Annotated in this window: 75 protein-coding genes and 1 pseudogene (1 of these 76 cut by a window edge); 26 read left to right on the top strand and 50 right to left on the bottom strand. The window is 68.5% G+C overall.

What is annotated here, in order from left to right; genetic code table 11:
- From rplO to rpsH, 6 genes are all read right to left on the bottom strand, one after another.
- Positions 1 to 131, bottom strand: the beginning of a protein-coding gene (rplO, locus tag ABZ803_RS30085; protein ID WP_051168540.1) for a 50S ribosomal protein L15. 313 nt of this gene lie to the left of the window's left edge; only the first 131 of its 444 coding nucleotides appear in the window; it begins with the start codon at positions 129 to 131; its stop codon lies beyond the left edge, outside the window.
- A gap of 1 nt (position 132) precedes the next feature.
- On the bottom strand, positions 133 to 312 hold the full coding sequence (rpmD, locus tag ABZ803_RS30090) for a 50S ribosomal protein L30 (protein ID WP_040864898.1): 180 nt from the start codon (positions 310 to 312) through the stop codon (positions 133 to 135).
- A complete protein-coding gene (gene rpsE, locus ABZ803_RS30095; RefSeq protein WP_039795557.1) occupies positions 312 to 971 on the bottom strand; it encodes a 30S ribosomal protein S5 in 660 nt (219 codons plus the stop codon). Before rpsE ends, rpmD begins: the two co-directional genes overlap by 1 nt.
- Positions 972 to 1,041: 70 nt before the next feature.
- Positions 1,042 to 1,449 carry a 50S ribosomal protein L18 gene (gene rplR / locus ABZ803_RS30100; RefSeq protein WP_051174870.1) on the bottom strand — a complete coding sequence of 136 codons (408 nt, stop codon included), beginning with the start codon at positions 1,447 to 1,449 and terminating at the stop codon, positions 1,042 to 1,044.
- Positions 1,450 to 1,451: 2 nt separating this feature from the next.
- Positions 1,452 to 1,991, bottom strand: coding sequence for a 50S ribosomal protein L6 (rplF, locus tag ABZ803_RS30105; protein WP_062971845.1), 540 nt, complete (start codon positions 1,989 to 1,991; stop codon positions 1,452 to 1,454).
- 13 nt (positions 1,992 to 2,004) lie between these two features.
- Positions 2,005 to 2,403, bottom strand: a complete 399-nt coding sequence (gene rpsH / locus ABZ803_RS30110) for a 30S ribosomal protein S8 (RefSeq protein ID WP_039795549.1) — start codon at positions 2,401 to 2,403, stop codon at positions 2,005 to 2,007.
- Positions 2,404 to 2,686: 283 nt separating this feature from the next.
- Here rpsH and ABZ803_RS30115 point away from each other — a divergent pair, with 283 nt between their 5' ends.
- Complete coding sequence (locus tag ABZ803_RS30115) at positions 2,687 to 3,340, top strand: Uma2 family endonuclease (RefSeq protein ID WP_357044465.1); 654 nt, start codon at positions 2,687 to 2,689, stop codon at positions 3,338 to 3,340.
- 942 nt (positions 3,341 to 4,282) lie between these two features.
- On the opposite strand, the gene ABZ803_RS30120 is transcribed toward ABZ803_RS30115, so the two are convergent.
- A complete protein-coding gene (locus tag ABZ803_RS30120; protein WP_357044467.1) occupies positions 4,283 to 5,218 on the bottom strand; it encodes an AraC family transcriptional regulator in 936 nt (311 codons plus the stop codon).
- Between the two features lie 132 nt (positions 5,219 to 5,350).
- Between ABZ803_RS30120 and ABZ803_RS30125 the strand changes: the two genes are divergently transcribed.
- The 4 genes from ABZ803_RS30125 to ABZ803_RS30140 all read left to right on the top strand — a co-directional run bounded on the left by ABZ803_RS30125 (position 5,351) and on the right by ABZ803_RS30140 (position 9,411).
- Positions 5,351 to 6,088, top strand: coding sequence for an NAD(P)H oxidoreductase (locus tag ABZ803_RS30125; RefSeq protein ID WP_357044469.1), 738 nt, complete (start codon positions 5,351 to 5,353; stop codon positions 6,086 to 6,088).
- Positions 6,089 to 6,150: 62 nt separating this feature from the next.
- Positions 6,151 to 6,534, top strand: a complete 384-nt coding sequence (locus ABZ803_RS30130; RefSeq protein WP_357044471.1) for a hypothetical protein — start codon at positions 6,151 to 6,153, stop codon at positions 6,532 to 6,534.
- A gap of 323 nt (positions 6,535 to 6,857) precedes the next feature.
- Positions 6,858 to 8,066: a cytochrome P450 gene (locus ABZ803_RS30135; RefSeq protein WP_357044473.1), complete on the top strand. Its 1,209-nt coding sequence runs from the start codon at positions 6,858 to 6,860 to the stop codon at positions 8,064 to 8,066.
- A gap of 106 nt (positions 8,067 to 8,172) precedes the next feature.
- On the top strand, positions 8,173 to 9,411 hold the full coding sequence (locus tag ABZ803_RS30140) for an AraC family transcriptional regulator (protein ID WP_357044475.1): 1,239 nt from the start codon (positions 8,173 to 8,175) through the stop codon (positions 9,409 to 9,411).
- Positions 9,412 to 9,590: 179 nt separating this feature from the next.
- Here ABZ803_RS30140 and ABZ803_RS30145 read toward each other — a convergent pair whose 3' ends face one another.
- Genes ABZ803_RS30145 through rplN form a run of 4 tightly spaced genes read right to left on the bottom strand, consistent with a single transcriptional unit; the run spans position 9,591 to position 11,033 of the window.
- A complete protein-coding gene (locus ABZ803_RS30145; RefSeq protein ID WP_014981705.1) occupies positions 9,591 to 9,776 on the bottom strand; it encodes a type Z 30S ribosomal protein S14 in 186 nt (61 codons plus the stop codon).
- A 4-nt stretch (positions 9,777 to 9,780) separates the two neighbouring features.
- Positions 9,781 to 10,344 carry a 50S ribosomal protein L5 gene (gene rplE, locus ABZ803_RS30150; protein WP_040864866.1) on the bottom strand — a complete coding sequence of 188 codons (564 nt, stop codon included), beginning with the start codon at positions 10,342 to 10,344 and terminating at the stop codon, positions 9,781 to 9,783.
- Position 10,345: 1 nt separating this feature from the next.
- Positions 10,346 to 10,663: a 50S ribosomal protein L24 gene (gene rplX / locus ABZ803_RS30155; RefSeq protein ID WP_040864865.1), complete on the bottom strand. Its 318-nt coding sequence runs from the start codon at positions 10,661 to 10,663 to the stop codon at positions 10,346 to 10,348.
- A 1-nt stretch (position 10,664) separates the two neighbouring features.
- Positions 10,665 to 11,033: a 50S ribosomal protein L14 gene (gene rplN / locus ABZ803_RS30160; RefSeq protein WP_039795505.1), complete on the bottom strand. Its 369-nt coding sequence runs from the start codon at positions 11,031 to 11,033 to the stop codon at positions 10,665 to 10,667.
- Between the two features lie 351 nt (positions 11,034 to 11,384).
- Between rplN and ABZ803_RS30165 the strand changes: the two genes are divergently transcribed.
- The gene (locus tag ABZ803_RS30165; protein WP_357044478.1) at positions 11,385 to 13,433 is read left to right on the top strand and encodes a M13 family metallopeptidase; all 2,049 of its coding nucleotides are present in this window, start codon (positions 11,385 to 11,387) and stop codon (positions 13,431 to 13,433) included.
- 119 nt (positions 13,434 to 13,552) lie between these two features.
- Here ABZ803_RS30165 and ABZ803_RS30170 read toward each other — a convergent pair whose 3' ends face one another.
- Positions 13,553 to 14,248, bottom strand: coding sequence for a TetR/AcrR family transcriptional regulator (locus tag ABZ803_RS30170; protein WP_357044480.1), 696 nt, complete (start codon positions 14,246 to 14,248; stop codon positions 13,553 to 13,555).
- Positions 14,249 to 14,317: 69 nt separating this feature from the next.
- Here ABZ803_RS30170 and ABZ803_RS30175 point away from each other — a divergent pair, with 69 nt between their 5' ends.
- From ABZ803_RS30175 to ABZ803_RS30185, 3 genes are all read left to right on the top strand, one after another.
- Positions 14,318 to 15,760 carry an MFS transporter gene (locus ABZ803_RS30175; protein WP_357044482.1) on the top strand — a complete coding sequence of 481 codons (1,443 nt, stop codon included), beginning with the start codon at positions 14,318 to 14,320 and terminating at the stop codon, positions 15,758 to 15,760.
- A gap of 283 nt (positions 15,761 to 16,043) precedes the next feature.
- The gene (locus ABZ803_RS30180; RefSeq protein ID WP_357044484.1) at positions 16,044 to 16,433 is read left to right on the top strand and encodes a cupin domain-containing protein; all 390 of its coding nucleotides are present in this window, start codon (positions 16,044 to 16,046) and stop codon (positions 16,431 to 16,433) included.
- Between the two features lie 110 nt (positions 16,434 to 16,543).
- Complete coding sequence (locus ABZ803_RS30185; RefSeq protein ID WP_357044486.1) at positions 16,544 to 16,984, top strand: nuclear transport factor 2 family protein; 441 nt, start codon at positions 16,544 to 16,546, stop codon at positions 16,982 to 16,984.
- Here the strand turns inward: ABZ803_RS30185 and ABZ803_RS30190 are convergent.
- Complete coding sequence (locus ABZ803_RS30190) at positions 16,933 to 18,051, bottom strand: DUF6545 domain-containing protein (RefSeq protein WP_357044488.1); 1,119 nt, start codon at positions 18,049 to 18,051, stop codon at positions 16,933 to 16,935. The genes ABZ803_RS30185 and ABZ803_RS30190 overlap by 52 nt on opposite strands.
- A 71-nt stretch (positions 18,052 to 18,122) precedes the next feature.
- A complete protein-coding gene (locus ABZ803_RS30195; RefSeq protein WP_357044490.1) occupies positions 18,123 to 19,913 on the bottom strand; it encodes an MFS transporter in 1,791 nt (596 codons plus the stop codon).
- 128 nt (positions 19,914 to 20,041) lie between these two features.
- On the opposite strand from ABZ803_RS30195, the gene ABZ803_RS30200 reads away from it, so the two are divergent.
- Both ABZ803_RS30200 and ABZ803_RS30205 read left to right on the top strand, forming a co-directional pair.
- Positions 20,042 to 21,022, top strand: a complete 981-nt coding sequence (locus ABZ803_RS30200; protein WP_357044492.1) for an ABC transporter substrate-binding protein — start codon at positions 20,042 to 20,044, stop codon at positions 21,020 to 21,022.
- 44 nt (positions 21,023 to 21,066) lie between these two features.
- On the top strand, positions 21,067 to 21,705 hold the full coding sequence (locus ABZ803_RS30205; RefSeq protein WP_357044494.1) for a hypothetical protein: 639 nt from the start codon (positions 21,067 to 21,069) through the stop codon (positions 21,703 to 21,705).
- Between the two features lie 159 nt (positions 21,706 to 21,864).
- Here the strand turns inward: ABZ803_RS30205 and ABZ803_RS30210 are convergent, their stop codons facing one another.
- The 7 genes from ABZ803_RS30210 to ABZ803_RS30240 all read right to left on the bottom strand — a co-directional run bounded on the left by ABZ803_RS30210 (position 21,865) and on the right by ABZ803_RS30240 (position 41,425).
- Positions 21,865 to 25,344 (bottom strand): amino acid adenylation domain-containing protein, encoded by a 3,480-nt coding sequence (locus tag ABZ803_RS30210; protein WP_357044568.1) that lies wholly within the window; start codon positions 25,342 to 25,344, stop codon positions 21,865 to 21,867.
- Positions 25,345 to 25,456: 112 nt separating this feature from the next.
- The gene (locus ABZ803_RS30215; protein WP_357044496.1) at positions 25,457 to 26,530 is read right to left on the bottom strand and encodes an MAB_1171c family putative transporter; all 1,074 of its coding nucleotides are present in this window, start codon (positions 26,528 to 26,530) and stop codon (positions 25,457 to 25,459) included.
- A gap of 81 nt (positions 26,531 to 26,611) precedes the next feature.
- Complete coding sequence (locus ABZ803_RS30220; protein ID WP_357044498.1) at positions 26,612 to 31,648, bottom strand: amino acid adenylation domain-containing protein; 5,037 nt, start codon at positions 31,646 to 31,648, stop codon at positions 26,612 to 26,614.
- 53 nt (positions 31,649 to 31,701) lie between these two features.
- Positions 31,702 to 36,243 carry an amino acid adenylation domain-containing protein gene (locus tag ABZ803_RS30225; protein ID WP_357044500.1) on the bottom strand — a complete coding sequence of 1,514 codons (4,542 nt, stop codon included), beginning with the start codon at positions 36,241 to 36,243 and terminating at the stop codon, positions 31,702 to 31,704.
- Positions 36,244 to 36,278: 35 nt separating this feature from the next.
- On the bottom strand, positions 36,279 to 39,323 hold the full coding sequence (gene nbtC, locus ABZ803_RS30230) for a nocobactin polyketide synthase NbtC (RefSeq protein WP_357044501.1): 3,045 nt from the start codon (positions 39,321 to 39,323) through the stop codon (positions 36,279 to 36,281).
- On the bottom strand, positions 39,316 to 40,644 hold the full coding sequence (locus ABZ803_RS30235) for a polyketide synthase (protein ID WP_357044503.1): 1,329 nt from the start codon (positions 40,642 to 40,644) through the stop codon (positions 39,316 to 39,318). The genes nbtC and ABZ803_RS30235 overlap by 8 nt, the downstream gene beginning before the upstream one ends.
- A gap of 7 nt (positions 40,645 to 40,651) precedes the next feature.
- The gene (locus tag ABZ803_RS30240; protein WP_357044505.1) at positions 40,652 to 41,425 is read right to left on the bottom strand and encodes an alpha/beta fold hydrolase; all 774 of its coding nucleotides are present in this window, start codon (positions 41,423 to 41,425) and stop codon (positions 40,652 to 40,654) included.
- 184 nt (positions 41,426 to 41,609) lie between these two features.
- Between ABZ803_RS30240 and ABZ803_RS30245 the strand changes: the two genes are divergently transcribed.
- Complete coding sequence (locus ABZ803_RS30245; protein WP_357044507.1) at positions 41,610 to 42,272, top strand: GNAT family N-acetyltransferase; 663 nt, start codon at positions 41,610 to 41,612, stop codon at positions 42,270 to 42,272.
- 32 nt (positions 42,273 to 42,304) lie between these two features.
- On the opposite strand, the gene ABZ803_RS30250 is transcribed toward ABZ803_RS30245, so the two are convergent.
- Positions 42,305 to 43,591, bottom strand: a complete 1,287-nt coding sequence (locus ABZ803_RS30250) for a SidA/IucD/PvdA family monooxygenase (RefSeq protein WP_357044509.1) — start codon at positions 43,589 to 43,591, stop codon at positions 42,305 to 42,307.
- Positions 43,592 to 43,763: 172 nt separating this feature from the next.
- Between ABZ803_RS30250 and ABZ803_RS30255 the strand changes: the two genes are divergently transcribed.
- Both ABZ803_RS30255 and ABZ803_RS30260 read left to right on the top strand, forming a co-directional pair.
- Entirely contained in the window at positions 43,764 to 44,234 is a 471-nt protein-coding gene (locus ABZ803_RS30255) for a hypothetical protein (RefSeq protein ID WP_357044511.1), read from the top strand.
- 105 nt (positions 44,235 to 44,339) lie between these two features.
- Positions 44,340 to 45,047, top strand: coding sequence for a siderophore-interacting protein (locus ABZ803_RS30260; RefSeq protein WP_357044513.1), 708 nt, complete (start codon positions 44,340 to 44,342; stop codon positions 45,045 to 45,047).
- A 66-nt stretch (positions 45,048 to 45,113) separates the two neighbouring features.
- Here the strand turns inward: ABZ803_RS30260 and ABZ803_RS30265 are convergent, their stop codons facing one another.
- Together ABZ803_RS30265 and ABZ803_RS30270 are read right to left on the bottom strand one after the other, a co-directional pair.
- Entirely contained in the window at positions 45,114 to 46,850 is a 1,737-nt protein-coding gene (locus ABZ803_RS30265; protein ID WP_357044514.1) for an ABC transporter ATP-binding protein, read from the bottom strand.
- Entirely contained in the window at positions 46,847 to 48,700 is a 1,854-nt protein-coding gene (locus ABZ803_RS30270; protein ID WP_357044516.1) for an ABC transporter ATP-binding protein, read from the bottom strand. The genes ABZ803_RS30265 and ABZ803_RS30270 overlap by 4 nt, the downstream gene beginning before the upstream one ends.
- 437 nt (positions 48,701 to 49,137) lie before the next feature.
- On the opposite strand from ABZ803_RS30270, the gene ABZ803_RS30275 reads away from it, so the two are divergent.
- From ABZ803_RS30275 to ABZ803_RS30300, 6 genes are all read left to right on the top strand, one after another.
- On the top strand, positions 49,138 to 49,332 hold the full coding sequence (locus ABZ803_RS30275) for a hypothetical protein (RefSeq protein ID WP_357044518.1): 195 nt from the start codon (positions 49,138 to 49,140) through the stop codon (positions 49,330 to 49,332).
- A gap of 131 nt (positions 49,333 to 49,463) precedes the next feature.
- Positions 49,464 to 49,916: a TIGR03667 family PPOX class F420-dependent oxidoreductase gene (locus ABZ803_RS30280; protein ID WP_357044520.1), complete on the top strand. Its 453-nt coding sequence runs from the start codon at positions 49,464 to 49,466 to the stop codon at positions 49,914 to 49,916.
- Positions 49,917 to 49,921: 5 nt separating this feature from the next.
- Positions 49,922 to 50,503, top strand: a complete 582-nt coding sequence (locus ABZ803_RS30285; protein WP_040864850.1) for a putative glycolipid-binding domain-containing protein — start codon at positions 49,922 to 49,924, stop codon at positions 50,501 to 50,503.
- A gap of 61 nt (positions 50,504 to 50,564) precedes the next feature.
- Positions 50,565 to 51,494, top strand: coding sequence for an RluA family pseudouridine synthase (locus ABZ803_RS30290; protein WP_357044523.1), 930 nt, complete (start codon positions 50,565 to 50,567; stop codon positions 51,492 to 51,494).
- A 177-nt stretch (positions 51,495 to 51,671) separates the two neighbouring features.
- On the top strand, positions 51,672 to 52,415 hold the full coding sequence (locus ABZ803_RS30295) for a CPBP family intramembrane glutamic endopeptidase (protein WP_040864848.1): 744 nt from the start codon (positions 51,672 to 51,674) through the stop codon (positions 52,413 to 52,415).
- A 584-nt stretch (positions 52,416 to 52,999) separates the two neighbouring features.
- On the top strand, positions 53,000 to 56,041 hold the full coding sequence (locus ABZ803_RS30300) for a hypothetical protein (RefSeq protein ID WP_357044524.1): 3,042 nt from the start codon (positions 53,000 to 53,002) through the stop codon (positions 56,039 to 56,041).
- A gap of 151 nt (positions 56,042 to 56,192) precedes the next feature.
- Here ABZ803_RS30300 and ABZ803_RS30305 read toward each other — a convergent pair whose 3' ends face one another.
- Both ABZ803_RS30305 and ABZ803_RS30310 read right to left on the bottom strand, forming a co-directional pair.
- Positions 56,193 to 58,346: an MMPL family transporter gene (locus ABZ803_RS30305; protein ID WP_357044526.1), complete on the bottom strand. Its 2,154-nt coding sequence runs from the start codon at positions 58,344 to 58,346 to the stop codon at positions 56,193 to 56,195.
- Positions 58,347 to 58,389: 43 nt separating this feature from the next.
- Complete coding sequence (locus ABZ803_RS30310) at positions 58,390 to 58,860, bottom strand: EXLDI protein (RefSeq protein WP_357044528.1); 471 nt, start codon at positions 58,858 to 58,860, stop codon at positions 58,390 to 58,392.
- Positions 58,861 to 59,142: 282 nt separating this feature from the next.
- On the opposite strand from ABZ803_RS30310, the gene ABZ803_RS30315 reads away from it, so the two are divergent.
- On the top strand, positions 59,143 to 60,045 hold the full coding sequence (locus tag ABZ803_RS30315) for an NAD-dependent epimerase/dehydratase family protein (RefSeq protein ID WP_357044529.1): 903 nt from the start codon (positions 59,143 to 59,145) through the stop codon (positions 60,043 to 60,045).
- Positions 60,046 to 60,047: 2 nt separating this feature from the next.
- Here ABZ803_RS30315 and ABZ803_RS30320 read toward each other — a convergent pair whose 3' ends face one another.
- The 12 genes and pseudogenes from ABZ803_RS30320 to rpsJ all read right to left on the bottom strand — a co-directional run bounded on the left by ABZ803_RS30320 (position 60,048) and on the right by rpsJ (position 66,369).
- Positions 60,048 to 60,869 carry a phosphatase gene (locus ABZ803_RS30320; protein WP_357044531.1) on the bottom strand — a complete coding sequence of 274 codons (822 nt, stop codon included), beginning with the start codon at positions 60,867 to 60,869 and terminating at the stop codon, positions 60,048 to 60,050.
- 214 nt (positions 60,870 to 61,083) lie between these two features.
- Positions 61,084 to 61,332: pseudogene (gene rpsQ, locus ABZ803_RS30325) on the bottom strand (30S ribosomal protein S17); the annotation flags it as partial.
- 20 nt (positions 61,333 to 61,352) lie between these two features.
- Complete coding sequence (gene rpmC, locus ABZ803_RS30330) at positions 61,353 to 61,592, bottom strand: 50S ribosomal protein L29 (RefSeq protein WP_040864843.1); 240 nt, start codon at positions 61,590 to 61,592, stop codon at positions 61,353 to 61,355.
- Positions 61,592 to 62,008, bottom strand: a complete 417-nt coding sequence (rplP, locus tag ABZ803_RS30335) for a 50S ribosomal protein L16 (protein WP_040864842.1) — start codon at positions 62,006 to 62,008, stop codon at positions 61,592 to 61,594. Before rplP ends, rpmC begins: the two co-directional genes overlap by 1 nt.
- Before the next feature lie 3 nt (positions 62,009 to 62,011).
- A complete protein-coding gene (rpsC, locus tag ABZ803_RS30340) occupies positions 62,012 to 62,806 on the bottom strand; it encodes a 30S ribosomal protein S3 (protein ID WP_040774085.1) in 795 nt (264 codons plus the stop codon).
- Positions 62,807 to 63,211: a 50S ribosomal protein L22 gene (gene rplV / locus ABZ803_RS30345; RefSeq protein WP_040864841.1), complete on the bottom strand. Its 405-nt coding sequence runs from the start codon at positions 63,209 to 63,211 to the stop codon at positions 62,807 to 62,809. It abuts the gene before it with no gap.
- Positions 63,208 to 63,489, bottom strand: coding sequence for a 30S ribosomal protein S19 (rpsS, locus tag ABZ803_RS30350; protein ID WP_039795442.1), 282 nt, complete (start codon positions 63,487 to 63,489; stop codon positions 63,208 to 63,210). Before rpsS ends, rplV begins: the two co-directional genes overlap by 4 nt.
- A 15-nt stretch (positions 63,490 to 63,504) precedes the next feature.
- Complete coding sequence (gene rplB, locus ABZ803_RS30355) at positions 63,505 to 64,341, bottom strand: 50S ribosomal protein L2 (protein WP_040864840.1); 837 nt, start codon at positions 64,339 to 64,341, stop codon at positions 63,505 to 63,507.
- 33 nt (positions 64,342 to 64,374) lie between these two features.
- Complete coding sequence (gene rplW / locus ABZ803_RS30360) at positions 64,375 to 64,680, bottom strand: 50S ribosomal protein L23 (protein ID WP_029923608.1); 306 nt, start codon at positions 64,678 to 64,680, stop codon at positions 64,375 to 64,377.
- Complete coding sequence (rplD, locus tag ABZ803_RS30365) at positions 64,677 to 65,387, bottom strand: 50S ribosomal protein L4 (RefSeq protein WP_357044534.1); 711 nt, start codon at positions 65,385 to 65,387, stop codon at positions 64,677 to 64,679. Before rplD ends, rplW begins: the two co-directional genes overlap by 4 nt.
- Positions 65,384 to 66,049 (bottom strand): 50S ribosomal protein L3, encoded by a 666-nt coding sequence (gene rplC, locus ABZ803_RS30370; RefSeq protein ID WP_062971941.1) that lies wholly within the window; start codon positions 66,047 to 66,049, stop codon positions 65,384 to 65,386. Before rplC ends, rplD begins: the two co-directional genes overlap by 4 nt.
- A 14-nt stretch (positions 66,050 to 66,063) precedes the next feature.
- The gene (rpsJ, locus tag ABZ803_RS30375; RefSeq protein WP_003938093.1) at positions 66,064 to 66,369 is read right to left on the bottom strand and encodes a 30S ribosomal protein S10; all 306 of its coding nucleotides are present in this window, start codon (positions 66,367 to 66,369) and stop codon (positions 66,064 to 66,066) included.
- Between the two features lie 432 nt (positions 66,370 to 66,801).
- Here rpsJ and ABZ803_RS30380 point away from each other — a divergent pair, with 432 nt between their 5' ends.
- A complete protein-coding gene (locus ABZ803_RS30380; RefSeq protein WP_357044536.1) occupies positions 66,802 to 67,278 on the top strand; it encodes a hotdog fold domain-containing protein in 477 nt (158 codons plus the stop codon).
- 53 nt (positions 67,279 to 67,331) lie between these two features.
- Here ABZ803_RS30380 and ABZ803_RS30385 read toward each other — a convergent pair whose 3' ends face one another.
- From ABZ803_RS30385 to ABZ803_RS30395, 3 genes are read right to left on the bottom strand one after another with little or no spacing between them, the layout of a single operon-like run.
- Positions 67,332 to 67,985: an ABC transporter ATP-binding protein gene (locus ABZ803_RS30385; protein WP_357044537.1), complete on the bottom strand. Its 654-nt coding sequence runs from the start codon at positions 67,983 to 67,985 to the stop codon at positions 67,332 to 67,334.
- A gap of 50 nt (positions 67,986 to 68,035) precedes the next feature.
- On the bottom strand, positions 68,036 to 68,971 hold the full coding sequence (locus ABZ803_RS30390; RefSeq protein WP_357044539.1) for an alpha/beta fold hydrolase: 936 nt from the start codon (positions 68,969 to 68,971) through the stop codon (positions 68,036 to 68,038).
- A gap of 17 nt (positions 68,972 to 68,988) precedes the next feature.
- A complete protein-coding gene (locus tag ABZ803_RS30395; RefSeq protein ID WP_357044541.1) occupies positions 68,989 to 69,993 on the bottom strand; it encodes an alpha/beta hydrolase family protein in 1,005 nt (334 codons plus the stop codon).
- A gap of 228 nt (positions 69,994 to 70,221) precedes the next feature.
- Here ABZ803_RS30395 and ABZ803_RS30400 point away from each other — a divergent pair, with 228 nt between their 5' ends.
- Positions 70,222 to 71,418: a lycopene cyclase family protein gene (locus ABZ803_RS30400; protein WP_357044542.1), complete on the top strand. Its 1,197-nt coding sequence runs from the start codon at positions 70,222 to 70,224 to the stop codon at positions 71,416 to 71,418.
- A 25-nt stretch (positions 71,419 to 71,443) separates the two neighbouring features.
- On the opposite strand, the gene ABZ803_RS30405 is transcribed toward ABZ803_RS30400, so the two are convergent.
- The 3 genes from ABZ803_RS30405 to ABZ803_RS30415 are packed head-to-tail and all read right to left on the bottom strand — an operon-like array spanning position 71,444 to position 74,123.
- The gene (locus ABZ803_RS30405) at positions 71,444 to 72,322 is read right to left on the bottom strand and encodes an ABC transporter permease (RefSeq protein ID WP_357044544.1); all 879 of its coding nucleotides are present in this window, start codon (positions 72,320 to 72,322) and stop codon (positions 71,444 to 71,446) included.
- Positions 72,319 to 73,101, bottom strand: coding sequence for an ABC transporter permease (locus tag ABZ803_RS30410; RefSeq protein WP_357044570.1), 783 nt, complete (start codon positions 73,099 to 73,101; stop codon positions 72,319 to 72,321). The genes ABZ803_RS30405 and ABZ803_RS30410 overlap by 4 nt, the downstream gene beginning before the upstream one ends.
- Positions 73,102 to 73,139: 38 nt before the next feature.
- Positions 73,140 to 74,123: an ATP-binding cassette domain-containing protein gene (locus ABZ803_RS30415; RefSeq protein WP_357044546.1), complete on the bottom strand. Its 984-nt coding sequence runs from the start codon at positions 74,121 to 74,123 to the stop codon at positions 73,140 to 73,142.
- Positions 74,124 to 74,487: 364 nt separating this feature from the next.
- On the opposite strand from ABZ803_RS30415, the gene ABZ803_RS30420 reads away from it, so the two are divergent.
- Positions 74,488 to 76,014 (top strand): aldehyde dehydrogenase family protein, encoded by a 1,527-nt coding sequence (locus ABZ803_RS30420; RefSeq protein WP_357044572.1) that lies wholly within the window; start codon positions 74,488 to 74,490, stop codon positions 76,012 to 76,014.
- Between the two features lie 9 nt (positions 76,015 to 76,023).
- Here ABZ803_RS30420 and ABZ803_RS30425 read toward each other — a convergent pair whose 3' ends face one another.
- Complete coding sequence (locus ABZ803_RS30425; protein ID WP_357044548.1) at positions 76,024 to 77,262, bottom strand: helix-turn-helix domain-containing protein; 1,239 nt, start codon at positions 77,260 to 77,262, stop codon at positions 76,024 to 76,026.
- 127 nt (positions 77,263 to 77,389) lie between these two features.
- Between ABZ803_RS30425 and ABZ803_RS30430 the strand changes: the two genes are divergently transcribed.
- Positions 77,390 to 78,205: an enoyl-CoA hydratase gene (locus ABZ803_RS30430; protein WP_357044550.1), complete on the top strand. Its 816-nt coding sequence runs from the start codon at positions 77,390 to 77,392 to the stop codon at positions 78,203 to 78,205.
- A gap of 48 nt (positions 78,206 to 78,253) precedes the next feature.
- Positions 78,254 to 79,279: an SDR family oxidoreductase gene (locus ABZ803_RS30435; protein ID WP_357044552.1), complete on the top strand. Its 1,026-nt coding sequence runs from the start codon at positions 78,254 to 78,256 to the stop codon at positions 79,277 to 79,279.
- Positions 79,280 to 79,301: 22 nt separating this feature from the next.
- Here ABZ803_RS30435 and ABZ803_RS30440 read toward each other — a convergent pair whose 3' ends face one another.
- The 5 genes from ABZ803_RS30440 to ABZ803_RS30460 form a co-directional block, all read right to left on the bottom strand.
- A complete protein-coding gene (locus tag ABZ803_RS30440) occupies positions 79,302 to 80,543 on the bottom strand; it encodes an Nramp family divalent metal transporter (protein WP_357044574.1) in 1,242 nt (413 codons plus the stop codon).
- Between the two features lie 147 nt (positions 80,544 to 80,690).
- Entirely contained in the window at positions 80,691 to 81,680 is a 990-nt protein-coding gene (locus ABZ803_RS30445) for an alpha/beta hydrolase family protein (protein WP_357044575.1), read from the bottom strand.
- Positions 81,681 to 81,918: 238 nt separating this feature from the next.
- The gene (locus tag ABZ803_RS30450; RefSeq protein ID WP_357044554.1) at positions 81,919 to 98,772 is read right to left on the bottom strand and encodes an amino acid adenylation domain-containing protein; all 16,854 of its coding nucleotides are present in this window, start codon (positions 98,770 to 98,772) and stop codon (positions 81,919 to 81,921) included.
- A gap of 282 nt (positions 98,773 to 99,054) precedes the next feature.
- The gene (locus ABZ803_RS30455) at positions 99,055 to 111,384 is read right to left on the bottom strand and encodes an amino acid adenylation domain-containing protein (protein WP_357044556.1); all 12,330 of its coding nucleotides are present in this window, start codon (positions 111,382 to 111,384) and stop codon (positions 99,055 to 99,057) included.
- A gap of 201 nt (positions 111,385 to 111,585) precedes the next feature.
- The coding region (locus tag ABZ803_RS30460) for an AMP-binding protein (protein WP_357044558.1) at positions 111,586 to 112,764 on the bottom strand (1,179 nt) is incomplete at its 5' end.

The following is a 112,764-nucleotide window of genomic DNA, read 5'->3' on the forward strand; positions in this document are numbered from 1 at the left end:
TTCTTGCGTGCCTTGGTGCCCTTGGTACCACGGCCCGCGGTCTTGCCCTTGGAGCCCTCACCACGACCAACACGGATCTTCTCGGTCTTGGCGCCGGGAGCCGGACGCAGGTGGTGCAACTTGATGGTCATGTCAGACCTCCTCAACGGTCACGAGGTGGCGCACGACGTTGATCAGCCCGCGGTTCTGGGCATTGTCCTCGCGGACCACGGTCTTGCGGATACCGCGCAGACCGAGGGTCCGAAGGCTGTCCCGCTGATTCTGCTTGGCGCCGATCGAACTCTTGATCTGGGTCACCTTGAGATCTGCCATTACTTGACACCTCCGGCAGCCTGAGCGCGCGCACGCAGCATGCCGGCAGGGGCGACGTCCTCGAGCGGCAGGCCACGGCGAGCCGCGACCTCTTCGGGACGCTGCAGCTGCTTGAGGGCAGTGACAGTCGCGTGCACGACGTTGATGGCGTTGTCGCTACCGAGCGACTTCGCCAGAATGTCGTGGATACCGGCGCATTCCAGCACGGCACGAGCCGCGCCACCGGCGATCACACCGGTACCCGGCGAGGCCGGACGCAGCATGACCACACCGGCGGCCGCCTCACCCTGAACCGGGTGCGTGATGGTGGAGCCGATCATCGGGACGCGGAAGAAGTTCTTACGAGCCTCTTCGACACCCTTCTGGATGGCCGCGGGAACTTCCTTGGCCTTGCCGTAGCCGACGCCGACCAGACCGTTGCCGTCACCGACGATCACCAGGGCGGTGAAGCTGAAGCGCCGACCACCCTTCACGACCTTGGAGACGCGGTTGATCGCGACGACCCGCTCGAGCTGGTTCTTCTCGGCGGCGTTGTCGCGACGGTCGCCGCCGCCCCGACGGTCGCCACCACCGCGACGGTCGCCGCGGCCGCCCTCGGGGGCGCTGCCATTCTGTCCGGCGGGTCCGCTTCCGCCGTCACGCCTCTGACGTCCCGGCATCAGACGTTCCTTCCGTTCTTGATCAGCTGAACGCTCAGCTGTGTTTCCTGGATGCTCCGCAGGCTACGCATCAGAATTTCAACCCACCTTCGCGAGCGGCATCGGCCAGTGCGGCGATCCGGCCGTGGTAGTCGTGGCCACCACGGTCGAACACGACGGCCTCGACACCGGCGGCCTTGGCGCGCTCGGCCAGCAGGGCGCCGACCTTCTTGCTCTTGGCCGACTTGTCGCCGTCCAGCGCCCGCACGTCGGCTTCGATGGTCGAGGCGGCGGCGATGGTCTTGCCCGCCGAGTCGTCCACCAGCTGCGCGTGCAGGTGCCGCGAGGAGCGGTTGACCACCAGGCGCGGACGCTCGGTGGTTCCTTCCACCTTCTTGCGCAGACGGAAGTGACGGCGCGTCTTCGACAGACGGCGCTGGGTCGACACGTCCTTGCCCAGGGGGATGCGCTTGGCCTTCTGGTTTTCGGTTTGCGCCATGATCACTTACCCGTCTTTCCGACCTTGCGGCGAACGACCTCGCCGGCGTAGCGGATGCCCTTGCCCTTGTACGGGTCGGGCTTGCGCAGGCCGTGGATGACCGCCGAAATCTGGCCGACCTTCTGCTTGTCGATTCCGGACACGGAGAACTTGGTGGGCGACTCCACCGCGAACGTGATGCCCTCGGGCGCCTCGATCGGCACCGGGTGGCTGTAGCCGAGGGCGAACTCGAGGTTCTGGCCCTTCAGCGCGACGCGGTAACCGACGCCGAAGATTTCCATCTTCTTCTCGTAGCCCTGGGTCACGCCGACAACCATGTTCGACACGAGGGTGCGGGTCAGGCCGTGCAGTGCGCGGCTGCGGCGCTCGTCGTCCGGACGGGCGACCTCGAGCTGGCCGTCCTCGCCCTTGGCGACGGTGATCGGCTCGGCGACGGTGAGCGACAGGGTGCCCTTGGGCCCCTTCACCGAGATGTCCTGGCCGTCGATGGTCACATCCACACCGGCCGGAAGGGCGATGGGCTTCTTACCAATACGCGACATAGTCCCTGCTCCCTTACCAGACGTAAGCGAGGACTTCGCCGCCCACGCCCTGCTTGGCCGCCTGCTTGTCGGTCAGCAGGCCGGAGGACGTGGAGATGATCGCCACGCCGAGGCCGCCGAGCACCTTGGGCAGATTGGTGGATTTCGCGTACACGCGCAGACCGGGCTTGGAGACACGGCGCACGCCCGCGAGGCTGCGCTCGCGGCTCGGGCCGTACTTGAGGTCGACGATGAGCGTCTTGCCCACCTGCGCGTCCTCGGTCCGGTAGTCGGCGATGTAGCCCTCGCGCTTGAGGATCTCGGCGATGTTCGCCTTGAGCTTCGAGTGCGGAGCCTTCACCTGATCGTGGTACGCCGAGTTGGCGTTGCGCAGACGTGTCAGGAAGTCTGCGATCGGATCAGTCATGGTCATGGTTCGACCTAGACACCTTTCTCGCCGCGGTTCCCATACAACGCTGACATGCACATCGGCATGCCCAGCGGTGGGCCTACGACAATTCGGATGGTCCGGCCGACACTTGCCGACCGGAGGAGGTTCGATCGCCCGAGCGCACGCATGCGGACATGGAGGTGCCCAGGCAACCGCTCTAGTGTAGGCAAGGGGTTCACCGGGGCAAAATCCGGGTCTGTGAGCACGGCGTTTCATCCGGTTTGTGACCAGCGGAAATGAGCTGCCGCCGGGCTACCATGAGGCTATGCCGAGCCCAGGCGTCGAACGACCCGACCTCCCGGAGTTCATGACCTGGGAGGAGCTCGAGCAGTTACCCGAGAAGATCGCCGGGCAGATCGAACTGCGCAACGGGCGCGTCGTCTGGCGCCAGCGGAGACCTGCCGAACATCAAGCGTTCACCTTCGCGCTGACCAGCGCACTCAAGCGCTGCGCCCGCGACGGCATGGCCGAGCATCCACAGAGCTGGTGGCGCGTGGATTTCGAGACCAACATCTTCTTCGGCACGACCGGCAAGTCGGATTTCGCCACCCCCGACGTCCTCGTCTACCGCCGCCTCGACGCCCCCTACCAGGACATCCGCGCCGAAGACGTGCTTCTGGCAGGCCGAATCCATTCGCCGTGGAGCACCGCCACCGATCCTTACGACGAGCAGAGGCGCTACGCCGATGCGGGCGTTCCCTGGTATTGGGACGTGACGCTCGCGCGCGAGAAGAGCACCATCGCGCAGGTCCGCGCATACGCCCTGGAAACCACCCCCGGCAAGCTTTCACCCGGCGTACACCCGCTGTATCCGACGAACTACCTGCTGATCGGCGAGTGGGCACCGAACGATTCCGACGCGATCACCATCGACTTCCCGTTCCCGATCCACATCCCGTGGTCGGAGTTGGAGTTCTGACCGTCCCACGCGGTTTCTTCCGGGCTTGAAAAGAGTAGCGAGCGTCAGATTCGATGCAATCGAGCCCCACACCACGTATTGACGCATTGGAAATATAATTGGTTCCATCAATTATTGTGATTCAGCTCATAGCGCAATCCGGCAATGTCCGACCTCTCTATCTACGATGATCTATGACCTCCTTTCTCGATTTCGGCGTCGGCCATTGCGTCTCGATGTCTTCCCACTTCTTCGAAGTAGTGCGTCATCGAATACGGCAAAGGCAGCTGCAGATCCCATACTGTTGCGACAGAGGCGACATCATGTACTCTGAGATCGCGGCAGATCGGCCGTGTAGAGGTAAGGGGAGGAAATGATTTCGAAGCTGATCGGTGGCACAGCTCTTGCGCTTGGCTTGACTTTCGGAGCTGCGGGCACTGCATCCGCCGACATAGAGACATGGCTTGCCATCTATGTCGATGGGCGATCACATCAGTTCGATTCCAAAGGTGCGTGCGATAGTTTCGGCAGAGCCAATGTGGGCAAATTCTCCGGGGAGTTCAGGGAATGGAGCTGCAACTATCTCCCATACTTTAACAAGTGGGAACTGCAGGGGCACAGGCGCTAAGCCTTAGATGATTCGCTGTTTTACCGAAGACGCCACCTCCGTAGTCCGTCGACGGAGGTGGCGTTCTATTATAGACAACCGCGTCCAGCATGGCGTTGAGCCCATATCAGTGGCCGCACATCCAACTAGTCGGCCACAAGAAGTGCACACGTGCCGGAACCACGATCTCGGCGAGACAGGCCTCCGCCATCCGGATTGCCGACCCACCGCCGCTGCGCAAACTTAGCCATGAGGCCTCCTTATTTAAGGTTAACAGATAACCTTAAATAAGGCTCCGCTCGGTTACTGCGGATCGAGAACGCGCTGGAGTCGATCTCCGAGCGGTGCGACCCGGTTTACGCTCCGAGACCGGTGGCGGCGCGGAAATCAGTGGGGCGGATACCTCGGAGGCGCTTGAACGCCGCGCTGAAACCGAAAGCGTCCGCATAACCGACGGCCTTCGCCACCTGCGCCATCGTGAGACTCCGGTCGGCCAGCAGTTCCTCGGCCTCGTCCATCCGGCATTCGGTGAGGTACGCCAGGGGCGATTGGCCCATGACCTCGGAGAACCGCCGTGCGAACAGCGCACGGGATACCCCCGCCTCGGCGGCCAGCGACGCGACCGTCCAACCGGCGGACGGCTTTCCGTGCATGGCCTCCAACGCCGGCCCGACCACCGGATCGGCCGGCCCGCGGTACCACCCCGGCGCGTCGGCGTCCAGTTCCTCGAACCAGTCGCGCAGCGTACAGACCAGCGCCCAGTCGAGTAGCCGGTCCATCATCGCCTGCGCGCCGGCCGGACGCCGGGACGCATCCACGGCGATCGACTCCATCCACGCGCACACTTCCACATCGTCGGCCACCACCAGGACGGGCGGTAGAGCACGCAGCAGACGTTCGTGGCGTCGGCCGGACGCCCGATACGCGCCGACGATCAGCGCGGTCGCACTGGCGGGGTCGTTCTCCCAGCGATCGCGATCGAGCGCGGGATCGCATTTCGCGTCCGGCGCGAAGCAGGCGACCTCGTATTCCTCGTGCGGCAGGCCGACAGTATCGGCGTGGTCGACGAGAACGAACGGTTGCGGGCCGCGCACGATCGCGGTGTCCCCCATAGTGATCCGACGTTCGAGACCGCCCGGCAGCAGCAGTGTCCCCGCACCGCGCAGCACGGTGACCATGATCAACGGCGCCTCGTCGGCGAATCGAATGCTCCACGGTGCTTCCAAGACCGCGGTGGTGAGCACAGCTCCCTCGGCGCGTATACCGCCCAGCAGTTTGCTCAGAGGATCCACACCATCGAGAGTAGACGAACTCCTATCAGATGTAGATCTTCGCCCATAGATCGTCCACTGGTCAGGGTATGGAATGAAATCCGGACCGAACAACCGATCGTCCGGAACTCCGGACCCACAGTGGAGGCCACCTTGCCGCACAACCCGACCGTGGACACCGCGATCACCCGCACCGCGCTGGTCGTCGTCGCCCATCCCCGGCCCGATTCGCTGACCGCCCATATCGCCGAACTGGCCATCCGGCGGCTCACCGCGGCCGGCTACCTGATCGACCTGCTGGACCTGCACGCCGAGAACTTCGATCCCCGGATGACCGCCGCCGACCTCCCGGAATGGGGCAACCGGGAGAAGGCCTACTCCCCCGAAGTCGAGAGCCATATGCGGCGCATCCTCGACGCCGACGTGATCGTCGCGGTGTTCCCGGTCTACTGGATGCAGGTCCCGGCGATTCTGAAGGGCTGGATCGATCGGGTGTGGAACTACGGATTCGCCTACGGCCGCAGCAAACCCCGGCTCGCGGGCAAGCGGATGCTGTGGCTGGGCCTGGCGGGCGTGGCAGACGACGACGCGCTCGTCGGGGCTATGCGGGATGCGCTCAGCGCGCAACTCGACGACGGAATCGCCTACTACTGCGGTCTCACGCGGTCATCGGTGGGCTTGTTGCCCGGCGCGGAGGAAAAGCGGCAGCGCCTGGATGCCGCGGGCAACCTGCTGCTCGACGAAGCCCTCACCGGCGCGGCGCGCGAAGCCCACTACGCGGACTTGGAGAACCGGGCGCTGAACTTCGTCGACGGTTTCGGCCTGAACAGATCTCGACGTCGGGCACGTCCGCGGACATCGGCTACCACGCCACGGTCACGCCGGACCTGAGCACGGTCTCCGCGACGCTGGATGCCGGCACGTTCCAGCTCGGTGAGACCTCGATCAAGGTCGTGAACAAGGCCGGCGCGGCGGTCACCGAACTTCCGCGCACGCTGGCCACGCCGTCCGGCACCACCATCGCCCTGGATGCCGAGGTGTCCGAAGACGGCCGCACGCTGTCGGTGACGACGCCCGAAGTCTCGGCGGCGACGGGTGCGGAGCTGAAGGACATCGCGACCAATCCGGGCGCGCAGTACCCGGATCCGGTGATGAACGGCGCGGGCGTCGGTGCGGTCGCCGCCCTCATCACCTGCATTCCAACCCTGGCGATCTTCGTCGTCGGTTACGCGCTGTGCGCCGTGGTCGGCGTGGTGACCACCGCGATCCTGGGTGCCGTGATCGGCGCGATCGTGGGTACGGTCGCGCCCGATGTCATTCCGCAGGTGCTGCCCTGACGGTCAGCGATTGACCTGCTGAGCTGACGTCGGAAAGGGCGCTGCGGCGGAGACGATCCGCCGCAGCGCCCTTCGTGGTATCAACCCGATCACCCGCTGCGCCAGTCCACACTTCCTGGCCTGCCACGCCGTGGATTCCACCTGCCGGGGCATCCCAGCAGGGTCTTGGCACATCTCGCTCCCACGTTTGTTCTTCTGCGTCGCACTTTCGTTGTGAGGCAGCGATACCCGGTTCCGGTCGTTCGGTGTGTCGCTGCGGCCGACACTGGGCGTGCACACGTCAGCCGTGTCCGTGTGTGACCGAACGCACCATGGGAGACATCATGACCGAGCCCGTCGCTCAGCTGCCTACCGCCGGCGAATTGGTTTTCGATACCTTCGACAGGATCCGTCGGCGTGGACCGATCGTTCCGATCGAACTGCCCGGCAATGTCGTGGCCTGGTTCGCCGTCAGCCACAAAGCGGTGAGCGAACTCCTCGCCGGAGACGGCACCGTCTTGAGCAAGAATCCGCGCAACTGTCCGGCGCTGCAAGACGGCACGATTCCAGCCGACTGGCCCTTGCGGGCGCTCACCGATATTGATCACATGATCAACATGGACGGTGAGGATCATCGACGGCTGCGGAGAACGATCAGCCAGGCGTTCACCCCTCGCCGAGTCGCCGCGCTCGAGCCCCGAATCCAGCAGATCGCCACCGAACTCCTCGACGATATTCCCGACCACGAGGCCGAAGTCGATCTCGTCTCCAGCTACACCACTCCCCTGCCGGTGCGGGTGATCGGCGAACTGTTCGGTGTACCGGCGTCCGAACAACAACAATTCCGGATCTGGGCGTCCACGGTCATGTCGCATCTGAGCACCGGCGACGAGATTCAGGCCGCGATGGCGGATATGCTCGGCTACCTCGCCGAACTCCTCGGCCGCAAACGGCGCACACCCGGCGACGACCTCACCTCCGCGCTGCTGGAGGCCAACGAAGCGAACGGTTTGACCGACGACGAACTGGTCAACATGTTGTGGTTGGTGCTCATGGCCGGACATGAAACCACTGTGCACCTGCTCGGCAACGCGGTCGTCACGCTGTGCACCCATCCCGAGCAGCTCGCCGAAGCCCAGGCCGAAGACCGGTGGAAGGACGTCGTGGAGGAGATGCTGCGCTTCCGCTCTTCGGTGGCCGCCATTCTTCCCACTCGGTATGCGCTGCAAGACATCACCATCGCCGGCGTAGACATTCCCGCGGGAGCCATGGTGGGGTGGTACGGCGGCGTCGGGCGGGACCCGGAGCGCTATCCGGACGCCGGTACCTTCGACATCGACCGCGATCACCGAGACCAGCTGGCGTTCGGCCGGGGACCGCATGTCTGCCTCGGCGCTCATCTGGCCCGGCTGGAAAGCCACATCGCGTTGTCTACGCTGTTCAGCCGATTCCCGCGATTGCGCCTGGCCGGTGAACCCACCCAGTTCTACGGCCCGAATTTCATCACCTGCGGGCCCCTCGCACTTCCCGTCCTGCTGGAACCCAGCGCGTAGTGCAGAGTGAATCGGCCTCACGACGGGATATGTAGGACAGCCACAGGTCCTCCGAGGTGATGTTGAATCGTGAAGCCCCGAATAACACATCTGCCAAGGCGTCATCATGATGTACACCGAGCTTGTTACGAAAGACATCGACGAGTGGGAAGCACTCAGCGACAGCTTTCTGCCGTCCGAGTCCCGGTATCGTGATCCGCGCAACTGGTGGATCCGCGCCACCGTTCAGGACACTGTTGCGCACACTCTCCTGCGCTTCGACCAACGCAGCGAGCGTCTAGCCTGGCGGACCCCGTCACACACCCGGCAGGGCGGTAAAGACTACTGGTTGGTCGTGCCGCAGCGGGCTGTGGGGGGAGTCAACACCTTTGAGATGAACGACACGGTAATGCGCGTAACTCCCGGTAGCGCAATGCTATTGAGCCCAGATCAGCCGTTTCGGTACTACATGCCACGCATGGTGACGAACGCGGTTCGCATACCGCGTGCTGATATCGACAATCGACTGTCGTCCGCCAGGCCACCGCAAACGACGCTCGACATGGAATCGGGCCTGGGCCGGATCGTGCAGAGCATGATCCGCGAAACGCATGCCGAGCGATCCAACCTCACGGACTGGCAATTCAACGCCGTCTGCGATCGAATCACTGAGCTGATCTGCTTGATGCTGCTCGGCGATATGGGCCCGCAACGAAGCAATCTGGCTGAAACGGCTGCAGCCGTTCGTCAGTACGTGCGGGAGCACGTCGGTGGCGGAGACTTACGTCTGCCTGCGGTGGCATCGGCTCTCGGCTGGTCGCCCCGGCAGTTGCGGCTCGCCCTCCAGCAGAGCGGTACCACCTACCGGGAAGTGCGGCAGGACGAGGCGCTGCGCGCCGCGCGTGACCTGCTCTCCCAACAGGGAAAGAGCACGACTGTCAGCGATGTGGCCGCACGTTGCGGTTTCACGCAAACCTGGTTCTCCCAAGCGTTCAAGGCACGCTACGGCGAAACACCACGAGATTTCCAGAAGCGCCGATCGAGGGAACTGACCGATCGACGGGTGTCGGGCCTTGACGGATCCCATCCAGCTGCATTCGAAACCCACCACGCCGCCGGGGTTCCCACGGCGACCGGGCGCCGTAATGCCACGATGCCGCCGGTGTGCTCTCCGACATGGTCGGACCGGGTGGGCACCGCGCTGGAGGGCGCCCTCACCGAAGGTACGCCCTCGCTGGCGGACGCCGCCCGACTCCTCGGGGTCGGGCCACGGACGCTCCAACGCCGGTTGGCCGACGAACGAACAACGTGGAGCCGCGAACTGAACCAGGCACGCCGACGGTTCCTCGACAACACCACCACATAAATCTCGCCGGGCAACTCGCGACAGGGCGAACCTCCTCGGCTGCTCAGGACGGGCGGGCGCGCCGCGAGCACGGCAGCGATGAGATAGCAGAGAAACTCCTGGAGACAGCAAAGGCACGGACTCGTGTGAGTCCGTGCCTTGCTGTTCGGTTATCCGGGTGCGCTCCCAGGAGCGTCAGCTCACCAAGAGCTCTTGTGCACGCCCGGCAGCTCGCCGCGGTGGGCCATTTCGCGCAGGCACACGCGGCAGAGGCCGAACTTGCGGTAGACCGCGTGGGGGCGGCCGCAGCGCTGGCAGCGGGTGTAGGCGCGGACAGCGAACTTCGGCTTGGCGTTGGCCTTGTTGACCAGTGCTTTCTTTGCCATGTGCTCAGTTCTCCTTGAACGGGAAGCCGAGGTGCTTGAGCAGGGCACGGCCTTCTTCGTTGTTGGTCGCGGTGGTCACCACGGTGATGTCCATACCACGCGGACGGTCGATCCGGTCCACGTCGATCTCGTGGAACATCGACTGCTCGCTCAGGCCGAACGTGTAGTTGCCGTTGCCGTCGAACTGCTTCGGCGACAGGCCGCGGAAGTCGCGGATACGGGGCAGCGCGATGGAGACCAGGCGGTCCAGGAACTCCCACATCCGGTCGCCGCGCAGGGTGACCTTGGCGCCGATCGGCATGCCCTCACGCAGCTTGAACTGCGCGATGGACTTGGTCGCCTTGCGGATCTGCGGCTTCTGGCCGGTGATCAGGGCCAGGTCCTCGACGGCGCCGTTGATCAGCTTCGCGTCGCGGGCGGCGTCACCGACACCCATGTTGACGACAACCTTCACCACGCCGGGGATCTGCATCACATTGGCGTAGCCGAATTCCTTGTTCAGCGCGTCCTTGATTTCTTCGCGGTAGCGCTGCTTCAGCCGGGGCTGCACTTTTTCGGTCGTGGTCATGTCAGATGTCCTTCCCGTTCTTACGGGAGATCCGGACCCGCTTGCCGCTCTCCTCGTCGGTCCGGTAGCCGATACGGGCCGGCTTGCCGTCGGAGTCGACGACCATCACGTTCGAGACGTGGATGGGGGCTTCCTGGGTCACGATGCCGCCCGAGGAGGCGCCGCGCTGGTTGGCGGAGTTCGCGACGTGCTTCTTGATCCGGTTCACGCCCTCGACGAGGACCCGGTTCTCCTTCGGGTAGGCCTGGATGACCTTGCCCTTGGCGCCCTTGTCCTTGCCCGAGATGACGAGCACGGTGTCACCCTTGTGCACCTTCATGTCAGAGCACCTCCGGAGCCAGCGACACGATCTTCATGAACTTCTTGTCGCGCAGCTCGCGGCCGACCGGGCCGAAGATACGAGTGCCGCGCGGGTCGTTGTCCGCCTTGATGAGCACGGCCGCGTTCTCGTCGAACTTGATGTAGGAACCATCGGGACGACGGCGCTCCTTGGTGGTGCGCACGACGACGGCCTTGACGACGTCACCCCGCTTCACGTTGCCGCCGGGGATGGCGTCTTTCACGGTAGCGACGATGATGTCGCCGATACCGGCATAGCGACGCGACGAACCACCGAGAACGCGGATGCAAAGGATTTCCTTCGCGCCCGTGTTGTCGGCGACGCGCAGTCGCGACTCCTGCTGAATCACTTCAGCGTCCTCCTTGACCTGGACGTATGTGCACGCCGGATTGCCGACCCGACGGGCATGGTCGGTTGCCCTCCGGACGCGCGCCTGCCAGCGGTTTCCTCGGTTCGAGCAAGAAACTTCGAGCAAGAATCGCGGAACCAACCACTGGGGGTTCACTGCCGGATTGCGGGCATAGCTCCCGCAGGCAACCGGTCTAGTGTATGGGAACCCGCAGGTCGTTCCCAAATCGGGGCCACACGGCGGTGCCCGATTCCCCAATCCCGGCCGCCCCGGCGCCGCGCCGGTAGCCTCGTGTCCTGCAAGGCTGCCTTCGTACATCTGCGGCACCGCCGCGTCGGGGAGAGGATTCTCGTGACATCTACCGGTCGGCCAGCAAAGCTGGATCGTCGTGCCTTCCTGGTCGCCCTCGGGGCCGTGCCTGCCGCCGCGGCGCTGGTCGCGTGCTCGGACGACACCGAACCCGCGAGCAGGACGCTCACGGGCGTCGATCTCAGCGGCGTGGACGAGACGATCCGGCCGCAGGACGACCTGTACCGGCACGTCAACGGGAAGTGGCTGCGGGACTACCAGCTGCCGCCGGACAAGGTCAGCTACGGCTCGGGCAGTGAGGCGGGCGACCGCACCGAGCAGCAGCTGCGGGAGATCATCGACGGCATCCGGGATCCGAAACCCGGGTCGGAAGAGCAGCAGATCAGGGACCTCTACGACGCCAGGGTGGACTGGGACGAGATCGAACGGCTCGGCATGACGCCCCTGGCGCCGCTGTTCGCCAAGATCGATGGGGCCGCCACCAAGCCGGACCTGGCGAAGGTGATGGCCGGACTGCCGATCGACGGGTTGATCGGGCTCGGCATCGGCGTCGACCGGAAGAACTCGAACGCCTACATCCCTTCGGTCGGTCAGGCCGGACTCGGCCTCGGCGAGCAGTACTACCGGAAGCCGGAATACGCCGAGGTGCTCACGCAGTACCGTTCCTTCCTCGAGCGCATCGCCGCGGGCGCGGGGTTCGCCGATCCGGCCGGTCTCGCGCAGCGGGTGTTCGACCTGGAGAAGCGGATCGCGCCCGCACACTGGGACAACGTGCGCAACCGCGACACCGACGCGACGTACAACGTGTACAGCTGGGCCGATATGACCGCGCTCGCTCCGGGCTTCGACTGGGACCCGTGGCTGTCCGGGAACACCGACCGCCCGCGCGAGCTGTTCGCGACGATGGTGGTCAACCAGCCCTCCTACATCACGGCGGCGGGCCAGTTGTGGACCGAAGTGGATATCGCGACCTGGCGGGACTACCTCAAGCTCTACGTGCTGCGTGAGTTCGCTCCCTACCTGCCCAAAGCCGTCAACGACGCGAACTTCGAATTCAAGGGCAAAGTACTCAACGGGCAGGACGAACGGCCCGAACGCTGGAAGTACGGAGTTTCGATCGTCGACGACAAGCTCGGCGAGCAGCTCGGGAAATTGTATGTGGCCAAGCACTTCCCGCCGGAGGCCAAGGAGCGGGCCAAGGAAATGCTCGCCGACGTCGTCGCGGCCTACCGGGAGAACTTCACCAACTCCACGTGGATGTCGCCCGCGACCAGGGCCGCGTCGCTGGCGAAACTGGACAAGATCGATCCCAAGATCGGCTACCCGGACAAGTGGGTCGACTACTCCAAGCTCCAGATCACCAGGGGCAAGCTGATCGAGTCGTTGCTCGCCATCAACGCTTTCGAGGTCAAGCGCGCGTTCGCGCGACTCGGCACGCCGGTCGACAAAGACGAATGGGGGATGTCGCCGCAGACGGTGAATGCCTACTACTCGTCGAACTCCAATCAGATCGTCTTCCCGGCGGCCTATCTCCAGCCGCCGTTCTTCGACAAGGACGCGCTGCCCGCGGTCAATTTCGGCGCGGTCGGGTCGACCATCGGGCACGAGATCGGCCACGGTTTCGACGACCAGGGCTCCAAATACGACGGGGACGGCAATCGCCGCGACTGGTGGACGCCCGAGGACCGCGCCGCGTTCGACGCCAAGGCCAAGCAATTGGTCGACCAGTACAACGCGCTCGTGCCGGAGGGACTGGAACCGAACCAGCACGTCAACGGCGAACTCACCGTCGGCGAGAACCTCGCCGATCTGCGCGGACTCCAGATCACCTTGGCCGCTTTCCGCATCGCCGAGAAGCGCCGGGGTATCGACAATCCCGACTACCGCACCATGTTCCTGTCCTGGGCTCGCAGCTGGCGGGAGAAGCAGACAAAAGAACTCACCGTCCGCTATCTCAGCATCGACACCCACTCCCCCAACGAATTCCGCTGCAACCAGGTCGTCCGCAATCTCGACGAGTTCTACAAGACCTTCGAGGTCAAGGAGGGCGACAAGCTGTTCCTGCCCCCTGATCAGCGGGTGACGTTCTGAGTCGGCCGAGCGTGTTCGGCCGAGCGTGAAGCGAGTTCGAGCCCGCCCTTCGTGGCGGGCTCGAACTGTATGCCGGACCGCGCAGGCGGATTATCCGTAGAGCGCGGTGGATCGGCCGCTCAAAGCCTTTCGGAGCAATCGCTCGATTTCTGCGGGCGCGTCCGCAGCAGACCATCGATCAGAGCATCGAGGCCGAATTCATAGGTGTCCTGGGCGGCGAGGGACAAGTAGTCGGAGCCGAGGGCGGCCAGGCGGGGATGGGTCTCGGCGTCGAGGTCGGCGAAGACCTGCGCGCGGAAGGTCGGGCGGTCCTCCGCGGCCCGGCGTGCGGATCGGGCGCGCACGATGAGATCGCCCGCCGTGTAGTGCCAGACGACGCGGTAGGCCTGGACGGCCCGCGCCGGCGATAGGCCGCCGGCGACGAACCCGTCCACGATGGATTCGGTCACCCACAGCGCGGAGACACCGAGAAGGTCGTCGGCGGCGAGGATCTCGACGACCCACGGGCGCGCGGCGAGCGCATCGCGCATGGCCAGTGCCGCGACGCGGACGCGCCGGCGCGGATCCTCCGGCAGATCCGGCCACACCACCTGGTCGGCATAGTCGTTGAGCAGCAGCCGGAGCAGGTCTTCCTTGTCGCGCACATGGTGGTAGAGCGCCATGGGCGTGCAACGGAGTTCGGTGGCCAGGCGGCGCATGGTCAGCTTCTCCACGCCGTCGGCCTCGATCACCGCGTTGGCCGCCGCGACGATGTCCGCGCGGGAGATACGCGCGGGTCGGCCGGTGCGCTGGGGCTGCGACGACGAGCTCGGCATGGGTCCATCTTCGCCCATCCCCCGAAAAGGGTGTGGACACGGGGCGAGGCGTGCGGTTAGTTTCTATACATGTATAAAAACTCTGGAGGGCGGCCGGGCGTGGCGCTGACGGCGGTGGCCGTCGCGCAGTTCATGGTCGCGTTGGACCTCGCGGTGGTGAACGTCGCACTGCCCGCCATCCGGGCAGATCTGGGCTTCGCGCCGGTCGATCTGGCCTGGGTGGTGCACATCTACGCGCTGACCTTCGGCGGGTTCCTGCTGCTGGGCGGGAAGGCGTCCGACCTGTTCGGGCGGCGGAGACTGTTCACCGGCGGGCTCGTCGCGTTCGGAATCGCCTCGCTGGCCGGCGGTCTCGCGCAGCAGCCGTGGCAGCTCGTCGCCGCGCGAGCGGTGCAGGGCCTCGCGGCGGCGGCCGTGGCGCCCGCCGCTCTGGCCACCCTGACCACGACATTCCCGGAAGGTCCCGCGCGGGTGCGAGCGCTCGGCGTATGGAGCGCGGTGAACGCGGCGGGCGGCGCGATCGGTGTGCTGGTCGGCGGATTGCTGACCGAGTACGCGAACTGGCGCTGGGTGATGCTGATCAACGTCCCGATCGTGGTGATCGCGCTCGGCGCGGCGGTGGCCGGTGTCGCCGCGGATCGGGTCGGCGAGCGAGGACGGATCGATGTGCCGGGCGCCGTCCTCGGCACCGCCGGAATCGGCCTGCTGGTGGTGGGCGTGGTGCGGACCGAACACCACGGCTGGCTCTCCGCCACCACGGCGATCACGCTCGGCGCAGGGGCGGTGCTGCTCGCGGCCTTCCTGACGGTCGAGGCGCGGACATCGACTCCATTGGTCCGGCTCGGCTTGTTCGGCAATCGCTGGGTGAGCGGCGCGAATGCGTTCGTATTCCTCGCCGGGGCCGGGCAATTCAGTGCGTTCTATCTGCTGTCGCTGTATCAGCAGCAGGTGCTGGGCATGAGCGCGGGCGCGGCGGGCGCGGCGTTCGTACCGTTCTCGCTCAGTGTCATCGCCGGCACGGTGGTGGCCACTCGTCTCGGCGGCAGGCGATCACCGAAAGCGGCGCTGGTCCTCGGCGGAGTGCTGACCACCGTCGGTATCGGCTGGTTCGCCTTCATCAGCCCCGACGGCAGTTTCCTCGCCGACGTCCTGGGCCCCTCGCTGCTGGGCGGATTCGGCCTCGGACTGTGCCTTGCCCCGGTGGCCGCTGCGGCGACAATGGGCGTCGCACCCCGTGAAGCGGGGATGGCCTCCGGCGTCTTCAACAGCGCGCGCCAGCTCGGCGGCTGCGTCGGCGTGGCCGCGCTCGCCACCGTCGCGGCCGCGAGAACCGGCAGCAGCACCGCGCCCGCGGCTGTGAACGATGGTTACGCCCTGGCGCTCTGCTGCGCGGCGGGACTCTTCGCGGTGGCGACCGTCGTCGCCGCCACCATGCTGCCTGCCACGCGCCGCACGATCCGCACGACGCCGGAGAGTGCGAAGGCCGCAGAACTCTCCGCCGCGCACACGTGAAGACGCCTCGACAGGCTCGATGGAAATCGTCGACGCACGATATCGGCGTACCGCACTCCTGGTGTAGCCCGGCGAGCCGAAGCCGAGCGGACCCCGCCGCAGGGTGGTCCACAGAGCGAAGCATCTGCCGACGGATCGACTACGCGGAGTGGATTTCACCGAGCGGCCCGGCACCGGCTCCGCACGCGCGATCGTCGAGCGGCTCTCGCAACCACTGTGCGGAGCGCCTGGAAACCGAACAAACGAAAAGTACCCCCACCCATCACATCGAAAGGTGCACAACATGAACCAGAGCTCGATCGACTTGTTCCGCCGAGCGGTCAATTTCGGCCGTGACGGTTCGGTAGCGTCCGGTGAACGCCGGATGGCCACCGGCGACGGCGACTGGCAGCTCGCGACCTTCCACGTCGAATCCGACGCCGACGTGCACGCCGACCACTGGGAAGTCCATCCCGGCAGTGACGAAGCGGTGTGCTGCCTGACCGGCGCGCTGCGCCTCTATCTGCGACCGGAGCACGCGGGCGACGACGAGACGATGGTCCGCCTCACGCCCGGCACCGCCTTCGTGATTCCTCGGAACCGTTGGCATCGCATCGAACTCGACGAACCCTCCGACATCATGTCCATCGGCCTGCGCCACGACACCCGCCGGGAGCCGGTCACCACGCACTGATTCCCCAGCGGTTCCCGTGCCCGCGGCGCGTGCGCGGGAACCGCCCCGGCGAGCATCGCGACGTCCGAATACCGCCGGTCCCGCCCGCATCCGGCGGTCAGACTGGCCGTATGACGCGATCGACGACCGACTCGATGACCGTGCTGACCGGAATGTACGCGGCCGAAGCGGAATACCTGGCGGCCGGCGGTCCGGGCAACGCCTCGTTCGACCTGCTCGCCCCGTTCTTCCATCCATCGGTGGTCCTCCATCAAGCCGAGAACCTGCCGTACGGCGGGACCTGGCGCGGTCACGACGGCATGGAGCGGTTCTTCCGCGCGATGAGCGCCACGTGGGAGGTTTTCGATCTGCTCGAACAGCGTTTCCTCACAGCCGCCGAGACCGTCGTGGTGCATACCGAAGTCCACGCTCGCGCTCGCGCGACGGGCCGCGAACTCACTTTCCCGATCTTGCAGACGATCACCTTCGCCGACGGCCGTATCGCCGAGGTGCGGCCCTTCTACTGGGATACCGCGGCAGTCGCCGGGATCTGCGCGTCGACCGGCCGATGATTCACGGTCGCGACAGCCTCCGGCCACGCACGAGCCAATTCGAGCAGAAACCGGAATTCCGCCGCACGATCGCGAGCCTCCGCCTGCGCCGCGCCCACGGCGGCGACACCCGAGGCCGGGGCGCTACCGCCGCGCTTGGCTCGCACGGCCAGTGCCACCTGGAGCGCGTAGCGACGCGCGTCGCTGTCGATCCCGGCGGGCGAGCCGGGCGCATATGGTCTCAGGTGCAGCAGCGCGTCCCAGATCTCGACGGTCATCCGATAGAGCCGGGAGGTGGCCTCCCTCGGCGCGGAGAGATCCTCGGCCAGTACGACTTCCGGTACCACGGCGGTGAGATCCCGCCACAGCGGCCGCAGCCTGCGGCAGGCGCGCCCGGCGCGATCCAGGCCCGCCCGCGCCAGCAGTGCCGTGACCAGGGGAATCATGGTCACCAGGGTGATGGCGGAGAACATGAGGATCGCCGCGACAGCCCACACCTTCCCCGGCTCGCTCGGCGGCGTACCGGCGAGCGCGCGACCGACCATGATCGTCATCGAGATCAACCAATAGCTCGCGAACGCGAGCAACATCGCGAAAGTGAGCTTCTCCCTGAGCGAAACGCCTCTGGAGCGCAGCTCGCGAACGCAGGCACGAGCGAAAAACAACGCACAGGCGCCGCCGGGTAGCGCCGACAGCGTCCATACGACTTCGACGTAGTCGATCCGCCACGCCCACCGCAGGATCGGTGTGACGACGATCAGCGAAACGGCGACAGCGACCGCCGTCGCATCGTATCGCCGCTGACGCCGGTGGACGGCCGCCACGTCGGCGCCGTCGACGAGCCTGGCCAGCCCGTAGAAGCTGGCGACCGCCATGAGACCACCGCAGAGGTAGACGCGCGGCCCGAGGTCGGGACGATCCAACGCGACGGTCACCTCGAACAGCAGCAGACCTACGAGGTTCCAGCTGAAGGTGCGGTTGATCAGCCGATCGGTGGCCGTCTCGTCGACGAGCAGCCACCGCCCCGCGGTCATGAGCGCGACGAAGACGACGACCGACAGCACCACCGGAGTCGGGACAGCGTTCATCTCGATCGACGGTAAGTCCTCGCGCGGCGGGAGGCCAGCCCGGGCGCGAAACCCGTTGCGCCGATCACCGATCAGCGGACGGGTACCGCGGCGCTCAGATCCTCCGCCGCCGGTCCGGCCGCGGCGAGTTCGGCCGCCTCGTCGTAGACGTATCTCGCACCGATGAACCAGGAAGCCACGGCGGCCAGGAACATCATCACGGCGGCCGAGACGAACACCACCACCAATCCGGAATGGAACGGGCCGGTGAGCAGATCGGGGAAGAACTCCTGACCGGTGAGGGTTCGCGCGTCGACGCCCGGCTTGCCGAGTTCCCCGGTGGGACCGAGCAACTCCTGGATCGGGTTGTAGCCGAGGAACGCGGCGAACATGCTGGCCACCGGCGGCATCGCGGCCAGTTCGGCGGCGGCTCCCGCCGAGACGCCCTGCGCGCGCAGCCCGGAGTCCAGCGCGGACGGCAGGTTCGCCGCCAGCCCGACGACCATCAGGGAGAAAAAGATTCCCATCGACAGCGCGTTGCCCCCGTTGAACAGGGTGCCGCGCATGCCGGAGGCCGCGCCGCGCTGGGCGGCGGGGACGCTGGACATGATGGCGGCGGTGTTCGGCGAGAAGAACAAACCGCTGCCGATACCGTTGAGCAGGGTGATCAGCGCGAACAGCCGGTAGTCGAAATCCACCGGGATGATCAGCAGCAGCAGGAACGTCGCGCCGGTCAGCAACGCGCCTCCGGTGGTGAACAACCGTGGCCCGTAGCGATCGGACAGCCAGCCCGAAATCGGTCCGGCGGCGAGGAATCCGATGGTCAACGGCAACAGATAGATGCCGGCCCACAGCGGGGTGGACTCGAAGTCGTACCCGTGCAGCGGGAGCCAGATGCCCTGCAACCAGATGATCAGCATGAACTGCATGCCGCCGCGTCCGATCGAGACCATCAGATTGGCGAAATTGCCGAGCCCGAAGGCCCGGTGCCGGAACAGCCCCAGGTGGAACATCGGGTCGGCGACGCGAATCTCCACCACGCAGAACACCGCGAGCAGCACGATGCCGCCCAGCACCGCGGAAAGCACCCACGGGCTGGTCCAGCCGGTGGCGTGGCCGCCGTAGGGCTGAATGCCGTAGGTGATGCCGGTCAGCAGCGCGGTGAGGCCGAGGCCGAAGGTGATGGTGCCCGCCCAGTCCAGCTTGCCCGCGGTCCGGATGCCGACCTCGTGCAGCGAGCGGTAGGACCAGACCGCCCCGAGGACGGCGATCGGGACGCTGACCCAGAACACCGCGCGCCAATCCCATTCCGAGAGCACGCCGCCGATGAGGAGGCCGAAGAACGAACCGGCCACCGCCGCGACCATGTTGATACCCAGCGCGGTGCCACGCTGGCCGGCGGGGAAGGCATCGGTGAGGATCGCCGAGGAGTTGGCGGTCAGCATCGCGCCCCCGACGCCTTGGACGACGCGCCAGACGATGATCCACATCGCGCCGGCGCCCCCGTGCCACGGATCGAAGGACAGCGCGACCGCCGACAGCGCGAAGATGGTGAAGCCGAGGTTGTAGACCCGCACCCGGCCGAAGATGTCGCCCAGCCGCCCGAACATCACCACCAGCACGGCGGTGGCGAGCAGGTAACCCATCAGCATCCACAGCAGGTATCCGACGTTGCCCGCCTCGAGCGGGTTGAGCCCGACACCGCGGAAGATCGCGGGCAGCGAGATCAGCACGATCGATGAGTTGACGGCCGTGAGCAGGACACCGAGCGTGGTGTTGGTCAGAACGATCCACTTGTAGCGCGGATGATCCCGGTCGTAGCGCAACCGGCGCCGGATGGTCCGGACATCGCCCGGATCGACTTCGATGGATGGATTCGTCACGGCAGCCCCTCACCAGATAGTTACCACCGCAAACTATATAGTTAGCGGATGTAACCATCAACCGGAGTCCCCACCGCAGAGCAAGATAGGTTAGCCTTGGCTGATTTGCTTTGAAGGAAGGTGCGACGATGAAGTTCGTTCGGACGCGCGGCCGTTGGCCGCGGGCGGCGCTGACCCTGATGGCGGGAGTTCTCGCCCTCACCGTCGCCGCGTGCGGATCCTCCGAGGACGACTCGGCGTCCGGCGGCGAGAAGGTGACCATCACCCACGCCCGTGGCGAGACCACCGTCGAAGGCACCCCGAAGAAGATCGTCGCCCTCGGCAACCAGTGGCTGGACACCACGCTCGCGCTCGGCGTCGTCCCGGTCGGATACCTCGACAATGTCGCGGTGGCCTCCAAGAGCACGCCGCCGTGGGAGCCCAAGAGTCTCGAGTCGGCGAAAGCGCTCACCACCACCGGGAATATCGCCGAACAGGTCGCGACCCTGGAGCCGGACCTGATTCTGGTCGACCCGTTCATCGCCGATCAGAAGACCTACGACGAACTGTCCCGTGTCGCACCGACGCTGCCCGCGCTGAGCAAAGAGTCGGTGGCGCCCTGGCAGGACCAGGTCACCGCCCTCGGCAAGGTGCTGCACAAGACGGATGAGGCGAGCAAGGTGATCGCGAAGGTGGACGACAAGATCGCCGCCATCGCCGCAGCGAACCCCGGCCTGAAGGGCAAGACGTTCGCCAGTACCTGGCTGGCCGGTCCGGCACAGCTGATGGTGTTGACCGACCCCGACGACGGGTCGTCGAAGGTATTCACCCAATTGGGTCTCGGCATTCCGAAGAACCTCACCGAACTGCCCGCCAACCAGGGCAGGCTGGCCCTGTCCCCGGAACGGGTCGACGAGCTGACCGCCGATCTGTTGCTGGCCGGCTACGCTCCGGGGTTGGACGAGAAGTACCGGCAGCTACCGGGATACGCCGACCTGCCCGCGGTCAAGAAGGGCTCGGTGGTCTTCCTCACCACCCAGGAGATCAGCGCCGTGAACACTCCCACCGCGCTCTCGCTGCCCTACATCCTGGACAAGCTGGAACCCGCCTTCGCCGCCGCGGCGAAATAGGCGACGCGCCGGTCAGCTCGATCCCACAAGCGGAGGTTCGGTCCTTGCCCGCCGCCACATATTCACAGCAGACCAGATTCGCGTTCCGGCCCGGCGTCACCTGCAAGACCGGTACGGCGGCCGCGGTGCTGACCGATCCGCCGCGCGAGGAGAAGCTGACCGGCCTGACCGCCGGTCAGCTCCAGGCGTTGGAAACACTGAACCGCGGACCGGCGACCCTGGCGGAGATGGCCACGGGCGGTGACGATGTCGCCGGACTGATGGGCGGGCTCGCCGACGACGGCTGGCTGTCGATCACGGTGCGAGACGGCGGACGCGACCTCTACACCATCCGCCCGTTCACCCGGTCCGCGCCGCGACCGGGCACCCCGCTCCCCTGGTCGGCGACGCTGTCGAAATTCGCCGTGCTGCATCGAGACTCGGAAGGCTTCGTGCTCGAGCACCCGCGGGCGTGGTGCGCTCTGCGCATCCACGACCCGCGCTTGCTGGCGTTGCTCGACGGGCTCGGCGCGGCCGACGCCGACGTGCCGTTCGCCGTCAAAACACAGTTCGCCGACGACCTGCACTGGTGCGGATTCCTGGTCGCGGACGCCTACACGGAGGACGACGAGTTCCCCCGAGCGGAAGGCGCCTGCCCGTTGTGTGGTTCCGTCGCCGCGGCACGCTCGGCGAGCACGCCGTAGACCCGGGGGCATCCCGGCCCCGCCGCGAGGACCCATTCGCCTGATGTCCGTGCGTACAGGCCACCGACGGTCGTGCGCGGCTGCGACCGGAATGCGGTCGACTTGCCGCGCCGCCCGCTCGTCGGACCGTGACAGGCTGACGGCGCGGCCGGGCCCTCGTTACGTTTGCGCGAGGATCTCCTCGTCCGTCATCGATGCCACCTCGAGGTAGAGCCGGGCGACCGCGGGCAGCCTGCCGTCCTTGCCTTCGCGTTCCTGTAGCCGCTCGGCGAACCGCGCGACGGTACGGGTGGCGAACAGGTCCGCGACCAGGGCGTGGTCGGCTTGCAACCACTCGCGTACCCGGGCGACGACGGTGGTGGCGAGCACGGAATCGCCGCCCCGGCCGAAGAAGTCGTCGTGCACGCCGATCGCGTCGACCCCCAGGACGGTCGCGACGATATCGGCCAGCGCGGCCTCCACGTCGTCGCGCGGGGCGGTGGCCTGATCCTCCTCGGCCTCCGGCTCGAGGAGGCGGACCACGGCGCGGCGGTCCAATTTGCCGTTGGCGGTCAACGGCATCCGCGCCAGGAACTCGACGCGGGCGGGGACCATGTAACCGGGCAGCAGATCCGAGACCGCCGCGGTGATGTCGCCGATCTCGGCCACCTCCCCCGCGACGGCGGCGACCAGCTTGGGCGCGCCCGCACCGACGACCGCCGCGACGGCGTGCCGCACGCCGGGCACCGTGCGCAGCGCGCTCTCCACCTCGCCCAACTCCACCCGGTACCCGCGGATCTGGACCTGATGGTCGGCGCGACCGAGGAATTCGATCGTGCCGTCGGGCCAGTACCTGGCCAGATCACCGGTCCGGTACCAGCGGATCCCGTCGTGTTCGACGAAACGCTCCGCGGTCCGCTCCGGGTCGTTGCGGTAGCCCGCGGCGACGCAGACACCGCCGACCCACAGTTCGCCGGGCACCCAGTCGGGGCAGTCCCGGCCCGCGGGACCGACGACGCGGCACCTGACATTGCGCAACGGAACGCCGAACGGCACGGTGGCCCAGTGCTCCGGCGGTTCGCCCTGCACCTCGCAGATGGTGGTGTGGATGGAGGTCTCGGTCGCGCCGCCGAGACCGGCGAAGCGGCAACCCGGCACCTGGGCCGACAGCCTGCGGGCCAGATCCGCGCCGACCCAGTCCCCGCCGAGGATGACCGCGCGCAGCGAATCACCCAGTTGGTCACCGCCGATCTCCAGAATCATGTCCAGCATGCTCGGCACACAGTTGAGGATCGATACCCGATGCGTGCGTAGCAGTTCCACCCACGTGGCCGGATCGGCGCGTTGCTCCGGATCGACGGTCACGACCGATCCGCCCGCCGCGAACAGGCCGAAGATGTCGTAGACGGAGAGGTCGAACTCCAGGGCGGACAGCCCGAGCGCGCGACCTGTGCTGTCGACCTCGAACCATTCGTTCAACGCGTCGATGGTGTTCATCGCGCCGCGGTGCGGGATTTCGACGCCCTTCGGCACGCCGGTCGATCCGGATGTGAAGAGCACGTAGGCGATCTCGCCGGTATCCGGGAAGACGGGCGCGGCCAGCGGCCGCGGGTAGTCGCGGGCCGCGTCGATGGGCAGACACGCGATCGGCGCCCCCAGGTCCGCGCCCTCGACCGTCAGCGCCGCGGCGATACCGCCGGTGCGCAGGATCTCCGCGCGTCGCCCGACCGGCTGATCGAATCCGATCGGGACGTAGGTCGCCCCCGCGGCGAGCACACCGAGCACGGCCAGGACCTGCTCCGGCCCCTTCGGCAGCTGAACCGCGACCGCGTCGCCTGGCTGCACGCCCTCGGCGCGCAAGGCGCCCGCCACGGCCAGCGCCCGGGCGGCCAATTCCCCGTAGTTCCACATTCCTCGCTCGTCGCCGAGACCCCACAGCACCGCGGGCGCACCGGGATTCGCCGCCGCGTGCTCGAAGAAGCCCTGATGCAGGCAACGCCCACTGACCGGGCCGTCGGTGGCGTTGACCGCGGCGCGGACCTCGGCCTGGGCGACCGGCAGCCGCACGGCCGCCTCCGCGTTCCACCCTGCCGCGCCTTCCCCGAGCCGCCCGATGGCCGCGCAGTACCAGGCGAACATGGCGTCGATCAGGCCCTCGGGAAAGGCCGACGCGCGCACGTCCCAGTTCAGCAGCAGCCCGCCACGGACCTCGGTGACCTGCGCGTCGAGCAGCACCTGCGGTCCCTGCGAAATGATCCACACCGGCTCACCGAAGGTTTCGGTGACCTTGTCGGCGAACAGTTCGCCCAGATTCAGAGCACTGGTGTAGACGACCGGGGCCAGCACCGGCTCGCCGCGCTGCCTACCCAGATCGCGCAGCACCTCGAGCCCGGAATAGGCGGTGTGCGCGCCGCTTTCGTGCATGCCGCGCTGTAGCGCGCGGGCGCGATCGGTGACCGACATGCTCTCGGTGACGTCGACCTCGAGCATGATCGAGGAGGTGAAATCGCCGATCACGCGGTCGATGTCGGGGTGCACCGGATCCCGGTGGAACAGCGGCACATTCAGCAGGAAGCGACTCTGCGCCGACCAACCGCCGATGGTCTCGGCGAACACCGCCGCCAATGCCATCGCCGGCGTGATGCCGCGCTCGTGCGCGGCGGCGAGCAACCGCTGCTTGGCTGCCGGTGACAGCCAGTGGTCGTAGCGCACGGTGCGGTTCGGGTCGGTGCGCTCGCTGACCGGAACGGTGGGAAGCTCCGGTGCGCCCGGCAATTCCGGCAGCCGCTCCTGCCACCACTGCCGGTCGCGGTCGCGAGCGGTGAGGTCCTCTCGATACTCGGTGCGGTGGCGACGGTAGGTGTAGCCGGGGGCGGGTACGGCCGCCCCGTGGTACAGCTCGGCCAGATCGGAGATCAGCACGCGATAGCTCATGGCGTCGCCCGCGAGCATGTCGACATCCAGGTGCAGCCTGCTGCGGTCCGGGTCGCGCAGGGTGAGTGTGACGTCGATGGCCTGGCCGTCTTCGATGGCGAGGCGCTGATGGGTCTTGCGCTCGCGCAACTCGGTCAAGGCGGCCTCGGTCTCCTCGGGCGACCGATCGCGCAGGTCGACGACGCCGAACACCGGTTTGCCCGGGGCGGTCATGGTCTGCTGGGTGCCATCCGGCAGGAATCTGGTGCGCAGCATCGGATGTGCGGCGACGAGCTCGGCCACCGCGCGCTCGAGTCGCGCGGGATCGATGCGGCCGCCGTCGAATTCGACGTAGAGGTGCGCGGCGACTCCGCCGAGTTCTTGCTCGTCGGAGCGGCCGATCCAGTACGCGTGCTGCATGGTGGCCAGGGGGAACGGAGCCGACTCGTCGGCGGCGGCCGCGATCGGTGCCACCGTCTCGACCGGCACCGGCACCGGCTCCGCCGATCGCCCGGCGGCGTCGTTCGCGCCCAGCAGACCGTGCCACGAAGCCACCGTGGGGCTGGCGGCCAGTTGAGCGAAATTGATGTCGGCGCCGCGCTTGCGCCAGCCGCCCGCGAGTTTCATCGTGCGGATCGAGTCAAGCCCGAGTTGGATGAGGTCGTCGTGATCGGCGATGTCCGCGGCGGTGAGCCCCAGGTGACCGGCCACCGCGGCCCGGATCTCCTCCAGGCCGATGTCCACCATTCCTTCTGCCCGACGCTGTGTCGACTCCATCGCGCTGCCACTCCTTGTCTGCCGCCGGATCGGCGGACCGAGACTGCTGCGGCATAGCTTAGCCGAGCCTAAATAGGTTTGCCTAACCTACATCGGCGCGTGCTTTCGGCCATTCCCGGGCCAATTCGAGCAACTGCCGCAGACCGTGGGCACGATCGCGGCTACCGGATGGCAGCGCGGCGAACGGGGTCGTCTGCGCGACCGGCCGGAGCCCGGCGGCTCTGGACCGGACGGCATGGGCGATCCGACGGGCATGATCACCCGCGCCGGGCCCGGAGGCGGCCGCATGTTCGGGCGCCGGGGACGGCATGTAGGGCTTCAAATGCAGGAGGGCATCCTGGATCTCCACCGTCATCCGATAGAGCCGTGACGCCGCGCCGCCGTCCTCCTGGTTCAAGACGACTTCCGGGACGGCGGCGGTCAGGTCACACCACAGGGGATGCAGGCGGCGACAACGCCGGCCTGCCCGATCCAGCCCCGCTCGCACCAACACGGCGGTGAACAGTGGTATCGCCGTGAGTGTCGCGATGACCAGCAGGCAGAAGAACGACGAGACCGCCAAGACGTTCCCCGGATGACTCGGCGGCACACCACCTATCGCGCGGACCACAGTGAGGAGTGCCGCCACCGCCCAGTACACCGCGAGGAACAGCAGAACCGAATAAGTCAGCTTCTCCTTCATCGAACGTGCCGCGGTCCGCAACTCCCGGACACTGGCCTGCGCCACCAGACACCCGCTGGCGGCCATGGGCAGCTCGGACAGCGTCCATACGATCTCGTCCAATCCGACGTGCAGCACGTCCCGCGCGGCAGGCGAAACCACCAGCGTCACCGCCGAAGCCACGGCGGCGACGGCGCTGTAGATCCGCTGCCGGCGCAACGCCACCTCGGGCCGCGCGCCCGCGACCAGTTGCGCGAGCACCAGAACGACGGCGGTGGTCAGCAATCCACAGCACAGGAACAACCGCTGGCCGAGTACGGGGAATCCCGCCGCGCTGATGATGACATAGAGCGCGAGGCCACCGACATTCCACGCCCATGCTCGGTTGATCATGCGATCGGTGATGGTGTCCGCGACGAGAACCCATCGCCCGGCCGCGATAGCCGCGACAACCAGGATGACCGGGAACATGAACCACACAGGCACGGAATCCATCGCCGTAGACCCTAATCGCCGCGGCCCGCGGGCCGATCGCGAGCCGGTCGCGGTCCGCCGACCGCGACCGGCTCTCTCGGATCATCGTTGCGCGGACCAGGATTCGCGCAGCATGGCCAAAGCGTCACCGGACAGCCCCGAGGCCGACATCGGCTCGTACCGATGTTCCTCGGGTACCCCTGCCGCCTGCGCGGCCTGATCGGTGGCCGCGTCCACCGCCGCCGCCAGCTCGTGGAGGGTGAAGTACTCGAAGATCATCTGCGGGGTCAGCGCCAGGCCCGCCTCGCCCGCTCGCGCCGCCCACTGGATCGCGATGACGCTGTCGCCGCCGAGCGCGAAGAATCCGTCCGTGCGGCCCACGTCGGTGATCTCGAGCAATTCCTCCAGGAGCGCGGCCAGCGTGCGCTCGGTCTCGGTCTGCGGCGGGCCTGGTTCGGCCTCCCCGGCGGCGACCTCCGTGGTCGAGTAGCGCACCGCGGTGCGCGCGGTGTCCCAGTCCTCCGGCACGAGGTTCGATTCCCGCACCGCCGTATCGGGTTTCGTGGCGAACGCGGACAAGATCCGCACCAGCGTGTCGACGAAGACCTCGCCGGAGGCCGGGTCGTAGAGCTCGGAGTTCACCACGACCCGCACCAGCAGTTCGCCGCCGGGTTGCACGAGGAAGTCCAGGTGGAAGTCCATGAACGCGGCGTCGTACCGCGGCGTGAGCGGAGTCAGCGTCGCCTCCCCGCGCGCGGCGAAATCGACCGTCGGCGCGGTGTGCCCGAACTGCATGATCACCTGGAACAGCGGGTTGCGGCCGAGTACCCGGGGCGGGTTGAGCGTCTCGACGATCCGCTCGAAAGGCACGTCCTGGTGGCCGAGGGCGCTGAGCGCGGACTCGCGCACCCGCTCGAGCACGGTGCGCAGCGTCGGTTCGCCCGAAAGGTCGTTGCGCAACACCATCATGTCGGCGAACAGCCCGATCAGCCGGTCCACCGATCGCCCTGGCCGGTTGGCGACCGTCGCGCCGATCGGCACGTCGTCACCACCGCCGAGTGTGTGCACCAGCACCGCGGCCGCCGCCTGGCACAGCATGAATTCCGTCGCGCCGGACGTCTCGGCCAGCGATCGCAACGCCTGCCACGTCTCGGCGGGAACGGTGCGGGTCGCGCTCACGCCGGCGTGGCCGAGCCGCGCGGGCCGCGGGCGATCGTGCGCGACCGCGATCTCCACCGGCAGTCCCGCCAGGGCGCCGCGCCAATAGTCGAGCTGTCTACGGCCGTATTCACTGAGATCGTCGCGGCCGGGCGCGTGGTCGAAGGTATCGCGCTGCCACACCGCGAAATCGGCGAATTGCAGCGTCAGCTCCGGCCAGGACGGAGCGGCGCCGCCGACCCGTGCCCGGTAGGCGACGGTGAGGTCCTCGATGAACACCCGGCACGATTCCCGGTCGGTGACCATGTGATGCGCCAGCACCGACAGCACATGGGTTCGCTCGTCCAGGACGAACAGGCGCAACCGGACCAGCGACTCCGCCGCCAGGTCGAAGACGTGGCTCGCCTCGGCTTCCAGAGCTTCCTCCAGCCGCGCCGCCACCGTGTCCGGATCACCGTCGAGCACAGTGCGCGGCAGCTCGACCGGTCCGGCCGGGGCCACCCGCTGATACGGCGTCCCCTCGTGTTCCGGGAAGCTCGTGCGCAGCGATTCGTGGCGGCCCGTGACGTCGGCGAGGGCGTGGGAGAGCGCGTCGATATCGAGTGCACCGTCGAAACGGATGGCGAACCGGAAGTTCTCCCAGCCGAACGGCCCCTCCAACTTGCGGCGCAGCCACAACGCACGCTGCGAGTACGACAGCGGAACCCGCTCGGGGCGCGCCTGTTTCGTCGGCATCGCGGCGTCGTCACCCGCTGTGCGTCCGGTGGGGGTGACCTCGTCGAGGTTCTCGCCGAACTGATCGTGATACCGGGCGACCAGATGCGCGGCGAGTCCCGCGACCGTCGGGGTGTCGAACGGCGCGCGCACGTCGATGTCGACCCCGAAGGTGTCGCGCACCAGCGCGACCAGCCGGGCCGCGAGCAGGGAGTGGCCGCCGAGTTCGAAGAACGAGTCGTCGGCGCCCACCCGCTCGGCGTCGAACAGCTCGCCGTACAGGGCGGCGAGCCGGATCTCGGTGGGTGACTCGGGCTCGCGATAGCTGTGGGTCTTCGCCAGCACGGGCTCCGGCAGCGCGCGGCGATCGAGCTTGCCGTGCGCGCTCAGCGGCACCTCGTCGATCACCGCGAACGCCGCAGGCACCATGTGCTCGGGCAATGTCGCCGCGACCGTCGCGCGCACCTGCTGCAGATCGATCTCGGCTCCCGGCGCGGGTACCAGGTACGCGGCCAGGATGGGGCCGAGCCGCTCGTGGTCGGTGACGATCGCGACGCACTGCGCGACGCCGGGGTGATCGGCGACCGCTGCCTCCACCTCCCCGAGCTCGATCCGGAACCCGCGCACCTTCACCTGTTCGTCGGCGCGCCCGACGAATTCGATCTCGCCGTCGGCGGTGCGCCGGGCGAGGTCGCCGGTGCGGTACAGCCTGCCACCGGGCAGGAAGGGATCGGCGACGAACCGCTCCGCGGTCAGGGCGGGCCGGTCCAGATAGCCACGGGCGAGCTGACGGCCGCCGAGGTAGATCTCCCCGAGCACACCCGGCGGCACCAGCCGCAACGAGTCGTCGAGCAGGTAGACGTAGACGTTGCGGTTCGGGAATCCGATCGGCACGATCCTGGTCCCCTGCGGCCCGTCGACCGGCATGGAGGTCGAGCACACGACGGCTTCGGTGGGTCCGTAGTGGTTGCGCAGATCGGCGTCGAATTGCGCGGCGAAGCGGTCGGCGATCTCGCCGGGCAGCGCCTCACCGCCGACCGGCACGTGCCGCAACGCCCGCCAGTCGTTCGCCTCCGGCAGCATGAGGAAGGTCGCCAGCAACGACGGCACCATGTGCAGCACGGTGATCCCGTGCCGCGCGATCAGCTCGGCGACATAGGGAATGTCGCGGTAGGCGTTCGGTTTCGGGACCACGATGCTCGCGCCCGCGATCAGCGGCAGGAAGATGTCGGCCAGCGACGCGTCGAAGCTCACCGAAGTCGCCTGCAGGACCCGCTCCGGGATGCTTGCATCCCAGTCGGCCGCGAAATTCACCAGGTGGTCGGCGATCGCGTCGTGCGGGACGGGCACGCCCTTGGGCTGACCGGTGGAGCCCGAGGTGTAGATGACGTAGGCGATGTTCGACGGACGCAGCGGTGCGGTGCGGTCGGCGTCGGTCGGCTCCGTGTCCGGCAGGGCCGCCGCCTCGGTCATCGCCGCGGCGATCGCGTCGGCGTCGAACGACAGCGTCGGCCGGGCGTCGGACAGCAGGTATTCGATGCGATCCGGAGGATAGGCCGGATCGATCGGCAGGTACGCGGCGCCCGACTCGAGCACCGCGAGGCTCGCGACGATGAATTCGATGGAGTTCGCCATGCGCAGCGCGACGAGCTGCTCGGGGCCGGCACCGCGGCGAATCAGCCAGTGCGCCAGCCGGTTGGCCCGCCGTTTCAACTCGGCGTAGGTGAGTTCGGCGTCGTCGGATACCACCGCGACGCGATCCGGGGTCGCCGCCACCTGCCGCCGTACCAGCTCGACCAAGGTGGTCGGCGGTGCGTCGACGAGCGGACCGTGCGACGCCGCGATGATCTCGGCGCGGTCGGCGGCGCCGAGGATGTCGATCGCGCGCACCGGCTGCCCCGGATCGCCAACGGCGCCGGCGAGCAATGCCAGGTAGTGCCGCAGCAATTGATCCACCACCGACCGGTCCAGCTCGTCGACGAGATAGGTGGCTTCCACGCGCGCGCCCCCGTCGTCGAGGACGACCATCAGGCCGAGGGGCTCCTGGGCGACCGCGCTTCCCCACGGCAGCTCGGTGGATCCGACATCGGCGAGATCGAAGCCGTTCGCCCCGCCGCGCACACTGAAGCTCAGCTGCACCAGCTGGGCCAGGCCGTCGCTGCCCGCGACGCGGTCCGAACTCACCTCGCGGACAACCCGTTCGACGCCGACGCCTTGGTGTGCGAACGCGTCGCGGGCGGCGTCCCTGGTCGCGTCGACGAGCTCGGCGAACGTCTGCGCCGGATCGATGCGGGCTCGCAACAGCAGCGTGTTGCCGAAATAGCCGATCAGTGCCTCGGCGTCGCGGCCTCGGCGGTCGGTCACCGGCACCGCGACGAGGAAGTCCGTCGCCGCCGTGTACCGATCGACCAGCGCCTGGAAGGCGGACAGCAGCACCATGAACGGGGTCGCCGAACGTTCACGCGCGACCTCGGTGACCCGGTCGAGCAGTTCGGGCGGCAACGGCAGCACGCACTTGTCGGCATTGCGCGTGGCGGCGGTCGCGCCGAGCGCCCCTGGCAACTCGAGTCGTTCCGGCAGCGGAGTCAGCCGGGCGCGCCAGTACGCCAGGTCGGCGTCGTCGTCGGCGGACCGCTCGGCGAGCGACACGTCGACGTACTGCGACCGGATCTCCGGCAGCGCGTCACCGCGGTAGGCGGCATTGAGCTCGGCGAAGAAGACCGACCAGGAATCGTCGTCCCAGCCGATGTGGTGGATCGTGAGCACCAGCACGTGTTCGGCCGGGCCGGTGCGCGCCAGCGTCACCCGCAGCGGAGACTCCGAGGTGAGGTCGAACGGACGCGTGAATTCCCGCCTCGCCAGGACTTCGAGCCGCCTGCCTCGCCCTTCCTCGGACAGGTCGGTGAGATCGTGCTGCTGCCAGGCGATTCCCAGATCGGCGTGCGCGATCTGATACGGGTCACCGTCCGCGCCCGCGTGGTAGGTGGTGCGCAGGATCTCGTGCCGCGCGACGACGGTGTCGAAGGCGGCGCGCAGTCGCGCGGTGTCCAGCGGACCGTCGAGACGGTAGCCGACGCAGACGTTGAGCGTGGTGTCCTCCGGCGCGACCGTCTGCAGGAACCACATCCGCTGCTGCGCTGACGAGAGCGGAGCCGGTTCCCCGGGGCGCCTGCCGCGCTCGGGTGTCGCCTGGGCGGGGGCGAGTTGCTGTTCACGCAGTCGCTGCTGGAGCAGCCGCTTGCGCCGCTCGAGGATCTCGTCTGACATGGGGGTCCTTCAGGCTGGGAATTCGAATGGGCTGGGTGGCTCGGAGATCGCGGTCAGTCGGCGCCGACGGTCACCGCGGAGACGGCGCGCTCGAGCGCCGCGACGGCGTCGTGCCACAGCTCGGCGAGCCGGGCCACCTCGGCGGCGGTGAACACCGCTTCGCTCCAGCGGAGCATGGTGACCAGCTGCGGCCCGTCTGCGGTGGTCCGCACCGCCGAGACGACATCGAGCGCGTAGCGAAGCGGGAAGTCGGGCTCCGCGACGAGCGGAAGACACTCGTGCAACGCCAGATCCGGGATCGGCGCCCATGGCCGCCCCGCACCGGCCATGTCGAACCGGCCCAGGTAGTCGAAGAGCACCTGCGGCTGCGGCGCGCCGGCCAGCTCGGGCGCTCGGTCGAGGTAGCGCAGCACCCCGAAGTCCACACCGCCGTTCGGCAGTTCGGCCAGGTGCTTCGCGATGTGCTCGAGCAGTGCGGCGGCACGAACCGGATCCGCCAGAGCCGTCGCCACATCCACGCTCTCGGCGCCCGCGCCGAGCCGGGCGGGCACGATGCTGGTGAACCAGCCCACCGAGTGCGCGCTGTCGACGTCGGCGCCGAGGACCTCGTCCTCCCGGCCGTGGCCTTCCAGCGCGACATACGCGCCCGCGGCGGGGTCCTGACCGCGTTCCGCGCGCCAGCTCGCCAGCGTCATCGTCAATGCGGCCAGCAGGAATTCGCGCACCCCGGCCGCGCCACCGCCGAGGCTGTCCAGGATCGCGGCGCTCGTCTCGGCCGAGGTCGGCACCGGGTGGACCCGGTAGGAAGCCCAGGTGTCGGACGTCGGGTCGGGCAACCGGGCGCCGAGCACCGGGTCCGGTGCGGCGACCTGGCGCGTCCAGTAGTCGCGCTGAGCCGAAACCGCCTCGGAGCCCGCCCGTTCGCGCAGCAGCCGGGCCCACTGCCGGTAGCCGGTGTGTTCGACGGCCGGGGTCGGCGTGCGGCCCGCGGCGACCTCCGCCCAGCACGCTTCCAGGTCGGCGGAGATGATGTACCAGGAGACCGGGTCGACGGCCAAGTGGTGGATGGTGAGCAGCAGCACGTCGGGGGCGCCGGATCTGGCGAACCACACGGCGCGCACCAGATCGCCGGTGAACGGATCGATCTCGTCGGCGACCGCATGGCCGCGAGCCGCCAGCGTCGCGTGGAAGTCGTCGCCTTCGTCGACCCGAAACAGGATGTCCTGCGCGCGTATGCTGCCCGGAGCGCGGGTATGGAGTTCGTAGCCCTCCGATGTGGTGACGAAACGGGCCCGCAGCATGTCGTGGCCGTCCAGCAACGCCTGCAACACGGCGGTCAGCCCGTCCTGATCGATGCCGTCGGGCAGCTCGAGCAGGTTGCTCAGGGCGAGCCTGCGGTAGCCCCCGTACTCGTGCATCCAGGACACGATCGGCGTCGGACCGACCGGGCCGTAGCCCTCGGAGGTCGACGCCCGTTCGCGGCCTGCTTCCGCGTCGATCCGCGCGGCGAGTTCCCGGATCGTCGAGGCGCTCAGGACCGCCTTCGGACTGATCGAAAGGCCGTCGCGCCGTAGTCGATTCACCAGGGAGATCGCCACGATGCTGTCCAGGCCGAGGCCGACCAGGTCGTCATCGATACCGGGGACGGGACCGCCGGACAGCTCGGCCACCGCGGCGCACAGCCTGCGTTCGGTGCCGGTGCGCGCGGGGGCCGCCCCCGCTCCCGCACCGGCGGCCCGATCCTCGGCGAGTACCGCGAGCCGCTTCGCGTCGAGCTTTCCGTTGCTGGTCACCGGCAGCTGCTCGACGATCAGAATCCGGTTCGGCACCATGTAGCCGGGCAGCCGCTCGGTCAGCGCGGCGCGCAACTCCACCGCGTCGAGACCGTCACCCACGGCGAACGCGGCCAGGGCGGGACCACCCGCTCGGCGCACCACGACCACCGCGGCGGCCCGCACACCCGGCAGCGCGAGCAAGGCCGTCTCGATATCGCCGATCTCGATCCGGTAGCCGCGGATCTTCACCTGGTCGTCCGCCCGGCCGACGTAGGCCAGATCGCCGGAGGGCAAGCGGCGCACCAGATCACCGGTGCGATACATCCGCTCGCCCGCGCGGTGCGGATCGGCGACGAACCGGCCCGCGGTGATTCCCGGCATGCCGACATAACCGCGCGCCACCTGGGCGCCGGCGAGATACAGCTCGCCCACGACGCCCACCGGCGCCTGCCGCAGCCGCGAATCCAGGACATAACCGGTCATTCCGGTGACCGGTGCCCCGATGGCCGGTTCGGCGTCGCCGTCGACCACCGCGGCGACCACCGCCTCCACCGTCGTCTCGGTGGGGCCGTAGCAGTTGTGCACGGCGGTATCGGGCAGCGCGCACAACTGCTTCCACAGCGGAACGCCGATGGCCTCGCCGCCGAGCGCGAGCACGGACAGCGGCGTGGCGCCCGCGTCGACCAGCCCGGCCGCGGCGAGCTGGGCGAACATCGAGGGGGTGGTGTCGATCATGTCCAGTCCGTGCCGGATGATGCCGTCGACCAGACGTCGCGCGTCGCGCATCTCCTCGGCGTCGAACAGGTGGATGGCGTGTCCGTCGAGCAGTCCGATCAGCGGCTGCCAGGAGGCGTCGAAGCTGAGCGACCAGGCGTGCGCGATGCGCAGCGGCCGTCCGAGCCGCGCCACGGCGGGCCGGTAGACCCGGTCGCGGTGGTCGGCGAAGTAGGCGGCCAGCGCGGAGTGGGTGCCCACGACGCCTTTGGGTTCCCCGGTGGAACCGGAGGTGAAGATCAGGTAGGCGGACTGGTCCGGGCGGCGGCCGGGTGCGGGTGTGAACGCAGGCGGATTCTCGGAGAGCTGGTCCATCAGCAGTATCCGCGGGCTGTCCCCGATCTCGTGGAGCGCGGGCAGACCCCAGGCGTCGACCAGGATCAGTCGCGGACGGGATCGGCGCACGATCGATTCGATGCGGGCGGCGGGCAGCGTGATGTCGACGGGCACATAGGCCGCGCCGGTGGCGAGCACGGCGAGGATCGCCACGATCGACTGAGCCGACCGCGGCAAGGCCAGGGCGACGACATCTTCCGGACCGACGCCGTAGGCGGCGATGACACCCGCCAAACGCACTGCGGCATCGGATAACTCGCGGTAGGTGTACCGATCGTGCTCGGTGCTGAGCGCGAGCGCGTCCGGTGTGGCGGCCACTTGGCGCGCGAACAGCTCCCAGATGGTCGCGCCGCGCACGTCTTCGGCGGTGGCGGCCGGTGGCCGCGCGCTCTCTCCAGGTAGCAGCACGTCCAGAGCGTCGGGCCCGCGCTCGCCGATCTCGGGTAACTGCCGCAGCACCGAGATCAACCGCGCCGCGACGTCGGGACCGGACAGAGTGCGCAACGCCGCCGGCACCGCCTCGACCGTCACCACCAGCTGCCCCTCGTACAGGAACGAGGTCACCGCGAGCGGGTAGTGCGTCAGGCTCTCCGACGTGATCGGCCGGAACCGAACGCCGTCGGCCGCCTCGATGGGGCGCAGCACATCGGACATGGGCGCGTTCTCGTAGACGAACAGCGTGTCGAACAGCGTGCCGGAACCCACCGACCGCTGAATCGCGGACAGGCTGACGTAGGCGAGATCACGCATCGGAGCCGCCTCGCGTTGCAGCCGCGCGCAGTCGCGCACCACATTGCCCGCGCCGATGGCCACGCGGACGGGGACGGTGTTGATGAACAACCCGATCATGGTCTCGACACCGGACAGCTCGTCCGGCCGTCCCGAGACGGTGGTGCCGAAGACCACGTCGCTGCGGTCGGTCAGCCTGCCGAGCACGACCGACCACGCGTACTGCACGACGGTGTTCATCGTCAGCGCGTTCGCCCGCGCCCATGCCGTCAACCGGCTGGTGTCGGCCGCGTGCAGCGTCAGCGTGTCGATCGTGGGCACGATGGTGTTGACCGTGGAATCGCCGCGGTCGGCGATGATCAGCGGATCGAGATCGCCGAGGTATTCCCGCCAGGCGCGCAGCGCGGTTTCGTTGTCGCGGGCCGACAGCCAGCCGATGTAGTCCCGGTAGGGCCGGGGTGCGGGCAGCGCGTCCGCCGCGCCGCCCGCCTGGTACAGGGCGAACAGTTCCCGGAAGAACACGCCGAGCGACCAGCCGTCCAGCAGGATGTGGTGCGCGGTCAGCACCAGACGCCGGGTGTCGTCCGGCAGCCGCAGCAGCAGCACGCGCAGCAGCGGGCCTCGGGCCAGGTCGAACGGCGCCCGTGTTTCGGCGGCGATGACGGCGTCGAGGTCGTCGGCCGGGTCGAGCGCGCGTTCGGCCCACGGCAGCTCCGCCGCGACGGGCACGATCTGCACCGGCCGGGGGAGGTCGCGATCCCAGAACGACGCGCGCAGGTTCGCGTGCCGCCGCAGAATCGTCTCGACGCCGCGGCGCAACAGCGCCACATCGACGGGCCCCGCGATCTCGTAGACGAATTGCAGTGCGTACAGATCGCCTTCTCCGGCCAGCCTGGCCAGTGAGAACAAGCCCTCCTGCAACGGGCTCAGCGCGAGCACGTCCTCGATCTCCGGCATGGGCGCCTGCGTGTTCTCCGACATGAAGCGGCCTCCTGAGCCTGTGTTCTCGGCCACCATCAGCCTCGGTTCTCGGACATGAGCAGCACGACGTCGTCCAGGGACGCGCCGCCCAGGATGGCCGCGACCGGCAGCTCGCGGTGCAGCGTCGTCTTCAACCGGGCGCGCAGATCGACCGCCTGCAACGAGTCGAACCCGAGCGCGACCAGCGGAACCGAGCCGTCGATGTGGTCGGGCCCGTCGAGGAGCATCACTTGCCCGAGTTCGCGCCGGATGACCTCCGCGAGATCGTCTGTCACGTCCGCTTCCTGCTCGGCTGCGGACGGCGGCGGCGTGGACGGTGCGGCCACCGGCGCCGAAGGCTCGGGAACCGGCAGGGCGGGCGCGAAAACCGTTGCCATGCCGACGAGTTCGACCGTCTCACGCAGCCGCTCCCAGTCCGCGGACAGCACAATCCCGTTGCCGGTGCGATCGGCGAAACCCGCCGCGATCGCGGGCCCGGCGGGCATCGGCTGCAAACCCGCACCGAGGATTCGCGCCTGCACGGCGGCGTGTTCCGCACCGGGCAACCCCCACAGTCCCCACTGCACCGACACGCAATCCCCGCCCTGCGCCCGCAGCCGTACGGCGAGGCTGTCGAGCATGCGATTCGTGGCCGCGTACAACGCCTGCTCGCGGCCACCGAGCGTGGCCACGAACGAGGAGCACAACAGGACGGTGCAGTCGGCGGCCGATGGCACCGTGCGCAGCACCCCGGCGAGTCCGAGCACCTTCGCCGCGGCCGCCTCGGCGACCGCGGCCGATTCGAACCGGGACCACGCGTACCGGACCGCGGCGTGCACGACCACGCTCACCGGACGATCGGCGAAACGCCGCGCCAGGTCGGCCACCGCGGCCGCCTCGGTGATATCGCAGGCCACCACGTCGATCTCGGTGCGGCCGAGTTCGCGTATCCCCCGCAGCCGCGCGGTGAGCGCGCTCGTCTCCCCGGTGCGGTTCACCAGGGTGATCCGGCGCGCGCCGTCGCGGACGAACTGCGCGCAGAACTCGAGGCCGACGTGCCCGGTCCCACCGAGAATCAAGACCTCGCGCAGATCCGGAGGCGTCGACACACCGCCCGGCTCGGCGCGGACGAGACGCTTCGCGTGCAACTTCCCGTTCCGCAGCGCGAGTTCGGGCTCACCGAGCACATGGATGGCTTCGAAGATCTTGTCGGCCACCGTGGCCGGGTTCAGCGACGCGGCGTCCGGCGGCAGGTCGAGGTGCCGGAAGGCGATGCCGAGATGGTCCAGGCCCAGGCTGCGATACGCGGCGCTCGCCGCCGAGTGGGCGAGGGACGGGTCGTCTTCCGGCGTCGCGGCCTCCGCACCGGTTGTCACCAGCCAGCATTCGGTGACGCCAGGAGCGATCGTGGTCAACTGTTCGGTGATGCGAGCGAACTCGGCGAGTTCCGCGACCGCGCCTTCTTCGTCCGCGGCCACAGCCGGAGCGAGCAGCAGCACCATGGTATCGGCGGGGGTCTCGGTGTCGGAGATGGCGGCGCCGTGGCGCGGGGCCCGCGCGCGCATCGCCGCCGCGAGTTCGTCGGCGCGAGGATCGTGATCGGCGAGCAGCACGGTCCGCGGTGCGGCCAGCGCGATCCGGGACAACTTGGTCCACTCCTCGCGCAACCGCACGGGCGGCACGGCGACCGGGACCGGCGCTTCGGCCCCCGATTGGTACGGCGCCCACAGCCTCTTCTGATTCATCACCGTGGCGGGGAAGTCACGCAACGGCAGCGTCGGGCGCTCCTGCGATCCGGTGCGCAGTGCCTGCCAGTCGTAGTGCAGGTCGTGCACCGCGACCTCGGCCAGATTCCTGGTGAACTCACCGAGCCCGGTCGCGGTGCGCAGGGACGTCCCGGCGATGCGGAACTCACGGGCGGCCCGCCCCGGCTCCGACGCGACGTGGGCCAGATTCTCCCGCAACGCCGACTGCAACGTGGGATGCTCGGCGATCTCGATGAAGGTGTCCACGTTCTCGGCCGCCGCCGCGATCGCGCGATCGAAGCGGACCCGGTTGCGCAGGTTCCAGTACCAGTAGTCGTGATGCGTGGACTCGTCGGTGATCGCCGCCCCGAGCGTGCCTCCATAGCAGGTGATCTCGCCGATCGCGAAGGTCTTGCTACTCAGTTCCTCCAGGCCGGACTGGAATTCGCCGCGCAACCGCGTCATCGCGGACGTGTGCGACGGGAAGGACATCTGAATCCGCTTGGCGAACAGCCCTTTGGCCGTCGCGGTCGCCACGAGCTCCGCGATGGCGGCCTCGTGGCCGGAGACGCCGATCAGACGAGGCGAGTTGACGATGGAGACCTCCGCCCACCCGGAATTCCGGGCCAGCAGCTCCTCACATTCCTCCCGGTCGGCGCCGAGCACTGCCACCGCGTACCCGTCCGACAGGTCCCGCTCCAGCAGTTCGGCCCGGTGGGTGACGATCAGCACCGCATCGCGCAACGTCAGCGCACCGGCGACCACGCAGGCGGCGAGTTCACCCTGGCTGTGCCCGATGGTCGCGGCGGGACGCACGCCCGCCGCCCGCCACATGGCGGCCAAGCCGATCAGGTGGAACATCCTGGCGGGCTGCACTTCCCAGAGCGTTTCGCCGTATTCCTCGGCGGCCGCGAGCAGATAGTGCACCGGCCGCGCATGGCCGTATCGCTCCTCGTGTACCGCGGCGCACTCGTCCACGGCGGCCCGGTACGCGGGCGAGAAGTCGTAGTACGGCTTGCCCATGCCGGGGCGCTGGCTGCCCTGGCCGGGGAAGACGAATCCGACGCGGCGTGCGGCGACGGCGCCGCCGGAGGTCACCACCGCGGGATGCGCGGCCTCCGCCGCGACCGACCGCAACGCGTCGAGCAACTCCTCGCGCGTAGTGACCATGGCCAACGCGCGAAACCTACGGGCGATCCTGGTGCGGAACAGATGGCTCGCCAGTCGATCGGGGTCCACCCGCGGGTGGGTTTCACAGTAGGCCAGGATCGCGGCGGCCTCGGCACGCAGCCCGGCGGCGCTGTCCGAGGAGAACAGGACGGGGGTGGTGCCGTCCGGTAGCCGATACTCAGGCATCACTGTCCTCCTCCAGAACTGGCATCCCGACGATCGCGTGCGCGTTGGTCCCCGCCACCCCGAATGCCGACACCGCTCCGTAGCGGACGCCATCGATCGGCTCCCACGGTGCGTATTTCGTGGCCAGCCGCAGGCTCGTGGTCTCCCAGTCGACCGCCTCGGTCGGGTTCTCCGCCCACAGACTCGGCACGACGTGACCGTTCGCGCCGCACAGCAGCATCTTGATCAGGCCGAGCATGCCCGCCGCCGCCTGCGTGTGACCGATGTTCGACTTGACCGATCCCAGCAGCGCGCCCCGCGCACGCTCGGGTGCGCCGTACATCCGCATGAGCGCGGTCAGTTCGATGGGGTCGCCCACCGACGTACCGGTGCCGTGCCCCTCGACGAGTCCGATCTGTTCCGGGGCGACGCGGGCCGCGGTGAGCGCCGCGCGGATCAGCCGTTGCTGCGCGTCGGCGCTGGGCACGGCCAGCGGGGCGCCCTTGCCGTTGTGATTGACCCGGGAGCCGAGCACCCGCGCGTAGATCCGATGACCGAGCCGCCGTGCCCGAGATTCCGTCTCCAGCACAACCACTCCCGCGCCCTCGCCCCACAGGGTCCCGGTGGTGCCCGCGGAGTACGCGCGGCAGTGGCCGTCGGTCGACAGCGCGTTGTTCTTCGCGAACTCGACGAACATGCCGGGTGAACCCATCACGCACACGCCGCCTGCCAGTGCCCAGTCGCATTCGCCCGCCCGGATCGCCGCCGCCGCCTGATGCAGGGCGGTCAGACCGGCCGCGCAGGAGGTGTCCACACTGATCGACGGCCCGATCAGCCCCAGGCTGTGCGAGATCCGGCCCGCCACCGCGCCGAGCGTGGTGCCGGTCATCCGATAGCCGCTGTGCTCGCTGACGCTCGCCATCCGCGGCCCGTACTCCAACGGCGTGACGCCCATCCAGCACCCCGCCTCGGCGCCGTCGACGGCGCCGGGATTCAGTCCGGCGTCCTCGACCGCCCGCCACGCGACGCGCAATCCCACGCGTTGCTGCGGATCCATCGCGACGGCTTCCCGCGGCGTGATCCCGAAGAACGCCGCGTCGAATTCCGTTGCTTCGGAGAGAAACCCGCCCGCATCGCGAACGTCGGTCCAGCCGTCGTTGCGGCCGAGGGTGAGCAGCTGTTCGATCGGCCATTCCCGGTCGCGCGGCAGCGGCCCGATGAGTTCCCTCGAGTCGGTGAGCGCCGACCAGAATTCCTGTGGACTGTTTATTCCGCCGGGGGCCTCGACCCCGATTCCGACGATGACGATATGGTCTTCGTCCCCCGAAGCCGATCCTGACATGCTGAACCTAACTGGAAAGAGCGGACTGTCCGGCGTCGGCGGCTGCGGCGGAAAGCAATTCCGCGATGCCGTCGATGTGGTCGTACAGATAGAAGTGCCCGCCGTCGAAGAGCGTGACCGAGCCGCCCCGAGCGCTGTGCGCGAGCCATGGGCGCAGTTCCGCGACGGTGACGAAGTCGTCGTCGGCACCGCCGATGACCTCGATCCGCGCGCCGACCCGCACCTCCGGCTCGCACACGTAGGCATCGAAGGCGCGATAGTCGGCCCGCAGCGCGGGCAGTGTCATCCGCATGATGTCGCGATCGGCCAAAACGTCGGCGCCGGTGCCGTTCAGGGCCGCCAGCCGGTCGAGCAGCGCCTCCTCCTCGGTCGGCAGCGGTTCACTGTCGGCGACCAAGGCGGGCGCCACCGCGCTGGACGCGCCGAGCAGCGCCACCGCCACCCCGGCGGCCTCGGCCTGACGGACGAATTCGAAGGCCACCATCGCGCCGACGCTGTGCCCGAATACCGTGATCGGAATACCGCGGTGATACGGGGATTCGAGGAATTCCGCGAGCGCACCGGCCGCGAGTTCGGAAAGGCTGTCGGGCATCGGTTCGGCGGCCCGGTCCTGACGTCCCGGATATTGCACGAGGACGACGTCGAAATCCGCACTGAGCCTCTTGGACATGGTGCGGTAGGTCGAGGCTCCACTGCCTGCGTGGGGGAACAGCACCAGGGGCGGCAGCGTTTCCACGGCGGGCTTGTGGAACTTCCGAATCCACCCGGGTTTTCTCGACATCCAACAGCTCCTACACATAACGCGGTATCAGCGAAAAGACACCGCGGACAAATGGATTCGGCCGCGGCGCGCTGCCGCGCGCCGTCCTCCGGGAACGGCAGGGGCTCGCCGACCACGAGAGGTTAGCATAGGATAACCTTACATTCATCCAGCAGGGCCACTACCGAACGGAGCTCGACGACCGATGAACCCCACTGAAACGCCTTATGTCATCGCGCGCGAGCTGACCGACATCTCCGACGAACTGCGGGCCGTGCCCGCTCCGCCACTGCCCGCCCTGCCCGCTCCGTTCGACATCCGGACGGTCGACGCGGACGGCGCCGACGCCGAGCTGCTCACCGAGTGGATGAACCGGCCGCATCTGATCGAGTCGTGGGAGCAGCCGTGGCCCGTCGAACTGCGCAGGCAGAATCTGCGCGCGCAGCTGGACGGAAACTATTCCCGCCCATGCATCGTCGGCTACGACTTCGCCGCCGCGGGCAGGCCGGAACTGGGCCGTCGGGACATCGCCTACCTGGAGTTGTATCGCCCGGCCAAGGACGAGATCGCCACGATCTACCACGCCGACCCCTATGACGTGGCCTTCCACCTGGCCACCGCCGACCCGGAGGCGATCGGGCGAGGCATCATGTTCGCCTTCGTCAGCGGTCTGCTGGCCGGGATCTTCGCGGAATCGAACTGCCGTCGCATCCTGATCGAACCCGATCACCGCAATGTCGCGGTGCGGCGCATGACCGAGCGGTTCGGCGTTCCCGACCTCGGCGAGTTCGATATCCGTCCGGACCGCCGCATCAGGCTCTACTATCTGCCGCGCACCCCGGCGGATATCCCGACTGTGCGGCAGTGAGGCGCGGTGCGCGGCGTCGCCGGCGCGGGCACTCATCCGAGCGCCCGCGCGGCGGCGGCCGTGAGATGCGCACCCGAGCGCCGGGTGACCGGTTGCAGCACCCGATCGGAAAGTTCGCCCAGGCAGCTGAGATTCGGGAACCCGGGCCCCTGCGCGACCGCCGCCAGGTTGGGCAGGTAGAGCTTGGTCTCCATCCCCGACACGGCGAGGTCGTAGCCGATCGATACCTCGATCCGCTCCTGGGTGGGCCTGCCGCCGACCGCCAGCTCCAGCAGGTCCGCCGCGTCCTGATCGAACAGGTTCAGGAACCACAGCGGCTGGCCGCCGGTGGCATCGATGACCAGGTCGAAAGTATGCGATTGATCCGGACGCCGCTCGTTGCGCAGCGTCAGCGCCACCCCGTCGCCCTGCTCGGCGACGCGAACCGCACGGCCCTGCAAGTGATGCACCCGGCTGTCGCCGAGCAGGCTCTCCTGCACCCGCACCGAGAAGACGCCGCGGTCGGTCCTGCGGATGACGTCGCGCCGTTCCTGGACGGTCAATGCCGCCCACTTGACCGGATCACTGAACAGCGAGTTCTCGAAATAGCTTTCGCCACGGGTGTAGATCGTCGCCATCGGCGAGATCACCGAGATCGACAGCATGCCGTGGCGCACCAGCTCGTCCAACGCCGATCCCGCCGTCTCGCCGCCACCGATCACCGCGACCCGGGAGGCGACGGGCAGGCTGCGCCGCCCGGCCAGATCCCAGAATTGCGCGATGCTCAACACTCGCGGATGGTCGGCGAGCGCCTTGGTGCTGACGCCGGGACCGGTGATCATCAGCCCGGTCGCGTCCAGCCGGATCGTGCCGCCGTCGGGAGCCGTCGCGGTGACGAGCCAGCCGTCGGCGGTGGCGGCGATGGAACGCACCGTGCCGGAGACGAGTTCGAGATCGATCCGGCGCGCCACCCACTGGAGATACTTGGCCCAGACGTTATGGGCCGGATTCGGACGACCTCGATCGATCCATTCCGCGTAGGTGCCCTGCTCGATCAGGAACGACGTCCAGCTGTAAGCCATCATGGCCGCGTTGATCTCCTGGTTGCGCCCGCGCGCCCAGGTCGAGTGATACGGGAAGCCCACGTCCTTCTCCGGGCTCGTGCCCAGCCGGTGCCTGCCGTCGGTCCAGCCGCCGCTCGGCAGCCAGTTCCCGCCCACCGCGTGCGCCTCGACGACGACGACCCGCGGCGCCGGCAAGCCGAGTTCGCGCAGCACGTGCGCTTTCGCGGCCACCGCAAGGGCTTTCGGGCCGGCTCCGATCACCAGAAGCGTTTCCACCGGTTCTCCACTCTCTCCGACGTCCCGCGGCTTCCCGCTGGGTGCGCGGGTTCACTCCCGCGCCGACAACCAGAACCCGTCCGGATTATGTTTGCATAGGCTTACCTTATATTGCACACTCGTACCCGACCAGAGCGGTGATACTCACACCCGCGAACGATTGGATGAACAAATGACCAGGACTTCGAACAAGGCCCTTACCCGGCTCGCCGCAACGACGTTCGCGCTCGCGGCCGCGCTCGCCGGCACGGTGGCCACCGTCGCGCCCGCGGTGGCCGCGCCCATGGTCGCGCCGCTGCACGCCCAAGCCCCCGGCGCGGGCGAGCTGACCGCCAAACTGCGCGTGGCGATCAACACCGGCGCCTCGCGCAGCGCGCGGGCGGCGGAGCTGGAATCGGGCGACGCGGGCGTCGCGACGATGGACAAGATCGCGGGCCTGCTCGCGGCCGCTCCGCCGAGCCTGCGCTACAGCGTGGTCAACCCGTCCACCTCCGGCGACCGGGTCGATGCGCAATTGCTGGTCACCACCGAGGGTTACCCGGACTTCACCTACGACGTCTCGTGGAAGCAGATCGACGGCTACTGGAAGCTGTCCCGCCAGGCGGAGTGCAGCCTCGCCTCGGCGCTCGCGCTGTCCTGCTGATCTCGAGCCCTCGCACCCCCGGGCACTCACCGGGGGTGCGACCCTCGGCGGCGCTACGGAAAGCACCGCGCGACATTCAACTTTCGTTAGGCTACCCTTAGTGTCATGGGCAAAGGCTTCAACGGTCTGTTAGTCAAGGCGTGGGGTGGGAACGACTACCGGCTCACTGTCACGTCGACCGAACACGTCACCGACAAGTACGTGCGACTCGGCTTCACCGCAGGCGGGCTACTCGCCGATCACCCGGTTCACCCCACCCAGTGGGTTCGGTGCTGGTTCCCGGACAACGAGAGCGGCAAGCTGCAACAGCGCGGCTACACCCTGGTCGACCAGGACCCGGACGGTGACCGCTTCGCCATCGAGTTCGCGCTGCACGATGGGCTCGCCGCCCGCTGGGCGCAGAACGCCTCGGTCGGTGACGAACTCGACGTGTCGGTGCTCGGCTCGAATTTCCAACTGCCGGAATCCACCCCCGGCGAATACCTCATCTTCGGCGACACCGCCTCGCTGCCCGCGATCAACTCGCTGCTGGACGCCATCGGCGACACCCCGGCGCGGGTATGGCTGGAGTGGCAGCACGAATCCGACACCACGATCCCGCTGCGCAACAAACCGCACCACCGGGTGACGTGGTTGCAGCGCATCGATGACGGCCGGTTGCTGCGCGAAGCGGCCCAGGAACTCACCTGCCCGGCCGACGCCTTCGCCTGGGTCGCCTGCGACGGGCACACCACCCGCTCGATCGTGAAGAGCTTCAAGACGACGCACAATCTGCCCAAGACCGCGATCAAATCCCAGGCCTACTGGAAGTAGCGTCTTTCCCCCACCACGCCGCACCGCTCCCCCGCGCGGTGCGGCGTTCTCGTCGACCCGAGACCGCTAGGTGGCAACAGGTTCCAGATGCCAGCCCGCCGCGCGCGAGCGCTCGTTCCAGAACGCGGCGTAGCGGCCGTCGAGGGCGAGCAGTTCCACGTGCGTACCGCGCTCCACGATCCGTCCACCGTCCACGAACAGGATCTGGTCGGCGTGGGCGATGGTGGCCAAACGGTGCGCTACGACGATCACCGTCTTGTCCTTGGTGATCTCGTGCATCCCGCGTACCACGACCGCTTCGCTGTGCGGATCCAGCGCACTGGTCACCTCGTCCAGCAGCACGATCGGCGCGTCCTTCAGCAGCGCCCTGGCGATCGAGACGCGCTGGCGCTCACCGCCCGACAGCGCCGCGCCGCCCTCGCCGACCCGGGTGTCGAAACCATCGGGAAGACGCTCGACGATCTCGTCGACCCTGGCCGCGGCCGCCGCGCGACGTACCTCGGCGTCATCGGCCTCCGGCCTGCCGATCCGGATGTTGTCGGCCACCGACCGATCGAACAGGTACACGTTCTGGAAGACCAGCGACAGCTGATCGAGCAGTGTCGCCGACGGCTGATCACGAACGTCGTGCTCGCCCACCACCACCCGGCCCGAATCCACGTCGTAGAAGCGGGCGGCCAACCGCAGCAAGGTCGTCTTGCCCGCGCCGCTCGGCCCGACGATGGCCGTGGTGGTGCCCGCGGGCACGCTGAAGGTCACCCCCGACAGCACCGGTTCACCGGGACGGTATCCGAAACTCACGTCGTCGAAGACCACCGACGGCGTTCCCGGCGTGACCGGTGCCTCCGCCTCCGGCAGCACCGGTTCGTCGAGCAGCTCGGTGACGCGGTCGGCCGCCGAACCGGCCGAACGCAGCGCGCCGCCCAGCTGCGCGGCTTGATTGAGCGGTTCGATGAACCGCGAACTCACCGCGATGAGCGCGATCGCGACGGCAGCGGAGATGGCGCCGTCGGTCACCCGCGCCACCGCGACGTACACCAGTACCAGGAAAACCGCCTGCACGAAGAGGGCGAACAGGATCAGCCCCGGCACGCTGGCGAACACCATGCGCGACCCCGCCGAGCGCTGCCCGGCCAGGGCGGCGTCGAGCGCCCGGTTTCCCGAGCCCACCGCGCCGAACGCGCGCAGTACCGGCTGGGCCTGAGCGAATTCGATGACGCGCGAATCGGCTTCGGCCGCCGCCGCGTGCATGCGCTGGTCCGCGCTGGTGTAGGCGCGGTTGGCCAGGCCGTTCACCAGATAGAGCACCGGCGCGGCGAGCAGCATGGCCAGCGCGATGCGCCAGTCGACCATCAGCATGCCGACCGCGACCGCGAGCGGGACGATGACACCGGTGAGAATCCTGGCCAGCAGGTAGGCGACCAGGCCCTGCAGCTCACGCACGTTGTCGACCATCAGCCGCCCGAGCGGTCCGGCATCATGGGTCTCGAACCAGCCCAGGGGCAGTGCGTTCAGATGGTCGCCGAGCCGAGTCTGCAATCCGCGCTGCATGCCGATGCCGACGCGCAACCCGATCGCCGCCTGCAGGTAGCCGAACACCACCACGCCCGCGACGGCGGCGAGCATGCCGAGCGCCCAGAGCCAGGCGCGGCCCAGGTCGTCGTCGAAAAGCGCGGTCAGCACCGGGACCAGCAGCAGATACGCCACGGCCTGACTGAGGGCCTGCGCCACGATGACGGCGAACAGTTTCGGGGTCAGGTGGGCGAATTCCGCCGGAACCAACCCCAGCACCTTGCGAATCATCGGACACCCTCCGCACTGTCGACGAGGGCGATCCGGCCCAGCGCCGCTTCGTTGATCTCCCACAGCCGCTGATAGGCGCCACCCGCGGTGACGAGACTCGCGTGATCACCCTGCTCGACCAGTCGTCCCCGTTCGAGCACCAGGATTCGATCCACCCCGGTGATGGTGTGCAACCGATGCGCGATAACCAGCACCGTGCGGCCCGCGACCAGCACCGCCAGCGCGTCCTGCACCGCCGCTTCGGATTCCGGATCCGCGAAGGCGGTCGCTTCGTCGAGTACGAGGACGGGGGTGTCCGCGAGCAGAGCCCGTGCGATGGAAAGCCGCTGCGCCTCGCCGCCGGACAGGGTCGCGTCGACGCCGATCTCGGAGTCGTAGCCGCGCGGCAGCGCCACGATGCGATCGTGGATCTGCGCGGCGCGAGCAGCACGCTCCAACGCCGCGTCGTCGGCGTCGGGTCGGGCCAGGCGCAGGTTCTCCCGGATGCTGCCGCGAATCAACCGAACGTCTTGGAAGACGAATCCGACCGTGCGGTAGAGCTCTTCGCTCGGGAAGTCGCGGACGTCGCGGCCGCCGATGGTGATTCGGCCCGAGCCCACGTCGTAGAAGCGCGGAAGCAGTTTGGCCAGCGTCGACTTGCCCGATCCGCTCGGGCCGACCAGCGCGGTGATGGTGCCGGGAGCGAGTTCGAGGTCGATGTCGCGCAGCACGTCGTGGCCCGAGCGATAGCCGAAGCCGACCCCTTCGAACCGGACCAGGCCCGCGGGCGCGGATGCCGGTTCGGCGGCCTCCGGAGCCCCGGTGCTCAGTTCGGGGGTTTGCTGTAGATCGTGCAGGCGTTGCGCGGCCACCGCGGCCGCCCGCAGCGCCTGCGCTCCGTAGCCGAGACTGAGCAACGAGCTGCCCAGCCCCAGGCCGACCAACAGGAACGGCAGCACATCCAGGGGCTCGACCCAGTCCAGGCCGACTGCCGCCAATCCGCCGAAGACCACGACCAGCATCACGAACACCGGGGTGACGACGATGTCGGAGGCCGCCTGCACCTTCAGGATCGGCATCTTCAGCCGGTGGACGCTGCGCGCCTGGTGCTCGACGGCGTCCTGGAACGCGCTGTGCGCCTTGCCCGCCTGGCCGAACGCGCGCACCACCTGGATGCCGTCGACGAACTCGATGGTCGCCTGCTTGGTGGCCTGTTCGGAGCGCGTATAGACCACGAAACGGTCCCGTCCGTCCCGGTCCATCATCCGGCTGTAGAGCACGGCGTACGCCAGGACCGGCAGCAGCAGGACCACGGCGAGCCGCCATTCGACGGTGAACAGATAGCCGAGGGTGATCAGCGGAACGGTGAGCGCGCCGACGAATTCCAGGCGCGCGTGCGCCACCAGGTAGTGCAAGGCCTCCACGTCGTCCTGCAGATACTTCTTCACCTCACCGGACGTGCGCTCGCCGAACCAGCCCAGCGGCACCCGGGTCAGCTTGGCCGCCAGCGCCCGGCGCACGGTGAGCTGATATCCGGCGTCGACCAGATGCGTCCAGGTCAGTGCGGCGGCTTGGAGCAGGGCGCGGGCCACCAAGACCAGCACCGCGATCGTCAGCAGGCGCCACACCCGATCGGTGTCCACCTGGTCTCGGAGCAGTTCGCGGCAGGCCTCCACGATCAGCACGAAGGGCACGACGGCGCACGCCGACGCGACGGCCATGATGACGCTCGCGACGGTCAACGGGCCGCGCACGGGCGCGAGAATCTCCTTGCGAGCCCGCGCCTCTTGCTGCTTGCGTTCTTTCAGCACCGTCTTCGGCGGCCGGTTTCCCGTCTGCGCCGCGGGCAGCGGCGCGACCTCTACCGTCATCTGGACCCTCGTCTCTCACCCTTGCGGCATCCGTCACTGGAATCGCCCCATCCTCACACAGGAACGCCCAGTAAGAAAGGTTAGCCTAAGTTACCTTGCATCGTCCGGCCCGTCCTCATCGCTTCGCGCTCGACGCGTCGGCCCCTGCCAGATCCGGCCACGCGCCCCGCATGCTCGTCCGGCTCGCCGTCTCGTGCGGAAGATCCCGTGCCTCGTGGCGCGCAACGGCATTGCGCCGGACACTCGGCGACATACCGGCTGTTGTCCTTGCCGACTTATTTCGTCAACGTGCGAAAACTGCTCCGGACTCGCGGTTTTCGATCGCGCGACGCGCCGGGGAAGCCTCCGTGAACGGCGGCGCATCCTGGTCCGATAGCTCGTGCGCATCGCTAGTTTCAACCGAAAGCGAACCCATCCGACGCGCAGGAGCATCGAATATGTATGGCACGGCGAATTTTTCGGTTCTGACCGATTGCGCGAGAGATCCCGGCGAACTGACCGCGGGCCAAGCGCACACGGCCATGCAGGTGCACTTGGATTGCAGCGTCGAATTGTGCCGGGTCCGGCGGCGCGCGCGCAGGACGCTGGTCGAGGCTCGGCTGATGGTGCTCGACGAGCGGGCCACGCCGTAGTGGCGTTCGCGATGGACGCGCGGCGCTCGTGCCTCGGCTCGCCGGTGCGCACGGCGATGAACTCGCACGCACCGGAGTGGCTTTTGTGCGTGGAGCGGAATCGTCCCGGCGGCCGAGGTGTTGACCCTGCCATGACCGCAACGGCATCCGATCGATCCGCCAGCCCCGTCGTGGATACCGAGACCGAATTCGGCGCGAAAGTCGCCGGACGACTCGACCGCGAGTCCGTTCTCTGGCTGACCACCGTGGGCCCCACCGGCACCCCCCAGCCGAACCCCGTCTGGTTCCAGTGGCGCGACGGCGAGTTCCTGATCTTCAGCAAGCCCGGCCAGCCGAAGGTGCGCAACATCCAGCGCAATCCCCGGGTCTCGCTGAACCTCAACAGCACCGAGCACGGCGGCGACGTCGTCGTGCTCACCGGCACGGCGCGCGTGGTCGACCAACGCCCCGGCGCGGACGAGATCGATGCGTTCACGAAGAAGTACGCCGACGGCCTGCGCTCGATCGGCATGACCGACGAGCAGTTCTATGCCGAGTACTCGGTCGTGCTGCGCGTCACCCCGGACCGGCTGCGCGGATTCTGATCCCCATGATGTTCGAGCCGCCGCCGCCCACCGCCGCGTGGCGGCACCGCACCGCCCGCGAGGGATTCGAGGTGGCGTATTTCCGGGTCACCGAACTGGGCGTGCTGATCGACGGTTGCACGACGGCCGTAGAGGACGGCGCGGCATGGGTGGTGGACTACCGGATCGCGCTGGACACCGAATGGCGGACGTGCCGGGCGCAGGTGGGCGTGCGCAAACCGGGCGGCTGGAACACGCTGGTGCTGGAGTCCGACGGCGCGGGGTCCTGGCTGCTGGACGGCATGCCCGCGCCACTGCTCGACGGCTGCCTGGACGTGGACTTGGAATCCTCCGCGCTGACCAACGCCCTCCCGGTGCACCGGTCGGCCTGGGAGATCGGCGACGGCGCGGACGCCCCCGCGGCCTACGTGTACGCCTCCGGCGCCGCGGTGGCCCGGCTGGAACAGCGCTACGTCCGCATCGCCGACGGCGCGCACGGACCGCGGTTCCACTACGACGCCCCCGAGTTCGACTTCACCTGCACCCTGGACTACGACAAGTCCGGCTTGGTGCTGGATTACCCGGGTATCGCGGTCCGCGCCCACTGAGCGCCCGGCGCGGCACGGCCTCGGTTATCCCGGGCCCGGCGTGCGGTTAGGGTCGATACCGATGAGAAGGCGGCAACAACCGCCGTTGCCCAAGCGGCACGGCTTGGACCCGGCCCGGCTGCGACTACCGGAGCAGGGTCACTGGGCGACCATCCGGGACCACCTGGTGGAGCGCCTGCCCCGGGTGCCCGCGACGCGGATCGACGAACTGCTGCACGCGGGCGGCATAGTCGACCTCGACGGCCCGATCTCCCCCGACGCGGCGTACGTGCCCGGCGGCGCGGTCTGGTTCCACCGCGATCTGCCCGAGGAGACGGTGGTCCCGTTCGACATCCCCGTCGTGCATCGCGACGACGACCTGCTCGTGGTGGACAAACCGCACTTCCTGGCCACGATTCCGCGTGGTCAGCACATCTTGCAGACCGCGCTGGTGCGGCTGCGCCGGGAGCTGGACCTGCCCGACCTGATCCCGGCGCATCGGCTCGATCGCGTCACGGCGGGCCTGCTGCTGTTCGTGATCAACCCCGCCCGCCGCGGCGCGTACCAGACCATGTTCCACAGGCGCACCGTGCGCAAAGAGTACGAGGCGATCGCGCCGTTCGATCCCGCCCTCGAACTGCCCCGCGTGGTACGCAGCAGGATCATCAAGGAGAAGCAGGTGCTCGCCGCCCAAGAGGTGCCGGGCGAACCCAACGCGGAAACCGAGATCGAACTGCTCGAGCACCGCGACGGCCTCGGCCGCTACCGGCTGCGCCCGCACACCGGCCGGACGCACCAGCTGCGCCTGCACATGAACAGCCTCGGCATTCCCATCCTCGGCGACGACTTCTACCCCGTGCTCACCGACAAGCCCGTCGACGACTTCACCAGGCCGCTCCAGTTGCTCGCCGCCTCGCTCGAGTTCACCGATCCGATCACTCGCGAGCCGCGCCGCTTCGAGACCACGCGCACCTTGCAGGCCTGGACCGATCCACAGGGGTGGGCGGGCTGACGACGCCCGGTATCACGCCGCACCGCTCGTTGGGCATCGTCGCCGACCGGGTGACGCCGGTCGCCCGCCTAAACGGCGGGGACTCCAGCGGACCGCCTCGGTCGCGAGAAGTGATCGATCCAGCGATGACCCCGCGATGCGTAGCGAAGCAAGCATCGATTTGTAGACTTGGCCGCGATGTCTGAGCCGGCTCTAGCAGCACCGCCCCGCCCACGCCACGAAGTGCACGCCTACGTGGACGTCGCCGTCGTAGTGATCGTCCTGGCGGGCACCAATCTGATCGCGCACTTCACCACCGCGTGGGCGAGCATCGTGACGGTACCGGTCGCGGCGCTCGCACTGCTCGCGCTGGTGCGCAGGCGCGGTCTCGGCTGGTCGGAACTGGGCCTTTCGCCCCGGCACTGGCGGCGCGGTTCGCGCTACGCGCTCGCCGCGGTGGCGCTGGTCCTCGCGGTCGTGGCGATCGGGGCGGCGCTACCGCTGACCAGGCCCTTCTTCCTGGCCGATCGCTACGCGACGGTCTCCGGCGCGCTGATCGCCTCGATGATCGTCATCCCGCTGCAAACCGTGATACCGGAGGAGCTGGCCTTTCGCGGCGTGCTGCACGGCACACTGCTTCGCGCCTACGGTGCGCGGGGCGTCTTCGCGGCGGGCTCGCTCTTGTTCGGTCTCTGGCATATCGCGTCCTCCTTCGGTCTCACCTCGGGCAACCGCGGTCTGAGCGGAGTCGTCGGCGGCGGCGTCGCCGGACAGGTCATCGGGATCCTGCTCGCCGTCCTCGCGACAGCCGCGGCGGGCGTGGTGTTCACCTGGCTGCGCCAACGCAGCGGAAGCCTGCTCGCTCCGATCGCCCTGCACTGGTCGGTCAACGGCGCGGGAGCCTTGGCGGCCGCCATCGTGTGGCACACCACGCTGAGCTGAATCGTTTTCCAGCGCCTGCGGCGCTGGGTGTTCGCGGCCCCCTCTTGGCTCGCGTTTGCGCGACCGTCGCTTGCTCCTTCGTCGCGTACGCGGCGGCCGCGCAAACGCGAGCCGGGCCGCGAACGGCGCATGCTCGGTCTCGCTTCGCTCGAAACCGGGAGTTGAGGTGCGCCGGGCGCGGGAGTGTGGAAGATACGGACAGTGGCTTACGGCAACCATTTCGGACGCGAACGACGCGGGCTTGGTGTCGCTACGTTTCCACGACGCGGGCGCGGCCGGCTGGGTGGGTCGGCGGTCGGCTGACGCATAGGTGTGCGGGAACGTTGTAGCGGAGAATTTCACGCGTCTGTCATACGAGGATTCGAACGGAGTTTCGACACGCGGACAGTACCGATGAAAGCGCCGCTCATCCGGATTTTCGAGCCGGGCCACGAATTTCGCCTGTTCGGCGTGTCGCCTTCGGTCCGGCGACCGCCACATTGACCACGAGCAGAGGTCGGTTTAGTCTCACTCCGATCACACATATGTTCGAGCACTCATGTCTCCACCACCCGACATGACACCTGCTCTTGGGAAGGCTCGTGATGCCCGACGAACCCTCGAACGGTAGTTCCGAGATTGCCGCGCTGGCACAGCAAGTCGAGACCGCGCGCGGCAAATTGCCCCTGCAATTGGATCCGGCACTGTTGGAAGTGCTGTCCGAACGCGAGATCACCGCGGAGCGCGAACTCGCGGAATGGATTCGTGCGCAGCGACGCACGCAGCGACGCCGGGAAATCGAGGCGGAGCTGGCCGCCGAGCAGCGTGATCGGAAGTCGGCGGCGGCGCTGCGCCGCTCGGAGGAAGCCGACGACCGCTGGCACCGGCGCGCGCTGGCGGCGCGGCGGCGGGCCTCCAGCGAGGACGCGCGCCTGGCGCAGCTCTACCGGCGGGCGGAATGGTCGTCGCGCGCCTTGATCGCGGTCGTCGTCCTCGGCATGGTGTGGGCCGGGGTCAACGTGCAGCACAATCTGGTACCCAGCGGCGACATGTCCGATCCGCTGTACTGGTTGAGCTACGGCATCGAGGCGATGATCTCTATCCCGATCATCACCATCATGGTCGCGGCCACGACCGCGGCGCGGTGGGGCCGCGAGCTGGCGCGCGGCAAGGTGCTCTTCTTCGAGGCGGCGCTGCTCGGCACCACCGTCGCGCTCAACACCGGACCGCACCTCGCCGCGGGCGACCTCGGCCGCGCCGCCGAGTACGCGATCGCGCCGGTGATGGTCGGCGTCGTGATCTGGCTGCACGCCTGGGTGGCCGCGCGGTACGCGGTGCTGATCGACGGCGCGCCGGTGATCGAAGGCGACCGGCGGATGATCCGTCTCGATGCGCAACCGGGCATGCCGGAAGCCGATGGATATCACTCGCTCGACGCGGCGGCGACAAGCGATCACACTCCTCGGGAAGGCGATATCTACACCTCACCCGTGTCCAAGGATCGTGAAGCGCACCATGACGCGAGCTTCGGAGCGCAACCCGGTCATCCCGGCAGCACTCCCCGTCCCGGGAGTGAAACCTCCGCTCACCGCCCGATTCCGGGCGAATCGGCGGGCATGCGGCGCGACACGCAGGACGAGTCCACGAGGCCGACGACCGTGCCCACCGCGTCAGACGCCGACCACGCCGTCCATTCGCTGACCAACGGCCACACCCGCATCGCGTCGGTCGACGGCCGTCCACTCGGTCGCTCGTCGGTCGATCACGCCCAGCGCGAGAGCTACTCCGCTTCCGGCCCGGCCGACGAGCGTTCGACCAGCGGCCTTACGGTCGGCTACCGGCCGAACGGAACCACACTTCCGCAGGCTCCGAACGGTCTCCCGGTCGAGACCACCGTCAACGGCCATGACCTCTCCCTGAACGGCCGATCCGTCCGGCGGGTCGACTGCGAGACCCCGGTCGACGGGACCGCACACCTTCCACAGATAAACGGACATACCGTTCGCCCGGCCACCAACGGCCACACCGTCCGGCCGGTCGATGCGAAGACCAGCGACTCCCCCGTCAACGGCAGCGCGCACCACCTGCGCGTCAACGGACATACCGTCCATCCGGCCACCAACGGCCACACCGCCGACGGCAGCGCCCATTTCCCGCAGATCAACGGACACACCCTTCACCCGAACACCAACAGCCACACCGTCGCGCCCCCGGCCGACGGCAAAGCCCATTCGCCGCAGATCAACGGGCACACACCCCACCCGAACAGCGACAGCCACACCGTCTGGTCCCCCGCCACCACCGGCCAAGCTGCTCCCGAGCAGGTCCCCAGCACTCCAAAGGCCAACGGCCGCAACATCGAGCGCCCCGGCGACAGCGACGCACACCCCTCGCAGATCAACGGAAACACCGTTCGACCAGCCGCCGACATCGCCGCTGCCCCGGCCAACGGCAATGCACACTCCCCGCAGGCCGCCGACAACCACACCGCGGGCACCCCGGCCGAGACCAACGTGCAGCACTTGCGGGCCAACGGTTATCCGGCTCGGCCCACCCCCGACAGCCGCACCGCTGAGTTCGTCGCGAACGGCGATGTTCCCCACGGGCAGATCACCGGCGTCCACGGGATCAACGGCCATACCGTTGCCGCTCCCGCAGGCGATGGGCACAACATCCGTCCGATTGACAACGGTCACGGTCACGCCACCGACATCACTCCGCACCCTCTTCCGATCGACGGGCACACCGCTTCCCTCGCCGCGGAAGACAACCTGGGTACCGACACTTCCGACGAGAGTGCAACGGCGTCTGTTGTCAGTGGCCAAGATGCGCCGTCATCCGCGCCGGTCACGTCGATCGACGATCGCGTCTCGGATGTCCGCACCGACATGAGCCGAGCGGCCGACCCGGAAGCGGCACAGTCCTTCCCGGTCGCTGCCGAGCACGCCGCGATCAACGGAGCGGAAGCGTCTGCGCCCGTCAGCCGGAAGCCGCGTCTCGAACCCGCGCAGCCCGCTGCGGCCCAGCAGATCTCGCTCGACGACCTGCACGACGGATTCGGTTTCGACAAGCGGTCGGCCCGGGCGAATACCGCGACACGACCGCACGCGAACCCCCTTCCGAGCGAACATTCGATCGAGCGCGCACATCGCGGCGACGACGTGGCCCGGCACCCGGGCTCCACCCGCACACCGCCCGCCGCCACCGCCGACACCGCCGCACAGGTGCATCCGAACGCCACCGCTCCGCGCGCGGCGAAGCGCGGAAAGTCGACGTCCGCCGAGCAGAACGACCGCTCCGCCGACGCGGAGAGCGAACAACTGGCCCTCGAGGAAACCCCCCAGCCCACGCACCCGCGCGTCGAACCGATGCCGATCCTCGATGCCGACGACGAGGACGACGAATTCCCCACCGAGCCGGAGGAAGCCGACACCGACGACGACGAGATCTCCGCGATCGCGCGGGCCATCACCGACCGGCGCCTGTCCGCCCTGCCGATCGAGGAGGTCAGGGAGATCCTGACGCTCGCCGATCAGGGCGGTTCGACCCCCGCCATCGCGAACGAACTCGGCGTCTCCCGCTCCGCGGTCACTCGCGTGCTGGACTCGGCGCTCAAAGTCCACCGCCCCTACGCGGCCATCGGCTGAGCGCCGCCCAACAAACGGTCGCTTCGGCCGCCGGAGTCGCGGGCGAGTTTCCTCCGACGACCTAGCACCGTTCCCCGCCCGAAAAGCTGTGCACCCGGTGGATCCGGGTGCACAGCTCTGTTCCGGGTCGATCACCCGTGCCCAGCGGCTCCTATTCCGATCGGCTCGCGCCGACGGCGGGTTCCACGAGGCGAGCGCCGGTTCCCGAACCTTCGGGCCTCTGATCACCATGGCCCGGCCACCACGCCTTGTGCCCGATGATCGCCGTGAGCGCGGGCGTGAAGAACATGGCCATGACGAAGGCCGCGATCGCGATACCCACCGAGATGGCGAAGCCCATCTGCGCGAGGACGTTGTTACCCGCCAGCATCATCGACGCGAACGTTCCCGCCAGGATCACGCCGGCCGCCGCGATGGTGGGTCCCGTATGCCGCAGAGCCAGTGCCGCGGCCTGTTTCGGCTCGTTGCCCTCGCGGGCCTCTTCCCGCAGCCGGGCGACCATCAGGATGTTGTAGTCGGTGCCCAGCGCGACCACGAACAGGTACATGATCACCGGCAGCGTGAAGATCAAGCCGGTCTCGCCCCGGAAGTGCTGGAACACCAGCACGGCGGCGCCGAGCGTGGCGGCGAAGCCGAGGAACACCGAGGCCATCAGATACCACGGCGCGACCAGACTGCGCAGCAACAACCCCAGCACGATCATGATCAGGATCGCCGCCACCGGGAAGACGATCGCGTAATCCCGCGCCATCGCGTCCTGGAAATCGACGAACACCGAGGTCAAACCGCCGACCGCGGCGGTCGTACCTGCGGGCGCCGCGGAGTGCGCGGTGTCGCGCAGCGGCCCCTTGACGGTGTCCAGCGCGGCATCGGACTCCGGCGCGGCATTCAGCGTCACCGCGAAGTCGGCGATCGTCTTGTCCGCGGACAACTTCGGCTCGGCCACCTGTCCCACACCGGGCACACCGGCCAACTCGTTGCGGTAGGCCGTGAGTTGCTCGGCGGTCAACGCACCGTCGGAGCGCAACAGGACATCCGAAGGCTGGGTCGTCCCGGCGGGCAATCCCTTCACCAATTCCTTGCTGTAGACGACGGATTCCGACGCCTCCGAGGTCGATCCGGAGCTGAGATCGAAGGTCGGGTGGAAGCCGAGGGCGAAGATCCCCAACACCACCAGCACACCGCCGGAGGCCACGGCGAACACAGCGGGCCGACGCCCGAGTGCGTTGCCGAGGGCGGTGAACCGCGCGCCCTTCGGTTCGGTGCGCCACGCCTTGGACGGCCAGAACACCTTGGTGCCCAGCAGCGAGACCACCGCTGGCACCAGCGTCAGCCCCGCCGCCAGCGCGATCGCCACCGCGATCGCCAGCGCCGGGCCCATGGCGCGGAACATGCCGAGCGTGGACAGCACCAGCGCCATGAACGCGATGATCACCGCGCCCGCCGCGGACGTGATCGCCTCGCCCACCCGGGTGACGGCGCTGACCATGGCGGTCTTCGGATCCTCTCCCGCACGCAGCCGTTCGCGGTAGCGGAACATCAGGAACAGGATGTAGTCGGTGCCGACACCGAACAGCACGACCACCAGGATGGCACTGATGGAAGCGTCGATCTCCAGGTCGAAGGCCTTGGCCACCACGGCGATCAATCCGTTGACCATGCTGGAGACCGCCCCGATCACGACGATCGGCAGCAACGCGATCACCGGACTGCGGAAGATGATCAGCAACAGCACCAGGATCAGCACGACGGTGGCGATGCCGATGATCGCCATGCCCTTGTCGCCGGATTCGCGCTGGTCCAGCACCTGCGCAGCCTGGCCGGTGATGCCCGCCTTCAGTTCGGTGTCTCCGACGCGCTCGGTCAGCTTCGCTCGCAGCGCCTTGACCGCCTCGCCTTGGGTGGTGTCGTTCGGATTGGTCACCTTCGTCATCTGCACCGCGATGATCTGGATCAGGCGGTTCTCCGACGGCGGCGTCGGTTGCATGCCGATGACGTCCTTGATCTGCGCGTTGCGCAGGTCGTTGCCGATCGACACGACCGAAGCCGCGTCCGTGTCGGTCAACGGCGTGCCGTCCTCGCGGGCGAACACGATGATCGCCGCGGGAGCTGAGCTGTCCGGGAAAGCTTTCTGCTGTAGCTCCAATGCCTGAATGGACTCGTAATGAGAAGGCAGGAAGGCGGATTGGTCTGTCGTTGATTTGAGTTCCGGCGCCGCGGCCACCACCGCGATGGTGAGCAGCAGCCACAGGCCGATCACCTTCCACGGATTGTGGACGACCACGGCCCCCAGTCGTGCGAACATCTGCGAAGAAATCCTTTCCGGATTCGCCGAAAGCGGCGGTGTCTCAGATCTGAAGGTCTTGCGAGGTCGGGTTCTCGGCGATATCGACGACCGTCCGGTAGATGTGCTCCGGAATCCGGCCGTCCAGTTCAGCGGGCGAGTCCACGATCTCCACCGTGTAGTCACCCCATTCGCGCTCACCGCCGCCGACCCCAAGCAGCTCGCGCCAATTCTTCCAGTCGGTCCAGTCGATCGCGCCGAACATTTCGCGCCAGTTCGATTCCCGCCGGTGCACCACGTACTTGCCTTTACGGCTCACGTAGACGCGCACCACGTTCATCCCGGCCTTGTCGTACTCCCGCGACTCACCGAGCAGCCTGCCGACGAACCGCTGCCTGCGCCCGCCGCCCGGACCCACCCGCAACACGATCTGGCGGAGGTCACCCGGTTCGGCGGGCGCTTTCACGATGGTGACGCCGGATTCCCGCTCCTCGACAGTGCCGGCTCCGCTCGGGTCGTTCGGATCGGTCGTCATGATTTTCCCCGTTTCATAGATCAGTGCGCATCCAGGCATGCGTCTTCCGCAGACCGGCCCTTTTCGAATCCGCCTCTCCGAGCGCGAAATCCATGTTTCCAGACTGGCCGAGCCGCCGTCTCACTATAAGTAGATGTATACGTATAGCGCAAGTCCTGTCCTCACCCGGCCCGATGCGGGACGAATAGTGCGCGGCCGATCGACCGGCCCGAGCGGACGGCCACGGTCGAGGTAACGCGGGCAGCCATCGATATACGCGCTGCTCGATGACAAGATCGTGTGGTGCGTGTTCTCGTCACAGGAGCGAACGGCTATCTCGGCCGGGCGGTCGTTCACCTGCTGAGCAGAGCCGGGCACGAGCCGATCGCGATGGTTCGCAAGCGCGTTTCGCCCTCGCAGACGGCGACGCGAGTCGCCGACCTGCTGGATGACGCCGCGCTGCGCGAGGCGCTGGACGGCGCGGAGGCGGTGTGCCATCTTGCCGGGCTCACTCGCGCGCGCGAGTCGATGACCGAACCCTCGCGGTACTTTCGCGTCAATACGGGCGGCACGGTCGCATTACTGGAGGCCATGGCCGCGGCGGGAGTATCGCGGATCGTCTTCGCCTCGACCGGCTCGATATACGGGACGCCGGAGCGTCAGCCGATGACGGAAAGCCTGCCCGACGCACCGCCGCACCCGTACGCGGCAAGCAAACTGGCCGCCGAGTGGGCGCTCCACGCACAGGCGGGCACCGGACGCTTGTCGGCTGCCGTACTGCGTTTGATGAACGTGGCAGGCGGCGCCGACCCCGACCCCACGCGCCTGATTCCCCGCACCTTCGCCGCCGCCCTGAACGGTTCGGCGTTGGAGGTGAACGGCGACGGCAGCGCGGTACGCGATTACCTGCACATCGACGACGCCGCAGCCGCTTTCGTCGCGTGCCTCGAGAAGACACCGCCGGGTGGGTTCGAGCGGTACCTCATCGGCAGTGGGCAGGGCAGCAGCATCCTCGACGTCGTCGCCGCCGTCGAACAACAGACCGGCCGTCGAATCCAGCTGATCCATCGTCCACCGGCGCCCGAACCGGCCGCATTGGTCAGCGACCCAGCCAAGGCGGCAGCCGAATTAGGCTGGCATCCGAGGCATTCCGAGCTCGAGAGCATAGTCCGCGACATGGCCGACGACCGGCGGAATTCGCGCTGACGTCACCGGCGCAGACCCGCCCGGTCGAGCAGGTAGGTGGTCAACGGCTGGTAGTGGTCGGGGCGGATGCCGTCGTCGAGGGGCACCGTGACGGCGATCTTTCCCTCGGCGTGCCCGGCGAACAGGGCGGGATCGTTGCTGTCTGCGAAACCGACGGTTTCGATGCCCGCTTCACCCGCCGCACCGGCCCAACCGTGGTCGGCGACGACCAGGTCGGGCCAGTGGTCGGGCTCGCCGTCGCGCAACTCCCCGAGCATCGCCCGCATCGGGTGCGGGTCATGCGTGTGTTCCAGCCTGCCGTCGGTGCCGAGCGCGGCAACACCCGAGGTGTAGATGATTTCGCGATTCTGCGGTCCGAAGCGGGTAGTGACCCGGTAGGACCATCCGGCGGCGGGCACGAGCACCACGCACCCCGCCGCACGCAACGCATCCTCGACGGCACGATAGACGCCCAAGAGCGTGTGGGGATGCCCGGTCGCCAGGATCACGGTCTCCTGACGGCGAGCCGCCTGGCCGATCCGCGCCCCCATCGCGTCGAGCGCGTCCAGGGTGAGATCGACGTCGATGGTGTCGGGACCCCACCGATGACGTGGGTCCGGGTCGACCCCGCACAGACGCGCCATCATCTCCAGGGTTTCGGCGAACGTCCAATCCTTCAGCGTCAGGCCGAACTGGTACCCGGGATCTTTATCCACCATCTTGCGATAGTTCGAGAGATTCCCCTCCCGAGGCGTCGCGACATCCCCCGCGATCCGCGTCCTGAGCAGATGCTCCCGCAGCAGCGCTCGGTCATCGGGCCGACCGGGTCGAGTCCCATCTGCCACCGCTCACACCTCCACATCGGCCTTCGCTCGCCGTATCGGTCAGGCCACGAGCCTGCTTGCGGCGCGCTCGATCGCTGCACGCAACACAACCACGACAGTACCCATCGAGGAATACTCCACCGCGATTCCGTGAAAATCGGACATGGCCGGATACGGCGAAGGCCCGCCTCCCGGAACGGGAAGCGGGCCTTCGGGTTTCACGCCGTGGAAGGGCTTACTTGGCCCTCTCCAGGACCTCGACCAGACGCCAGCGCTTGGTGGCCGACAGCGGACGGGTCTCCATCAGCTGAACGCGGTCGCCGATGCCGGCGATCTCGTTCTCGTCGTGCGCCTTCACCTTCGAGGTGGTGCGAATGATCTTGCCGTAGAGCGGGTGCCGGTGGCGGTCTTCCAGCTCGACGACGATCGTCTTGTTCATCTTGTCCGAGACAACGTAGCCGACACGCACCTTGCGGGTGCCGCGCTGCCCTTCTACTTTGTCGCTCATGCGGCATCTCCCTTGCCAGCGGGTCCGGTGGCCAGACCGAGCTCGCGCTCACGCATGACCGTGTAGATGCGCGCGATCTCGTGACGGACGACGCGCAGACGACGGTTGTTGTCCAGCTGACCCGTCGCCATCTGGAAGCGCAGGTTGAACAGCTCTTCCTTGGAGTCGCGCAGCTTGGCCACCAACTCCTCTTCGGTGAGCTCGCGGAGCTCTGCGGCCGGTGTTCCGGTAGCCATCAGAACTGCTCCTCCCTGGTCACGATCCTGCACTTCATCGGGAGCTTGTGCATCGCGCGGCGCAGGGCCTCACGAGCGGTCTCCTCGTTCGGGTAGCTCATCTCGAACATCACGCGACCGGGCTTGACGTTCGCGACCCACCACTCCGGCGAACCCTTACCGGAACCCATGCGGGTCTCGGCGGGCTTCTTGGTCAGCGGGCGATCCGGGTAGATGTTGATCCAGATCTTGCCGCCACGGCGGATGTGGCGAGTCATCGCGATACGCGCCGACTCGATCTGCCGGTTGGTGACGTACGCCGGCTCCAGCGCCTGGATGCCGAACTCGCCGAACGCCACCGAGGTGCCGCCCTTGGCCATGCCGGAACGACCCGGGTGATGCTGCTTGCGGTGCTTCACCTTGCGAGGCATCAGCATGCGTCAGCCCTCCTGTGTCTCTGCCGGCGCGTCGGCCACCGCGGTGGCGGCGCGCCCGGCCTCGGTGCTGGTCGCGGTGGTGCCTGCGGAACCGGACCGACGCGGACGGCTCGGCCGCTCCCGGCGCGGACGCTCGGGCGCGGCGGCAGCGGCGGCGAGCTCACGCTTGCCACCGACGATGTCGCCCTTGTAGATCCAGACCTTCACGCCGATGCGACCGAAGGTGGTCTTGGCCTCGTAGAGGCCGTAGTCGATGTCGGCGCGCAGCGTGTGCAGCGGCACCCGACCCTCGCGGTAGAACTCCGAGCGCGACATCTCGGCGCCACCGAGGCGGCCCGAGCACTGCACACGGATGCCCTTGACGTTCGGCGAACGCATGGCCGACTGGATGGCCTTGCGCATCGCGCGACGGAACGCCACACGGTTGGACAGCTGCTCCGCGACGGCCTGGGCGACCAGCTGCGCATCCGACTCGGGGTTCTTGACCTCGAGGATGTTCAGCTGCACCTGCTTGCCGGTGAGCTTCTCCAGCTCGGCGCGGATGCGGTCGGCCTCGGCGCCGCGGCGGCCGATCACGATGCCGGGACGCGCGGTGTGGATGTCCACCCGAACGCGGTCACGGGTGCGCTCGATCTCGACCTTGGAGATGCCTGCCCGCTCCATGCCGGTGGCCAGGAGCTTGCGGATCGCGACGTCTTCCTTCACGTAGTCCGCGTACTGCTTGTCCGCGTACCAGCGCGACTTCCAGTCGGTGGTGATACCGAGGCGGAAGCCGTGGGGATTGATCTTCTGTCCCATTTACTTTGCCCCTCCCTTCCGGCGGTTACGAGTGGATCCACCGGCGGTGGGGATGCTCTCGACCTCGATGGTGATGTGGCTGGTGCGCTTGCGGATGCGGAACGCACGGCCCTGGGCACGCGGCTGGAACCGCTTCAGGGTCGTACCCTCATCGACGTAGGCGGTCGAGATGACCAGCGTGGCCGGGTTCAAGCCGAGGTTGTTCTCGGCGTTGGCGGCGGCACTGGCGACGACCTTGGCGACCGGCTCGCTCGCGGCCTGGGGCGCGAACTTCAGCAGGGCGAGGGCGTCCTCGACGCGCTTGCCGCGGACCAGGTCCACGACACGGCGTGCCTTCATCGGGGTCACGCGAACGTGCTTGGCGGTCGCGCGCGCAGTCGGGTTCTGAGTCTCGGTCGTCGTCATCGCCGCTTGCTCTTCCGGTCTTCCTTGACGTGGCTCTTGAACGTCCTGGTCGGCGCGAACTCACCGAGCTTGTGCCCGACCATGTTGTCCGAGACGAACACCGGCACGTGCTTGCGGCCGTCGTGCACCGCGAACGTGTGCCCGATGAAATCGGGGATGATGGTCGAACGACGCGACCAGGTCTTGATGACCTGCTTGGTGCCCTTCTCGTTCTGCACGTCCACCTTCGCGAGGAGGTGGTCGTCGACAAACGGGCCTTTCTTGAGGCTGCGTGGCATTTCTTACCTCCTCCTTCAGCGCTTCTTGCCGGTCTTGCGACGGCGGACGATGAGCTTGTCGCTCGGACGGTTGGGCTTGCGGGTGCGGCCTTCCGGCTGACCCCACGGCGAGACCGGGTGGCGACCACCGGAGGTCTTGCCCTCACCACCACCATGCGGGTGGTCGACCGGGTTCATGACGACACCACGGACCGTGGGGCGGCGACCCTTCCAGCGCATACGGCCGGCCTTACCCCAGTTGATGTTCGACTGCTCGGCATTGCCGACCTCGCCGACGGTGGCGCGGCAGCGCACGTCGACGCGGCGGATCTCACCGGAGGGCATACGCAGCGTGGCGTAGGGGCCTTCCTTACCGAGCAGCTGGATGCTCATGCCGGCCGAGCGGGCCAGCTTGGCGCCGCCGCCCGGACGCAGCTCCACCGCGTGGATAGTGGTACCGGTCGGGATGTTGCGCAGCGGCAGGTTGTTGCCCGGCTTGATGTCGGCCGTCGGGCCGGACTCGATGCGGGTGCCCTGCGTCACGCCCTTGGGGGCGATGATGTAGCGCTTCTCGCCGTCCACGAAGTGCAGCAGCGCGATGTTCGCGGTGCGGTTCGGGTCGTACTCGATGTGCGCGACCTTGGCCGGGATGCCGTCCTTGTCCAAACGACGGAAGTCGATCAGACGGTAGGCGCGCTTGTGCCCGCCACCGCGGTGCCGGGTGGTGATCCGGCCGTGGGCGTTGCGGCCGCCGGACTTGGACAGCGGGCGCAGCAGCGACTTCTCCGGGGTCGACCGGGTGATCTCGGCGAAGTCCGAGACGCTGGCGCCACGACGGCCCGGCGTAGTCGGCTTGTACTTACGGATTGCCATGAGTTCTTCTCTACTTTCTGGATTCCCGAGCGCTTACGCGACCGGGCCTCCGAAGATCTCGATGGGCTTGCTGTCGGCCGAGATGGTCACGAGCGCGCGCTTGGTGCTCTTGCGCTTGCCGTAACCGAAGCGGGTCCGCTTGCGCTTGCCCTGACGGTTGGCGGTGTTGACGCTGGTCACCTTCACACCGAAGACCTTCTCCACGGCGATCTTGATCTGCGTCTTGTTCGAGTCCGGGTGCACCAGGAAGGTGTAGGTGCCTTCCTCGATCAGTCCGTAGGACTTCTCGGAGATGACCGGCGCCAGCAGAATGTCGCGGGGGTCGGCGATGGTGGTCACTTGCTCTCCTCCTGTGCAATCGCCGCAGCGTCTTGCGGGGACTCCGCGGGACCGTGCACGAACGCGTTGAGCGCCTCGACGCTGAACACCACGTCGTCACTGTTGAGGACGTCGTAGGTGTTGAGCTGGTCGGGGGCGATCGGGTGCACGTTCTGCAGGTTCGCCAGGCTCTTCCACGCGGCGACGTCCTCGCGGCCCACCACGACCAGGAACTTCTTGCGGTCCGACAACTCGGCCAGGAAGCTCTTGGCGGTCTTGGTGGACGGGGTCTGGCCGGCCACCAGTTCGGTGATCACGTGGATGCGCTCGTTGCGAGCCCGGTCGGACAGGGCGCCACGCAGGGCGGCGGCCTTCATCTTCTTGGGCAGGCGCTGGGTGTAGTCGCGCGGCTGCGGGCCGTGCACGGTGCCACCACCGGCGAACTGCGGCGCGCGGGTCGAACCCTGGCGGGCGCGGCCGGTGCCCTTCTGCCGGTACGGCTTCTTGCCACCACCGGAGACCTGGCCGCGCGTCTTGGTCGCATGCGTGCCCTGGCGGGCCGCGGCCTGCTGGGCCACGACGACCTGGTGCATCAGCGCGATGTTGGCGGTCACGTCGAAGATCTCCGCGGGGAGATCGACGGTGCCGTTGGTCTTGCCACCGATCTCCTTGACCGGCAGCGTCAGATTTGCAGACTTCTTCTCAGTGTTCACAGCTGAGCTGGTCATGCGTGCGCACCACCCTTCACGGCGCTCTTGACGATCACGACGCCGCCCTTGCGACCCGGGATCGCTCCCTTGATCAGCAGCAGGCCGTTCTCGGCGTCGACCTTGTGCACCGAGAGGTTCTGCGTGGTGACCCGGTCGTTACCCATCCGGCCCGACATGCGCATGCCCTTGAACACGCGGCCGGGGGTGGCGCAGCCACCGATCGAACCCGGACGACGGTGCACGGCCTGCGCACCGTGCGAGGCGCCCTGGCCACGGAAGCCGTGGCGCTTCATGGTGCCCGCGAAGCCCTTGCCCTTGCTGGTGCCGGTGACGTCGACGTAGCTGCCCTCTTCGAACACGTCGGCGCTGATCTCCTGGCCGACCTCGAAGGTGGAGGCGTCCGCGACGCGGATCTCGGCGACGTGGCGGCGCGGGGTGACACCGGCCTTGGCGAACTGTCCGGAGACCGGCTTGTTCACCTTGCGCGGGTCGATGGCGCCGAAAGCGACCTGGACGGCGCTGTAGCCGTCGCGCTCCTCGGTGCGGATCTGGGTGACGACGTTCGGCCCGGCCTTGATGACGGTCACGGGAACGACGCGGTTCTTGTCGTCGAAGACCTGGGTCATGCCGAGCTTGGTGCCCAGGATGCCGGCGGCCGGCCTGTTCTTGTTGTCAGTCATGTCTCGAGTCCCCGTCACTGAATGTTGACGTCGACGCTGGCCGGCAGGTCGATGCGCATGAGCGCGTCCACCGTCTTCGGCGTCGGGTCGAGGATGTCGATGAGGCGCTTGTGCGTACGCATCTCGAAGTGCTCGCGCGAGTCCTTGTACTTGTGCGGCGAACGGATGACGCAGTACACGTTCTTCTCGGTCGGCAACGGCACCGGGCCGACGACGCGTGCCCCGGTGCGGGTCACCGTCTCCACGATCTTGCGCGCCGATGCGTCGATCGCCTCGTGGTCATAGGCCTTGAGCCTGATGCGGATCTTTTGTCCCGCCACGCTAAGTGTCCTTTTCTCCGCTTTCCTTCGTGATCCGGAAGCCGGCTACGCCGGTCCGCTGGACCACCCTCATTTGCACAGCCCGAACACACGAAGACGTCTCAGTGGAGACTCATGACCGGGCATGCCCGATCTCGCCGCTGTTCATCTGTCATGGTTCTCCGGTCCACGCGGTCGGGCGTGTCGCCCGTCCGCTCATTCCTCGGCCTCGGATCGCACTGCGTCTCAGACCCGGAACACTGTCCCGGACGTACCCACGCCGGTAACCCGGCGAGGTACATGATGGGGTACTGCTCGCCCCGCCCGACCATCCGTTTCACTGGGAAACAGACATGGCCCGGTGCAGGGCAACCCGAACAGTATGCACGACCCCCGGGAGTCACTTCAAATCGGCGGGGTGTCGAGAAACTTACTTTTGAGTAAGATACGCGTATGGCGAAAGAAACCGCGACCTACCGCGGGTGGAAGAAGCTGCCCGACAACCGGCTGGGGCACGCCCTGTTCTCGCTCGGGATGGTGGCTCGGGTGCCCTACTTCGGCACCGTGTTGCCGAACGTGGTCCGGCTCGAACCGGGGCTGTGCGAGGTGACTTCGCCGAAGTGGTTCGGAATCCACAATCATCTGGGCACCTTCCACGCCATCGCGGCGTGCAATCTGGCCGAGGTCGCCATGGGCATGCTCAGCGAGGCGACGGTGCCCTCGACGCACCGGTGGATTCCCAAGGCGATGAACGTGCGGTACCTGGCCAAAGCCGAGACCGCGCTGCGGGCCGTCGCGAAGCTGCCGGAACTCCCGGATTTCGCGACCATCACCGAGGGCCGCGAGATCGTGGTGCCGGTCTCGATCTACGACAAGCACGGCCTGGAGGTCGTGCACGCCGATATCACCACCTGGGTGACGCCCAAGTAGTCACGAGCCCGCGGTCGGCGCGCGAAAGCCGCGGATGCGCCTGGATCGAGCCGTCACGCGGTAGCGACGACTCGACCGCGATCGATGCGCAGGATCTCCTCCGCGCATCCGGCGAGGTCCGCTTCGGCACAAGCCGAAACGACGATCGTCATCCCCTGCTGGGCGAGGGCTCGCAGCATTCCGGACAGATAGCGCCGACCTTCGTCGTCCAAATCGGCCGTCGGGTTGTCCAGCACGAGCGCGGCGGTACCGGCGGCCAGCGCTGCGGCCAGCCCCAGCCACTTCTTCTCGCTCCGGGAGAGACGGAGAACGGGCGTCGAAGACGAATCCGTCAAACGTGCGAGATGCAATGCCCGATCGACGAATTCGCCGGCCGCGGCTCCGGTGTGACCGGCGATTTTCGCCGCATACTCCACCACTTCCCGGATCGACCAGGTCTCGGCGCCTTCGTACACGTCGGGAACCCAGCCGACCCTGGATCGGACCACCCACGGTTCGACGCTCGGATCGGCGTCCTCCACGCGCAAATGTCCTCGGTGCGGCCGCAATCGACCGGCGAGCATCGACAACAGCGTCGTCTTTCCCGCGCCGTTCGGTCCGACCACGCCGGTGACTCGGCCCGCGGGAGCACGGAATGTCACGTCGTCGACCACGACGACTCCCGCGAATTCGCGGCGCAGGCCCCTACAGGTGATGCCGAGACCCACCGCGGTTCTCCATCTTCGTCTCGAATGATCGTGTCCGGCCTTGGTCCGGATCAGCAGGGCAACGCTCGCTGGTCTCCGGCGAGCGCGGAGAGCACCGCGGCGGCGGCGCGCGGGTCTTCCAGCATGCCGCTGTGGTCGGCGGTGTTGCCGGGGCATCCGTCCTGTAGCCAGACGTTGCGGTCGGCGGCGGCTGGCGCGGCGAGCACGGCGGTGTCCTGCGGCGTGATCACTCGGTCGGCGCGGGAGGCGATGGCCGTGTACCGGACACCGGGCACGGTCTCGCCTCCCGCGTTCAGCCGGTTCAGCAGCGGTGACCCGACCACCTGCTGTTGCCCCGGAGTTCCGAAGACCTGGGCCGCGATCTGCGCGTTACCCAGCCCGAGTGCGGCCAGATCCGGGTAGCCCGCGCGCAGACCGTCCCAGGTCGTGCCCCGGTACGGGGTGCCGAGCGTGACCACCCGGGACACCGACTCCGGGCCGCGAGCGCGCAGGTACTGCCGGATCACGGTGCCGCCGGTGGAGTGGCCCACCAGCGCCACCCGGCTCGCACCCGTGGTCTCCCGCACCGATCGCACGACTTCGGCGAGTTCGCTCGCCATCCGATCGATGTCGGCGACGCCGTAGACCGCCCGACCCAGCAATGCCGCGCCGATCGGCCCGATGCCGCTGGAACTGGAGCCGGTCTGCCCGCTCACCGCGTCGACCACACCCGGAGCGGCACCGAGATTCGCGGCGAATACGCAATGCCCCTCGGCCCGGATGGCGGGCGCGAGCAGGGCGAAGCTGCGGCCGATATCGGTGCCCGAGCCGTGCACGAGCACCACCGGCTCCGGCCGTGCCCCGGTGGGCCTGCACGACCAATCGTTGGCGCCGTCCAGCGGCGGTGTCTCCGGTGCGGCGCCCGCGCTCGGCGCGTGCGGCAGTGCCGCGCAGGCAGCGACCAACAACAGACCGACGACTCGCGCGGTCAGGGAGCGAATAGGCATCTCTTTTTCCCGACGAATCAGATTCCCAATGGACCGGCGAGAGTCGGCCACGAGTCCTTCAGCGCGTCCTCCCAATAACCCCAGGAATGAGTGCCTTCCGGGCGGAAGTTGTATCGCGCCGGAATGCCGAGGCCGTCCAGCCGGTCTTTCATGTTGTGCGAGCAATAATTGGTGGCCGCCTCGATGACGCCGCCGACCACCAGTTGATTGGCGAAACCCCACGGACCGTTCAGCGAGTATTTCCCGCCGTACCGGTCGTAGACACCCGGCATGCCATTCCCACTGGCGATATAGATGGATTTTCCGCGCAGACCCTCGGCCTGCACGTATGGATCGTTGGCCACCCATTGCTGGTCGCCGGCGGGCCCCCACATGTTGTCCATCTCCGCGAGTCCCCATTCCTCGACCGTCAGCCGGACGAACTCGCGGCCGACCGGATCGCTGGTCTGCGCGCAACCGCTGTAGGCGGCCACGCTGGAGAACAGATCACCCGTGGTCGCGGCGAGCGCGAGGGTCGTGGTCCCCGACATCGAGAACCCCGCGAGGGCATTGCGCCCGCTGGTCCTGAGGTACGAGTCGATCAGCGGAGGCAGTTCGCTGCTCAGGAAGGTCTTCCACTTCTGGCGTCCCAGCCTGGCGTCGTCCTTCTGCCAGTCCGCGTAATAACTGAACATGCCGCCGATCGGCGTGACCGCGTGCACGTTCTTGTCCGCGAGGAATTGCATCGCATCGGTCTTCGTGGCCCAGGTGGAGCCGTCGACGCCACCGGCCGCACCGAGCAGCAGATACAACACGGGGCGTGGAACGCTCGTGTCCGCGGCGCGCTGCACTTCCACCGGGATATCGAGATCCATGGCGGCGGAATGCACCGTCAATGTCAGGTTCCGCGCATCGTGCTCCTGCACGGAAACGATGGAAGACTCCGCGGGCGTCGCTTGCGCCGACACCGAAACCATTGCCGAGGCGACGGCGCCCGCGACGGCCGCGGACAACACCAACCGACGGAGGTGGCTTCCTCTCATGACTCCCCTTATCCCGAATCCCGGAACGCGTCGCGTTCCGAGCCCAGGCTATGGTGCGCGTCGAGCCGATTCACGACTGAAGTTGCTGGGCCACCGATTCTGGGGGCATGCGCGAAAACGCGATTACCACCGACTCGGCTCGATCCGGAAAATGCGAGACCCGAATTCCTCGGGCTCGCACGCCGCGAATAGTTGCGCTCGCATCGGCCGAGCGGATTGAATGCCGGTATGGGTGTCAGCGCGGGCCGGGAAGTCGATGTGTGCGTGGTCGGGCTCGGCCCCACCGGGCGGGCGCTCGCGCACCGCGCCATGCGCGCCGGATTGTCGGTGACCGCGATCGACCCCCGCCCCGATCGGCTGTGGCCGCCCACGTTCTCCTGCTGGGTCGACGAGCTGCCGGAGTGGCTGCCGTCCACGGCCATCGCGACCACCATTCCCGCGCCCACGGTCTGGACGAAGACCGAGCATCGCATCGACCGGCCCTACTGCGTGCTGTCCAAGCCGGGCCTGCACGCGGCGCTGCCGCTGGACGACGCGACGGTCGTCGCGGGCCGCGCCACCCGGCTGGACGCGCGCGAGGTCGAGCTCGCCGACGGCACGGTGCACCGGGCGAGCGCGGTGTTCGACACCCGTGGGCTGCCCACGCTCGGCCGCCGCCGGGCCGCGAGCGCGCACGGCATCTTCGTCGACGCCGAGACGGCCGCGCCGATGATCGGCGAGGGCGAGGGCTTGCTGCTGGACTGGCGGCCGGAGAACGGCGCGGGGCCGCAGGAGCCGCCGTCGTTCCTCTACGCGGTGCCGCTCGGCGACGGAACGGTGATCTTCGAGGAGACCAGCCTCGGCCTGCGGGGCGGCATGCCGCAGCACGAACTGCGCAAACGCACGCTCCACCGGCTCGCCGCGCACGGCATCCGGCTCACCGGCGCGGAACCGAGCGAGGCGGCGCACTATCCGCTCGACCAGCCGCCGCCACGGCGCGGCGCGGCGCGCGCGATCCCGTTCGGTTCACGCGGCGGCATGATGCACCCGTGCACGGGCTACAGCGTCGCCGACTCACTGGCGCTGGTCGACACCGCGATCACCGCGCTGTGCCAGGGCCGCGACCCGATCGCCGCGCTCTGGCCGCCGCGCGCGCGACTGGTGTATTGGATGCGGATGCGCGGCCTCTACGGCCTCGGCCGCCTCACCACCGAACAGTCCATCGCCATGTTCGACGCGTTCTTCAGCGCCTCCCCGCGCGGTCAGCGCGCACTGTTGACCGCGCACGACGACTACGCCGCCCTGGGCGCTGTGCTGTTCGGCACGGTCGCGCACACCTGGCCGTTCCGTTGGCGCTACGACCTGGTCGGCTGGCGGAATCGGGACCGCTGGCTGGACTACGACTTCGCCGAACCGCGGCAAGAGGCCGAGCGCCGGACCCGGTGACCGGGCCGGCGGGCGGCACAGGTGGCTAGGGCCCCGTCTCCGCGGCCCGCCGGTATCCCCTGACCGCGGGGTAGGCGAAGACGACGATCATCCCGATCGTCCAGGCGAGCGTCTCGAGCAGCGGCTCGGCCACCGCCCCGCCGTAGGACAACCCGCGCATCGCGTCGATCGCGCAACTCATCGGCTGATTCGCCACCACGTCCTGCAACCAGACCGGGTAGGCGAAGACCGGGACGAACCCCGAGTTGAAGAACATCAGCAGTGTGCTGATCATGCCGATGATGTTCACCAGCATCACGCCCTCGGACACGGTGGCAAGCGCGGTGACCAGCACGGCGAACGCGACTCCGAACAGCACCGGGATGCCGATCAGCGCCAGCGCCGCCACCGGTCCCTGACCGAACCGGAAACCGAGCAGCAGGCCGACCGCCACGACGAAACCCGTGGTCACCAGGACGCGGATGGCCTCGGCGAGCAGGCGTCCGGTGAATCCGGCCGCACGATGCACCGGCATCGTCCAGAACCGGCCGAGCAGCCCGGTCATCTTCTCGGTCTTGAAGCCGAGGGCGCTGACCACCGCACCGGACATCGCCGCGACCAAGGTCAACAGCGGGACCGTGCCGTACACGGCGGGCATGCCGGTGGCTCCGGAGACGGGCTTGTTCAGCACGATGTAGAACATCACCAGAGTCAGCGCGGGGTACACCAGCGTCTGGATGGTCGTCGCCGGATCACGCGCCCAGACCAGCAGCAGTCGCTTGCACTGGATCAGGCTCTGCGCCACCCAGGTGACCAGCGACCCCTCCGGCCGCGCCCGGACGACGGGCAGCGGTGCGGTCGCACGGGACTCGGGCTCCTCGGCCCGGTCGGCGGTGCGCTCCACGGTCGATTCCACCGAACTCATGACCGCCTCACACTCGCCCAGATCGCCAGCGGGACGAACGCCGCCGCCAGCCCGATCACCCACACCAGCGGAACCCACAACACCTGCCAGGTCACCCCGTCGGCCGCCATATCGCGCAAGGCGAAGGAGAACTGGGAGATCGGCTGATTGCGCACGAACGGGCGAATCCACTCCGGGAAGTTTCGTTCCGGCACGAACCCGCAGGAGAGCATGCCGAAGATCAGCGTCGGCAGGGTCAGCGCCTGGCTCAGCGATTCCGGACTCTTGGTCAGACTGCCGAGCCCGTCGGCGCCGATCGCGAGCACCGTGCCGACCGCGAGGGAGAACGCGCAGAACAGCACGGCCTGGCCGACGCCGGCGACGAAGCGGAAGCCGATCAGGTGCCCGAACAGCACCGCCGCGGTGAGCGAGGTGACCGACCGGACCAGACCGGCGCAGATGCGGGAGGTGAAGGGCACCAGGATCCCGATCGGCATGGTCTGCAAGCGGGTGCTCAGGCCGGTCATCGCCTCGAAGGCGGCCAGTTGCGCGTTGGACATCATGGTGAAGGCCATGGTCTGCAACACGATGATCGGCATGACGTACTGGGCGTAGTCGACGCCCTGGATCTTCATCACGTAGCGCAGCGGCAGGTAGAAACCGAGGGTGAAGATCAGCGGCGTGACCATCGCGACGATCAGCTCGCCCTTGGTCGCCATGGTGCGGACGATGCGGCCGGTCAGCGCGCGCCACTGGGCGAACGACGACAGCCGCGCCGCGGGGAGTTCGGCGAACAACATCACATCGGCCTGGACGTGTTCCGAGGCTGTCGCAGCGGTCACGCGTGGCCGCCCGAATGGCCGGTGATGGACAGGAACACGTCGTCGAGCGAGGGGCGGCGCAGCGCGATGTCGGCCAGGTCGACGCCGGCGCTGTCGAGCCTGCGCAGCGCCTCGGTCAGCGTGGCGGCGCCCTCCGGCGCGGGGATGGACAGGCGGTCGCCGCCGTTCAGGTCGGCCATTACCGCGGACGGCACCAGATCGCCCAGCGCGTACGCGGCGGTACGCAGCTTCTTCGGATCCAGCGGAACGACCTCGCAGTAGCTGCCGCCGGTCTTCTCCTTCAGCTCGTCGGCAGTGCCCTCGGCGATGACCGTGCCCTTGTCGATCACGATGATGTTGTCGCTGAGGACGTCGGCCTCCTCCAGGTACTGCGTGGTCAGCAGCACCGTGATGCCCTGCGTCTTCAGCGCGGTCACCAGGTCCCAGACGCCCTGCCTGCTGCGCGGGTCGAGGCCGGTGGTCGGCTCGTCCAGGAACACCACCTCGGGGCGCACCACCAGTCCGCACGCGATGTCGACGCGGCGGCGCATGCCGCCCGAGTAGTGGCGCACGGCGCGGCGGCCCGCGCTCACCAAGTCGAATTCCTCCAGCAAGGTGTCGGCACGCTTGCGGGCCGCGGCCTTGCCCAAGCCCATCAGCCTGCCGAACAGCTCGAGGTTCTCCCGCCCGGAGAGGTTCTCGTCCAGCGCCGCGTACTGACCGGTCATCATGATCGAGCGGCGCACGCCGGCCGGGTCCTTCAGCACGTCGTACCCGGCGACGACGGCGGTGCCGGAGTCGGGGCGCAGCAGCGTGGAGAGCACCTTCACCATGGTCGTCTTGCCCGCGCCGTTGGGCCCCAGGATGCCGAGGACGGAGGCGCGTTCGGCGACGAAGCTGACGCCTTGCAGTGCATGCACATCGCCGAACGACTTGCGGACGTCCGTTGCCCGGACCGCTGGGTCACCCGCATGCGAATCTGCTTGGTTGGAACTCGGCATCAACTCTCCACTATCGGCCGGTGCGGCGACCAGGTCGCCCGAGCGCAGGCGCACGCTCGGATTGGTGATCCGTCGCGCTCGGCGTGATGTTACCGGCCCGATCGCGCGGGGCTTCGCGTCGCGCGTGGGACCCGCAGCAGCGTGCGCCCATTGTGTTCTTACTCACATTTCTCGCTGCCCGTCGGCCGCGCAAGGGATCCACGCTGGTGAGCGCGATCCGGTGCGGCCGCGAGCCGACGGCCGAGCCTTGTCGGCCCGCCGCGCCAGACCATAGTCTGCTTTGCGGGGGAAAACACTCACTCGTCCTCGGCTGTGGGCCCGTTCAGTGGTCCGCACGCCGGTTTCGACACTGCGAGAGGTGATCATGGCCGAGTCCGCGCAGCCACGATTGGCGGCGCGTCCGGGAGGAACGGGCCGAACGAACGTGCTGACGTCCTATGATCCGCGCACCGGCGAGGTCGTGGGCAATTACGCCGTAATGGGTGCCGCCGAGCTGAATCGCACGGTGCGCGCGGCTCGCTCGGCCGAAAAATGGTGGACGGAGCTGGGTTTCAGCAACCGGAAGCGGTGGCTGCTGGACTGGAAACGCGAAATCGCCCGGCGCTCCGGTGAATTGGTCTCCCTACTGTGCGAGGAAACGGGGAAGCCGGAGGCGGACGCCGCGATCGAGGTGATGCTCGCGGTGGAGAACCTGGACTGGGCCGCGCGCAACGCAGGCCGCGCGCTGGACCGGCGGCGCATCGGTTCCAGCTGGCTCACCCGCAACCAGCGGGCCTCGGTCGGCTATCTGCCGCTCGGCGTGGTCGGCGTGCTCGGCCCGTGGAACAACCCCGTGTTCACCCCGATGGGCTCGATCGCCTACGCGATGGCGGCGGGCAACGCGGTGGTGTTCAAGCCGCACGAACTGACCACCGGCGTCGGCGTGTGGCTGGCCGACAGCTGGTCCCGGCTCGCGCCGAACCAACCGGTGCTGCAAGTGGTCACGGGAGACACTGCCACCGGTACGGCGCTGTGCCGGGCGAAGGTCGACAAGATCGCCTACGCCGGTTCCGAGGCGGACGCGCGCGAGGTGATCTCGGTGTGCGCGCAGACCATGACGCCGGTGGTGGTGGAGCGCAGCGGCAAGGGCAGCATGGTCGTGCACGTGGACGCCAAGCTGGACGACGCCGCCGAGGCCGCCGTGTTCGGTGCGATGGCGAACGCCGGGCAGAACGCCACCGGCATCCAGCGGGCCTACGTCGCCCAGTCGGTGTACGACCGCTTCCTCGACCTGGTCACGGAGCAGGCCCGCAAGCTGCGGCCGGGCGCGGACCGGAAGGCGTCGTACGGCCCGATGATCATGGAGTCGCAGGTCGACGTGGTGCGCAGGCAGGTGCGCGACGCGGTGGCCCGCGGCGGCCGCGCGGTGGTCGGCGGACTCGACTCGATCCGCGACCCATACATCGAGCCGATCGTGCTGGCCGAGGTGCCGGAGGAGAGCATCGCGATCACGGGCGAGGGCATCGGCCCGGTGCTCATCGTGAACAAGGTGGCGAGCATGGACGAAGCCGCCGAGCGGATCAACGCGGTCGGCACCGATGTCGCGGTGTCGGTGTTCACCAGGGACGTGCACGAGATCGAGGCGTTCGCCGAGCAGTTGCGCGCCGGGGTGGTGACCATCAACTCCTCGACCGCCTACGCGGGCATTCCCGCACTGCCCTTCGGCGGAGTGGGCGAATACGGCCAGGGCCACAGCCACGGCGACCAGGGATTGCGGGAGTTCAGCCGCACCCTGGCCATCACCCGCAAGCGGTACCAGGCGCCGGTGAACCTGTCCACGTTCGATCGGCATCCGCGCCATCTCCGCGTGGCCAGGGCGATCTTCCGGATCCGGCACGGCCGCCGTCCCTGACGCGGACGGCTAGTCGAGCAGCACCGCGTCCATGAGCGCGGTGACCCGGGCCAATTGCGCGGGGCGGGAATCGAATCGGATCAGCCTGCCCACATCGATCACCTGACTGATGGCGGCGTGCACGCGGAAGCGCGCCTCCACCGAGTCGCCGTCCAGCAGGTTGGCCCACTCGAGCACGTTCTGCCGCTGAATGGCGCGCAGCTTGTGCTGCTCGGACTGCGGCAAATTGCCGAACTCGGCGTAATAGACCGCCATGATCTCCGGCATGGCGAAACTCAATCTGGCGTAGCGGTCGGCCACGCGCCGCGCGGCGTCGGGTCGGCTCGTCGCCTCGGCCAGCGCCTCGGTGATCGCGATGGCCAGCCGATCGCCTGTGCGATGGAACGCCGCGGCGAGCAGGTCGGCCTTGCTCGCGAAGTACCGATACACGCTGGAGGCGTTGATGCCGACGGCGGCGCCGATCTCCTCGATGCTCGCCTCGTGGTAGCCCTGCCTGCCGAAGATCCGGATGGCCTCGGTGAGCAGCTGCTCGCGCTTGGAGGTGACCGGAATGCCGCGCACGGGCGGGCCGGGATCCGGTTCGACCGGGGCGGCAGGAAGTTCGGTGCGCAGGATGGCCCAGGACATCCGGTGCAGCAGCGGAAGCAGCCGAGCGCTGGACAGAGCGGTGCGGTGCGCGGCGATGCTGGCGATCGCGCTGAGCACACCCGCGGCCAGCATCGCCACGTCCGCGGGCGGGGCCTCGGGTCGCAGCAGCGCGATCGGCGCCGCGAGGGTGGCGTTCAGGTCGTCGTAGATCTTCCTGATCCGGATCCGGTCATCGCGCTCGAGATAGCGCCGTTCCCAGCGGTAGAGGCCGGCCTCGCGGCGGATCTCGACGGTGTGCTCGCTGATCGCGCGGATCAGCGCGTCCGCGCGCCGCACCGGGTCGAGCCGGATGTCGTCGGCCGACTCGGCGACGGTAAGCAGGTGCCGCGCGCCCTCCTCGGCGGCCGCGACCAACAGCGCGTACTTGTTCGTGAAGTGCCGGTAGAGGGCGGGACCGGAGATGCCGACCTCCGCGGCGATCTCGTCCACGCCCACCGGGTAGTACCCGCGTTCGCTGAACGCGCGCGCGGCCGCCCGGATGATCTGCACCTTGCGGTCCTTCGGACGCCGACGTACCGACGCCGCGCCCTCGGCGCCGGTCCTGCTGCCCGGTTCGGGCCGCGCGGGAGCGAGGTCGACCTCGCTGCGATCCGCGACCATGCACCTCTCCGTTCTCCGGCGGCGCTGGTTGACAGCGCCCGATACTGGAACCTAAGTTAACCACAATTCGCAAAGTTAACCACTATTCCCGGCCTGGTGTCCGCCGAATTGCAGCGTAGGAGCGAACATGAGCAACAACGATTCCGCGGCCCCAGCCGCCCCCGCCGCCGCCAAGTTCACGGCGGTCCAGGACGGCAAGGTGCTCCGGGTCACGATCACCAACCCGAAGCGGAAGAACGCCATCGACTACGACACCATGGTCGCGCTCGGCGATACCTTCCGCGCGGCGGCCGAGGACCGCGCGGTGCGGGCGATCGTACTCACCGGTGAGGGCGGCGATTTCTGCACCGGTGCCGATCTGTCGGCGAGCGCGGACGAGGCGCAACGGGGCATCACCTCGGACATGGTCATGGACGCGGCGAACCGGCTGGTGCGCGCCATCGTGGACGCGCCGGTGCCGGTGATCACGCGCATCCGGGGCGCCGCGGCGGGCGTCGGCGTCGGCATCGCGCTGGCCGCCGACCTGGTCTACGCGAGCGAGGACTCCTATCTGCTGCTGGCCTTCATCAACATCGGCTTGATGCCGGACGGCGGCGCGGCCGCACTGGTCGCCGCGGCGGCGGGCCGTCCGCTGGCGGCGCGGATGGCACTGCTCGGCGAGCGACTGCCCGCCCGGGAAGCCGCGACCGCCGGGCTGTTCACCGCGGTCGTGCCCGACGCCGAACTCGACGCCGCGGTCGAGGCCGGGGTCGAGAAGATCGCGACCGGTCCGCGCCGCGCACTGGAACTCACCAAGCAGGCGCTGAACCAGGCCACGCTGGCCGCGTTGGACACGGCCCTGGCCGCGGAGAAGGCGGGCCAGACCGAGCTGCTGCGCTCCCCCGATTTCCTGGAGGGCGCCACCGCGATGCTCACCAAGCGCAAGCCCGTCTTCGCCGACTGATCGGCCCGCCGGAACGTACCGCCCGGCAGGCGACTATGTTCATCGGCTATGACTTACCTGGTTACCGGGGCAACTGGGTTCATCGGTCGGTTCCTCATCCCCGAGCTGCTCAAACGCGAGGGTGACATCCATGTACTGGTCCGGCCGGGCGACGCCTCGGCCGACCGGTTCGCCTGCTGCGCGCAGGAATGGGCGGGCGGCGACCGCGTCCGTGCGGTGCGCGGCGATCTGGGCGCCCCGGGGCTGGGCATCGACCCGACCTGGCTGGCCCGGCATCGCGGCGCCATCGAGCACGTCTTCCATCTCGCCGCAGGCTACGACCTGACCGAGCGCGGCGGCGGCACCAGGCACCTGGTCGACGTCGCCGAGGAGCTGCGGGCCGATCTGCTGCACCACGTCTCGACCGTGGAGGTGGCCGGGTCCAGCGAGGGCCTGTTCACCGAGGACATGTTCGATCACGGTCAAGTGCTCGCCACACCCGCGCAACGAGCGAGGTTCGAAGCCGAGCGAATCGTGCGCGACTCGTCGCTGCGCTGGCGTATCTATCGGCCCTCGATCGTGATCGGGCATTCCAGGACCGGCGAGATCGACCGCATCGACGGCCCGTACCACTTCTTCCGGCTGCTGCGCATGGCCGCGCAGCTGCCCCGGCTGCTGCCGGTGCTGGTGCCCGAGCTGGGCGAGACCAACATGGTTCCGGTGGATTTCGTCGCCCGCGCCCTCGACCACATCGCACACCGCTCCGGCTCGGACAAGACCACCTACCACCTGGTGGATCCGCGCAGGCAGAGCGCGGTGGACGCGCTGAACCTGTTCGCCGACGAGGCGGGCGCGCCGCACCTGGTCGAGGTCGTGCCCAAGCGCACGCTGAACATGATGTTGCGCGTCCCCGGCGCGAACTGGCTGCTGCCCCGGGTCGGCGTGCCGCTGGACGTGCTGGAGCACAGCGAATTCACCTGCTGGTTCGACTGCAGGCACACCAGCGCGGCGCTGGCGGGCACCGACATCCGAGTGCCGCCGTTGGACGCCTACGCGCCGCGGATCTGGAAGTACTGGATCGAGAACTGGGTCTGATCGGCGCGCCGCACCGGGCGGGCTACCGCCCGGTGACGGTGAGATAGATCAGGGCGGCGTTGAGAACGGAGATGATCGCGGCGACCGCCCAGGCCAGCCCGGTGGTCAGCCGACGGTTGACATCCGCGCCCATCAGCTCGGGGTCGCTCGTGAAGCGCACCAGCGGGATCAGCGCGAAGGGTATGCCGAACGACAGCACCACCTGGGAGATGATCAGCGCGCGGGTCGGGTCGATACCCGTCGCCAGGACCGCGACGGCCGGGATCAACGTGATCAGCCTGCGCGTCAGCAGCGGGATCCGCTTGCGCAACAGGCCCTGCATGATCATCGCGCCCGCGTAGGCGCCGACCGACGTGGAGGCCAGGCCGGAGGCGAGCAGGCCGATCGCGATCAGCAACGCGGCGGCCGGGCCGAGGACCTCGCCGACGGCGGCGTGCGCGTCCTCGATGGTCTCGACGTCCCGGCCGCGCAGGGTGCCCGCCGCCATCAGCAGCATGGCCAAATTCACCGTGCCCGCCAGGACCATGGCCAGGCCGACGTCGATCTTGGTGACCCGTAACAGTCTGGTGCGCAGCGGCCCCGCCGCCGGGTGCCCGTGCCGGTCACGGGCCAGGCCGGAATGCAGGTAAACGGCGTGCGGCATGACCGTCGCACCGATCATGGCGGCGGCGAGCAGGACGCTCTCGGTGCCCTGGAAACGCGGCAGCAGACCGCCGACCGTGCCCGTGACCGACGGCGGGGAGATCACCACGCTCGCCAGGAAGCCGATCGCGATGATCGCGAGCATCCCGGTGATCACCCGCTCGAACGGCTGCTGGCCGCGCCGGTCCTGCACCAGCAGCAGGCCCATCGACACCGCACCGGTGATCACGCCACCGACCAGCATGGGCAGGCCGAACAGCAGGTGCAGCGCGATCGCGCCGCCGACCACTTCGGCCAGGTCGGTGGCCATCGCGACCGTCTCGGCCTGGCCCCAGTACGCCAGCCGGACCGGGCCGCTCGCCTTCTCGCGCACCGCCTCCGGCAGTGACCAGCCGGTCACCAGCCCGAGCTTGGCCGACAGGAACTGGACCAGCCCCGCCATCACGTTGGCCAGGACGATGACCCAGACCAGCAGATAGCCGAATTGCGCGCCCGCGCTGATATTCGACGCGACGTTGCCGGGATCGACGTAGGCGATGGCCGCGACGAACGCGGGCCCCAGCAGGACCGTCACGGCACGCGCTCGCCCGGTGACGGACCTGGTCGACTCGACCAACGTTATACCCACGAACAGAATTTTACGGGTACCCGAACTTTTCGTTGCCGTTCGGCCTACAAAAACCGACCGCCTGGTTGCCGCAGGGCGGCGACCAGGCGGTCGGTGGTGTTCAGCCGGGTATCCCGGCTTCGCGCATCAGCGCGGTGGCGATCAGATGCCGAGCCCCTTCGCGAGCACGGGCCACGACAGCTGGAACTCGTCGCGCCAGTAGCCCCAGGAGTGGGTGCCGGAGTTACGGAAGTTGTAGGTGGCCGGGATGCCCAGCTCGTTCAGCCGGTTCTGCAGGTTGTGCGTGCAGTAGTTGGTGCCGGCCTCGATCACGCCGCCGATGACGATCTGGTTGGCCAGACCGTACGCGCCGGGAAGGGCGTACTGGCCGTTGAGCGTGTCGTACTGGCCGGGCAAGCCGTTGCCGGTGGAGATGTACAGGTCGAGCCCGCGCAGCCCCTCGGCGTTCACGTACGGGTCGTTGGCCACCCAGTCGGCCGAGCCTTCCGGACCCCACATGTTGTCGGTGTTGCCGCCGCCCCAGGTCTCGACGGTCAGCTTGACGAACTCCGAGCCCACCGGGTCACTGGTCTGCGCGCAGCCGCTGTAGGCCGCGGCGGCCTTGTACAGGCCCGGCTTGGAGATCGGCAGCGCCAGCACGGTGGTGCCCGAGGTGGACAGGCCCGCGATGGCGTTCACGCCGTTGGTGCCCAGCGCGCCGTCCACCAGCGGGGGCAGCTCCTCGGTGAAGAAGGTCTTCCACTTGTTGCGGCCGAGTACCGGGTCGTCCTTGATCCAGTCGGTGTAATAGCTCCACTTGCCGCCGATCGGCTGGATCACGTTGACGTTCTTGTCCGACAGGAACTGCAGCGCGTCGGTCTTCGCCTGCCACGAGGCCTCGTCCTCGCCGCCGCCCGCGCCGTTGAGCAGGTACAGCGTGGGACGCGGCACGGAGGTGTCGGCCGGGCGCTGGACGTCGATGATGATCTTCTCGTCCATCGCCGCCGAGTACACGTACAAGCGGATGCTGCGCTCGTCCTTGTACTCGGCTTTGGTGATACGCGAACCGTCCGGGGCGACCGGGTTGCCCAGCAGGCTCTTGGAATCGATGATCGGATCAGCTGTCGCGCTGGACGCGCCGAGACCGGTCATCACTCCCGCGAGCACCGCGGTTGCCGCGATCGCGGCCGCGACCCGCAGGCCACCGCGCCGGCTCTGTCGACGTATCAATTTCGCACCTTCGCTTCGTCTCGAGATTCGCTCTGCATGCCCCACGCGCCGGGGTGGGTGCCCACGCACCACGCCCGACCATACGGCCTATGTAGTCGTCACGACAGGGGACTTCGTTACCGCACCGTTGCCCCATCATGCCCGAACGGTGTCGGTTCGATCATGACCGCCCCACGTTCCGTGTCGCTTCCCATCGCGGGGGATCCAGCAATTCGGACAATCGGGGACCGATCTGCGCCAGCGCTTCCGGTGCCGTCATCTGATCGTGCGGGACGCCGACGGGATGATCGTCGACCCGGCCGTCGACATAAGGTTGCCAGCCGTCCGCCGCGGTCTCGTGACCGGCCGCGCTGAAGTAGTCCAGCCTGCCGCGGAAGACCGCGGGCCGATGCTCGGCGATCAGCTCGGCCGAGCGCACCGCGCTGCGGTAGATCCGGCGCACCCGGTCCGGTGTGAGCACCGCCATGTCCGGCGGGATGGTGGCGTGCAGCGCGGCCAGCGCCTCTTCGCTCAGGTCGTGGATGTCGCCGTCGCCGGGCAGCAGCGCGTCGGCGCCGATGCCCAATTCGGCCAGCGCCTCGCGGATCGCCGCGCGGAAGTCGGTGACGTCGATGTCGGGATGGCTGTCGAGCATGGTCAGCAGCCCGATCTCCTCCCCCGCGGACTGCAACTGAGTCGCCACCGCGTGCGCCAGCACACCGCCGAGCGACCAGCCGAGCAGCCGGTAGGGCCCGTGCGGCTGCACCGCGCGAATCTCGGCCACGTAGCGGTGCGCCATCTCGGCCAGCGACTCGGGCAGGTAACCCTCCTCGGTCAGCGCGGGCGACTGGAGGCCGAAGATCGGTGTGCTCGCGGGCACGTAGCGCGCGAGACCCGCGTAGCACCAGGACAATCCGTACATCGGATGCAGGCAGAACAGCGGCTGGGCGGCGGCCACGTCGTGCGGCACCATGGTCCGGATCGGCAGCAGCACACCGAGCGCCGCGTTCGAATCCTGGTCGTAGTCGTGGTCGTCGGCCAGCGCGGCCTGGATCCGGGCCGCCAGCGCCGCCGGAGTGGGATCGGTGAAGAACCACTGCACCCGCACCTCGGCGCCGGTGAGCGCGCGCAGCCTGCTGACCGCGCGGGTGGCGACCAGCGAGGTGCCGCCCAGATCGAAGAAGTCGTCGTCCATGCCGACCCGCTGTCCGGCGCCGGGCGCGAGCACCTCGTCGAACACCTCGAGTACCGTCCGCTCCAGCGGCGTGCCGGGGGCCCGGTACGGACGGGTCACCAGCCGCGGCTCGGGCAGCGCCTTGCGGTCGAGTTTGCCGCTGGCGTTGAGCGGAAGCCCGGCGAGCGCGACGACAGCCGAGGGCACCATGTACGACGGCAGCGCGGCGCGGGCGTGGGTCAGCACCGCGGCCTCGTCGACGGTCTCCCCCGGCGCGGCGACCACATGGGCGACCAGCCGGTCACCGGTCGCGCCACGCACCACCGAGACCGCGGCCTGCCGCACCCGGGGATGACCGGTCAGCACGGCCTCGATCTCACCGAGCTCCACGCGCTGGCCACGCAGCTTGACCTGGAAGTCGCCGCGGCCCAGATATTCCAGCGCGCCGTCGCGCCAGCGCACGATGTCGCCGGTGCGATAGAGCCTGTCGCCGCCCGTATGGGCGACGAAACGCTCGGCGGTGAGAGCCGGGGCGCCGAGATAGCCGCGCGCCAACTGCGCACCCGCGACGTACAACTCGCCCGCCGCGCCCGGCGGCACCGGCCGCAAGTGCCGGTCGAGTACGTGCACGCGAGTGTTGGCCACCGGAACGCCGATCGGAACCGCCGCCGCGGCGCCGTCGCGCACGGGATGGCCGGTGACCACGGTGGCCTCGGCCGGGCCGTACCAGTTCACCAGCGTGGCGCCGGGCACGGCCGCGGCGAAGGCCGCAGCGGTCTCCCCGGACAACGCCTCACCCGCGGCGAACACCCGCCGCAGCGACGGGTACTCCGCGGCCGGATTCGCGGCCGGTTCCAGGAACGCGTCCAGCATCGACGGCACGAAATGCACCGTCGTGACGGCGTTGTCGATGATGAGGCGGGCCAGGTAGGCAGGGTCGCGATGGCCGTCGGGCGCGGCGATCACGATCGACGCGCCGGTCTGCAACGGCCAGAACAATTCCCAGGCGGAGATGTCGAAGGTGATCGGCGTCTTGTGCAGCACCACGTCGCCGCCGTCGTGCGGATAGGCCGCCTGCGCCCAGCGGAACTGGTTGACCATCTGCCGGTGCGTGATCATCACGCCCTTGGGCCGACCGGTCGAGCCGGAGGTGTAGACGACATACGCGACGGTGTCCGGATACCCGTGCTCCTGCGGCCACGGGCCTTCGTACGGAGCCAGATACAGCGTGTCCACCGCGACCACCGGCACATCGGTCGCGGTGTCGAACGCGTCGGCGGTGGTGGTCAGCACACAGATCGGAGCGGCGCTGCCGAGGACGTACTCGCTGCGCTCGGCCGGGTGGTCCGGATCGATCGGGACGTAGCCGCCACCGGCCCGCAACACCGCGTAGATCGCGACGACCAGATCGATGCCGCGCCGCATGGCCACGGCGACCAGCGTCTCCGGGCCGACTCCCCAGCGCATCAACTCCACGGCAAGGGACCGGACGCGCGAGTCGAGTTCGGCGTAGCTGAGCACGGTCTCGCCGAAGCGCACCGCCTGCGCGTCCGGCGTGCGCGCCACCTGCGCGTCGAACAGCGTCGGCAATGTCGCGTCGTCGAGGAACTCCGGCACACCGGTGGCGTTGCGCGCGGCCAGTTCGGCGCGCTCGTCGTCCAGCAGCGCGTCGACCTCGCCGACGCGCGCCTGCGGGGTGGTCACGAAACGGTCGATCAGCGCCGCGAGCCGCTGCGCGAGAGCACGCGCCGCCGGTTCGCCGGTCACGTCGCGCAGGTACTTCACCGAGACGCGCAACCGGCTGTCCAGCACCACCATCACCGTGAACGGATAGTGGGTGCCGTTGACCGCGCCGACACCGGTGACGTTCATGCCGTCGATGGCGCCGGCCTGGTCCAGCCCCTCCCGGTCCACCGGGAACGACTCGAACACGACCAGCGAGTCGAACAACCCCTCCACGCCGACGGCTTCCTGGATGTCGCTCAGGCCCAGGTAGTGGTAGTCCAGCAGCGCGGCCTGCTCGGCCTGCAACCGGCGCAGCACCTCGCTCAGCGTGCTTGTCGCGTCCAGGCGCACCCGCACCGGGATCGCGTTGAGGAACAGACCCACCATCGCCTCGACGCCGTCGAGTTCGGGCGGCCTGCCCGACACGGTGGCGCCGAAGACGACGTCGTCGCGGTCGACGGTGCGTCCGATCAGCAGACCCCAGGCCGCCTGCACCACGGTGTTCACCGTGACGCCGAGCCCCGAGGCGAGCCGGGTCAGCGCGGTGGTGTCGGCCTGCGACAGCTCGAACCCGACTTCGCCGACGCCCGAGGAGATCTCGCGGCCCGGGTCGACCGGCGCCAACGGCGTCGGCTCGGTGATTCCGGCCAGCGCACCGCGCCACGCGGCGCGGGCCGCTTCGGTGTCCTGCGCGACCAGCCACGCCAGGTAGTCGCGGTAGGGCGGCACCGCAGGCAGGTGCCGGGAGTTACCGCCGAACGCGTACAGCGTGAGCAGATCCTTCATCAGCAGCGGCATGGACCAGCCGTCGATGAGAATGTGGTGACTGGTGACCAGCAGGTGGTAGCGAGCGGCGGCGGAACGGATCAGCGCGAAACGCAGCAGCGGGGCGGTCCGCATGTCGAAGTGGTCGGCCAGATCCGCCGCCTCGATCCGCTCCAGCTCGGCGGCTGCCGCCGCCGGTTCCAAGTGGCACAGATCGATCAGCCGCCACGGCACCTCCAGCGCATCCTGCACGATCTGCACGGGCTTGCCCTCGCTGTCGTCGGCGAAGGCGACCCGCAGGTTGTCGTGCCGGTCCAGCACCGCCTGCGCGGCCGCCCGCATCCGGTGGGCGTCCACCGCGCCGCCGAGATCGAGCACGAACTGAGTGGTGTAGACGTCCACCGAGTGCTCCGCGAGCAGGGCGTGGAACAGCATGCCCGATTGCAGCGGCGTGAGCGGCCAGGCGTCGGACAGGTCCGGGTAGGCGCGCGTGAAGCGATCGATATCGGGCTGCTTGAGCCGCACCAGCGGGAAGTCCGACGGGGTGAAGCCGCCCGCGTCCGGGCGCAGGCCGTGCTCGGCCAGGCCGCCGAGTGCGCGAATCCAATGCTCGGCGAAGGTTTTCGCGTCCTCGCCGCGGAATGCCGCGGCGGCGAAGTCGAACCGGGCGAGCAAGCCCTCGTCCGTGGCGTCGACGGTGAGCACGAGCAGTAGATCGTCGGACGGGATGTCGGTGTGCACCCGCGCCGGGCGCAGATCCCGGTAGCGCAGCGCGAACCGGCCGCGCCCGAGACCGCGCAGTTCGGCGGCGGTCTCGGCGTTGAGGTGGCGCAACAGGCCGTAGCCGACACCGTGCGATGGCACCGCTCGCCGCAGCTCCTTGATCTGCGCGATCGCCGTGCCCGCCGCCGGACCGCCGATCAGGGCGTCATCGATGTCGATCCTGGTCAGCCGCAATGGCAGCGGGAATTCGGTGACGAAGCCGCCCACCGTGCTCTCCGCGTCGGCCCCGGTGGCCGCGCGACCGTCGGCGGGCAGCCGCACGACCGAACCGATGGCGCGGGTGACGGCCTCTCCCGCGGAGGTCCGCAAGGCCAGCGCCAGCGCGGTGAGCAGGATGTCGTCCACCCCGGCGTGGTACGCCTCGGCGGCCGCGGCGACGGCCTCCGCGCCCTCCGCGGTGATCGTCAGCGACACCCGGCTGCGTGCGCGCAGATCCCGGCCGTCGGAGCCGGCACCCTCCGGGACCGTGCCCAGTGCCCGTCGCCACCAATCCATTTCGGCTACGGTGCCCGGATCGTGCGCCGCCGCCGACAAGGTTCGGACGAGCGTGCCGAGACCGGATTCGGGGCCCGCGGGCGCGGCGTGGCGTGCCCGGTTCCAGCGGGCGGTGAGCTGGTCGACGATGGCCCGCCAGGAGACGTCGTCCACCACGAGGCTGCTGGCGACGACGATGAGCGTGGATCGGCCCTCCGGACCGCCGGTGAGCACGAAGTAGATGTTGCGGCCCTGCTCGGGATCGAGGGCGGCCGCGACCGCCTGCACCACGTCGTCGATGGGCAGCGACGTCTCGCCACGCTGCGGGTCCAGCCTGCGGAACGCCTCGCCGGTACGTTCGGCCGCCGGGGGAATGCGCAGCGACGCGGCGCCTTCGTCGTCGTAGCGCACCTGCACCCACAGCATGGGATGCTGGTCGAGCACGGCGGTCACCGCGCCGTGCACCGTCTCCACGGGGCAGGTCTCGGGGACGTCCAGTGCGACGGCTCGCACTTCGATGCCCTCGTCCAGCATCCGCGCGGCGTGGGGCGTGAGCGGTAGTTCGCCCGCCTCGTCGCCGGGGCCGCCCGCGACGGCGGCGGCGCGGGCCAGTGCGGCGACGGTCCGATGTTCGAAGACGTCGCGCGGCGAGAAACTCACCCCGCGTGCGCGGGACCGGGAGACCACCTGGATGGACACGATGCTGTCGCCGCCGAGGGCGAAGAAGTCGTCGTCCAGGCCGACCCGGTCGACGCCGAGCACCTCGCCGATCACCTCGGCGATCACGAGTTCGGCCGGCGTCCGCGGGGCACGATAGGCGCGCGCGTCCAGCTCGGGCTCCGGCAGGGCCTTGCGATCCAGCTTGCCCACCGGCGTCAGCGGGATCGCGTCGAGCACGACGATCGCCGTCGGAACCATGTACTCCGGCAGCGTGCGCCCGACCCGCTCGGTCAGTACAGCCGGGTCCACCGTGGCATCCCCGGCCGGCAGTACGTAGGAGACGAGCATCGTCGCGCCGGATGGGGTTGCACGCCCGAGGGTCACCGCGAAGCCGACCTCGGGCTGCGCCGCCAGCGCGGCATCGATCTCACCGAGTTCGATGCGGAAGCCGCGCACTTTCACCTGGAAGTCGTTGCGGCCCACGTATTCCACGACCGGCGCGGTCCCGGCGCGACGCCAGCGCACCAAGTCGCCGGTGCGGTAGAGGCGCTCACCGGGCGTGCCGTGTGGGTCGGCCACGAACCGGGCGGCGGTGAGCGCGGGACGTGCGTGGTAGCCGCGCGCGAGCTGGATGCCACCCAGATACAACTCGCCCGTGACGCCTTCGGGTACCGGACGCAGCCTGCTGTCGAGCACCAGCGACCGCATACCGCGGATCGGACCGCCGATCGTGACCGGTTCGCCGGGCCGCAGCGGATCGCTGATGTTGGTCATGATGGTGGTCTCGGTCGGACCGTAGCCGTTGTGGAAATCGCGCTCCGGCACGGTGGTCCACCTGGCCGCCAGATCGGCGGGCACCGCTTCACCGCCCGCCACGACGGTCCGCATCTCCGGCAGCGCGTCCGGGTCGAGCGAGGCGAGCACCGAGGGGGTGAGGAAGGCGTGCGTGACGCGCTCGGCGCGGATCAGTTCGGCCAGCTCCTCGCCACCGAAGGTCAGCGGCGGCGCCACCACGAGCCCGCCCGCGGCGCCGAGCGCGAGCAGCAGTTCCAGCGTCGACGCGTCGAACGAGGGCGACGCGAACGCCAGAGCGCGGGCGGACGGATCGAGCCGGTAGCGCTCCACCTGCTCGGCGCTGAAATTCGCCAGGCCGGCATGGGTGATCACGACACCCTTCGGCAGACCGGTCGAGCCCGAGGTGTAGATCACGTACGCGGCGTTGCCCGCGCGCAGCGCTGCGCGCAGTTCGGCGGGTTGCAACGGCTGCTCGGAACGCACGGCGACGTCGTGGGTGAAGTCGGGATCGTCCAGGGCGACCCATGTGCCGTCGGAGAGGACGGGCAGATTCTCCAGCTCCGCGGTGAGCGTCACGCCGAGCGCCACGCCGGAATCGGCGACCATGTGCGCGATGCGGTCGGCCGGATAGGCCGGGTCGATCGGGACGAACGCCGCCCCGGTCTTGGCCACCGCCCACAGGGCCAGCACGGCTTCCACCGAACGACGGAGCGCGATGGCGACCGGTACCTCCGGCCCCGCGCCGCGGTCGATCAGCGCGCGCGCCAATTGCGCGGACGCCGCGTCGAGTTCGGCGTAGCTGAAGGTGCGGTCGTCGGCGACCACGGCGACACCGGCCGGGTTCGCGGCGACGGCGGCGGCCATCAGGTCCGGCAGCGTGCGCGGCGGCACGGCGGGTGCGCCGGTACGGGCGATCAGGTCGGCGCGCTCCGCGTCGTCCAGGATCTCCAGATCGCCGACGGCGGTGCCGGGATGCCGGACGATCGCGGACAGGACGCGACGGAACCTGCGACCGAATTCGACGACGGTCCGATCGTCGAACAGGTCGCGGGCGTAGGTGAATTCGGCGGCGATCCCGGCTTCCGCGCCCGACTCGGTGCGCTGCTCGCGCATGGTCAGCAGCAGGTCGAACTGAGCGGTGTCGGCGGCCGGGTCGAGCGCCGTGAAGCTCAGACCGGGTAGTTCGAAGCTGGTGGCGGATAGGTTCTCGAACGACAGAGCCACCTGGAACAGCGGGTGGCGACCGGCCGAGCGTTCCGGGTCGAGCGCCTCGACCAACCGCTCGAACGGGAGGTCGGCGTTGGCGAAGGCGCGCAGATCGGTTTCCCTGGTGCGGGTCAGCAGTTCGGTGAAGCCGAGATCGGGCGCGACCCGGGTGCGCAGCACCAAGGTGTTGACGAACATACCGATCAGGTCGTCGATTTCGGGCTCGCCGCGGCCCGCGACGGGCGTGCCGATGGCGACGTCGTCGGTGCCGGACATTCGAGCCACGAAGACCGCGAACGCGGTGTGCACCACCATGAACAACGTCGCGTTGTGCTGCCGCGCGAGGTCGGCCAGCGCCGCGTGCACGTCGGCGTCGACGACGAAATCGGTACGGCCGCCGGCGAAGGATTGGACGGGCGGGCGCGGGCGGTCCGCGGGCAGGTTCAGTTCGTCGGGCAGGTCGGCGAGTTCGGTTGTCCAGTAGGCCAGTTGCGCGCCCACCGGCGACTCGGGATCGTCGTCCGCGCCGAGCGCCTCGCGCTGCCACAGCGCGTAGTCGGCGTACTGGACCGGCAGCGGCGCCCAGGACGGCTCGCGGCCGCCGCTGCGCGCCACGTAGGCCAGCATCAGATCCCTGGTCAGCGGTCCCATCGACCAGCCGTCGGCGCTGATGTGGTGCGCGACGAAGACCAGCACGTACTCGGTGCCGGCGAGCTGGAACAGCCGCGTGCGGAACGGCACCTCGGTGGTCACGTCGAATCCGGCGGCGACGATCCGCTGCGCCTCGAGCGCGAGGTCCTCGTCACCGAGTTGCACGGGCGCCAGATCCACCGGCACCTCGTGCGGAGCGAGGATTCGCTGCACCGGGCCGTCCGGCGTCTGCGGGTAGATCGTGCGCAGGATCTCGTGCCGCGCGACGATGTCGGCGACGGCGTCCTGCAACGCGGCCACGTCCAGGTCGCCGGACAAGCGGATGGCGGCCGGGATGTTGTAGACCGAGGCCGAGGTGTCGAACTGGTTGAGGAACCACATGCGCTGCTGGGCGAACGACAGCGGGACGCGGTCAGGACGCGGTCCGGCGATCAAAGGGGTGCGCTTGCCCGCACCGAAACCCCGTTCGACCTTCGTGGCGAGTCCGGCCACGGTCGCCGCCTCGAACAGCACCCGCACCGGGACACGAGCGTCCAACGCCGCACCGATACGCGCCGCGACCTGCGTCGCCAACAACGAATTACCACCGAGCGCGAAGAAATCATCATCCGCACCCACACGCTCGACACCCAGCACCTCGGCATACACCGACGCCACGATCTCCTCGATCGGAGTCGACGGCGCACGGAAAACCTGAACCTCGAACTCCGGCTCCGGCAACGCCTTACGATCCAACTTCCCGTTCACATTCAACGGCAAAGCATCCAACACCACGAACGCCGACGGCACCATGTACGACGGCAACACAGCAGCCAGCTCCGACCTCACCCGCGCCACATCAACACCCGCACCGGCACCGCCAGCAGCCGCAGCCCCAGCAGCGGCATCGGCATCGGCATCGGCATCGGCATCGGCATCGGCATCGGCATCGGCATCGGCACGACCATCAGACCCAGCACCAGAGGGCACCAAGTAGGCCACCAAACGATCACCGGTCTTCGGATCCGACTTCGCAACCACCGCCGCCTGCGCGACCTCCGGCAACGCGAGCAACGCCGCCTCGATCTCACCCAACTCGATACGGAAACCACGAATCTTCACCTGGAAATCCGTACGACCCCGATACTCGAGCTCACCGCGACCATTCCACGCGACCAGGTCACCCGTGCGATACATCCGAGCACCCGACTCGAACGGATTCGCCACGAACCGATCCGCCGTGAGATCGGCGCGACCGAAGTAACCACGCGCCAACTGCGCACCCGCGAGGTACAACTCACCGGAAACACCCACCGGAACCGGACGCAAACGCCCATCCAGCACATACACCCGACTGTTCCACTCCGGCGCACCAATAGGCACCGAAACCCGGTCGGCATCACCGACACGGTGGCTGGTGACCGACACCGCCGCCTCAGTCGGACCATACAGATTGAACAACTCCGTGCGCGGATTCTCCCGCAGGAACCGCTGCGCCACCGATCCCGGCAGAGCCTCACCGATCGCCAGCACCCGGCGCGGCGACCAGCCCCCGGTGTCCGTGGTCGCCCGGTGCACGAGCAGCGCGTCGAGCATCGACGGCACCACATGCAAAGTGGTGACCGACTCGCGCGCCATCAAATCGTTGAGATACGCGGGATCCCGATGGCCATCAGGCGCGGCGATCACCAGACGGCCACCGCATACCGCGGCCGACCAGAACTCCCACACCGACAGGTCGAACGTGGCCGCTGTCTTCAGCAGCACCGAGTCGTGCTCGGCCAGCTCGAATTCGGCCGCTTTCCAGAGCAACTGGTTCACGATCGCCGAGTGCGGCACCGCGACGCCCTTCGGGCGCCCGGTCGAACCCGACGTGAAGATGACGTAAGCCGTGTTCTCCGGCCGAACGGGCGTGATGCGCTCGGAATCGGTGATCGGCACGCTGGCGACCGCGCTCAATTCCAGGTCTTCCAGCCGCACCACCGGCGCGACGTCGGTATCGAAATCCGACTCGGTATTGCTCAACACACAGACCGGGGCGGCGGCGGAGAGGATGTAGTCGGTTCGCTCGGTGGCTTGGTCGGGGTCGATCGGTACGTACGCCCCACCGGCCTCGGCCACCGCGTACATCGCCACCACCAGATCCACCGATCGGCGGAACGCGAGCGCGACCCTGCTCTCGGCGCCGACACCCACCGAGATCAGGTAGCGGGCTAGTCGATTGACCCGCGCCGACAGTTCCGCGTAGCTCAGCTCGACGCGTTCGCCGTCGGGCAGGTCCGCGACCAGCGCGACCGCTCCCGGCGTCGCCGTGACGGTCCCGCGCAGCAACGATCCCAGTGTCGCGATGGAATCCACCGGATGGGCGGTGTCGTTCCAGCGCGCCAGCACGTCGTGCCGTTCGGCGTCGGCGAGCAGTTCGATGTCCCCGACCGCGACGTTCGCGTCGGCGACCACGGCCGCGAGGATGCGCGAGAACCGCGCCGCGAAACCTTCCACCGTCGACCGATCGAACAAATCCGTCGCATACGTCAAGAACCCACCGATACCAGCGGCCGCACCCGACTCCTCGTAGGCGTCACCGACAATCAAATGCAGATCGAACTGCGACACATCCACATCGGCATCCACACCCGCCACCGACAAACCCGGCAACTCCAACACCGCACGCGCCACATTCTGAAACGACAACCCCACCTGGAACAACGGATGACGCGCCGTCGACCGCGACGGATTCAACACCTCCACCAACCGCTCGAACGGCACATCCGCATGCGCGAACGCAGCCAGATCCGCTTCGCGCTGACGGGCGAGGACATCCGCGAACGACTCACCACCATCGATCCTCGACCGGAACACCACCGTGTTGACGAACATCCCGATCAAATCATCGAGTTCACGCTCACCACGACCCGCCACCGGCGTACCAACAGCAATGTCATCCGACCCCGACAGCCGGGCCAACAACACCGCGAACGCCGTATGCACCACCATGAACAACGTCGCACCATGCCCACGAGCGAGTTCGATCAACCCCGCATGCGTCGCCGCATCCACCTCCACAGCCACCCGAGCCCCGGCCAACGACGCCACCACCGGACGCGGCCGATCAATCGGCAACTCCAGCAAATCCGGCACACCAGCCAACTCCGCATGCCAAAACGCGATCTGCCGAGCCGCGATCGACCCCGGATCAGACTCATCCCCCAACACAGCACGCTGCCACAACGCGTAATCCGCGTACTGCACCCGCAACGGCGACCACCCCGGCGACTCACCAGCCACCCGCGCCGAATACGCCACCATCACATCCCGCACCAACGGACCCATCGACGACGCATCCGCCGCAATATGATGCACCACCACCGCGAGCACATGCTCCTGCGGCGCATCCGCGATCCGCAGCAGCCGCACTCGGACGGGCACTTCGTCGGTCACATCGAAGGGTGCCGCCGCGAGCGTGTACACCTCGTGCGCGACCTCGGCCGCCCCGATCGGATGGACGGCCACATCCAACGCCACCTGTCGCGCCGCAAGCACCACCTGCACCGGACCCTCCGGGGTCTCCGGATACACCGTGCGCAGCACCTCATGCCTGCCCACCACGTCGTGCAACGCCGCACCCAGCGCCACCACATCCAACGCACCGGTCAGCCGCAGCGCGAACGGCAAGTTGTAAGCCGCCGAACCGATCCGCTCCCCAGCATCATCGGACTGATCGAACCGATTGAGAAACCACATCCGCCGCTGCGCCAATGACAACGGCAACTTCTCCGGCCGAGCGATACTGCCCAACTCCACCCGGCGCTCACCATGGGTCTCCGACTCCAACGCCGCCGCCAACGCCGACACCGTCGGCGCCTCGAACAGGGTCCGAACCGGCACCCGCGCATCCACCGCCGCGCCCAAACGAGCCACCACCTGCGTGGCAACCAGCGAATTACCGCCCAGCGCGAAGAAATCATCATCCGCGCCCACCCGGCCCAACCCGAGCACCTCGCCGAACACACCGGCCACGATCTCCTCGACCGCCGTCTCGGGCGCACGGAATTCCCGCGCGGTGAAGGTCGGTTCGGGTAGTGCCTTGCGATCGAGCTTGCCGCTGGGATTCAACGGCAAGGCATCCAGCACGACGACCGCCGCCGGAACCATGTAAGCGGGCAGCGTCGCACCGATCGCTGCCCGCAATTGGTCCTGCTCGATCGATTGCCCCGGCGCGGGAACAACGTAGGCGACCAATTGGTCGCCCAGCGACGAGGCCACGACGAGGGCCACGGCCTGGCTCACCGACGGCTGCGCCAGCAGCGCCGTCTCGATCTCACCCAGCTCGATCCGCTGACCGCGGAACTTCACCTGGAAATCGGTCCGGCCGAGATAGTCGAGCCGATGCGGCAGCACGTCGGTCGGGGCGCGCCAGACCACCAGGTCACCGGTGCGGTACATCCGCTCCCCGTTGCCGAACGGGTCGGCGACGAACCGGTCGGCGGTGAGATCGGGACGCCGCACATAGCCGCGAGCCAATTGGTCACCGGCGAGATACAGCTCGCCCGGAACGCCGGTCGGCACCGGTTGCAGACGCGAATCCAGCACGTACACCTGGGTGTTCCACTGCGGGACGCCGATCGGCACGGACCGCTCGTGCACGGCGGTCGCGGGCCAGTAGGTCACCGAGACCGCCGCCTCGGTGGGGCCGTAGAGGTTGTGCACGGCGGCGTCGGTCACGGCACGCACCGCGGCGACGGTCTCCGGTGGCAGCGCCTCGCCGATCACGAAGATGTCGCGCAAGGTGGGGCACGAGCCGGGGGCGGTGTGCGCGGCGAAGACCGTCAGCATGGACGGCACGAAGTCCGTCACCGTCACGCCCTGGGAAGCAATGGTTTCCGCGACGTACGCGGGGTCACGGTGACCGTCGTGCGTGGCGACCACGAGCTTCGCGCCCACACGCAGCGGCATGAAGTAACCCCACAGCGAGACGTCGAACGTCGTCGCCGTCTTCTGCAGGTACACGTCATCGGCGTCGAGCGGATACGCCGCGAGCATCCAGTTGATCTGGTTCTGGATGGCGAAGTGCGAAACCGCCACGCCCTTGGGGCGGCCGGTCGACCCCGATGTGAAGATCACGTAGGCCGGATGGTGCGGCAACACGGGACGTATCAGTTCGTCGGGAAGCACCGGGGCGTCGTCGAATCGATTCGGGTCCAGAGCGTCCAGCAGCAGCACCGCAGTGCCCTCGGGCAAGTCGACCGCGTCGGTGGAGGTCGTGAGCACACAGACCGGCTGCGCCGTTTCGAGGATGTGGGCGATGCGTTCGGCCGGATGATCCGGATCCAACGGCACATAAGCCCCACCCGCCGCCACGATCGCATACATCCCCACCACAAGATCCAACGAACGCCGAACCGCCAACCCCACCAACGACTCCGCACCCACACCCTGCGAAATCAACAACCGCGCCAAACGATTCACCCGCGCATCGAACCCACGATACGAAAGCTCGACACCCTCGCACACGAGAGCGATCTCGTCCGCGTACGCCTCCGCCGCCCGCCGGTAGCCGTCGAGCAGCAACTCGGCCGGCACGGGATACCGGGTGTCGTTCCACTCGTGCAGGATGCGTTCGCGCTCCACGGGAGCGAGCAGATCGATCGCGCCGATCGGCTGATCCGGGTCGGCGACGGCGATGGCCAGCAGCCGATCCAGCCGCCAGGCGAACTCGGCGATCGTCCGCTCGTCGAACAGGTCGGTGGCGTAGGTGAACCCCGCGGTGAAGCCCGCGGCCTCTCCCTCGGTGTCGGGCACCACGGTCAATTGCAGATCGAATTTCGCGACCGCGCCGTCGAACTCGAGGACGCGAGCGGACAGTCCGGGCAGCGCTATCTCGGGCCTGCTCATGTTCTGGTAGAACAGCGCCACCTGGAACAGCGGGTGATGCGCCTGCGACCGCACCGGGTCCAGCACCTCGACCAACCGCTCGAACGGCAGTTCGGCGTGCGAGAACGCGCCGAGATCGGTTTCCTTCGTCCGGGCGAGCAGCGCACGGAACGACGCGCCGAGGTCGATCCGGGTGCGCAGCACCAGCGTGTTGACGAACATGCCGATCAGCGCGTCGAGTTCCCGTTCTCCACGGCCCGCCACGGGCGTGCCGACGGTGATGTCGTCGGTGCCGGTGAGCCGGGCGAGCAGCACCGCGAGCGCGCTGTGCACCACCATGAACTCCGAGACGCCCGCGCTGTGCGCCAGTTCGGCGATACCTCGGTGCACCGCGGCGTCCACGGCGAAGGTGTACTCCGCGCCCCGGCCGGAGGCGACGGACGGGCGCGGCCGATCCGAGGGTAGGTCGATCCGGTCCGGGATGCCCGCCAAGGCGCGCCGCCAGTAGGCGATCTGAGCCGCGGCCACCGAATCGGGGTCGTTCTCGTCACCGAGCATCGCGCGCTGCCACAGCGTGTAGTCCGCGTACTGCACCGGCAGCGGTCTCCAGGACGGCCTCGCCCTGTTGCGCCGGGAGAGGAACGCGCTCAGCAGATCCCGCAGGAACGGCGCGACCGAAGCACCGTCGGCGGCGATGTGGTGCACCACCACGACGACCACGTGATCGTCGGGGCCGATCTCGGCCAGCGCGACGCGCAGCGGCACCTCCGCCGCGACATCGAAACCGGTCGAGGCGAATTCACGCAGCCAGGCCGTCAGCTCGTGCTCGGCGACGGGCTTCGGCGTGAGGTCGGGAACGGCTTGCGCGGCGGGCAGCACGACCTGGTAACCGGTACCGTCCACCGCCGGATACACCGTCCGCAACGTCTCATGACGCTCGACCACATCCGCGACCGCCGCCTGCAACGCCGCCACATCCAACACACCCGACAACCGCACCGCGAACGGAATATTATTCGCCGCCGACCCGGTATCGAACTGATTCAAAAACCACATCCGCCGCTGCGCCAACGACAACGGCACCCGCTCCGGACGCTCCACCGCCACCAACGCGCGCCGGTCCCCCGCGCCCTTCAACGGCTCCAGCCGCGCCGCCAGCGCGGCCACGGTGGGGCTCTCGAAGATCAGCCGTGCGGGCACCCGGGCCGCGATGGCGGCGCCCAGCCGGGCCGCGACCTGCGTCGCGATCAGCGAATTGCCGCCCAGCTCGAAGAAGTCGTCGTCCGCGCCGACCGGCGCGCCAGGCCCGAGCACTTCGGCGAACACCTCGCCGGCCAGCTCTTCCAGCGGGCCTACCGGGGCGCGGAACACCTTGGTCTGCAACCGCGGTGTGGGCAGCGCGTCGCGGTCGAGCTTGCCCACCGGGGTCAACGGGATCTCGTCCAGCACCATGACCACCGTCGGCACCATGTGCGCGGGCAGGCTCTGCTGCGCGAAGGCGGCCAGTTCCGCCGCGTCGGCGGCCATCCCGGGCACGGCGTGCACATAGGCGACGAGAATGGTGACGCCGCTGTCCAGGTGGTGCCCCACGGTGACCGCGAAGTCGACCGTCTCGTGCGCGGCCAGCACCGCGTCGATCTCGCCCAGCTCGATCCGGAAACCGCGAATCTTCACCTGGAAGTCGTTGCGGCCCATGTATTCCAACTCGCCGTTCGGCGTCCAGCGCACCAGGTCACCGGTGCGATAGAGGCGGGAGCCGTGCACATCGAAGGGGTTCGCCACGAAGCGGGACGCGGTCAGTCCGGGGCGCTCATGGTAGCCGCGGGCCAGCTGCGCACCACCGATGTACAGCTCGCCGACCACACCGCTCCGCACGGGCACCAGCCGCTCGTCCAGCACGTATTCCGTGACGGCCCGGATCGGCGCGCCGATGGTCACCGGTTCCCCGGGCACCAGCGGCGCGCTGATGTTCGTCATGATCGTGGTCTCGGTCGGGCCGTACCCGTTGAAGAACTCACGGGTCCGCCCACCCGACACCGGTAGCACCCAGCGCCGTACCAGTTCCGGCGGGCACGCCTCGCCACCGGCCACCACCACGCGCAGCTCGTCCAACCCGGCCGGGTCCACCGAGGCGAGCGCGGCGGGCGTCACGAACGCGTGGGTGACCGCCTCCCTGCGCACCAGGGACGCGAATTCCTCGCCGCCGAACACCGTGGGCGACGCGACGACCATGGTGGCCGCGCCACCGAGCGCCAGTAGCAACTCCAGTACCGACGCGTCGAACGACGGCGAGGCGAAATGCAACGTTCGCGACGCACTCGTCACCCGATACCGATCACGCTGCTCGGCACAGAAACTCGCCAAACCCGCCTGGGTGACCACCACGGCTTTGGGCTTGCCGGTGGAGCCGGAGGTGTAGATGACGTAGGCCGGATGCTCCCCGCGCAGCGGGCGCACCCGATCGGTGTAGGTCACCGGATCGGCCGGGAACTCCTCGAGCCGCCGCGCGCACTCGGCGGAGTCGATCGAGAACCACTCGACCCGGTCCGGCAGCTCGGCGCGGACCTCCTGGACGGTCAGCCCGAAGACCGCGCCGGAGTCCTTCACCATGTGCTCGACCCGATCGGCCGGATAGTTCGGATCCACCGGCACGAACCCCGCACCCGTCTTGGCCACCGCCCACACCGCGACCACAGACTCCACCGAACGCGGAACACCGACAGCGACCAGATCCTCCGGACCCACCCCCCGATCGATGAGCAACCGCGCCAACCGCGTGGACCGTTCGTCCAGTTCGGCATAACTCAGCTGGGCGAGGGTGCTGGTCGCGTCGCCGAACACCACGGCCGCGCCGCTCGGGTTCGCCTCGACGGCCGTGGCCATCAACTGGGGCAGGGTGGTGACGCGGGGGCGGCGGGTGCGGGTCGGGCGCACGCGCGCCGGGCGGGTCATCGGCGCACCGCTTCCGCAGTTTCGTCACACCGCTGCCCGACCGCCCGAACCATCGTGCTGCCTCACCCTGTCTATCGTCGCCACACGCACGTCACCATGCTCCCCGCGCTGTGATCATCGAGCGCGCGCATGCCGATCGTTACCGAACCGTCGGCGCACGCCGAGCGCGACCGGCCACGACCCGTGGGGTTCCGGGCCGCGGGAACGGACGCGTATGACGAGTGCCGGGGACGATTATTCCCTGCCGACGCCGGATTCGGGTCGCGGCGTCGGCAGGGACGATCAACGGCGGCCGTCGAGCAGAGCGGCCAGCTGCGGACCGATCACCGCCAGCGCCTCCGGCGCGGCCATCCGAGCATGGGTGACCTCGACCGGGCGGTCGACGACCATGCCTTGGACATACGGCCACCAGTCCGCCGCGGCGGCGCGCAACTCGTCGGCGGGATCGGCGACGGCCGCGCTGAAGTACTGCACGGTGCCGCGGAAGACGCCGGGCCGGTGCTCGGCGATCAGCTCCGCCGAGCGGACCGCGCTGCGGTAGATCCGGCGCAGCCGTTCCGGCGTCACCGCCACCAGATCCGCCGGGATCATGGCGTGCAGCGCAGCCAACGACTCGTCGTCGAGTTCGTAGACATCATCGCCCTCGGCAGCCGCCGTACCGAGGCCGAGTTCGGCCAGTGCGCCGCGCACCGCGGCGCGGAAACCGACGACGTCCGGATTCGGATGGCTGTCCATCATGGCCAGCAGCTCCACCTGCTCGCCCGCCTCCTGCAACGCGGTGGCGATGGCATGGGCCAGCACACCGCCGAGCGACCAGCCGAGCAACCGGTACGGGCCCTGCGGTTGCACCGCCTTGATCTCCGACAGGTAGCGCTCGGCCAGCTGTGCGAGCGAACCGGGCAGTTCGCCGTCTTCCGACAGCGCGGGCGATTGCAGGCCGAAGATCGGCTGCTCGGCGGGCAGGAACTGGGCCAGGCCCGCATACGACCAGGCCAAGCCGTACATCGGATGCAGGCAGAACAGCGGGGCCGCCGATCCGCTCGCGCGGATCGGCAGCAGCACGTCCAGCGCGGCGGTGGCGTCGGCGTCACCGGCGTCGATGCGGGCGGCCAAGCCCGCCACCGTCGCGTCGGTGAAGAACCACTGCACGCGCACCGTCGCTCCGGTCGCCTCCCGCAGCCGCCCGACCACCTGTGCCGCGAGCAGCGAGTTGCCGCCGAGGCCGAAGAAGTCGTCATCCAGGCCGACCCGCTCGGCGCCGAGCAGTTCGGCGAACGCGCCTGCCACCGCTTGCTCGGTGACCGTCTGCGGCGCCCGGTAGGCGACGGCGCTGTTGACCTCCGGGGCCGGCAACGCGCGGCGGTCGAGTTTCCCGTTCGGGGTCAACGGCAACGTCTCCAGCACCACGATCGCGTCGGGCACCATGTAACCGGTGAGGAACCGGGCGACGTCGGTCCGGACCGCGGCGGGGTCGATGGTCACGCCGGTGTCGGGGACCACGTACCCGATCAAGCGTTCACCGGTGTGCTGGTCCTCGCGGACCAGCGCCACCGCCTGGCTCACTCCCGGACACCGCAACAGCGCCGCTTCGATCTCGCCGAGCTCGATACGGAACCCCCGCAGTTGCACTTGCTGGTCCCCGCGCCCGGCGTACTCGAGCACCGCGTCCTCGCCGTGCACACGCCAGCGGCCGATATCGCCGGAGCGGTACATCCGCGCACCCGGCGCACCGAACGGATCGGCCACGAACCGGGCCGCGGTCAACCCCGGCCTGCCCAGATAACCCCGCGACAACTGCCCACCCACGACATGGATCTCCCCGGCCACCGCCACCGGCACCGGATGCAAACGCCCATCGAGCACATACGCACCCAGCCCCGCGATCGCCCGCCCGATCACACTCGCGCTCTCACCCGCATGCTGCGGCTCCATTTCCAGGAACGACACATGCACCGTGGTCTCGGTGATGCCGTACATGTTCACCAACCGAGTAGCCGCGCCGTGGCGTTCATACCAACGCCCCAGCTTGCGCGGATCCAAGGCCTCACCACCGAAGATCACATACCGCAACGCCAGCTCACCCCCGGCCGCGGCCCGGTCGGTCTCGACCAACTGATAGAACGCCGACGGAGTCTGGTTGAGCACACTGACCCGCTCCCGGATCAACAACTCCCGGAACTGCTCGGGCGAGCGGGAAGTCAGATAATCGACCACGACCACACTGCCGCCGTGCGCCAACGCGCACCACAACTCCCACACCGAGAAATCGAACGCATACGAGTGGAACAACGTCCACACATCCTCGCGACCGAACCCGAACAACGGCGCGGTATTGGCCAGCAACTCCACCACATTGCGGTGCGCGACCCCCACACCCTTGGGCACACCGGTCGAACCGGAGGTGTAGATGACATACGCCAAGTTGTCCGGCCGCAACGGCGCCACCCGATCCGCGTCACCCACCGGCGCGTCCGAGAAGTGCTGCGCATCGCCCAACACCACCACCGGCAACCCACCAACCGGTAACCCATCCCGCTGCTCAGCGCTACTCAACACACACACCGGCGCGGCGTCTTCGAGCATGAACTCCAACCGCTGCACCGGATACGTGGTGTCGATCGGCAGATACGCCGCACCCGCGGTCAACACACCCAACAACGCGACCGGCAGCTCCTCGGTACGCGACACCGCCACCGCCACCACCGACTCCGGGCCCGCGCCCTGAGCGATCAACGCCCGAGCCACCCGATTCGCCCGCCGCTGCAACTGCCCGAACGTCAAACTCGTATCACCGAAACGAATCGCGACCGCATCCGGACGCAACCATGCCTGCTCGGCGATCACATCCGGCAAGGTCGCGCCGGGGACCCAGGCGCCCGGCGCATTCCATGCGCTCAGCACCTGATCGCGCTCGCCGGGCGCGAGCACGTCGATGTCGCCCACCACAGCGGTGGCATCGGCCGCGATCGACGTGAGGATACGGCGGAATCGGCTCGCGAAATTCCGTACGGTCGATTCGTCGAACAGGTCGGTCGCGTAGCCGATGACCACCGAAAGACCTTGGTCTCCAGGCTGTTCGGCCAGGGTGATCTGCAAGTCGAACTTGGCCGCCGAGACCTGCGGATCGATGCCGGACACCGTGAGGCCGGGCAACTCGAGCGTCGCCTGCGCCAAGTTCTGCAACACCAGCATCACCTGGAACAGCGGGTGCCGCGCCGCCGAGCGAACCGGATCGAGCAATTCGACCAGACGCTCGAAGGGCAGATCGGCGTGCCCGAACGCGGCGACGTCGGTCCGGCGGACCTCGGCGAGCAACGCGTCGAACGGCGTGCCCGGCTCGACCTCGGTGCGCAGCACCAGGGTGTTGACGAACATGCCGATCAGATCGTCGAGTTCGGCCTCGCCGCGGCCGGCCACCGGGGTTCCGATGGCGATGTCCGAGGTGCCCGACAGCCGGGCCAGCAGCACCGCGAGCGCGGCGTGCACCACCATGAACAGTGTCGAATTATGCCGCTGGGCGAGTTGTTCCAGCTCGGCATGCAGGTCGGCGTCGATGTCGAAGGCGAAGGTGGCCCCCCGATAGGACGCCTGGGCGGGCCGGGGCCGGTCGACCGGCAGCGGCAGTTCGTCCGGCAGTGCCGCGAGCGTGCCGCGCCAGTACTCGGCCTGCTGCGAGATGAGGCTGTTCGGGTCGCTCTCGGAACCGAGCACCTCCCGCTGCCACAGGCTGTAGTCCGCGTACTGGACCGGCAGCGGGGCCATGGCCGGGGCTTCGCCTCTGCTGCGCGCCTCGTAGGCCAGCACCAGATCCCGGGTGAGCGGTCCCATCGACCAACCGTCGGAGCTGATGTGGTGCGCGACGAACGCGAGCACGTGCTCGGTCGGGTCGTCCGCGTTCGCGGATGCGACCTCGAGCAGTTCGACCCGGAACGGGACCTCGGAGGTCACGTCGAAGCCCGCGGCGACGACGGCGGTCACCGCGGCGGCCAGATCGGCCGCGTCGACCCGGGCCGGAGCCAGCCCGATCGGCACCTCGTCCGCCGCGAGCACCTGCTGTACCGGGCCGGTCGGCGTCTGCGGGTAGATCGTGCGCAGAATCTCGTGCCGCGCCACCAGGTCCGCGACGGCCTGTCGCAGAGCGGCCACGTCCAAGTCGCCGGTGAGGCGGATGGCGGCCGGGATGTTGTAGACCGACGACGCCGGATCGAACTGGTTGAGGAACCACATGCGCTGCTGCGCCAGCGACAGCGGAATGCGGTCAGGGCGCGGACCGGCGACCAAGGCTTTACGCCCGCCGGAGCCCGCGTGCTGCTCGACCTTCGTGGCGAGTCCGGCCACGGTCGCCGCCTCGAACAACACCCGCACCGGGACACGAGCGTCCAACGCCGCACCGATACGCGCCGCGACCTGCGTCGCCAACAACGAATTACCACCGAGGGCGAAGAAATCATCATCCACACCGACACGCTCGACACCCAGCACCTCGGCATACACCGACGCCACGATCTCCTCGATCGGAGTCGACGGCGCACGGAAAACCTGAACCTCGAACTCCGGCTCCGGCAACGCCTTACGATCCAACTTCCCGTTCACATTCAACGGCAAAGCATCCAACACCACGAACGCCGACGGCACCATGTACGACGGCAACACAGCAGCCAGCTCCGACTTCACCCGCGCCACATCAACACCCGCACCGGCACCGCCAGCAGCCGCAGCCCCAGCAGCGGCATCGGCATCGGCATCGGCATCGGCATCGGCATCGGCATCGGCATCGGCACGACCATCAGACCCAGCACCAGAGGGCACCAAGTAGGCCACCAAACGATCACCGGTCTTCGGATCCGACTTCGCAACCACCGCCGCCTGCGCGATCTCCGGCAGCGCGAGCAACGCGGCCTCGATCTCACCCAACTCGATACGGAAACCACGAATCTTCACCTGGAAGTCCGTACGACCCCGGTACTCGAGTTCGCCGCGACCATTCCAGGCAACCAGGTCACCCGTGCGATACATCCGAGCACCCGACTCGAACGGATTCGCCACGAACCGGTCCGCCGTGAGATCGGCGCGACCGAAGTAACCACGCGCCAACTGCGCACCAGCCAGATACAACTCACCGGAAACACCCACCGGAACCGGACGCAAACGCCCATCCAGCACATACACCCGACTGTTCCATTCGGGCGCACCAATAGGCACCGACGTCTCGTCGGCGAGGGTGGCACGATGGCTGGTGATCGACACCGCAGCCTCGGTCGGCCCATAAAGATTGAACAACTCGGTGCGGGGATTCCGGCGCAAGAACCGCTGGGCCAACGCCCCTGGCAACGCCTCGCCGATCGCCAGCACCCGCCACAACGAATCCGGCATACCCGCCGCCAGCAGCGCGTCCAGCATCGACGGCACGACGTGCAGCGTGGTGACCCATTCCTGGGCCATGAGTTCGTTGAGGTACGCCGGATCCCGATGACCATCCGGGGAGGCGATGACCAAACGGCCACCACACACCGCCGCCGACCAGAACTCCCACACCGACAAGTCGAACGTCGCCGCCGTCTTCAACAAAACCGCATCAGCCGCATCGAGACCGAACTCGACACTCTTCCACTGCAACTGATTCGCGATCGCACCGTGCGCAACAGCCACACCCTTCGGCCGGCCCGTCGAACCAGACGTGAAAATCACATACGCCGTGTTCTCCGCACGCAACGGCCCAACCCGATCAGCATCCGTGACCGGCTTCGCATCCACACCCGACAAATCCAACTCATCGATACGCACCACCGGCGCGACATCGGTCTCGAACTCCGCATCAGCGTTGGTCAACACACACACCGGTGCCGCCGTCTCCAGGATGTAGCTGGTGCGCTCGGCAGCCTGATCCGGATCCACCGGCACATACGCACCACCGGACTTCGCCACCGCATACATCGCCACGACCAGATCCACCGACCGACGCAACGCCAGAGCCACCCGCGACTCCGGACCCACACCCAACGAAATCAGATGCCGCGCAAGACGATTGATTCGCGCATCGAGTTCGGCGTAGGTCAGCTCGACCCGCTCACCGTCGATCGAATCGGCGACGAGCGCCGTGGAACGCGGGTCCGCCGCCACGCTGGCGTCGAGCAGCGAGACCAGGGTCGCGCCCGCATCCACGGACTGCTCGGTGGCGTTCCAGCGCGCCAGCACGTCGTGCCGTTCGGCATCGGCCAGCAACTCGAGATCGCCGACCGCGGCGTTCGCGTCCGCCACCACGGACGTCAGGATGCGGGAGAATCGTGCCGCGAAACCTTCTACAGTGGTTCGATCGAAAAGGTCGGTCGCGTACGTCAGGAACCCGCCGATACCCGCAGGCGCACCCGACCCGTCATACGCATCACCGACGATCAAATGCAGATCGAACTGCGACACATCCAGATCGGCGTCCACACCGGACACCGTCAAACCCGGCAGCTCCAACGCCGTCCGCGCGATGTTCTGGAACGACAAACCCACCTGGAACAACGGATGACGCGCCGTCGACCGCGGCGGATTCAACACCTCCACCAACCGCTCGAACGGCACATCCGCATGCGCGAACGCCGCCAGATCGGTTTCGCGCTGCCTGCCGAGCAGGCCGACGAACGACTCATCGGGCTCGAACCGCGTCCGGAACACCACGGTATTGACGAACATGCCGATCAAGTCATCGAGCTCACGCTCACCACGACCCGCGACGGGTGTGCCGATGGCGATGTCGTCGGAGCCCGACAACCGAGCCAGCAACACCGCGAACGCCGTATGCACCACCATGAACAACGTGGCGCCGTGGGCACGAGCCAAATCCACGAGCCCCGCGTGGGTCGCGGCATCGATCTCGACATCCACCCGAGCACCGGCCAGCGAGGCCACCGCAGGTCTGGGTCGGTCGGTCGGCAACTCCAGCAAGTCCGGGACACCGGCGAGTTGCTCACGCCAGAAGCCGATTTGCCGGGCAGCGATGGATGCCGGATCGGACTCGTCTCCCAGCACCGCCCGCTGCCACAGCGCGTAATCCGCGTACTGCACCCGCAACGGCGACCACGCCGGTGCGTCGCCCGAGGTGCGCGCCGCGTAGGCGACCATCACATCCCGCACCAGCGGACCCATCGACGAGGCGTCCGCCGCGATGTGATGCACCACCACCGCGAGCACATACGTGTCGGGCACTCCGTCGACCTCGATGAGCACAGCCCGCAACGGCACCTCGACCGTCACGTCGAACGGAGCCGCCGCCAACGCGTACACGCTGCTCGCCACATCGGACTCGGCCAGCACCCGCGGAGTCGAGTCCAGGGTCACTTGCGCGGCAGGCAACACCACCTGCACCGGACCGTCCGGGGTCTCCGGATACACCGTCCGCAGCACCTCGTGCCGCGCCACCACATCGCGCAGCGCCGCCCCCAACGCGGCCACATCCAACGCACCGGTCAACCGCAAGGCGAACGGCAGATTGTAAGCCGCCGAACCGATCTGCTCCCCGGCATTCGCGGACTGATCGAAGCGGTTGAGGAACCACATCCGCCGTTGTGCCAACGACAACGGCAACTGGTCGGGCCGGGCGATACTGCCCAGCTCCACACCACGCTCGCCGTGTGTGCGTGACTCGAGCGCCGACGCCAGGGAAGCCACCGTCGGCGCCTCGAACAGCGTCCGAACCGGCACCCGCGCACCCACCGCGGCGCCCAAACGAGCCACCACCTGCGTGGCGACCAGCGAATTACCCCCGAGCGCGAAGAAATCGTCATCCGCGCCCACCCGGTTCAGCCCGAGCACCTCACCGAACACCCCCGCCACGATCTCCTCGACCGCCGTCGCAGGCGCACGGAAATGCTTGGTCTCGAACGTGGGCTCGGGCAGAGCCTTACGGTCCAGCTTGCCGCTGGAGTTCAGCGGGAACGCCTCCAACGCCACGATGGCGCCCGGAACCATGTAGGCGGGCAAGGTCTCGCTGATCGCGGACCGCAATGCCTGCGCGTCGATCCGATCGCCCGGCGCGGGGACCACGTAGGCGACGAGCTGATCACCCAGCGACGAGGCCGCGACGAGGGCCACGGCCTGGCTCACCGACGGCTGCGCCAGCAGCGCCGTCTCGATCTCACCCAGCTCGATCCGCTGACCGCGGAACTTCACCTGGAAATCGGTCCGGCCGAGATAGTCGAGCACCGCGTCGTCGGCGTCCTTGCGCCACACGACGAGGTCACCCGTTCGGTACATCCGCTCTCCGTTGCCGAACGGGTCGGCGACGAACCGGTCGGCGGTGAGATCGGGACGCCGCACATAGCCGCGAGCCAACTGGTCACCCGCGAGATACAGCTCACCGGGCACACCCACCGGCACCGGTTGCAACCACGAGTCCAAAACGTAGACCCGGGTGTTCCACTGCGGCAGACCGATCGGCACGGTGCGCTCGTCCGGCGACGCGGGCCAGTAGGTCACCGAGACCGCCGCCTCGGTGGGGCCGTAGAGGTTGTGCACGGCGGCGTCGGACACCGCGTGCATCGCGCCCACGGTCTCCGGCGGCAGCGCCTCGCCGATCACGAAGACGTGTTCGAGCGTCGGGCAACTGCCGGGGACGGTGTGCGCCGCGAAGACCGTCAGCATGGACGGCACGAAGTCCGTCACCGTCACGCCCTGGGAAGCAATGGTTTCCGCGACATACGCGGGGTCACGGTGACCGTCGTGCGTGGCGACCACGAGCTTCGCGCCCACACGCAGCGGCATGAAGTAACCCCACAGCGAGACGTCGAACGTCGTCGCCGTCTTCTGCAGGTACACGTCATCGGCATCGAGTGGGTATTCCGCCAGCATCCACTCGATCTGGTTGTTGATCGCCGCGTGGGACACCGCGACGCCCTTCGGGCGGCCCGTCGACCCCGACGTGAAGATCACGTACGCCGGATGCGCGGGCACCACCGGACGCAGGAGTTCCTCCGCGCGAACCGGGCTGTCGTCGAAGCCGCCGAGATCCAGCGTGTCCACGGCGAGTGCCCGGACGTCATCGGGCAGCGCGGCCGCGTCCGCGCTGGTCGTCACGACGCAGAGGGGGCGAGCGGTGTCCAGGATGTGGGCGATGCGTTCGGCCGGATGATCCGGATCCAACGGCACATAAGCCCCACCCGCCGCCACGATCGCATACATCCCCACCACAAGATCCAACGAACGCCGAACCGCCAACCCCACCAACGACTCCGCACCCACACCCTGCGAAATCAACAACCGCGCCAAACGATTCACCCGCGCATCGAACCCACGATACGAAAGCTCGACACCCTCGTAGGCGACGGCGATCTCGTCCGGATGCGCCTCGACGGCCCGGCGATAACCATCGAGCAGCAACTCGGAGCGGACCGGGTAGCGGGTGTCGTTCCACTCGTGCAGGATGCGATCCCGCTCGACCACGTTGAGCAGGTCGATGCCGCCCAGCGCGCGATCGGGGTCGGTCGCGACCGCGCGCAGCAACCGGTTCAGGCGCGCCGCGAACTCGGCGACCGAACTCTCGTCGAACAGATCGGTAGCATAGGTGAACATGGCGGCCAGGCCCGCGTCCGGACCCTCCTGCGGTGTCACCGTCAGCTGTAGATCGAATTTGGCCGCCGCGCCGTCGAAATCGACCGCGCCGACCGACAGGCCGGGCAGCTCGAGCTGCGCTCGGTCCATGTTCTGGAAGAACAGCGCCACCTGGAACAGCGGGTGATGCGCCTGCGACCGCACCGGGTCCAGCACCTCGACCAACCGCTCGAACGGCAGTTCGGCGTGCGAGAACGCGGCCAGGTCGCGTTCCTTGGTCGCCTCCAGCAGCCCGGCGAACGAGGCCGCCGGGTCCACCGCGGTCCGCAACACCAGCGTGTTGACGAACATGCCGACCAGATCGTCGAGTTCCGCCTCGCCACGTCCGGCGACCGGCGTGCCGATGGTGATGTCGGTGGTGCCGGACAATCGGGCCAGCAGCGCCGCGAAGGCGGTGTGCACCACCATGAACAGCGAGGCGCCGTGGGCCTGCGCGAGTTCGTCGAGCCGGGCCCGGACGGGTGCGTCGACGGTGAAGGTGAAGACGCCGCCGCGCCCGGAGGCCGAGACGGGGCGCGGCCGATCCATGGGGAGGTCGAGCCGATCGGGAATGCCCGCGAGAGCGTCACGCCAGAAAGCGATCTGCGTCGCGGCCACGGAGCGGGGGTCGCTCTCCTCGCCGAGCACGGCGTGCTGCCACAGCGTGTAGTCCGCGTATTGCACCGGCAGCGGGGCCCAGCCGGGCGCCTCGCCCGCGCTGCGCGCGACATAGGCGGTCATCAGGTCGCGTACCAGCGGCGCTATGGACGTACCGTCGGCCGCGATGTGGTGCACGACCACGGCGAGCACGTAATCGTCGGAGCCGATCCGCGCGAGCGAAAGCCGCAGCGGCACCTCGGCCGCGACGTCGAAACCGGCTGCGGCGAAGGCGCCCAGCCAGTCCGGCAATTCTCCGGCGGTCAGGCTGTGCGGCGTCAGGTCCGGGATCGCCCGCTCGGCGGGCAGCACGACCTGGTAACCGGTACCGTCCACCGCCGGATACACCGTCCGCAACGTCTCATGACGCTCGACCACATCCGCGACCGCCGCCTGCAACGCCGCCACATCCAACACACCCGACAACCGCACCGCGAACGGAATATTATTCGCCGCCGACCCGGTATCGAACTGATTCAAAAACCACATCCGCCGCTGCGCCAACGACAACGGCACCCGCTCCGGACGCTGCAGCGCCGCCAACGCGGGACGCGCCGCACCGGTGTCGAATTCGGCGAGGCGGGCGGCCAGCAGCGCGACCGTCGGCGCTTCGAACACCGTCCGCGCGGGCACCCGTGCGCCGATCGACGCCCCGAGCCGGGCCGCGACCTGCGTCGCGATCAGCGAATTGCCGCCCAGCTCGAAGAAGTCGTCGTCCGCGCCGATCTCGTCACCCGCGCTGAGCAGGTCACCGAAGACGCCCGCGACCAATTGCTCCAGCGCTCCCGACGGGGCGCGGAATTCCTTGGTCTGCAACTGCGGAGCGGGCAGGGCACGACGATCCAGCTTGCCCACCGGGGTCAACGGGATCTCATCGAGCACGGTGAGCGAGGTCGGCACCATGTGCACCGGCAGGCTGCGCTCGGCGTGCGCGATCAGCTCGTCGGTGTCGATGGAGCGTCCGCTCGCCGCGTGCACATACGACACGAGAATCGTCGCGCCGCTGTCCAACTGATGCCCGACGGTGATCGCGAAGTCGACCGTCTCGTGCGCGGCCAGCACCGCGTCGATCTCGCCCAGCTCGATCCGGAAACCGCGAATCTTCACCTGGAAGTCGTTGCGGCCCATGTATTCCAACTCGCCGTTCGGCGTCCAGCGCACCAGGTCGCCGGTGCGATAGAGCCGAGAGTGGTTCGGGTCGAACGGATTCGGAACGAAACGTACGGCGGTGAGGCCGGGACGCAGCTGGTAACCGCGCGCCAGTTGGGGTCCACCGATGTACAGCTCGCCGACCACGCCGATCGGGACCGGCACCAGCCGCTCGTCCAGCACGTATTCGGTGGTCGCCTGGATCGGCGCGCCGATGGTCACCGTTTCCCCGACCACCAGCGGCGCGCTGATGTTGGTCATGATCGTGGTCTCGGTCGGGCCGTAGCCGTTGTAGAACTCGCGCTCGCCCTCGGCGATCGGGCGCACCCAGCGCCGCACCAGCTCCGGCGGGCACGCCTCGCCACCGGCCACAACCACGCGCAGTTCGTCCAACCCGGCCGGGTCCACCGACGCGAGCGCGGCGGGGGTGATGAACGCGTGGGTGACGGCCTCCCTGCGCAGGAGCGCGGCCAGCTCGTCGCCGCCGTAGACCGTCGGCGCGACCACGACCATGGTCGCCGCTCCGCCCAGCGCGAGCAGCAATTCCAGCACCGACGCGTCGAACGACGGCGACGCGAAATGCAGCGTCCGCGACGCACTCGTCACCCGATATCGATCCCGCTGCTCGGCACAGAAACTCGCCAACCCGGCCTGGGTGACCACCACGCCCTTCGGCATGCCGGTGGAGCCGGAGGTGTAGATGACGTAGGCGGGATGCTCGGCGCGCAACTGTCGCAGCCGATCCGCGTAGGTGACCGGCTCGGTCGGGTAGTCCTCCAGCCGCTGGACGAAGGCGTCCGAATCGATGACCAGCCATTCGATCTCGCTCGGCAGGTCCTCCGCCACGCGCGCGACGGTGAGGCCGAGCACCGCGCCGGAGTCCTTCACCATGTGCTCGACCCGATCGGCCGGATAGTTCGGATCCACCGGCACGAACCCCGCACCCGTCTTGGCCACCGCCCACACCGCGACCACAGACTCCACCGAACGCGGAACACCGACAGCGACCAGATCCTCCGGACCCACCCCCCGATCGATGAGCAACCGCGCCAACCGCGTGGACCTGGCGTCGAGTTCCGCGTAGGTGAGGTGTCCGCGAGAGCTGACCGCGTCGGCGAAGACAACCGCGGTGCCCGTCGGATGCGCTTCGACGGCGGTTGCCATCAGTTGCGGGAGGGTGGTGACTCTAGGTCGCCGGGTACGAGTGGGACGCACCCGCGCGGGCCGCGTCACGCGAGCCCCGCTTCGTGCTTCCTGGGCGCCGATCCCTGCGCCGGCAGACTATTCCCCGACAAGCGAAACATGAAAACTCTGCACATCCTGCCTGTAAGAACACGTCCATGACACATTTCCAGCGGACGGCCTGATACAGCAAACCAGTCCGCTGTGTGCATGGTCACACAACTGGGAGCTTCCGCATGACCGCGAATCACTTCACCGGGCGTCGAACAGCTCGGTGAACTCGACGATCGCGACCACATTCGACCAGGGCCCCTCGGGCACCGCGCCGACACCATTGTCCAGCACCACGGCGTGCAAATCCTCCAGTGCCATCGGGTCGAGCGTGTCCAGCCCGGTCCGATCCGTCACCAGATGGGTTACCCACTCGTCGGCGAGCGACTCGGTCAGCGCGCCGTCCGCCTCGGCCAGCACCACCGACGCGCCCACCGATCCGGCGGCGACCACTTCGACCAGCGCGGCGGGCGACTGCGGACTGCCGTGCTGGAAGGTGCGCGATTCGAAGGTCAGTTCGGTGCGGGCGCGCAGCCGTGCGGCGGCCGTGGCGAGGTCGTCGTAGCTGAGCGCCTGGGCACCGATGAACGCCGGGTCGCCGCCGCGCAAGGCGCGAATGCGGTGGGCGTAGGTGACCGGCCGGGGCGATTCGGCGGCGATCTCCGCGACCACGGTCGGGTCGTCGAGGGCGAGCCAGTCGACCGCGGCGGCCGAGTGCGCACCGCCGACCGTCAAGCCGGTCTTGATCTCGAGTTCGTGCGGCAGCAGTGCGTCGAGTGCGTCGACCGGGACCACCGCGGCGCCGGTTTTGAGTACCGCCCAGGTGGCGATGACCGCTTCGATGCCGCGATCCAGTCGCACCGCCACGCCCGCGCCGGGGCCGCAGCCGCGCGCGATGAGCACGCGCGCCAACCGCGACGAGCGCGCGTCGAGATCCTGGTAGGACAGCGCGTTCTCGCCGGAGACCACGGCGGGGCCGTCCGGGTCGTCCTCGACCGCCGCCGCCAGTGCCTGGGTCAACGCCGTACCCGCGGTGGCCGTGGGCGCTTCGACGCTCACCGGCTCCGCCGCGACCGCCATCCGTTCCCGTTCGGTGGGGTCGAGGATGTCGATGTCGCCGATGGGGGTGTGGGGGTTGGTGGCGATGGTGGTGAGGATGCGGTGGAGGCGGTGGCCGAGGGTTTGGATGGTGGTTTCGTCGAACAGGTCGGTGGCGTAGGTGAAGATGGTGTCGAGTTCGGCGGGGGTGCCGTCGTGGTGGTGGTGGGGGTGGATGTTGACTTGCAGGTCGAATTTGGCTGCGACGGTGCCGGTGTCGAGGGCGGTGATGGTGAGGCCGGGTAGTTGCAGGGTGGGTTGTTCGTTGTTCTGGAAGGACAG

The organism is Nocardia sp. NPDC047648 (assembly GCF_040642815.1).
GTDB classification, from domain to species: Bacteria; Actinomycetota; Actinomycetes; order Mycobacteriales; family Mycobacteriaceae; genus Nocardia; species Nocardia gamkensis.

What these genes read in the sequence shown, in the direction of transcription:
- rpmD (WP_040864898.1), bottom strand. Translation starts at nt 312, where the DNA reads ATGGCAGATCTCAAGGTGACCCAGATCAAGAGTTCGATCGGCGCCAAG.
- rpsE (WP_039795557.1), bottom strand. Translation starts at nt 971, where the DNA reads ATGCCGGGACGTCAGAGGCGTGACGGCGGAAGCGGACCCGCCGGACAG.
- rplR (WP_051174870.1), bottom strand. Translation starts at nt 1,449, where the DNA reads ATGGCGCAAACCGAAAACCAGAAGGCCAAGCGCATCCCCCTGGGCAAG.
- rplF (WP_062971845.1), bottom strand. Translation starts at nt 1,991, where the DNA reads ATGTCGCGTATTGGTAAGAAGCCCATCGCCCTTCCGGCCGGTGTGGAT.
- rpsH (WP_039795549.1), bottom strand. Translation starts at nt 2,403, where the DNA reads ATGACCATGACTGATCCGATCGCAGACTTCCTGACACGTCTGCGCAAC.
- ABZ803_RS30115 (WP_357044465.1), top strand. Translation starts at nt 2,687, where the DNA reads ATGCCGAGCCCAGGCGTCGAACGACCCGACCTCCCGGAGTTCATGACC.
- ABZ803_RS30135 (WP_357044473.1), top strand. Translation starts at nt 6,858, where the DNA reads ATGACCGAGCCCGTCGCTCAGCTGCCTACCGCCGGCGAATTGGTTTTC.
- ABZ803_RS30140 (WP_357044475.1), top strand. Translation starts at nt 8,173, where the DNA reads ATGATGTACACCGAGCTTGTTACGAAAGACATCGACGAGTGGGAAGCA.
- ABZ803_RS30145 (WP_014981705.1), bottom strand. Translation starts at nt 9,776, where the DNA reads ATGGCAAAGAAAGCACTGGTCAACAAGGCCAACGCCAAGCCGAAGTTC.
- rplE (WP_040864866.1), bottom strand. Translation starts at nt 10,344, where the DNA reads ATGACCACGACCGAAAAAGTGCAGCCCCGGCTGAAGCAGCGCTACCGC.
- rplX (WP_040864865.1), bottom strand. Translation starts at nt 10,663, where the DNA reads ATGAAGGTGCACAAGGGTGACACCGTGCTCGTCATCTCGGGCAAGGAC.
- ABZ803_RS30170 (WP_357044480.1), bottom strand. Translation starts at nt 14,248, where the DNA reads ATGCCGAGCTCGTCGTCGCAGCCCCAGCGCACCGGCCGACCCGCGCGT.
- ABZ803_RS30175 (WP_357044482.1), top strand. Translation starts at nt 14,318, where the DNA reads ATGTATAAAAACTCTGGAGGGCGGCCGGGCGTGGCGCTGACGGCGGTG.
- ABZ803_RS30180 (WP_357044484.1), top strand. Translation starts at nt 16,044, where the DNA reads ATGAACCAGAGCTCGATCGACTTGTTCCGCCGAGCGGTCAATTTCGGC.
- ABZ803_RS30185 (WP_357044486.1), top strand. Translation starts at nt 16,544, where the DNA reads ATGACGCGATCGACGACCGACTCGATGACCGTGCTGACCGGAATGTAC.
- ABZ803_RS30190 (WP_357044488.1), bottom strand. Translation starts at nt 18,051, where the DNA reads ATGAACGCTGTCCCGACTCCGGTGGTGCTGTCGGTCGTCGTCTTCGTC.
- ABZ803_RS30200 (WP_357044492.1), top strand. Translation starts at nt 20,042, where the DNA reads ATGAAGTTCGTTCGGACGCGCGGCCGTTGGCCGCGGGCGGCGCTGACC.
- ABZ803_RS30210 (WP_357044568.1), bottom strand. Translation starts at nt 25,344, where the DNA reads ATGGTGGACATCGGCCTGGAGGAGATCCGGGCCGCGGTGGCCGGTCAC.
- ABZ803_RS30215 (WP_357044496.1), bottom strand. Translation starts at nt 26,530, where the DNA reads ATGGATTCCGTGCCTGTGTGGTTCATGTTCCCGGTCATCCTGGTTGTC.
- ABZ803_RS30220 (WP_357044498.1), bottom strand. Translation starts at nt 31,648, where the DNA reads ATGTCAGACGAGATCCTCGAGCGGCGCAAGCGGCTGCTCCAGCAGCGA.
- ABZ803_RS30225 (WP_357044500.1), bottom strand. Translation starts at nt 36,243, where the DNA reads ATGTCGGAGAACACGCAGGCGCCCATGCCGGAGATCGAGGACGTGCTC.
- nbtC (WP_357044501.1), bottom strand. Translation starts at nt 39,323, where the DNA reads ATGCCTGAGTATCGGCTACCGGACGGCACCACCCCCGTCCTGTTCTCC.
- ABZ803_RS30235 (WP_357044503.1), bottom strand. Translation starts at nt 40,644, where the DNA reads ATGTCAGGATCGGCTTCGGGGGACGAAGACCATATCGTCATCGTCGGA.
- ABZ803_RS30240 (WP_357044505.1), bottom strand. Translation starts at nt 41,425, where the DNA reads ATGTCGAGAAAACCCGGGTGGATTCGGAAGTTCCACAAGCCCGCCGTG.
- ABZ803_RS30245 (WP_357044507.1), top strand. Translation starts at nt 41,610, where the DNA reads ATGAACCCCACTGAAACGCCTTATGTCATCGCGCGCGAGCTGACCGAC.
- ABZ803_RS30255 (WP_357044511.1), top strand. Translation starts at nt 43,764, where the DNA reads ATGACCAGGACTTCGAACAAGGCCCTTACCCGGCTCGCCGCAACGACG.
- ABZ803_RS30260 (WP_357044513.1), top strand. Translation starts at nt 44,340, where the DNA reads ATGGGCAAAGGCTTCAACGGTCTGTTAGTCAAGGCGTGGGGTGGGAAC.
- ABZ803_RS30265 (WP_357044514.1), bottom strand. Translation starts at nt 46,850, where the DNA reads ATGATTCGCAAGGTGCTGGGGTTGGTTCCGGCGGAATTCGCCCACCTG.
- ABZ803_RS30270 (WP_357044516.1), bottom strand. Translation starts at nt 48,700, where the DNA reads ATGACGGTAGAGGTCGCGCCGCTGCCCGCGGCGCAGACGGGAAACCGG.
- ABZ803_RS30275 (WP_357044518.1), top strand. Translation starts at nt 49,138, where the DNA reads ATGTATGGCACGGCGAATTTTTCGGTTCTGACCGATTGCGCGAGAGAT.
- ABZ803_RS30280 (WP_357044520.1), top strand. Translation starts at nt 49,464, where the DNA reads ATGACCGCAACGGCATCCGATCGATCCGCCAGCCCCGTCGTGGATACC.
- ABZ803_RS30285 (WP_040864850.1), top strand. Translation starts at nt 49,922, where the DNA reads ATGATGTTCGAGCCGCCGCCGCCCACCGCCGCGTGGCGGCACCGCACC.
- ABZ803_RS30290 (WP_357044523.1), top strand. Translation starts at nt 50,565, where the DNA reads ATGAGAAGGCGGCAACAACCGCCGTTGCCCAAGCGGCACGGCTTGGAC.
- ABZ803_RS30295 (WP_040864848.1), top strand. Translation starts at nt 51,672, where the DNA reads ATGTCTGAGCCGGCTCTAGCAGCACCGCCCCGCCCACGCCACGAAGTG.
- ABZ803_RS30300 (WP_357044524.1), top strand. Translation starts at nt 53,000, where the DNA reads ATGCCCGACGAACCCTCGAACGGTAGTTCCGAGATTGCCGCGCTGGCA.
- ABZ803_RS30305 (WP_357044526.1), bottom strand. Translation starts at nt 58,346, where the DNA reads ATGTTCGCACGACTGGGGGCCGTGGTCGTCCACAATCCGTGGAAGGTG.
- ABZ803_RS30310 (WP_357044528.1), bottom strand. Translation starts at nt 58,860, where the DNA reads ATGACGACCGATCCGAACGACCCGAGCGGAGCCGGCACTGTCGAGGAG.
- rpmC (WP_040864843.1), bottom strand. Translation starts at nt 61,592, where the DNA reads ATGGCTACCGGAACACCGGCCGCAGAGCTCCGCGAGCTCACCGAAGAG.
- rplP (WP_040864842.1), bottom strand. Translation starts at nt 62,008, where the DNA reads ATGCTGATGCCTCGCAAGGTGAAGCACCGCAAGCAGCATCACCCGGGT.
- rpsC (WP_040774085.1), bottom strand. Translation starts at nt 62,806, where the DNA reads ATGGGACAGAAGATCAATCCCCACGGCTTCCGCCTCGGTATCACCACC.
- rplV (WP_040864841.1), bottom strand. Translation starts at nt 63,211, where the DNA reads ATGACGACGACCGAGACTCAGAACCCGACTGCGCGCGCGACCGCCAAG.
- rpsS (WP_039795442.1), bottom strand. Translation starts at nt 63,489, where the DNA reads ATGCCACGCAGCCTCAAGAAAGGCCCGTTTGTCGACGACCACCTCCTC.
- rplB (WP_040864840.1), bottom strand. Translation starts at nt 64,341, where the DNA reads ATGGCAATCCGTAAGTACAAGCCGACTACGCCGGGCCGTCGTGGCGCC.
- rplD (WP_357044534.1), bottom strand. Translation starts at nt 65,387, where the DNA reads ATGACCAGCTCAGCTGTGAACACTGAGAAGAAGTCTGCAAATCTGACG.
- rplC (WP_062971941.1), bottom strand. Translation starts at nt 66,049, where the DNA reads ATGACTGACAACAAGAACAGGCCGGCCGCCGGCATCCTGGGCACCAAG.
- ABZ803_RS30380 (WP_357044536.1), top strand. Translation starts at nt 66,802, where the DNA reads ATGGCGAAAGAAACCGCGACCTACCGCGGGTGGAAGAAGCTGCCCGAC.
- ABZ803_RS30390 (WP_357044539.1), bottom strand. Translation starts at nt 68,971, where the DNA reads ATGCCTATTCGCTCCCTGACCGCGCGAGTCGTCGGTCTGTTGTTGGTC.
- ABZ803_RS30395 (WP_357044541.1), bottom strand. Translation starts at nt 69,993, where the DNA reads ATGAGAGGAAGCCACCTCCGTCGGTTGGTGTTGTCCGCGGCCGTCGCG.
- ABZ803_RS30400 (WP_357044542.1), top strand. Translation starts at nt 70,222, where the DNA reads ATGGGTGTCAGCGCGGGCCGGGAAGTCGATGTGTGCGTGGTCGGGCTC.
- ABZ803_RS30405 (WP_357044544.1), bottom strand. Translation starts at nt 72,322, where the DNA reads ATGAGTTCGGTGGAATCGACCGTGGAGCGCACCGCCGACCGGGCCGAG.
- ABZ803_RS30410 (WP_357044570.1), bottom strand. Translation starts at nt 73,101, where the DNA reads ATGTTGTTCGCCGAACTCCCCGCGGCGCGGCTGTCGTCGTTCGCCCAG.
- ABZ803_RS30415 (WP_357044546.1), bottom strand. Translation starts at nt 74,123, where the DNA reads ATGCCGAGTTCCAACCAAGCAGATTCGCATGCGGGTGACCCAGCGGTC.
- ABZ803_RS30420 (WP_357044572.1), top strand. Translation starts at nt 74,488, where the DNA reads ATGGCCGAGTCCGCGCAGCCACGATTGGCGGCGCGTCCGGGAGGAACG.
- ABZ803_RS30425 (WP_357044548.1), bottom strand. Translation starts at nt 77,262, where the DNA reads ATGGTCGCGGATCGCAGCGAGGTCGACCTCGCTCCCGCGCGGCCCGAA.
- ABZ803_RS30430 (WP_357044550.1), top strand. Translation starts at nt 77,390, where the DNA reads ATGAGCAACAACGATTCCGCGGCCCCAGCCGCCCCCGCCGCCGCCAAG.
- ABZ803_RS30435 (WP_357044552.1), top strand. Translation starts at nt 78,254, where the DNA reads ATGACTTACCTGGTTACCGGGGCAACTGGGTTCATCGGTCGGTTCCTC.
- ABZ803_RS30445 (WP_357044575.1), bottom strand. Translation starts at nt 81,680, where the DNA reads ATGACCGGTCTCGGCGCGTCCAGCGCGACAGCTGATCCGATCATCGAT.
- ABZ803_RS30450 (WP_357044554.1), bottom strand. Translation starts at nt 98,772, where the DNA reads ATGACCCGCCCGGCGCGCGTGCGCCCGACCCGCACCCGCCGCCCCCGC.